Below are 115,343 nucleotides of genomic sequence, written 5' to 3'. Positions count from 1 at the left end.
CCAAGGCGTAATTCAACAAGCACAACAATTAGCAGCCCAAGCATTCGGCGCTTCGCAAACATGGTTTCTTGTTAACGGTTCTACCTGTGGGGTTGAGGCGGCAATTCTCGCTACTTGTGGTGCAGGCGATAAAATCATTCTGCCTCGAAATGTGCATTCTTCTGCGATCGCCGGCTTAATTCTTTCTGGTGCTATACCAATTTTTCTCAATCCTGAATACGATTCAGTTTTAGATATTGCCCATAGCATCACACCCACTGCTGTAGAATCTGCACTCCAACAACATCCTGACGCCAAAGCAGTGTTGACAGTCTACCCCACATATTACGGTGTTTGTGGAGATTTGAAGGCAATCGCCAATATTGCTCATCAATATAATATTCCTTTACTCGTAGATGAGGCACATGGCGCACACTTTAGCTTTCATCCCCAATTGCCCACTCCCGCTTTAGCCGCAGATGCCGATTTAACTGTACAATCCATCCACAAAGTCCTTGGTGCCATGACACAGGCATCAATGTTGCACATCCAAGGTAATAGGATAGATAGCGATCGCATTAGTAAAGCTTTGCAGCTCCTACAGTCTACCAGTCCTAGTTATATACTTTTAGCTTCTCTAGATGCAGCACGTCAGCAAATGGCACTCCACGGAAAAATGCTGATGTCTCAGACTTTGCAACTTGCTGAGGAAGCCAGAACCAAAATCAGCCAACTTCCTGGCTTATCTGTCTTAAGCCCCCCTTATCAAGGGGGGTTGGGGGGATCTCCTGGCTTTGTGGCTTTAGATAAAACGCGATTAACAGTAACTGTTTCTAATTTAGGTTTAACCGGATTTACAGCAGATGAAATTTTGGATGAAAAATTTGCCGTTACTGCTGAATTTCCGTCTCAGCAGCACCTTACTTTTATTATTAGTTTAGGCAATACCGCAGCTGATATTCACCAATTAGTCCAAGGTTTTACCATTCTCGCCAAAGAATATCGCCCAACTAATGCTACTGTTAAAAACTATATTTTGCAGGATTTTTCCACAACATTCGGTACTAATTTGTGTTTGTCTGTCCGTGAAGCTTTTTTTGCTGCTAGTGAAATATTACCTTTAGCAAAGACTTGCGATCGCATTTGTGCCGAAATCGTCTGTCCCTATCCTCCAGGAATTCCCGCATTAATGCCAGGGGAACTCATCACCAAACCCGTTCTTGACTACTTGCAACAAATCCAGGCGATGGGAGGATCGATCAGTGGTTGCAATGATACTAGCCTCAAAACGTTGAAAGTTGTTAAATAGCGTGCTAATTTCGTAATTTTCCCACATCTACTTACAGCATTTTTCAGGTAAATGAAGTACACGGGTAGGGGCGCACAGCTGTGCGCCCCTACGATGATCTGTACCTCACCAATTTGCAATCTGCTGTAAGTTAATACAAAACTAGTCACAAAAGCTGCTTTTAAAGTCACAAAAGCTACTTTTAAAGTCACAAAAGCTGCTTTTAAAGTCACAAAAGCTGCTTTTAAAGTCACAAAAGCTACTTTTAAAGTCACAAAAGCTGCTTTTAAAGTTACAAAAGCTGCTTTTAAAGTCGCAAAAGTTAGTTTACGAGTTCAAAAGCTCCTTTTATAGTCGCAAAATTATAGTATTTGGTATATTTCGCCACAAACGCAATCAAACAACTTGCTTAAAATAATCCCAAATTTTTGGCAGCATAGCGCATGAAGCGAACTTATTTACATATTTTCGCTCATGCGCTATTTCTTTGTCCCCACCTTCTACAATAAAAATAGATTTATTGAGATTTGTATAGTTGGGGAAAAGCTGTCATGGCTCCCGCCGTTTTAATTCAAAATTTGCAAAAATCCTACGGCACGGTGGTTGCCGTTAAGGATGTTTCGTTTCAGGTAGAGTCAGGAGAAATCTTTGGTTTACTTGGCCCCAACGGTGCTGGAAAAACTACCACCTTGCGTGCCTTGTGTACACTCACTACACCGGATGCTGGCAAAATCGAAGTATCCGGTATTTCGGTATTAGATAATCCGAGAGTCGCAAGACAAAAATTAGGCTATGTAGCTCAGGAAGTCGCTATAGATAAAGTGTTGACTGGACGAGAACTGCTGCAATTGCAAGCAGCACTTTATCATATCCCCGGTGCAGCAGCCAAACAGCGTATTGAGACAGTATTGGATTTACTCGGTTTACAAGAATACGCCAATAAAAAAACCGGAACCTACTCTGGCGGTTTACGCAAACGCCTTGATTTAGCTGCTGGGTTACTCCATGCACCGGATGTTTTAGTCTTAGACGAGCCAACTGTAGGACTTGACATAGAAAGCCGTTTTGTGGTATGGGATTTTCTGAGAAAATTACGCGCTTCTGGGACGACGGTACTAATTACCAGCCATTATTTAGAAGAGATTGACGCCCTAGCCGATCGCGTGGCAATTATCGATCGCGGCGTTGTAATTGCTGCTGGGACACCTTCGCAATTGAAAGATCGAGTAGGAGGCGATCGCATCACCTTGCGAATTCAGGAGTTTTCCCCCATTGAAGAAGCCCAAAAAGCTAAAAACCTGCTCCAATCTTTGCCCTTCGTCCAAGAAGTCATCATCAACAGCGCCCAAGGTAATTCACTCAACTTGGTCGTGACACCCCAAAATGACGTTCTCATCAAAATACAGCAAACCCTAAATACCGCTGGCTTGCCCATATTTGGCATCGCCCAATCTCGCCCCAGTCTTGATGATGTTTACCTCGCAGCCACAGGACGCACACTGATGGATGCAGAACTAGCAGCGATCGCCACCCGCGATCCCAAAGCTGAGAAAAAGCAGAATATGAGGTAGGGAATGGGGAGGAAGGGGAAAGGTTAAAGGGTAAAGGGATAAATTTAACCTTTCCCCCTTACCCCTTTCCCTTTCCCCCTTCCTAATGCCCAATCCAAAATCTAAAATCCAAAATCCAAAATTCTTATGAGTGTTACTCCTAAATCCGATCTTAATTGGCAGACACTAGCATCACCACAAGCAGATGCTAACCATGCTCCTAACTTTTTCGGTGAATTGGTACAAGAGACGCTGGCTTTAACTCGTCGCTTGTTTATTCAGTTGCAACGGCGTCCCTCGACATTAGTCGCCGGAATTATTCAGCCAGTGATGTGGTTGGTACTGTTTGGCGCTTTATTCCAAAATGCGCCCAAAGGCTTATTTGGCAGTACGACAAATTACGGTCAATTTTTGGCTGCTGGCGTAATTGTATTTACAGCATTTGCTGGAGCGCTGAATGCTGGTTTGCCTATCATGTTTGACCGCGAATTTGGCTTTTTGAATCGTTTGCTAGTAGCACCTCTAGCATCACGGTTTTCTATTGTCTTTGCTTCGGCAATCTTCATCATCAGCCAAAGTTTACTGCAAGCAGCTGTGATTGTAGGAGCAGCGGCGTTTTTAGGTGCGGGATTACCTGATGCAGCTGGTTTAGGTGCGATCGCTTTAATTGTTTTCCTCCTAGCTTTAGGTGTGACAGCAATTTCCCTGGGCTTAGCTTTTGCCTTACCAGGTCATATTGAACTAATTGCGGTAATTTTCGTCACTAACCTACCATTATTATTTGCCAGTACTGCTTTGGCTCCTCTATCGTTTATGCCTGGGTGGTTGCAGGTTGTCGCTACTCTAAATCCCCTCAGTTATGCCATCGAACCTATTCGCTATCTCTATCTCCACAGTAGTTGGGCTTTGGATAGTGTAGTTATGCAGGCTCCTTGGGGTGATGTTACCTTTGGGGGGGCTTTGTTAGTGTTGTTTGGTTTTGCCGTTGTCGCCTTAGTTAGTATTCAGCCCCAACTACGACGGACTCTTGCTTAAGATAAAATAGAGCAATTTTCGAGTCGAAATCCATGAAAAAACCATTTTTACAAATTACTAGACTCTTCTTGGCTACCGCAGCCGGAGTTAGCTTTGCTCCTTTACTGATGGCTCAACCTAGTTTGGCTCAGTTGAGCAGCCCAGCGGATGCTTTTCCTAGTGGTAGTACAACAGACCAAAATACCGATCCGTTTTCCCGCTCGAATTCAGATAATTTCAACATGTTCGATCTAATTCACCGGGCAAATTTCGGAACTCTCAACTGGAATTCTCAACAACAGAACGAACAGCTCAACTCAACCGCAGAAGCTTTTAAAGCTAGACAACAACAATTACTCCAATGTCGTCAACAAGGGCAACTAACAACCCCAGGATCGCCAACGGTTGCATCGGCGTCGCCGACATCATCAACCCAATCAGCAACAGCAGATCCTTTAAAGGCAAATCAACAGCAAACACTCCAGTGCCAACAAGCACAGCAAACGACTAGAGAGTTACCATCGTTTAAATTACCATCAGGTAACTGAATTCAAATCAATAACCCCAACCCCAAGGTTTTGGGGTTGAGGTTAAACCTTTCAAAAATCCTTAGTTCTCAACCAAAAAACTACAGCCCAAGTGCAGCCAAAACATCCTCAGCATGGGTGGTGGTATTTACACTAGCGTCAACATGGGTGATTTTGCCGTCAGGGCCAATTACGTAGGTGACGCGCTTAGCGTAACCACCGCCATCCACATCAAAAGCTTTGATGAGGGATTTGTCGGTGTCAGCCAGTAAAGGAAAATTCAAATTATATTTTTGGGTGAATGCCTGATGAGAAACTTCATCATCTGCACTGACTCCCAGCACTACCACATCTTTACCTTGATACTTAGCTTGGGCGTCCCGAAAACTACAGGCTTGTTTGGTACAGCCTGGAGTATCATCTTTGGGGTAAAAATACAAAACAACTGTCTTCCCAACAAAATCAGATAAAGAGACTGTGTTGCCGTTTGTATCTTTGGCGGTAAATGCAGGTGCATCCGTACCAACTGCTAGAGGCATAATTAACCTTTCCTGTTTCAGATTCTTGATGCACTTGAAATTTTACATTAATTTATAATGATTAAATATATTTACTAAAAAATAACATAACTATAGTTTAGGTAACTAAACTCTGCTTAGATGAGGTAAGCAGTGCAAAAAAATATATTCTGAAATTAATTTTTATTCAAAGAAAAATTTCTACCCGTACACAATGCCTCCTGTTGATTTCCAAAACCCAAAAACTTTTGTCTATCCTCCTAGCACAATCGAAAGGGCGGAGCGATCGCTAATATGTTCGCCCTTTAATCCATCTTTATTTAAACTCATGCGACACCAGAGTGTATCGTTGAGTGTGATCGCCCTGGAAAATGGATTTAAGCAGGGTTATACTCAGCGTCCTTTATCAGAATTAGCATCTGACAACGCCTTGGGCTGGCTGATTGAAGTGGGTGTATTGCGCCGAGAAGTCGATGGTCAGGGAATTACAGATAGTTATCGCCTCACTCCTTTGGGACGCCAGTTGATAGAACGATACCAAGGTAAGAATTGGCGTACTCCTTCATGGCGCGATCGTTTATACAATGTAGTGACTCGTTGGTTGCGGTTACCTTTTTAGAACAGAAAACTAAAGAGTTAGGATTAGCGAATCAAAGGGAACAATTAATATACGGAAACATGACGCCCATTCATGAAGTCTTTACAATGTGGTGAGGGATAGGGCATTGGGTATGGGGCATGGGGCATTGGGTATTGGGTGAGAAAGTATTCCTAAATATTTATTTCCTAGTTCCCAGTCCCCAGTCCCCAGTCCCCAGCCCCTAAAATTTCATCTTATATATTAAAAAGCTGAATAGTGACTATGAAATCAATTATGGTAGTGGGGACAACATCCCACGCGGGGAAATCACTCTTAACTACAGCTATTTGTCGAATTTTATCGCGGCGTGGTTGGCGAGTGGCTCCCTTTAAAGGTCAGAATATGGCTTTAAATGCTTATGTCACTGCCAGTGGTGGAGAAATTGGCTACGCCCAAGCAGTACAAGCTTGGGCTGCGGGAGTCGTACCTTGGGTAGAAATGAATCCAATTTTACTTAAACCCCAAGGGGATATGACTTCGCAAGTAATTATTAAAGGTAGACCTGTGGGCAAAGTGGGTGCCGCAGATTACTACGAGCAATATTTTGAACTGGGGTGGCGGACAATTGAAGAATCGCTACAGCATTTAGGAACAGAATTTGACTTGCTAGTTTGTGAAGGTGCGGGTAGTCCCGCTGAGATTAACCTCAAGCACCGCGACTTAACGAATATGCGCGTAGCAAAATATTTGAATGCGCCAACTTTACTAGTAGTTGATATCGATCGGGGCGGCGCTTTTGCCCATGTAGTAGGCACTCTAGAATTATTGGAACCCGATGAACGCGCTTTAATTAAAGGTGTAGTAATTAACAAGTTCCGAGGACAGCGATCGCTGCTAGAACCAGGAATAAAATGGTTGGAAGAACGCACAGGTATTCCCGTTGTTGGCGTTATACCCTACTTACAAGAAGTATTTCCAGCGGAAGACTCCCTTGACCTGCTAGAACGTCAATCAAACAAAGCCCATACTGACCTCAATATTGCCGTTATTCGTTTACCCAGAATTGCCAACTTCACTGATTTCGATCCACTAGAATCCGAAAGCACAGTTTCAGTAAAATTCATCAGCCCTAAGCAAGATTTAGGACATCCAGATGCAGTAATTATTCCAGGTACAAAGACCACAATTGCTGATTTACTACTGCTGCAAAAAAGCGGCATGGCAGAAGCGATTCAACATTATGCTGCTTCTGGGGGAACAGTTTTAGGCATCTGCGGTGGGTATCAAATGCTCGGACAAATCATAGCCGACCCAGAAGGAATAGAAGGACAAGCAGGTAGATATCAAGGGTTAAATCTTTTACCAATCAGAACTGTAATTACAGGACAGAAAATTGCCCGCCAGCGGCAAGTTAGCTCGAATTATCCACAATTGGGCTTGCCAGTTAATGGCTTTGAGATCCACCAGGGGCGATCGCGCATTGAACAGCAAGGAATAGATAGCCAATCTTTCCATGCCCTATTTGACGATGTTAACTTAGGGTTAGTGGATAGTTGTCAGTCAGTCTGGGGTACTTACCTCCACGGAATTTTTGACAACGGCCCTTGGCGACGGGCTTGGTTAAATCGACTCCGCCAACAACGAGGTTTAAAATCTTTGCCCACTGGTGTTGCTAACTACCGAGAACAAAGAGAGCAGATTTTAGATTCCCTAGCTACTGAAGTCGAAAACCATTTAGACTTAACTCCGTTTTTGTCTTAAGCTAATACCAGTTTGGATTCTGAATTTTGGATTGGGAATAGTGTTGGTGAATCAGAGTGTAGCGAATCTATCACCCACAATCATTTTTCAAATTGGTATGAGTTGCATAGAAGAGATTGCACATTTTTTCGTTAAGATGGTTATTTGTCATTTGTCTTTACAAAGGACAAATAACAACCCTTACGAATCAATTCCAAATCAAAACCGTAAGATTGATGATTGTTCGTGTCCGCTTTTTACCAGATGATGTTACCGTAGACGCCGAAGTCGGAGAAGCCCTTTTAGATGTAGCAGATCGGGCTGGAGTATTTATTCCCACCGGTTGTCTGATGGGGTCTTGTTACGCTTGTACCGTGGAATTAGAAGATGGAGAAAACATCCGCGCCTGTATCAGTGCGATACCACCACGCGAAGAATTAACCATTAATTTGTTTAGCGATCCAAGTTGGTAGTTTTTAACTCTCTAATACCAACTCTCCATGAAGATGCACCTAATATTCTTTGGCGTTACATAATTGCGGAATGATTTTACTAGTTTTGTGGGATGGGCATCTTGCCCGTCCCTTATATTTCCGGGCGGGCAGGATGCCCACCCCACAAGAATCATCCCTTGATTCAGCAACGCCCATTTTTTAAACGAACCGCAAAGGACGCATAGACGCGGAGCGGCTTCCCGCAGGGTAGGACACAAGAGATAACTTACATTAATTATTCAGTGCAAGTTGACAGAGAATTGGTATAAGTGCAGAAAGTCAGATAAAGAAGTAGAAGTGAACAAACAAGCTGAGTAAGCTTAAATACCAAATGCTTATTCAATGGTCTGAAGAAGATAATTGCTTCTTGGTAGGATTTCCTGATTTCCAAGGACAACGCTGGCGGACTCATGGGGATACTTACGAATCAGCAGTAGCAAATGGAATTGAAGCTTTAGAGTCTTTGATTATTGCTTACGAAGCTACAGGTGATTTACTTCCAGAACCAGCAATTTATAATGCTGCATAGTTTTGGATTTAATTTAATGAAACTTTCTGTTAACAGAACCTAGTTTCAGCTAACTAGATTTAATACTCAGGGCGTATTGTCTAAACCTTTCCAAATCAGCTTTGATTGTTGATTCAACTATCCGCCCCAAAAACAAGTTATCCATAATTTTGCCAATAATACCGGGGATAGCATAGGAAATGGTCATTTTGACGATTGTATTACTGTGGCGATCGTAAAAGCGAATCGCTCCCTGATTCGGCAAACCATCAACTGATTCCCATTGAATAATTTGGTTGGGAATTACTTTCAGAATTCGGGATTTCCAAGTAAATTCTAGACCGTTACTACTCAATTTCCAAAGGGATATATCCGGATTATCTGGCGGAATCTTGACTGAATCAATCCACTTCATCCATCGAGGCATTTGTTCCAAATCAGACCAGAGGCTCCATACTAAATCTATGGGAGCTTCTACTTCTATTTGCACAGTATGTTCTAACCAATCTGACATTATTTTTTCTTCCTTGGCGTCTACTCTTTGACAAAAACCACTGGGTGTCTATGTCAATTTTTCAAACTCTCCAAAATCACTTTTGCTGCACGCCGTCCAGAAATGGTAGCCCCTTCCATGCTGTCTATGTAGTCTTGCTGTGTATAACTTCCTGCAAGGAAGAAATTATGCACTGGTGTTTTTTGGTTGGGACGATAAACATCCATTCCTGGTGCTTCTCGGTAGAGAGACTGAGCAAGTTTTACCACGCTGTACCAAGTCATATTTAACTCGCGCGATGAGGGAAACAGTTCGTGGAGTTGCTTGAGGACATGTTGAGCGATCGCTTCATTACTTTGTGCAATAAAGGGATCTCCGGGCGTCAGCACTAGTTGTAATAAAGATCCCTGTCCTGGGCGATAATAATCGGCAGGGCTAGTCAACGCTAAATCGGCAAAACAAGAAAAGTCTGCATCAGCTGTATAAAGTAAATTATCTATTCCAGCAGCTTGATTTAGCTGTTTACGCTGTTCTCCATCGTTGAGTTCTGTCACCCACCCATCGAAGCGTAATTGCACTGTTGCCACTGGCACTGCATCAAGTTTATAAATGTTGTCAAATTCTGACCACTTACGCCATTCTTGGGGTAAGATTCGCTGAATACCTGGAACATCACAGGCAAAAACATAAGCGTCAGCAGTAATAGTTTCTACTGTATCACCTTGGGCAACTGTTATGCCTGTAACGCGGGTTTGTTCGTCTGTTTCTGTAAATTGAATTTCCCGCACTTGGCGACGGGTGTAAACTTTAGTGCCTTTAGCTTCCAGATATTCCAGAATCGGCTTGTGTAAATACTCATAGGGAGAACCTTCCAGCATTCGCATGACTGAAGCTTCAGTTCTGGCTGCAAAGAACTGGAATATTGTTAACATACAACGGGCAGAAATGTTTTCGCAATCAATAAATCCCAGTGCGTAGGCGATGGGGTTCCACATCCGTTTGATGCTACCATTACTGCCACCGTGGCTGCGGAACCAGTCGGCAAAACTGATTTTATCTAAATTGCGGATGCTTTTCATCGCCCCGTTAAAGTCCACTAAGCCGCGAACTATCGGACTAGTACCCAAGGCGATCGCATTTTGCAATTTATCCTGCAATGATAATTGAGAAGTAGTAAAAAATGCTTTTAATCCATTAAAAGGCGCACCTGTAATAAACCGAAAATCTAAAGCACCAGTTCTGCCTCCTTTGTTAATAAAAGTGTGGGTATGTTCTTTGAGGCGTAAGTTTTCTAACACCCCCACTTTCTTCATCAAGTCAAATAATTGGTAGTAGCACCCAAAAAATACATGCAACCCCATTTCTAGATGGTTGCCATCTCCATCAACCCAGCTGCCAACTTTACCACCCACAAACGGACGAGACTCAAAAATCTGTACTTCACAACCAGCATCAGCTAGATCAACTGCGGTTGCTAGCCCAGCCAGTCCCGCACCTACAATTGCAACACGCATTCCGTCGTTCCTTTTCAGTTTCTTTACAGATTGTAACTGGGTTGGCGTCGGAATTTGCTACTTAATATCAACTCACCAGCATATTAAGGCTAGGCAATGTCAATACTAAAACGTCTTTGATTACTCCTTTTAGTCCTAGCAAATGACCAGACGCGAGAAAAACGCGTCTGTATCGATTAGACAAACTCTTGTCCATTGCAGCGGACTCAAAAAAGTATCACAGTTATTTTTTTGGTGGCAAAGCAGTTATCAGGTAAGTCGTAAAAGCATCTTCTTACTTATTTCCATCTTTGCCCTCGTCAGACATAGGCAAACTTCTAATCAGTTCACGAATGACATCAGTTGCGGGTCTACCTGTTTGTTGACAATATTTTTCTAGTTTTTCCGCTTCCTGTGTTGCGAGGTTGACAGTTATACGTTTTACGGCCCATTTTTTATTTGTCATTATCATGCTATTTGCTGTATATTTACATTATCGAAAAAGGTCTAACTAAAGAGGAAAACGATAAGATTATCAGAGTTTGTGTCATGAAACAAGTAATACCATTAATATTAAGATTGGTCGTTTTGTCAAAGTATTCATCATTTTCTAAAAAAATCAAAACACTACACTTTTTGTTACCATTGTGACAGCATAAAAAGCACATACTTGCTTTTGAAAATAATAACCTCAGTAACAGCATGAGTAAACCCTGACAATTAAGTTTTCTCAATGAATTTGAGATATCTACTCTTGACTCAATCAAGATTTCCAAAAATATTTTCCAGGGAAAGCATTTTAGCTTATGTTTTAGCCAAGTTTACCCAACTTTCTTGGAGAGAACATCTGGTATAACATTTGAAAATCCAGCTTGAGAATCATTTTCGTACCTAAATACTGACCCTGAGCCAGGTTGGAATGGTATATATAACTAGTGAACACTTACTCAAAAGCAGGTAAATAAGCGATCGCTCTAGACCAAACGCCCATCTACACGCATTACTGTAACCAATCAGCTAAGATTTACTTCAAGCCTTATAAGTTTTGGTTTTTGTTTATTGAACTGATTCATTTGTTCTCTCAATTTTGCAGTCAAAAAAGCTGCGGTGTAAATATCCAAGATTTGCTGATAAATTTTAACAACATTAACTGTAATATTACACAGATTAATCAACCCAAAAAAGTGATGTTACTTGAGTGTTGCCTCTAATAATATTTTAGTTTTGTTTCATACTTTTACGTTAACTCCCCGTAAAGATACGATGAATTTTTGGATATTTTTTCTCTTCCCTCTAGCGATATAATTTGCTGCCATATCAACAAATTATTTTTGTTTTCATTGTCTTCATCTATCTAAAGGTAATAGAAATTGTTTTGAGAGAATTATCGTCTTACATATTCACAAGTTAAATTTTTGCTCATAGTTCAACTAAAATAAAAATGATTTCCAAAAAATATCTGAAATTCAATCATTATTTAGAAGTACTTATACTTGTCAACAATGATTATATATTTCATTTTTTTAGGTATTGTGTTCATTATAGCGAGAATATACGTACTTCAAATAATCTTTATTTAGACAAAAAAGCCTATTTTTTCAACCTTTATAAAAAACTTACAAAGTAAAATATATAATCTTGAGCTTTTGCTTAATAATAGCGATATATAACAAGATGCTAAGCTGAAAAAGTTGTTAAAAAAAAGATTTCGATATTGAAGTGCATCACCGAGGTTTAATTAAAAGGCAATTTATAAATAGTATTGATTAAAATCTGAAAAATTATATTAAAAAACATATAAAATAAAGTATTGGGAAATTTGGGAATATCGATACTTCATGAAATTTGCGTAAAGTCAACCTTTAATTATTGGTGGGGTTGGTTTTTGGTCTAGACACAAAAAGTAATCTGCTAAAGGGTAACTTTCAGTTTTGCGAGTGGATAGAGGCACAATTAATCCCATATCTACAGAAGTGGGGGAATAGAAACTTATAAATTAGGCTTCTGAGTGCAAATTGCCCCAAGTGGGGATTGCAAAGTCCTGCATCCTGAGATACGCGCTAATTGAAGAGTGGGAAAGGCTAAAGGAAGGGCAAACGGTTAAGGGAGAAAGGGAAGACTCTTTTTCTTTATCAAGAAAGGCAGAGCTGCCTTCTTCAATCCTTTTCCCTTTAACCTTTACCCCAAAGCTAATTCAGAGTTAAAAATGCACAAAGCGAGCAGTATTGCAGCTACACTTCTGCAAGAACTCTATTGCACAGTTACTCATGAGCTTCGTTGACCGGTGACGGTTAACTGTCAATTCTCAACAGTCAACAGCGAACACAAAAAAATGTGCTGCGTTAAGGGACTTCCAAGTAAAAAAATATTTCATCGTTGTGTGGGCAGGGGGGCAGGGATCAGAGGGCAGGGGAGAAAACAGTTGTGTTGAGTCCAGAAATTAGAATAATTTATTTTTTGGGGTTCCCTAAATGTAGGACAGCTGATTGAGGATTACGGCCATAAATGCAACTATTCAAATTTAAGTTGGGGCATGAGTTGGAGAGTGCCAATGCCCAAATCTTTAGGTGAGAGCGATCGCGCTTCAAACAAAGCCATCATATCTCGTAATTGGGGATTACCACGGGAAGCTCCAGTGAGTCCTTTGGCAATGATTAAACCGCAGTAGCCTTTAGTATTTTTACACCGCTGATTCCATTTTTTGCGGGCTTCTACATGAATTGGATCTTCATCTAAGAATTCACCAAAGAGGAACAATTCGCCATTTTGAGTTTGCAATAAACCGAGGTCATAGCGATCGTCATCAAAGGGGTCAGCGCCTGGATTAAAGCAAATTGCTTTGAGTCCCCCTGCTGCTTCAATTCTTTCAATTACAGTTTTAGCTTTAGGCCGGGAAGTTTGAATTAAAATCACCGGCAAACCGTCACCCACTTGTTTGATTTCACCAGCCTTATGGTAGTTGACACCTTTACGCAGATACTCCAACATTTCCCAAGAGACCACACCTAAACTAAGGAAAGAATCTTCTGGTATCAAGTCATCTTGTAATGAGCGAAAAGTCGCAGAGCTAGGGTTGTCAATTTCTCCATCCTCAACACCAAAGCCAGCCATTTCCTCTAATTCTGCTGCTAACTGCGGCATGGTAGAAACTGTCACAGCCACAGATTTAGTTGATTCTTCAGACTGTGGGGGAGAAATGCGATAGCGACGGCTGAGGGTGGGGAAGGGTTCAGAATGCAGCTGGCGTCGGTGGTCGCGAAGAAAGCGGCTCAAGCTTTCAATGGCAACATAGATTACCAGTGCTTCCTCATCATATAAAACAGAACGCAGTCCTTCTAAAGGGTGGATATTACCGAAAGTGGGGTCAATATCTGAAAGTGGTAAATCTGCCAAATCATCCATATCATCCTCATCTTCGTCGGTTTCGTCAGCACTCTCAAAAGTGAGAAACAGACAATCTTGCTTGAGGAAAGCTTCTTCTAAACGCTCTTTTGATTCTTCATCTCTTAAAACTGCTGCCCGAAACCGCTTGAGAGACTCTTCTGAGCGATAAAATAAAATCCCATACTCCATTCCCAGCATTCCCATAATGGAAGCGTAGAGAGTACCAACATCCCACTTATTAATTTCTATTGATAAAATTTGCTGTTCTTCCAAAAATTCCCAAGGTGCTGCTTGCCAAATTGCAAATGCCTTCTCTCGCAAAATTTGTGCATACTGTGGCGGTAAGTCGGGGGTTTGGCTATCAAGGATATCAGCGAAACCGCGAAATAATTCGTCAATTAAAGGTAATTCTGGTGCGTAGTCAATGGCGATATCCAAATCTTGCAACACCCCTCGCAGGTAAAATTGGATCTCGCGGTCTTTGACTACAATTCTTTGGGGTCTGGCGGGTTTTGCCGGACTATGGGGATGTTCCATTGCTCGCATTAAAGTGCGAACTATTGCTTCTGGACCGATATCTGAAGCTACCACATCCATACCTCGGACAATACCTTGGGAGTAATCTACCCAAAGAATGCATTCTCCCTTGGTCTCCGAGTCTGAATGTTGGCTTGGTGATGACAACGGACGACGATCGCCCTCCCATACAGAAGGAATTTGAGTTAATTTCTTCAACCGACGACTGGTAGAGCGATTAAAACTTGTCATAGAGTAACTTAATCAAAAGAAGCAATTTAGGAAGTAAACTTTTGGGGATGGCTAGCCTCGGACTAAATTTTCATGGCTGCACCACAAGGGTGGTTGCATCTGTGGCTGCCAAAAGGCTTGAACTCCAAAAAACGAATCTATAAAATACAGTGAGTCTCTCAATTCTAGAATAAAAATCTTTGGCCGCTTTTGACGGAGTGTTTACAATTTGGCACTTAGCGACGTCTATGCCGCTAGAATGGATACAAAAACACCAAGGGCAATCCAGAGGCCATAACAAGCCTACACAGGGTAACGCTTGGAATAATTAAGGAGTTGAAAAAGCAGATGACACAAGCAACTCAGGCTCAACAACGTGGAATTCTGTTGAGCGAAGCCGCATTGCGCCAGGTAAAATCTCTCCAGGACAGGCAAGGCAAAGACTTATGCTTGCGGGTAGGAGTACGTCAGGGTGGTTGCTCTGGGATGTCTTACATGATGGACTTTGAAGACGCCAGTAAGATCGGCCCTCAGGATGAAGTTTTCGATTACGACGGCTTCCGAATTGTTTGCGATCGCAAGAGCCTATTATATCTCTATGGCTTAATGCTTGATTATAGTGATGCAATGATTGGCGGTGGCTTCCAATTTACTAACCCCAACGCCAGCCAAACTTGCGGTTGCGGTAAGTCATTTGGGGTGTAATATAGTCATTTGTTAGTTGTCCGTTGTCATTTGTCCTTTGTCCAAAGCAAATGACCAATGACCAATGACCAATGACCAATGATTAATGACTATTGACTAAATTTATTATGACTCAAACAGTTGAATCCCTGTTTGACACAGGTTTAGAACGTTATAAAGCTGGAGAACCAGTAGATTCTTTAATCCCTGTGTTTAAAGAAGTTTGCGATCGCGCTCCCAGAACTAGTTCAGCTTGGATTTGTTTGGCGTGGTTATATCTACTCGATAACAAACCCAGCTTGGCTTACAAAGCTGCAAATAAAGCAGTCAAGTTAAATCCACAAGACCCACAGGCGAGAATCAATCTCGCCCTAGCAATGCTGGAAACGGGTCAAAAAGGTTTACGGGAACACATTGATTTCGCACAACAGTTAATTTTTGTCAACCAAGAATGGGCAGATGAAATAAAAAATAGTATTGAAGACGGTTTAACCAGGAAACCAGATTGGCAGAGTTTGATCAAAGTCAAAAAATGGCTGTTTGAAGAGTAGGGAGTAGGGACTGAGGACTGGGGAATGGGGAGGTAGGGAGAGAATTTCACCCCATCTCCCCATCACCTCACCTCCCCAGACTCTCAATGCCCAATGCCCCATACTTCTCTACGAGATGCACTCGCGTTCGCTCAGTACAAGTGCCCCATGCCCCATTTCAATCATGAAAGATAAGTTGTTAAATTGGCTAAATCTGGTTTTAGTAGCAGATGTTTTTTTGGTTTTGTTTGGCTTTGGTTGGTTAGCGATCGCAGCGATTGGTGATGCTGCGGGAGTAAACCTGGGTTTGGATTTGTGGCATCAATTGTGGCAACCCCTATTTAACCCAGCAATTGGTATCCTCATGGGCGGTGCCATTTTCAGCGGTATTATCAGCTGGGCTTCCAAAAAGTTTTTCTCCAGTCAATAGTTAAGGAAATGGGCATTGGGCATTGGAAAAGGGGTAAGGGGGAAAGGTTAAATTTATCGCTTTACCCTTTAACCTTTTCCCTTTTGCCCTACTCCTCCACTCCCATCTCCCCATCTCTATCTAAGAATTTCTTTTAGTGCTGATTGTAAGTTAGCATAACGGTACTCAAAGCCTGTTTCTACGGTGCGCTTGGGCAGGACTTTTTGACCTTCTAAAACTACCATTGCCCCGTCTCCTAAAAGGGCTTCGATCGCAAAACCAGGAACGGGTAACCAAGAAGGACGATGCATCACTTCTCCTAAAGTATGACTTAAATCTGCCATCCGCACTGGGTTGGGGGCTGTGGCATTATATACGCCTTCGATTTCTGGTCTGGTTAAAGCCTGTAGAATCAGGTTTACTAAGTCGTCTAGGTGAATCCAAGAGAACCACTGACGACCACTGCCAATGGGGCCACCAGCAAAAAGTTTAAATGGTGGAATCATTTTAGCCAAAGCACCACCATTGCCTAAAACAATACCCAAACGCAGAATTACTAAGCGCACACCAGCGTCTTTTACTTTTGTAGCTTCTGCTTCCCAGGTTTGGCAGACTTGGGCGAGAAAATCTTTACCAGATAAACTTGTTTCATCAAAGGTAGCCGTTTCGCTGGTACCGTAGTAGCCAATAGCCGAAGCGTTCACTAACACGGTTGGTTTAGGGTTAGCACTGACTATCGCTTCCACAATTTTTTGTGTGCCTAACTTCCGACTATTGAGGATTTCTTGTTTGCGTTCTGGTGTCCAACGTCCCTCACCAATGGGTTCTCCTGCCAAATTAACTACTGCATCACAAAGGGCGATCGCACTTTGCCAAGAACCCGATTGAGTCGGTGTATAAGCAACAATTTCAACATTAGGGAAAGCCCCAGATGGAAAAACTTTTTGAGCAAAACTCGTGTTCCGAGTTAACACCAGTACTCTATGGCCTTCCTGGTGGAGTCGTTGTATCAAATGACTACCAACAAATCCTGTTGCGCCAGTAACTGCTACTTTCATTTTTTACCTCTGCCAAAGCCTCATTTTAAAGTTTTTTATCAAATTTTAAGCTTAGGTTACAAGGTAGGAAAGTCATAGTCTGCCTCAAGGCATTGCGTAGACTTAAAAGTGAACTTTATCGCCTACCCACAGCGATAGCCGGATTGGTTGAGAAGCCTACACTGCATTGCTGGCAATCAGCGTAGGAGTATGTCACATGCTTCGGTATTATAAGATGGACGGAGTGTTGCAAGGCGTGGGGCTATTATGGGTCGCTATACCTGTTCATTTCTTGTTTCTGTTCCTAGTGACCATCTCCAGCCGTTACTTGTAGAACTTCTACAGGACTGTCAGTTGGATATTCAATACCAGACAAGCGATTACATTATTGCTCGTGAGTTTCCTGGTAATGTTCCTTTTTCTAAATTAGTCACAGTGGAAGTACTGATTGACAAATCAAAAAGTACTGAAACAGAAACCCGGATGAGTATTGTGATTAAAAATGAAGAATTGCCACTGCAAGTAGATAATTACTGCCGACAAATGTTTGAATTCATCAAGCAGGCGATCGAAAGTAGCCGTCATTGGCATTTGATTGAAATTCTTGCAGGATAGCTTTGATTTCAATACTTTTGAGTTCAAGGGGAAAGGGGAAAGGGGAAAGGTTTTCTTTAGATTCCCCTTCCCATTCCCCCTTTAACTTTACGCTTTTCCCAAAGTTTTATAGGTGAGCTTTCGACTTTAGTTGTTGTAATTCAGTCTCCTAAATCCTCTAAGTCCTCGGTCATGCCGGGGTTTATTAATGTAATGTCGTACTCACTAGAGTCCGTTTGCCCCAGACGCTGACTATTTCTTAACAGGTAATAAATGGCACGCACTTGAGGACCAAAAACGATCTCGTCTTCATTTTTTAGATCGTGGGCTGGCATCTTGCGTCCATTAATCATCAAACCGTTGGAACTAGGCTTTCCTTTGGCATCGCCGTCTACTATTCGATAATAGTAGCTATGACTATTATGCTCTCGTGGCAATCTCACTAATGTGGCATGACGGCGGGAGACAAACTGCGACATTAAACGAATATTACATTCGCGGTCTCTACCAATAGAATAGACAGGCTGCTCTAAAGAAAATTCCTTGCGACCTTGATCGTCTTCAATAATCAGTAGATGGTTTTCATTGATTTCTGCTGCCATTGACAAATCATTGCTAAAAGCGGTGGAACTTTGATTAATCAAGATTTGTTTAGTATCGTATCCTACCATTCTCACGCACCGTAGTTTGTGATGGCTATTTAAATCAGCTTTAAAACTGCATAATACCTTGAAAAAGTAGAACATGGCCGTTCTACTCGTCATTAGTCATTAGTCATTAGTCATTAGTGAATAACCAATGACCAATGTCCAATACCAAATGAGCTTTTACGGATGATGAGGCAACCGCCGTAATAATATGGAGTTTGTGACAACGCTAACAGAGCTAAAAGCCATTAACGCGGCAGCACCGGATGGGTTAAGAATAAAACCGAGACTAGGGAGCAAAACACCTGCTGCTAAAGGAATACCAACTGTATTATATGCAAAAGCCCAGAAAAGATTCTGGCGGATTTTGTTGAAGGTGGCGCGACTGAGTTGAATAGATTCGACAACATCGTTCAGGCGATCGCGCATTAGTACAATTTCAGCAGTTTCCATCGCCACATCTGTTCCGGAGTATAAAGCAATTCCGACATCAGCTTGGGATAAAGCTGGAGCATCGTTAATGCCATCGCCGACCATTGCGACAAAGGATTGGGGATTGGGGATTGGGGACTGGGGACTGGGAAGAATTTTTCCTAGTCTCCAGTCGCTAATCCCTAGTCCCTCTTGCTGAAGGGCTTGTATTGCGGCCGCTTTTTTTGTCGGGGGGACACCTGCGATGACGTCAGCGCTATCTAATCCTAATTGTTTGGCTATGGCGTTGGCTGCTTCTAGGCGATCGCCACTGAGCACCATTACCCGTAAGCCCATGTGACGTAATTTGTCTACGGTGGTTTTGGCATCTGGTCTGAGAGGATCGCAAACAGCAATCAGTCCGGTTAAAGTTCCCCCAACTGCTACGAAAACCACTGTCTTACCAGCTGTTGCCCAATCCTGTGCTACCTGCTGTGCAGTCGCGTTCATGGCAATTCCATGCCAACTCAACCAGTCGGAATTACCCAACAGGACAACTGTACCGTCTACTACAGCTGATACCCCTAGCCCTGGTTCCGTATGAAAGTCTACTGCCTTTGGAATCGATAATTCCTGCTGCTGTGCTTCTTGCTGAATCGCTTTTGCTAGGGGATGGTGAGTACCGCTTTCTACGGCTGCGGCTAGTTGTATCAGGGATTGAGAATTTCCAGTCCCTAGTCCCCAGTCCCCTGTCTCTAGTTCCTCAATTAACAAGCAATCCGTGACGACGGGATTACCCGTGGTTAATGTGCCGGTTTTATCAAAAACTACAGTCTTTAGCTGGTGTACTTTTTCTAAAACATCGCCGCCTTTGATTAATAGACCCCGTTCTGCGCCCATAGCAGTACCGACAAGAATGGCTGTTGGTGTAGCGAGTCCCAAAGCACAGGGACAGGCGACTACCATTACGGCGATCGCTAATTTTAAGCTAATTAATAGGGGGGAGTGGCTAGAGACGGGATTAATCGCGTCTATACTCATTGGGGAATGGTGAGCCATTTCCATGCCGCCAGACATGGTGATATCAGTCCAGATGTGAGTGCCAAAAAAGTACCAAAAGATAAATGTCAATACAGATGCTGTCAATACACCGTAGGTAAAGTAACCTGCGACTGTATCTGCTAATTTTTGTACCGGGGCTTTGCGGGTTTGGGCGGCTTCTACTAGGGCAACAATTTGAGCTAAAGTTGTATCACTGCCGACACGTGTTGCTTGAATGGCGATCGCTCCTGATTGGTTTAGCGTCCCGGCTGTCACTAAATCTCCCGGCTGCTTGCTCACTGGTACTGCTTCCCCAGTCAACATCGACTCATCAACTGTTGTTTGACCAGCTACCACTTGACCATCAACGGGGATTTTATCACCTGGCAGCACCTGTAACCATTCTCCAACTCGCACTTGTTCAGCGGGAATCTCTACACTAGAAGATCCGACTCCTGTTTTCTCTGGGTTGGCAATCAATCGCGCTAGGAGTGGCTGGAGCGCCAGCAATTGCCTAAATGCAGCGGCGGCACGACCTCTAGCTTGTTGCTCTAATGTCCTTCCTAACAGAATAAAGCCCAGCATCATTACTGGTTCGTCAAAAAAGCACTCCCAACCCATTTGGGGAAAAAGCAGCGCTACTAAACTAGCAATGTAGGCTGTCAGAGTTCCCAACCCCACCAGCGTGTTCATGTTAGGTGCGTTTCGCCGCCACCCCAGCCAACCATCTACTAAAATCGGGCGGCCAGGAATTAATATGGCGATCGTTGCCAGTCCACAGTGGAACCAGATGTTATTCAATACTGGCAATATCGAACTACCAATATTACCAAAATGTCCACTTGCCGACAACACCAGCAACAGTGTAGCAATCAGCAACTGCCTAAGTGAAGAGCGCATTTGTTGGCGTTGTCGTTCTGCTGGGTCTGCTAAGTTAGGTATCTCGTCTGTTACTGTACCACTAGCTTTTCGAGGTTGAGTTGGGAATCCAACAGTCGTTAATTGCTTTGCCAGTGCATCTGCATCTACGGTACCTGCTTCTGACTCTACAACTGCTACCTCTGTCGCCAGGTTCACACAGGCACTTTTAACTCCTGGATGCTGGGTTAGCTGTCGTTCTACTGCCTTTACACACCCAGCACACTTCATACCTCCAACATCTAGAATAATTTTCTCTAGGATTGGGGCAAATTCTCGGTCTACCTTAGTTTTGGGAACAAGTTGCATGGCAAGTGTTTAGATTCGCTACGACAATTCAACGCCGGACTAAAGGCGCCTCTAATTCGAGCGTAGGCGAAATATGGAACTACGACTCAATGTCAACCATATTAAATTTATTAATTTATCGTACCGCGCTGAGCGTCAATCACGGCTCCAGCGTAGATAAGTCACATAAATGATAGCTGCAACCTGCATTGGCATGAGGACAATAAGGCTTTTCCAAAAATTGTGAATTTCCAAATTAGACATGGCGCTGAAATAACCAAAGCCCAAGAACAAGAGGAAGATCCAGATTAGATGTTTACGTTTGATAGTTAGCATAAAAGTAGAAGTCAGAATTTTTTCGCAAAAATATTTAGTTATACATACAGATGCTTTACAAAACACGCAATAACTTTAATTACTAGTTATTCAAAAAAAAAGTTTGCCCAAAGGTGAGTTAATAAAAGAAAAATACATTTCTCCAGTCTGTGATAGCTTATACAAGCGGAGCATATAGTAAGTTAAAACTATAAATAGCCCTATAATCTGTAACTTTCTTTCTTTTAATAGATGACAATAAAATGCTATGATTCGACGTTTTGTGAGTAGTTCCAATGTAATATGAACTGCCACAATTCCAAAACTAGCAAATAAAAGTGGACCGAATAAATTTTCTGCTAGTGCTTGAGCCAAATTTCCTTGGGCAATAGCTATAAAGGAGCGAGTCATGCCACAAGTTGGACATGGAATTCCAGTCAAATGCCGTATTGGACAAACTAAGAATCCTACTCTATAACCTTGGTGATAAAAATAAGTAGCAAGTAGGGGTGTACAGGAAAACCCTAGTAAACCCCAACGAAATAATTTACCGTGGTATGACAAAGGATAACGAGATAATTCAAACACCAATGCACATTAAATTAAAACGGCAATCAAAACCAGCCTTTTTTCTGAACCATGTAAGCATTCAGGAATTCTTCATCAGTCTTGGTTAAGTAGATGATACCCTCAACCAAACCGACAATCCCCATCACTGCCCCACCAATACCACATGTGAGTAAGGTCGCAAGCAGCATAATCACACCTTCGGTACTGTAACCAAGAATAAACTTGTGAACACCTAAGGCTCCCAATAAGATAGCGCAGATGCCAGCTGCAATTTTTTTGCTACTAGCATCACTGGGGTTGATATTAGACACTATGAGGGATACTCCTCAACTATAAATGACATCCTCGATTTTAATGTAATTATTCTTACTTGGCATCTCCATATCTCTTACAGTCATAATTTGTCAAATTTTAACCAATTCAGGACTTACGCACTCAGATCCCCCAACTCCCTTAAAAAGGGGGCTTAGAGGTTCCCCCTTTTTCAAGGGGGCTAGGGGGGATCTATGTTTCAGGCTTCAGTGCGTAAGTCCTACAATTCACAAGATAAATTAACACTTAAGCGTTCCGCTAGAAAGATTTGCCAATGCAAGCACTGACAAATTTGTATCAAAGATACACTCAAGATATATAACTTCACACAGTAACCCAAGTGTGAAATATAAGTTTCTAGAACCAACCCTGTTTATTTACAAAGTAGGTATCTACAAATTCTTCGGGGGACTTATTCAAGTAGATCATGCCTTCAATTAAACCTACGAGTTGCATAATCAACAAAGCAACGCCGTAGGTAAAAGAACCCCCAACTACAGAAATCACCAACATGATCAGGCCTTCTGGGGCATATCCGAGAATAAACTTATGAACGCCAAACCCTCCAAGGATAATCCCACAGTAACCAGCTAACAGTTGTTTAGTAGGATGACTGGGGTTGAGATTTGCCATATGAGTGCTGCTCCTTAATAAGTGAGGTATAAAAATAAAGTCTTTATTGTAATAAAAATGAGTAAATATATTTGCTAAGCAAATATATTTTTAATTTTTTCACTACGAGTAACCGCCGAGATCGATAACTAAAATAGAGCGTGCTTCTACTCTAGAGGGAAAGCTGGCAAGATGAGATATAAAATGTCTCTTCGGAAACACAGTTTATAGCGGATGCTGCGGCACTTGTGGGGCGCTTTCAACATAGACTAAAAATTTGTAGCTCGTTGAGGGCTTTTGGTGGATTTGATTGCAAATCCTGGTACAGCAATTGTGCAGACTTTCTGACAAAAGATTTATTTTGAGAAGAATAAACCTCAGTTATCAACAACAATTGCTATGAATACCACTTTTTACAAATCCATCAGTATTATTTCCGGAGTTTTTTATGATCGCAGCAATAACGAGTATTGGTTGTGTGGGTACTACAAAACCGTGATTTTAACTTATTTTTAGGTATCAATCACTACTTGCAGTAGTGCAAACTGGATTTGCAATCAAATTAATTACAGACACAAATAACTTTGTAAGGCAATTAAAATCTCTAAAATGGCTAAAATTACCCTATGAGAATAAATGCTTAGCTCGATAGTTTGTTGTCTATATTCAGAGCATTATTTAATTTGCTTTTGCCTTTGTTTGGCGTTTAGCGAGTATTTATGCTTACAACCAATTATAACTAGTAAATTGTTGCTATCTATGGAGATATCAGATATTTCCATTTTTAGCAACCGTATATTACTAGCATTAATTATTACCAAGCACAAAAAGACTTAATAATGTACCACTATTCCAGAGACTGTGGAGAAGTATGGGAGCCAGGAGATTGCGCGATCGCGTATAGACTACGCCCAATACAATGCCCAAGGCTGTGAGTGGTAGAATTTCTGATAGGCTCAGGTGAGCGACGGCAAATAACAAACTACTGACAAGAATTGATGCCCACACAGGTAGATAACGAGTTAGGGAGGGTAACAAAAAGCCACGAAATAGAAGTTCTTCAAAAAATGGAGCAGCGATCGCCGCTGTAAAGAAAAACATGCTAAGTGCTACACCATCTTGGCTTTCAAGGGCTAGTTGCAACAGTGGATTGCTACCACCTTGTCCTTGCCAGAGTTGTTGATTAATTAAAGATACTACTACAACTATGGGTAAAGCAGCGCAATAACCCCCCAGTCCCCACAAAAACCACTTATCTAGAAAACGGAAGCGAAACCAGAATTCCGGTAGGGGAAAAAAGCGTTTAATAGAGAAATACAGTACTAGTAACGCTCCTGATGCTACCAGTATATAACTAACTAAAACCGAAAAAGCCTGGAGTCTCACATCAGTAACAGGACGCGGGATAGGGAGCAGCGATATTACTGCGGGCACAAAAAGTTGTCCCATGAAGAAAAAGCCCACGACAAAAACCTGTAAAACCGTTTCCACATCCCAAGGTGTTGACCAAGCTAAATCAGCATTTTGACCTAATAAAGAGGCTTTTCCTTTGAGTAAACGTTGAGCAAACAAGAAAATCAGCAGTATTAGACCAATTAATGCTGCCAAAGTGGGAATAGTACCAATAATTGCTAACTTCAAGACTGCACCAGCAGCAGCTTCTTGTTGTGCAGCTTTAACTTCTGATAGGGCTTCTTGTCGCTGCTGGAGTTGATATAGCCGAACCAAAGCAGTAGAGCGAAACCAACCTTCTAAATTCTTTTGAATTGGTTGTTGAGCATTGGGGAGTAGCTGGGGAGTATTACTCCACAATCCACTTAATACAGCAGCAGTTTGTCCAAATTCTGGATTGATATCTGGGCGCTTTTGTAATTCACTCCAAGTTTTAAGGGCTGCATCCGTCTGTCCTTGCTGTGCTTGTAAAATTCCCAGTCGCAGGTCTAATTCAGCTAGTAATTTTTGTAATTCCTTAAAGGACTTCTGTAACTGTTGCTGCTGTGTTTGTTCAGAAGTTTTAGTATTAGGAGAAACATCTGGTAGAGGTTTAGGAGGCGTGGGAGTTATTTCAGACTCAGAGCGCAATTGTGCAAGTTTATTGTTAACTTTGTCCAAATTAGTTTGAACAGATTGACGCGCTTCTTGATACTGCTTTGTAGCACTTTCTAGGGGTTGCTCGCCAAGTATCGCGCCTCGAATCCCCTCAAGATTGTCATCGCTGCTATCTTCTGATTGCCAAGCTTGGGCTTGCAGAGCGATATTGGTTTGGTACAGTTCTAAGCGGCTTTGAAACTGAGGTTCTTGCCAACTACCAAATAAAGACAAAACTGCCAACAGAACTGCCATTGGCGTCATTATAAAAATCAAAATCAACCGCTTTAGTGTCATCTATCCCTCTTTTACCGTACTCAGTGCTGAGTGGGGGGTAGGGAGGTGTGGGAGGTGTGGGAGGTGTGGGAGGTGTGGGAAGGATGAGAAGCTTTTTTATAATTTCACCCCACTCCTCCATCTCCCCACACTCCCCCATCTCCCCATCTCCTGATTTTCCTGCATCCCCGTGCCCCTTCTCTTTCCGTCCCCTTGGGAATTATCGCAAGAAAAAGTCAGAGGTGGATAGATATTATCAATATTATGAGTTTGTTATAAGTCTGCGATGCCTGCGGCGAGCTACCCCTACGCACCCACCATGTTAAAGTACAACCTATTGCACTACTTACTCTTTGCCGGGGATGTGCTTATTCTGGCGATGAACCTGTAGATAATCAACTACAAGATTTGATTCCTGGCTTGTTAGATACGTTGATGTTGTGATGATTTCAAAAACTGCCACAGAAGCGATCGCTTTGCTAGAAAATGAATAAAGTCAAGCTCAGATTTTCTGCAAATGCGATTATGAATGAACTTTCCCTTTAATTAAACGGTGAAACAGGCGACAAGGCCAGAAAAAAGCTCCACAAATACTTACTAAGACAATAACAGCGACAAGTCGCCAACTCAAATTAGGCGAATTATCAGACTCCAAGGACTGAGTTTGTGTGTTTTTAACTAGTTCTGGCGCAGAATCAGAGAGCTGACTGGCTGTACTCACCCCTTCAATTGCCGCTCCAATTAGATAAGCTACCAGGGCAATTATTAGCCAGTGGTTCATTCTCATGCACTATTTGAACTGTGAGCGTATGTTTGACAGTGAATAATCATTGAGTTTTTCGTCCTAATGATTGCCACCTTGCCCCAACGATAATCGACCTTCAGCCGTATCGCGAATTAGAGGCAGTTTAGATTTGATATAGGTATTGAGGGTGCTATCTACCTGAGCGTCAAGTCCTTGCTTAGCTTTTAACTGCTGAAGGAGCAGTTGTACTAAAGCCGCATCGTCAAAGTGGAGCAGTGTGTTGACCTGGGTAGACTCGATTACAGCCCAGAGCTGTTGCATCATCTTGGCAGTGATCATGAGCTTGTAACTTTTTAATATTTTCTTTATATTTGCACGAATTCGTAATTTGTGGTTAGTTTTTATCTGAATATTTGTAAAGACGACGGTTTATTGGGGAGATGAGGCAATACTTTTCGGTTAAAGGGGAAAGGTAATACCAATTCAAAATTCACGCATTCAAAATTTAACCCTGAGCGGAGTCGTACGGAGAAGCAAGCTACGCGTAGCGTCTCCCAGAGAGGGATCAAAATTAAGAAAGCCAGACAGGACAGGGGTTTGGGAGTATGTATTTGTTGTATTCTTTTTTCAAATTGGTATAATTATTCACTGGAGTAACGGAAACGTCCCCCGTTGTTCGCTCTTAGCGTTTCCGCAGGGTAGCAACTGGTTCTTAACAGTCAGCAGTCTTAATGCCCAATTCTTACTGTGAATTTCTCGCACAAGATGGTTGCTGAGCAGAAGGAGGATCGGGATAAATTGCTAGAGTGTGATAGTCTGGAGCATTTTCACCATATAACACTCGAAAAGTATACAGTTTGTTTCTACCTTGCCCTTCGGTAACAACTGTTAAAAGTGTATTGCTAGTTTTAGGAAGTCCGGGAATATTTAGCTTGGGAATTCGCCTCAGTTGAATTACATTCGCTGCTGAGTTTTTACAATCTCCAGTAGTAGTGTTCGGTTTTTCACCAAACTGCATACATACTGGGCCATCAAAATCTATAGTTACTTGCGATGGATCGTTTAACCAAACTTTTTTAATTACTTCTCCAGCGGGAATAAAACTTAAGTTTGTTCCTTGCTGATAGGAAACATTGATGGTGGGTATTAATCCCCCTAAGCCCTGTCCTTGGCAAGAAAATATAGAACGCAGAACGGCATTATTAGCTACAACACGACCTCCCAATAACAACACAGTAACCAAGAAAATTAAGGAACCTATAGGTAGGAAATAATAATTTTTTTGGGTATTTCCTGGTAACTTAGTACTGTTTTTCATGGTTGCAAATGAGGAAATTGGTAGATATCAAAGGGAATTAAAAAGGATTATCCCAAGCCTATTTGAAGATAAGGTAGAAAATTATTTACTAATTATTACCTAATTCCAAATTCTGAATAACTGTGCGTCAAAAGCTAGAATTCTGCCTGAATTGAATGCCTAAAATTGGGATAAATAGTATTTTTTAAAATTGTGTTACTTGGTTGACATATATTTCAATATTTGTGCCAGCAGGCAAAAACCAAATGTTCGTTTGTTGTGACATTTGGGCGATCGCCTGTTGATTGCGTTGGGCAATTTGGGGTACTACGGAGTTCAAACCACCTTCAACAATCCCAGCCGGGATATTTTCTCCGGTGTTAGTGTTGCTAACGACTGTGCTTCCACCATTGATGGTGACAACTTGGCCGTCGGTACGATTTAATAATTCTGCTGCTTTACCAATACCTCCCAAAACGAATAATCCTAGATCCATTGATGCTATGGACGAACTTTGATTGGGAAATTTATTGGCTACTAAGGGTCTACCTTTGACCCCACGAGTAATAATTGAATTGTTGGGTAAGCTTTGTTCTGTAAGGTTGCCATCATTTTGTGAGATAACTTTAGTTACGTTCATCTGCAAAAGACCTTGTTCAGAAATAGAACGAATTTCAGCGAGAAATTCGGTGTTTGCAGGTAGAGCGACCTCACCATTGGTAGATTTTAGGGGTTCTTTCAATCGAATCACAAATACGTTTTTCTCTGTTTCTCCTTCGTTATTGCCCCCTCTGGTAGTTTCGCCAAATATCGCTGTTGCGAATACAGCTTTAACACTAGTGCCGATCGCTACGGTTTTCTGTCCTTGTTGTTGTGCTTGGCTGACTACAGCAGGTGGTTGTCCTGGGCTTTGGCTTTGCTCAGGAGGATTGGGGTTTGGTGTCTCTTGAGGCGGCTGCATTTCGTTTGTCGGTTGGGGAGCAGCTGCAATGTTATTAGGTTGTTCCGTGACATTTACTTGGCCGTAGCTACCCAACTTTGCTAACTTTGTCCACTCATCGAATGGGTTTGGTGGGGGTGGTGGGGTAATGTTGACGACGGGTTGAGTGTTTGGCTTGAGAACTGGTAGCTGGGATATTGGTAAAGGTTGAGGAGCAGGTACTCTGACGATGCGTTCAACTGTCACTGGCTGAGGAGCGTAAACTATTGGTGGGGGTGCTGGGATCACTTGTTGTCTCCTTCTGGAAGAAACTGATGGTTCTGCCAAAGCTACTGTAGTGGTTGGTTTTGGCATTCTCAGCTTTTCTTGGGCAGCTTTGACTGACTGTGCTTGTTCAGTCAGGGCTAATTTAGTTTTGAGAGTCTCGATTTCGCCTTCTAGCTGTTGAGAAGTTGTTTCGTTGCTTGGCTGCGATCGCACTTGTGGGGTAACAAGATTATTTCTGGGCTTTTGACTGCTACCACTCATCAATTGCGACAAAAACACACCAGCCACCAAAACTACTGCTAAGGTAGCAGCACCTACTAGGCCTAATTTGGCAAAGGGATTGGATGAGAGGGGTTGCTCTGTCTTAACTTCTTCTGCTTCAGAGGACGGTTGCAAGATTGCAGGGTCTTCTGATGCTTGGCGAAGGCTAGAAGATTCTTCTTCAAAGCCAACCAACCTTGCCATCCGTGATTCCCAATCGTCAAATTCTTTTTCTAGTTGGCGTTCGTCGGTGTCTAAAGTTAATAAACTTGGTGGAGATGTTTCTGTCGGAATTGAATATTGAGTCATGGTAAAGCTTAGTTTAAATTTCCAGAACAATTTTTATCTTGAATTTCACACACATTATAAATTTCTAGTCTGGCTTCACCAAGGCGGTAAACTGCGAAGTGCGACGGAAGCGGCGCATTTGGTAGTGAAGTTGCTGGTTCATTTATCGATCTAACTAAAATTTGTTTATTAAATGAAATTGATTTTCCCAATTTATCATAACTGCTAAAGGTTAATTGATTGGCAAACATCTCCACTTTCCATCTGCCATTGCCTATTTTTGTCGGTTGAGATATTTTTTGGATTACTAATACATTTTCAGTGCCTCTATTGACATTTTCAAATTGGCGATCGGGATTTAAGTTAGTTAGTTGTGATTTGAGTTTTTCCTTAAAATCATCAGCTACCAGCTGGGAGCTAATTTCCCAGACTGTTGTTGGCGGCTGTTGCTGTGACCAGGTGAGCATTAAGCTCATAGTTTCAGCTACAAAGCGCCGAATAGTTTCTGGTTGTCGCTCTAAATTATCTTGAGGGTCTACTGTAATCACACGACCATCAACGAGTTGTACTAAACTTTGAGGCGTGAGTTGCCGACCTAACTGTTGTAACATAGACCCGTGAAATATTAGTAACAGTAACGTAAATACATGTAAACCAAATGTTCCTACAGCCAACAGTGGTAAGGCATTACTTTTTTTATTTTCTGATTTAAATATCTGCATTAATAATTTGTTGTTATACTAATTTAACTATATTGCTTGTCTAATTTAGAATTCTGCTTCACTAATTTGACTCAAGTTTTTTTACTTCATAATTCAAAATTTTTATCTGATAAAGTTATCGGTTCTTTGTTGAATTTTGCATTCTTTTAGTTGAGCTTCATTGAGGTTATTGGAGTTATCTAACAAACATAAATCTCGAATTTCATAAATCTCTAATCTATCAGCACGGACACTAAAAATTGCTTTTTGTAGGTCGGTGCCACTTTCGATTTGGGGATTAGGGAAATAATCCGCAGCACGCACAAGAAAATCTTTGTTGAAAGGAGTTATGACTCTTCTATCATCACCTCGGTTTTTTTGAATTAAATCTGCTACCATACCGACTCGCCATTTACCTGGTGCAATTTCTTTTGGCTGATAAATCCGCTTAATTACTAACTCTGATGTCATCCCTTGGTTGCGATTTTCAGAAAACACTTCTGGTGGTGTGATGTCGGCAATTGTGCTTAAGAAACCTTTACGGAAGTCTTCTGATAAAGCAAAACTAGCTATCCAGGTAGTAGTACTAATTTTTTGGCTGCCACCTTGGGGTGTTCTAATTAGTATTCCCAAATCAGATTTGGGATTTGCAACTTCTTCAATTCTTTGTGGGGGTAAGGTTCCCGACCACTTAAACATAGCAATCATCGTTTTGCTGATGAATTGACGAATTGCTTCTGGATCTCTTTTCAAATCATCAATTTCAGCTACCGTTTTTCCATCTATTAATTGTACAAAATTAGGTGGTTTTCTCAAACTAAGTTGCCGAATAGTTATCCCTTGAAATAAAAATAAAAGTAATACTAATATATGCAAACTAAAAGTGGCGATCGCAAAAATTGTTAAAACACTTGCTGTTCTTTTTCCTTTCTCTAGTAAACGTACCATTTAATCACCTCCTGCTGCAAAAAACTTTGTTCGTTATCTTATGATGATAGGCAATCTTTTTGAGCGAATGATTTAATATTCCTATATATTTTCATATTTACGATCGTGATTTTCTAACTATTCTGAATTCTGGGTTCTGACTCCTGAATTCTTTTCACTTATATTCTTTCCTTAACTAAAGAAGCCGTATTGCTGATAGCGCTGAAGACTGCAAAACCTCCAGCAGCAGCCACAACTAAAGATAAAATTGGTGCTAGAAGTCCGAGAAAAATCATGAACCACATTAAGTCTGGGTCAACATTAGCATCTTGACCCGGACCGTTAACAATTACTGCCGCAGTCAAGACAGCAATAATATTAAACGAAATCTTGGCAATTCCAATAGATAAAAACCCAGTTAGCCATGCAAAAATTGGTTTCCCAGCTACAGGTAGTAAAGACCCACCGACAGCAATTGGTCCTAAGACTGCTATCAGTAACATTGTCGCTTCTATTAAATTCTGGAAGGCATATTGTAACGACACTAAAAAGTTTTTCAGGCTTGTTTGGACTGTGGAACCTAATAAGGAATTAAATGAAGTTTCCGATACAATACCTGTGCCATATCTAATATTATCTACCTTCGTTTGTAGTCTAGATATCCAGTTTTTATTACCGTAGGAATCTCGATATTTCTGCCAGAGAACATTGACTTTTTCAGTAGCTTTTGCAAAACATTGAGTTTGCTGTTCGCCACTAAGTGACTGACAAGGACGCAGCAAAGAACCCGCTACTTCTTCCGCAACACTCATATTTAGTGCTTGCTGGTACATTTTTTCTGCATCTGCTGTCACCAATACTTGCTGATTTGCAGTGTCTATAAAATTCCGCACTCCCAATGTCAGAGTAGAAAGTATACTTCCACTGCCGGAATTATTTAAGAGTAGCACGACTACAAAAGGCCAAATTAATGCTGAGAAGGGACGGTTATATTCGTAGGTTAATAAATCTCTGAGGAATTGTACCATAAAAAACAACAGGGTTCCGACTGCAAAAAAAATACCCACATTTGTCAGCGTTCCATACAAGTTATTATTGGTGTTATTTTGTAATAAATCTAGCCATTGTTTGTCCCAACCTTCGGCAATACTTTGGGAAGTTGCAACACCATTATCGAGAATTTCATCAATGCCTACTTGGGCAAAAAGTAGCGGAATAGCAAGTTGCATTATTTTGATTTTTATAGGCTGTTTTTTGGTTTTTATAGAAGCAATTAAAGGATTTTTAGAAAATTGCTGCCTTTTATTTGTGTTGCAAGAATATGATAATTTGTGATTTTTACTAATTTTAATCACGCAGACACGCAGAGAGTAGGAGTTAAGAATATTTGAGTTTAATATTCCAATTCAGAAAACCTAATTATCAATTTTTCTGCCAAACAAATCTATCTGAGAAGTAGCTCGTAAAAGTCGTGCTGCTTCAGTAGATGTTTCGACTCTGCGAGCGCGATTTGCTTCTTCTGCCTGTTGAGAAATGTTTGCTAGATTTAGATTTGAGTATTGCAAAGACTGGTTAGTTTGTATTGTCTGGGCAAATGTTTCACCGACAATTTTTGATTGTTCCTGCTGAATTTTAATGCTTTGTGATTGGTTGGCATTGAGCAATTGTGCTAATATTGCGGTAGCTGGATCGAGTTTAGTCGCATCAAAAACAGGAATGGGAATTTTACTCAATAATTCTTGGGTCTTCTCTTCTGCTGCTTCAGCAAATCCAGCAATATTTTGTAAACTTCTTTCTGTATCTATTAACTTTATCTTTGACCGAACTTGTCCATTTTCTCCGAGAACACCAGTTGCTGCTCCACGGGTAATTACACGATTGAGTTCATTACTAACTAAATTTCCCCGCACGGCTGCATTATTTTCAAAGCGATCCGATCTAGAGTACAGAATTAAATCATCGCGAACTTTTTCCCCTGCACTAACGGGGTTGGGTATGTTCAATTCTCCCTTGGCATTATTCAAGGCATTTCGACTCTGGAGTTCTACAGGCTTTAAGTTATCGCTCAAATTGTATTGAAAGTAGTTTTGCAAATCTGTGGAATATGATTGAAAATCAGTCCAAACTTGGCCTAGTTGTGATGATTTAGTACTATATTGGGCTGCTACAGGTAGAATTGCCAGAGAAACTAAAGTCAATGTCAAAATGGTAGTTTTTCGCATAGATTTGTACCTGAAAAGGTAGACGAAATTATCTAGTGAGTCAGAAATTGAGTTGGCTGAAGTATTATTTAAACATTTCCCAGAATTAAATTATTACTAATTGTGGGGTAGACATCTTGTCCGCCTTTGCTTATTTATAGGCAGGCGAGACGCCCACCCCACAATTAATTTTTGGATATTTTTTAATTTGGTAGTCTCTGATAAGTTTTAGAATTCCGATTAGCTACTCACAGATATCCTCCCTGTTTAATTACTACGTAGTGTAGCCACTAACTGACGTGCAAATGCGGAAATTGCTTCATATTTATCGCTGTGAATTTGCATCATTTGGCTACGTGCAGTTTGTTCGTAGGGGTTGTTAGCCACTGCTGCTAATTGTTCGTAACCTGGATAGTAACGACAGAATGTATAAACGCCGTTATCATCTAGCAGCCATTGGCTATAAATGCCTTCTTTGCGCGGGAAAAAGCTTTCTGAGGCATTACGAGCAATAATTTTACGGGGATATTTTAAGATGTCTGCAAAACTATCTACTGCAACTGGTTGAATGCGTCCAATTAATCGCGTTGTTAAGTTTTGCAAAATTTTCGATGCGGCTTTGGATCTGGCAATGGTATCAGGATCTTGCGCTGATAAAATGACTCTAATACCTGCTTTGGCACCGTTGGCACAAATTCGACCAACTAAGTCAGAAATTTGCTCGAATTCAAATAAAATCGGGGCTTCATCGATGAAGAATATGGAAGCGGGACTACTTAATGCCCGTCTGAGGGCGGCTGAATAAGCACTTAAGGAGAGTACGGCTGCATCTTCACTATCTGAGAGATTTCTGAGAGCAAAAACTAAAAGTTGGGCGTCGGTGGGGAAGCTTGATGGTGCAGAAATGGCTTGTCCAACACGGCTAGAAAGCCAAAACCGCAAGCGCAGCTGAATTTGACTGAGAGCGTCTTCTACTCTGCCACTTAGGGAGCTAAGCTGCAAATGTTCTGGAGAACAGAAAAATAGAAAATCTTTTAAAGTAGGGGTTTTCTGCCAAGCTGGAGAACCAAAGCCTCCCGCCATTGCTTTGCGATATCGCTCTTTGATACCTTCATCAGCAAAGAAGACTTCTAAGGCTAAGTTGAGGATAGATCGCACTGTTTGCGATAAAATTTGACTTTCGGTAGACGATCCTAAAACCATTGTCATTAAAGCTGATTCTAGGAAAGATGTATAATCTACCATGCGATCGCGTTGTTGTTCTATATCTAACGCTCTTAAATCTGGCTGTTCAAATAAGTTATTCGATTGTTTGGAAATATCAAAATAGGCTCCATTCCCCTCCATAAACTGTGTATAGTCGGTAAAAGTAGATGTCCCATCCGGTTTGGGGAAATCTAGAGCTACTACGGGAATGCCATAGGCCAAAGCCTGAGTTAAAATTCCCGATACCAACACCGATTTACCTGCACGAGTTGTGGCAAATAAAGCTAAATTTTTGTGTTGGTTAAATAAATCCAAATGTACAGGTGTTCCGCCTTCTTCAGCAATCAATTCAAAGCCTTGTCTATCACCTCTTTTGGTTAAAACTAAAGGCATTAATCCCGGAACTTCACTTGTTAGATATAGCTGACGACGATTGAAGGGTGTTGCTAACAAACCTTCCCAAACTATCGGGAGAGTTTGCAGCCAAATTTTCCAAGCGTACTCGGTTTCTCTTATTACCCTTGCTGGACGTTGAAAACAGTTTTCAATATATCTTGTAGCCTCGTCTAATTTCTCGACAGTTGGCCGATGTACCAAAATAGCAATACTCGTATAAATCGGGACTGCACCTTCATACAATTGTTCTTGTGCTGCTACCGATTTTTTTAACTTTAATTGCGCGTTGACATCAATGGTTTTACTTTTTTCTTGAGCCAAAATTGTCGTCATATTTGACTGCTTCAGCACTCGTTGGAGAGTAGTTTTCACCAATGCTGGATTTGCCGCAGTCAATTCACAAAAAATCTCTGTATCTACTACTGTTTCTCTGGCTAAGAGTTCCCATAAATATCGCAGTTGAGCCGATTTATTTGGCCAACCACCGGGTTTTTCCAGAAATGACATTGTGCCAATATAGCGATTGTTGACATTCACCCAACGGCGATCGGCACGAGGTACACTAGACTCCATCAGTAAAGTTGTGCCGTGGATATTTTCTATCAACAATTTACTACTAGCTAAGTCTGAATTAACTTGTTCGTGCAGCCCATTTTCATCTAAGGTGATTAATTGGGGAATTTCTATTGGCTGAGTTTCATTAAATCTTCTCCAGATGTCTTCCCAGAGTTCTTCAGCACTCAAAGCTTTGACATCTAATCCCATTTTGTTAGATAAAATTTGCTCCCAGCGCGAAAAACCCTGTTTATAAGCATTCGTAATTACAGTTTCCAGACGTTGGTTTTCGGCTTCTGAGAGTTCACCTTTAAATTTCAACCACCATGATTCAGCTTTGACTAAAAGTCTCTCTATCCAATCATCTGCATTTGTAGAGGTTGTTTCCACTGTGTAGGTGACATAAATCCGTAAAAATTTGGGCTTCCGCACGCCAGATTTAGTCAGTTCTTTGATTCTCGCTCTCTCTGCCATCAGTAGATATTTAATATCTCTTGACGGCGCATTTCTAATAAGTGATGCTAATTCTTTTTGTCGTTCTGTGTCTGAACTAAAAGATCCTAAATGCAGTGTCATTCTTTCACCGCTAGGAATATCTTTCAACCCGGCTTCAATATTATTAAAAAGTGTATCGATTTGTTCTGGTCTTAAAGTGGTATGAATTCCCTTACAATCAAAACCAAAAACAAAGCAGAACCGATCCTTTTGAGTGCCTTTTGTCAACAGATAACCGCCAACATCACGTCCATTCAAGGAGACGCGCAACATTGTTGCCAGGTGTAAGGCATCTTCAAATGGTGTTAATCTAGTTTCATTTCCGGCGCCGCCGACGCTTTGTTTTCCGATTTTTTGCTTCATGGTTAACTTCCAGTAAGCTTTGATAACGAGCAAAGCCTCTTGTCCAAGCAGGAACGCCAATAAATTTGCTTAAAAAACTCCAACTTCTACCACCAGTTAATATCCACCAGGTTCCAATTCCCCAACCAGTCATTAGTAGTGTCCACAGCCATTTTTGAAATTCTTCTTGAAAAAGACCACCAAAAATCCCATTGATAATCAAGTAGGATGATAAGGCGATTACTGTCCAAGGAAGAATTTGATCGGCCGGAATTGGCCCTAATGAAGGTTGGCTTCCTAGAACTTGGTTAACTGGACGAAATTCTTGTTCCCGCTCTTCAGACATTTCTCAAATCTTAAATTAATTACTGCTATTGCCAATTACAAAGCGTGTGAGTACATCAGCAATGGTAACAGCTACAACGACTAATAGGGGAGTTCTGGCGATGCTTTGCCAATCTTCATCTTTACGAACTGCGTTGATGACACCAACCAAAGAAATTGCAATATACAGCAAGAAAAGTGCCCGCAATATATTAAATATCAAACTTACTGCGGTGTCGGCACCACCAGCATTATTTCCTGTTGAACCATCATTCAAAGTTTTTTTGAAAAACTTTTCCGCTTCGCCAAAAAACTGCGCTTGTGCGGGAGTTGCAAACTGATCTAACCAAAATAAACTCAGGACGATCGCTGCTGCTAAGATTTGTAATATGATCAGCGATCGCTTTGGTAAATTTACCTGCTGTCCAATTTTGTGTGTGATGACTGCAATTAAACTACCAACTAATAAACAAAATAGCAGGATAGGACTTTTTAGGCTGATAACGCTTAAAAATACAGCACAAGCAATCAAAAAAGGTACAGATTCAACCAAAATAACCAGACTGGATTTCAATGCCAGTCTTAACTTATGAGATCCTGTGGCTGCACTACCAGTTAAAGCTTTGAAAAAGTTTCTCTGGTGAGAACTTTGTCTAAACATTTGCTAATTTTCCTATGGTTTACTATGGGCGTTGGTGGTTTCAAATTTTACAGATGAAACAATTTTACATGATTTAACATTTATTTTTCCCCCAATTATAAAGTTCAGCAAAGTTGTACATCATAATACGATTTTTTATTAATTTAAGTTAACAACATATTAATATTTATTTAATAAGTGTGTGTATGCCCTGAGAAAGTAGGTTTTTAGCTCTTAACCATAACTGCTACACTCTTCCTAAAGTTTTTCTCTGCCAGGAGTTTGCTTTCGCTAACTATCAGTTTGAGAAATCCAGTGGTAATGCTAGATAATCCTTGGTAGCATAGCGCTCTTTAATCACTATCGCCATAGTTACATCTGAATCCTTTGTCTAGAGGTAGTTTTGCTCACTAGACTTGGGTACTTAAGTGTTACACTACCCCACTTGCTACAAGTTTGCCAAACCAATCAAGCAAATGGCTGCTGTATCCCATTTGCCAAGGCTTTTGGGAATACTTTTAGAGATTATACTAGCACTACCATTCACATCCGTGTTAATCAGTCTACCGTCACTAGCAGTAAGTAGGCCACGTTTTAAATATAGGATTTCTATCTGATTGCATAAAAAAACTCGCTCTCAACTCGAACAGCCTGATTCTTTATTCCCCAGTCCCCTAGAGACAAGGATGATAGCGCCTGTACCCACCCACACCCTTCCTATCGCGCTTCGCGCACCACCTAGTTCAGTTCAAAAATCTACTAGATTCAGAATGTTTAAAAATCGTTTGATTGTTGAGAAAAGATACTAAAACATTAGGCATTGAGGAAAAATACCAAATACCAAATGTCGGTTTTATAAATAGTAAAATAACCTACTTTTCTTGATGTACATAACGATTAATTTGTCAAGAACATAATTTATATTTTAAATCGATTGCAAGCTTTACTTTAAAACTTAGTGGGCAAAACTATATATAGATATAGGTTATGAGCGGAAATACTGGATTTTACTCTGAAGAGATTAATAAAAAGTAGTAACAAGCCCCTTTTTAAAACCCACTCAAAATAGTAGCAATATAGTTAATTGTTTTAATCTTTTCATAATGCAACCATGATTCTAATTTTACCTTAACACTCTACTGTTAAGTTCGTTGGAACATTCTGACAGCTATCACTCATAGCAGTCATAGAAAAATCGTGAAATTTTTATTTTCTTTGCTTTGCGCCTTTGCTATAGCTAATGGCAAGCTGTTGCGCGTCTAAGTCAAAGAAAGTGATGTTCATAATTATTTGCTCTAATTTTTTCACCAGTTTGTGCAAACTCGTGATTGATAAATAACTTTTTTATAACCAAATTTTTGGGGTGAAAAAAGTTTATTTTTTGATCGCTAGTTTGAGAATTGATTTTGTTTCTTTCAGGGTGTTAATCCCTAAATTAACTGCAAGGAGCTTGACATGGTTTTTTATTGCGATCGCCAATCGAATCATTTGATAAGTTCGATTTCTGTACTTGCCATCACAATTGGCTTAATAGCAGGTCAATCTGCTAGCGAAAAATCTCTAGCTCAGACCTCTACCACCCCTCCCCCAGCTGGAGTAACCTCGATAAATGGTCTAGGTGCAAGTACTGTAAATACTTTGTTTGTAGGTACAGGAGCAACCAATCCATGTCCTTTTGGCTCGAAAGGCTCATGGTTTAACGTTTTTGGTGTTGGAAATCCTTCATCCCTGAATACCGATCTAACTACAACCACCAACGGTTGTCCACCTGCAACTTATGGCCCAGTAGCTTCAACTACCACATTTAGATATGCTTCAGTTGGTAGTGGCGCAGGCATATCAGCTTTTTTCAGTCAAACCGTACCACCTGCATCACCTGGCCCTACCATCTTAGCCCCAGTCTCTTTTGCAGCTACTGATGACCCCTTAGCAGGAACACAAGTAGAACAAACAGTTACTACCGGTAGTGGAAGGCCCAATAGCGGAAAGGCGATTCAAGTACCTGTAGCAGGTGTCGGAATCACCTTATCTTACAACCGTACTGGTCTTACCATACCAGCAGCTGGACTGAGGCTTTCGCGAAATACTTACTGTGGTATTTTGAAGGGCACTATCACAAATTGGAACGATACCAGAATTAGAACTGATAACGGCGGCGCAGTCATCGCAGCCAATTTACCCATTAGAGTTGTACGTCGTAGTGACAGTAGCGGTAGCACTTTTGTTTTAAGCACTCATCTCAATACTGTATGTAAGACTGCTGCGACTTCAACCCTTCAAGCAGCTAACATCTGGGATAAAGGAGTAGGTAGCATAAGTACTTCAGGCACTGTACCTCCAACACCACCAGCTAATACAGTTGTTTGGCCAACAAGTTTCCTATCTGCCTCAGGAGGCGGAGGGGTAGCGACTACGATCTCAACTACTAGTGGTGCAATTGGTTATGTAGATAGTGCTACGCGCTTAGCGAGAAATCTACCTGCCGCACTCTTACGGAATAGGTCAGGTGCATACGTTGGTCCCACAACAGCTGGAATCCAAGGCGCTTTGAGTGTTGGAACCATCGTCAAATATGGTACTGCTCCCGCTAACAGGCTGATTAGAATTGATAATTTGGCCGATCCAACCGCTACAACTGCCTATCCCATTTCCACGGCAACTTACGTGCTGTTTTATGACGTATACCAAAACAGTACTACAGGCAATTTGATCGCAACTCGTATTAGAAGCTTCATCAGCTGGGCTTTAGCAAATGCGACACAACCAGTTCCTCCCACCATCAATTCCTCCAACCCCACTCCAGACCAGATAGCTATAAATCGGGGATATGCTCCTCTTCCCAATAGCATCAAAACTGTGGCTAGAACTGTTGTGAATACTTGCGTAAATACTGTTACTGGTACTTCTCCTTGTACCCCTTAGCTAGCAATCTGTTGGAAAATTCAGTTGTTAATTTAGTTAGCACATCACATCTTAACGACCATTAGCGGTGTTGCTGAATTTATAGCAGGGAACAGGCTTGAAAATCTTTTTGTGTCAGAGTTGGACGCTTGGTTTATGTCCTAACCTATCTGGTAACTGCTATAAGTATGAAATTTAAAACTTCAATACTTGAAGCCTTTGTTATTGTCCTTTTGTGCAAAACAAAATTCATACTTCAGTAACGCCCTTTTTCCGGGTTTGCTAAAAAATTCTGGTAAGGATATGAAAATTGTGCTTCAGGATTATTTTTATAATTCTGAAGCTTTATTTAGGTGATGATTCGTATCTATCAATGTTTATAAGTAGATGAATATAAATAAACATCAGATAGTTTATGATTGCGAATAGCCTAAGGTTGCGATCGCCATTACTATTTAGAGACTTTCAATGTGTAAGTCCTTAAATGAAAGGAAGCAGATGAGGAAGAATCTGAATCATCATTTTCACTTTTAAAATTGAATAATTTAATTTCTGGAATTCTCTTAACCTTTATTGAATTTTACTTAGTAAAAAATATAACTGGCTCTCGAGCATATTTAATTAATACAAAGTTGCAATGGAATACAATCAGACTGTTCTTAGGGACTAAAGATCTATCAGTCACAATAGTTAAGAAAAGTTCAACCGCCAAGTATGTTATGATTAGGTAGCTTGAGAAATATTTTCGGTCATGTTAGTGACTATATAGAGACCTCTCCGAATCTAAATCTCTACGCCCTTTGATTCTGGAGGTATTTTAGTTCAGTAATTGACCTGAAAAGTTTACTTTTGAGGATTCTGAAAATGAAAATTTTTAGCGAAGGAAACTGTACTGGAATACCTCTAAGAAACTGACATATATTACTGTCATAAATCTCTATAATGGACAGTAAACTGTGTTAAAAATCCAGATCCTATACGGATACTACTTGAACTTATATCGACAGTGAGCTTTTTTTATGCCTTCAAGTCCTCTGCGTGAAGAACCTCGTAATCAGCGAGCGCCTGTAATTCGTACAAGTAATGAATTTATTCTTTTGGAATGGCTAAAGTCAACTGGTCGTCTTATAGAACGCGAACATCAAGACTCTGACTATTTAGGTGAAATAGAAGAAATATCAGAAATGATAGATCTTGATGATATTCCTTACGATCATGATGATGATGATGTCGATCTGGATTTAGAAGCTTAATACTGTCTTGGGCAATTTGTAATTCTTAAATTACCATACCCAAACGTTTAATTGATTTCAAATCAATAGTTTACTTACCTGAAATACAGATAATTTGTAGGGTAGTACAGCTGTGCTACCCTACTTTATAAACAAGGGTGCTTGATATCGGTTTTCTTCATCGTCCTTTAAAACAGTGTGAGATTGCTGTCAGAAATAGCTTAAATTTTTGCTTTTCCTGTTGCATCAGAACTGTTTGTTGGAAATTTCTCATTGATACCCAACAAATGATGTATATCGCTTATAGAATCTGGAGCAGTAGATTCTTCTGGGGACTCGCTGACAAATTCAATCAACTCTTCTACTTGGCAATTCAAAGCTTTGCAAAACCGAATAATTCTTTCAATATGATCTGTCCCAGTTCTACCACTTTCCCAGTTTTGAATAGTGCTTTCAGTCACACCAACAAGACGCGATAACTCAAGCTGGGTTAGCCCTGCCTTTTCACGAAGCAAAGCAATCCTTGGTTTTGGCTTTTGTTTCACAGGTACAGCACTTTTATTCTGATCTATAGTCCTAGATCCTAGCATCAAAAAATCCCTATTTAGAAAATTACTAAAAAATTTTAGGCTTAAATAGAATTTAGAATTCAGAAGTAAAATAGGCTTAGCATCACGCTTTGAGGCTTAAATTGTGTAGCTGACTTGCGTTGAAATCTTGTGTATTTGGTAAAAATAATCGATGTATAAGCTTTATTAATAATAGTAATATTAACTAGATAACAGATAAACTGAAAACATGAGTATTTAATTCTAAATTCTGAATTCTGAGTTCTAAATTTTACTTCAGTAATAGATAAAATAATTGCCCATTACTAACTGTGACGCCAGCACGATCGCCTGCTATTTTACCAGTACCTAAAAAATAATCGACTCTACCTGCACCTTTAATTGCACCTCCGGTATCTTGGTCGAGAACATAGCGGCTAATAATCCGTTCTTCCATGTTTCCAGTAGAATTAACCAAGGGAATAGAAGCACGAATTAACGCTAAAGCACCAGGAGGCATGAGAGATTTATCTGTAGCGATAGAACGCTCTGCTGTTAGTGGTACATTGATGGAACCTTGGGCTGGTTCGCCGTGATTTTCTTGAAAAAAAACAAAGCTGCGATCGCGGGGAATATAAATATTTAATTCTTGGGGATGTTTTTGGAAATAATCGAGAATAATTGGCATGGTCATACCTTGTAGCGGTAGTTTGCCATCATTCGCCAATTCTCGCCCAATACTTTTGTAATTATAAGCAGTATTACCCGCATAACCTATAGTTGTTTGAGTACCATCAGTTAGTTGAAGTTTGGCTGAACCTTGAATTTGAACCATATACGGTTCAAGGCGATCGCGCAACCAAAATAATTCTAAACCTCGCAATTTACCTTTTGCAGCTTGTAAGCCATCTGCTCCTTCTAATTGTAGACGTGTAGGATGAGGTTTAGACCAGGAATTAAAATCAGGAGGTAATCGATAAACAGGATAGCGATATTCTGCTGTGGGGACGCGACTAGCAGCATAAAGCGGTTCGTAATAGGCGGTGAATAAAACAGCACCTTTGTTATCTTTACCGATTGATTGGTAATAAATAAATTCTCGTTCTATGGCTTGATGTAACTCGGTTGGTGAATTAGTTGTTAATAAAATTTTGCGGAATCTTTGCAAACTTTTGAATACGCGATCGCGGCTAATTCCAGCCACCTGATAATTTTGGTAAGCAGTCACAGCCCCTTGAGTTTTTAGGTATTCTAAACTGCGATCGATAGCTGTCAATAATGCTTTTTTATCTGGTATTTCTCCATAAATAACCTCATCCAAACAAGAAGCGTCACCCTGACAACAAGTAATCGGCGTCCTCTGGATTAATACTGCTTTTTGCTTTTGTGTAGATATATTTTGTTTTTCATCCGTCAACGATACTGGTATGTCCCACTTTTTCACCCGACATTCTGGCGGACTGAGTTCCGGATTTGCCAAAGATTGCATCCTCAACAAAGAAATTGACAGAACTACAAGTATAGTGATAGCTATAAAATTGGGAAATTTTACTAATTCAACAAGTATCTTTTTCATGAAAATATAAACGTTTAATCAATTCAGTTAAAAATATCATTAGTTGCATTGCAACGTCTGTTTGAATAGCGAAAAATTGTGGGGTATGGCGTGTAACCCCTGATTCACCAACAGTAACCCATCAAAATGAATGACCAAACACAAAAGAACACAAGCCCGTAAATTTATTTATGGGGATTATTAATTTTGAATTCGGAGCGAACGCGAGTGCGTCTGGTAGAGAAGCAACGTGACATAGACCATTAGTGTTAATAGCTTACAAAAGTTTCTATTCAGCAGATGAACCAATGCACCATGCCCTATTCATTCATATTACGGTAAGTAGCCACCGCCGAAGGCGATATCCGGTTTAGATATCGGAATATCCAGTATTTGAAAATAGTATCTAAAATCACTGGGAATGTGGCAATAAATAAGAAGATAAAATCTCGATTTGCTGGTAATCCCCAATGGCGAGATACACCTTCTAAAAGTACTTCCCAGCCGTGAGGAGAGTGGAAACCGACAAATATATCGGTAAACAAAATGATAATAAATGCCTTAGCACTGTCACTAAGTCCATAGACAACATGATCGAAGAAATCTTTCAGCACCGCAATAGAAGATTTGCTGGTCACCATCAGCCAGATAAAAGCAATCACTGAGAAAATATCTGCGAAAACATTTTTAATCGAATTAGAGCTTTCCCGGCGAAATTCTTCAGCAATCTCTGTCGCCCTATGCTTTAATTCTACTTCCATATGCTCAGGCGACAACGGAGGTGCATTACTAATCAAATTTTCAAACTTGATTCTTTCTTCAAATCTTTGTAATTCTCCCAGCGCTTCCTCTTCCATCTCGGAATTCAAGAATACTTCCGCTTGCTCAGTAGTTCTAAATCGGTCAACAGCTGGGCCTACTACAAAAGCTTTTGCTATTTGATGCGTCAAAAGTGGTACTATAATTAAGAGTAAAATAAATCTGATAGATATTATTGTTCTTCTTTGAGCTTGACGAAAACTCTGAATTACTTCTTCTTCAGAATTAGGGTCTAGTTCAACTTGCAAACGACTGATAGTACTTAAAATTGAACGGGGTAAAACTCCCATTGTATCGGTTTTACCCTTTTGTTTTTTATCGGATTTTTTCTCCACATCTTTAGTTGGTATCTTAGGCGGTAAAGCTGGAGTAATTGCTGAGTCAACTGGTGGAGTTTGAGGTTTCACCACTACAGCTTTAGAACTTATTTGTTCCGGAAGTGTTGTGTATTTCGAGATAACTCCATCGATAAAATTGAGCCTATCCAAAACAAAAGAAGCACTTAAATATTCTATGCCTGCTTTATCAGCAGCTTTTTGATTTTCTTCATCGAGAAACCAACGGCTTGCTCTAAACTCTGTAAGCCGCATTTTGGCAGTTTTTAATAGCTTGTTTAAGTCTGACTCAAAATAATCCATAACAGTGTTACTGTACATGGCTGAGCCAATGTCTATTTTATTACCATTAAAATGCTTGTCTTCTATTTCCTTGATCTTTAATGCTGCATCATAAGCCTCATTTAAAGAACGTTCAGGAGTCCGTAAGTAGCGTCGATAAGCAGCAAGTAAGAAAGAATAGATTTTTTGGCTAAAAACAGAGTTTTTCATTGCAGACAATCATCCAGCATTATTTGGTGATTCTTAACCTTAAGTTAACGCACGAGGTATACTAGCAAATCTACAAGGAGAAAATTTGTGGTTTCTCATTCGATTTGGATTGTTGGCACCAGCCGCAGTGGTAAGACAACTCGCTTAATAGAGCAATTTTGTAGTTGGGTAGAACATAAAAATACGTATACTGACTCATTTTATACTAAAAAACAAGGACGTGAAAAAGCAGATAATGTCCCTAAATTTTTATATCTTAAGCCAACAGAACCAGGAGTTTTAGTCTTAGCTGCCAATGATGATAATCGTCGAGAATTAGGTGATAGAATTGTTACATCTACCTTGGGAAAATATCCGGTTCGTGCCAAGACACCGCTAGGTTTTTTTCAGGATGAAGTTATTTTATTTTGGCCATTGCTAATTAATTCATTGAACCTCAAGGCGCAGTTTCCGGTACGATTGCGGCCAGAAACTGAACAAGAGTTAGCAACTAAACTATGGCGTTCCCAATTAGACGAAGAAATTTTACGTCTTGCGGGTATGAATGAGTCTCGTTTAGTGCGTCGCATCCTAGACTTATTTCAATTAGCAGCCTATAGTGGTACACCTTGCGAAGATATTGCCCAGATTTTGGCTAGGGGTCTGGGGGAAAATAGTACAAATTTAGAGCCGGAATTTTTGGCCTCTTTGCTGTTAGATTGGCGTAACTGGTGTTTAGAGAGGGGGTTACTAACTTATGGGATTATTACTGAACTTTATAGCCAGCATTTGTTAAGCGATCGCAATTACCAACAGCACTTAACAAAACGCTATCAAGCAGTACTCGCCGATGATGTCGATGATTATCCTGGGGTAGCGCGTCTGTTATTTGAGTTGCTCTTAGACCAAGGCGCAGTAGGAGCATTTAGCTATAATCCCGATGGTGCAGTGCGATTGGGATTGGGAGGAGACCCAAACTACCTCGAAGGTTTAGCAGAGCGTTGTCGGGTAGAAACCTTGACCGGGCCGCCTCCAGAGTCGCTAGGACAACAACTGGCTACACAAATGGTGGAATTAGTCACAGAGTCAATTATGCCATTGAGTTTACCTGAAATCGTACACTCAATTCAAACCACCTCCCGCGCTCAATTATTGCGGCAAACAGCACAAGTGATTGCCAATGCCATCCAATCACAGCAAGTGGAATCAGAAGAAGTAGCGATTATAGCACCAGGTTTGGATGCGATCGCTCGTTATACCCTAGTAGAAATTCTCGCCAAGCAAAACATCCAAGTAGAATCCCTTAACGACCAACGCCCCCTAATTAGTTCACCCGTAATTCGTGCATTGCTCACCATGCTGGCACTAGTTTATCCCGGCTTGGGACGCCTAGTAGATCGGGATGCCGTGGCAGAAATGCTGGTTGTCTTGAGCAGGAAACAACAACCAGCAGAAAGCATAGACGCGATCAATCGAGACGCGATCAATCGAGACGCGATCAATCGCGTCTCTACGGATATTGATCCGGTACGCGCTGGTTTAATAGCAGATTACTGCTTTGTACCCCACCCCGACCGCCCCAACTTGCTATCAGTGTCAGCCTTCGAGCGCTGGGATAGAATCGGCTATGCAGCTACCACAGCTTATAACAAAATATTACAGTGGTTAGAACAACAGCGATCGCAACAAGAACAGCGTTTAATTCCCAGTCCTATTTCCCTTTTAGATAGGGCAATTGTGCGTTTTTTGTGGAATGGTAGCAATCTTCCCTACGAACAACTAGCAGCATTGCGGGAATTACTAGAAACCGCCCAACACTACTGGGAAATCGACACCAGGTTACGACAAACATCTTCTGGGCGAGTAGGGGAAGAAGACGCGGGGACGCGGGGACGCGGGGACGCGGAGAGTTCTTTGTCACAGCGTCTCCCCCTCTCCGTCTCTTCTTCATCTCCCTCGGCCGCTACTATTACCGAATTCATCCAACTATTGCGACGTGGTACTATTACCGCCAACCCCTATCCGGTGCGTCCTATTGGTGGAGCCAGAAAAGCTGTCACCCTAGCAACTATATTTCAATATCGAGCTAGTAGGCGATCGCACCGCTGGCATTTTTGGCTCGATGCTGGTTCACCTCTATGGGCTAAAGGTGGTGCAGCGACCTTGTTTGGGGCGCCGTTTTTCCTACAAGACAGATTAGGCGAACCTTGGACAGCAGAAGATGAAAAATTAGCAGAACAACAACGACTACGCAGAATTTTAGTAGATTTGCTATCTCGTGTATCCAAAAGAGTTTATTTGTGTCACAGCGATTTAGCCGTCAATGGACAAGAGCAACTAGGACCGCTGTTACCCTTAGTAAATGCCTGTGTCACAGTTATTTCTGAAACTAGTGTTAATTAAAGTGATACCAATTTGAAATAAAGAATACAAAAAATAAACCATTTGTAGAGACGCGATTCATCGCGTCTTCACATCGCGTCTTCACTATCAATACGGTTTCGTTAGGATAAGAGACGCGTTAGAGTTCGTTGTAGGTAACAGACGCGGTAAATCGCCGTCTCTACAAAATATTATTTAATAACGGATTTAAACAATAAAAATATGTTCTTATACTGATTAGTAATTACCAACTTTTTAATATTTATTTTTGAATTTGATTTTTGCCAACTTAATCGCTGCGGTTGATTTGGAATAGGATAACGAACAGGCACTTTATTATGCCATAGAATCAAAGGAATACAGAAGAGTCCTAAAAGAATTACTACTCCAGTCATGAACCAAACAATTAGTCTATTTGGTTTATAGTCTCCTTTTTCAATTTGCCAAAAAACTTGATTGTATCGCCACGCAGCTAACACAATTGTGAAAATTCCAGAAATTACTAAAGCCAGACCCAAATTTTCTGATTTAGTTAATGCATTTACCTGAGTTTCTTGTTGAGTAATGGCAACATTAAGCTGGCGCAAAAATATACCAAATCGGGCAATAGCGATTCCAAAACTAATTAATGCAATAGAAGTGCGTAGCCAAGCTAAAAAAGTACGTTCGTTCGCTTGATGCTCCCTTTGACGGTCAATTTTTGGTATTTTATCCATAAGTATTTTGTGATGCTAAGTTTTCCGTAAAAGTGACTGGGGATGGGTAGTGGGAAAACTCTTTCCTAATCGCCAGTCCCCAGTAGCTAGTTCACTGCTATGCCTCCAGTGAGGATTCTGAGAAAACCCCAAGCGATCGCCAAAATCTTTACAATATTAAATAAGGTAAAGATGTATATTCAGAGTCAAAATCAATGGCACTATTTGGATTTGGCAAAAAACAAAATATGCCCACGCCTGAAGAAGCTTTGTCAGGAAGGGCACAGTCGATGTCAGTACCCGCTAATCATTATGTCAACAAAAATCCCCTAAAACCTCCTTATCCTGATGGATTAGAGAAAGCGTTGTTTGGCTTAGGCTGTTTTTGGGGTGCAGAACGCAAATTCTGGCAACTTCAAGGAGTTTACACCACCGCAGTGGGTTACGCTGCTGGTTTGACACCAAATCCAACCTACGAAGAGGTATGTAGTGGAAGAACCGGACACAACGAAGTAGTGTTAGTTGTGTTTGATCCGAAAGTGATTAGTTATGCCGAACTGCTGAAAGTCTTCTGGGAAAGTCATAATCCCACCCAAGGAATGCGCCAAGGTAACGATGTTGGCACTCAATACCGTTCGGGAATTTATGTATACTCTGAAAATCAAAAGCAGGTAGCACAAGCATCGCTGGAAGCCTATCAGCAAGCCCTTACCAGCGCAGGCTATGGCAAGATTACCACAGAAATCTTGGATGCCCCTGAGTTTTACTATGCCGAAGCCTACCATCAGCAATACTTAGCGAAAAATCCCAACGGGTATTGCGGTTTGGGAGGAACAAGCGTTTCTTGTCCCATAGGTGTAGTTGAATCTCAAGTCAGCAGTTAGAAGGAGATGGGGAGATCAGGAAGTGGGGGGAGAAAGATTTCTTCCCCATCCTCCCACACCTCCCACACTCCCAATGCCCAATGCCCCATGCCCAACTAAAACGCAGATTCGAGTAAAGCGATCGCCCTCAGCCACAACATAATACTAATGGGCGCACCAATTAAAATACCAGCGATCGCCCAGCCTCTTTGATGTGCTCTGAAGTGTTCAATACTGCGCCATTGTCTACTTTTCCAAGCCCATTCATTGCCTTTGGCACCAAGAGCGATCGCCATTACCCACCAACCATGGGGTATAAAACAGAACAATCCGTACCACACTTGGTTAGTCCACATCCATAACCAAGGCATGAGAAATGCCCCCCAATTCCAACCGAGAATTTCCTCTGGGACTGTTTCATTTTGATTGTTGATACCGCATCCAGAATTGTTGATAATTTCTTTTGGCTGTAAAAGCTGATATTTGTTTGCAGATTTGACAACTAAACCAGATTTGAGAGCTTTCAATGCTTGGCGGGCACTAGTAAATCGTTGTTCTGGTGCAGGTTCTATCAATTTTTCTAGCCAACTGATAAAACTGGGACTGAGGTTAACTCGGTCTGCAAATTGCAATCGTAAATTCTGCTGGGGTAAATCAGATGGGGAGATACCAGTTAGCAGATGAATTAAAGTCGCCCCCAATGCATAAAGATCCGAAGCAGCTACCGCACGTCCACCAAATTGTTCCATTGGGGCATAACCATAAGTACCGACAACAGTGAAAGTAACGCCTTCTTTTGCTGCTTTATCCTGAACTGCGCCAAAATCAACTAAATAAATGCGATTATCTTCGCCCCAGATTAAATTGCTTGGTTTAATATCTCTATGCAATACTCCTGGATTCAGTTCATGTAAATACGTAAGAATATTTAAGATTTCAACGGCAATTTTTTTAGCTCGTTTTTCACTGAACCTTTTGCCAATAGCAAGTTTATCCTTGAGGGACTCACCAGGAATATATTCTTGTATTAAGCCAAACCAGAGAGTGCGATCGTCAATACAAAAATAATCAATATACTGTGGAATTCGGGGATGATTTAGCTGTTTGAGAATTTGTGCTTCCCTCTCAAAAAGTTTCAAATCATCCCACTGGACAGTACCGCCAAAAGCCAAAAGTTTAACCACAACAGTGGAATTATCGCCATCATTAGCTTGTAAATCCTTTGCTAGCCAAGTTTGACGAATTCCATTGTTGCCGAGTTGGCGTTGAATCTGATAACGGTCTTGTAATATCTGTTCTGCTTGCAGCATCTGACACCTGCTGGCAATTTAGCTAATCTGATTCCCTTACTATTCAAGGATAGTCATTATTTGGAGAAACTGCGGCAGCTAGCTAATTTATAGTGCTTCCCACATGGTTAAGGTACAGAAACAAATAACTAACCACACGTCAACACAGATATTGTAGGGGCGCACAGCTGTGCGCCCCTACCGATGTACCTGATTCAAAGGATTGAGATTTGAGAAGTCATTTTACAGAATAGTTTTTGCGATAATAAACTTGATATTCCGCAGATAACAGAGGTTCCCACCAATCACGATGAGTGAGATACCACTCAACAGTTAAACGTAAACCTTCAGCAATTGTTACCGAAGGCGTCCAACCAAGCTCAGTTTTAATCTTATTCGCGTCAATTGCATATCTTCGATCGTGTCCAGGTCTATCCTTGACAAAAGTAATTAACTGCTTTGCTGGACGCACTGGTAAATCAGGTGCTAGTTCATCCATCATTTGACATAAAAGTTCTACAAGGTTAATATTTTCTACCTCATTATTGCCACCAATATTGTATGTTTCCCCTGGCTTTCCCTGATTAATTACTACATCTAAAGCCCGACAATGATCGCCGACATAAAGCCAATCCCGTACATTTTTCCCGTCGCCATAAACAGGTAATGGCTTACCAATCAAAGTGTTGATACACATTAGGGGAATCAGCTTTTCCGGAAACTGATACGAGCCATAATTATTAGAACAATTTGTAATAATTGTCGGCAGTTTATATGTATGGTAATAAGCACGCACTAAATGGTCACTACCAGCTTTAGAAGCTGAATAGGGGCTATTGGGAGCGTAGGCTGTAGTTTCAGAAAAACCTGCATCATCTGGGCCTAAACTACCGTAGACTTCATCAGTAGAAACGTGCAAAAAACGATAATCAGATGGCTGTGCTTGCGTTTCCCAATGTTGGCGAAAAGCTTCTAACAGAGTGAAAGTTCCTACCACATTAGTTTGCACAAAAGCAGCAGGGCCTATAATCGAGCGATCGACATGAGATTCGGCAGCAAAATGGGCGATGGTATCAATATTTTCGGTTGATAATAACTGATCTATGAGGGGGCGATCGCAAATATCCCCCTGCACAAACCGAAAATTTTCTTTTCCCTCAAAGGGCGCTAAATTCAACCGATTCCCTGCATAAGTAAGAGCATCCAATACCACCACCCTGTCATCTGGATAAACCTGACACCAATGATGTACAAAATTTGCTCCAATAAACCCCGCCCCCCCAGTCACCAATAATCGCCTACTCATCCAATTTCCTCTCTTATCTCTGTGTTCTCAGCGCCTCTGCGGTTAGTTTATTTCAACTTAAAATATTTTTTTCTTAGCTTACCATATATCCTCTGCACAAATAATTTAGTCATACGTATTTTCGTCAAGCTTTTAATATTAGATGGTTGGTGTATTTTGTGGTCAAAAAAAACATTTAATTCATCCAGAATCACTTGTAAACGTTTAAGAATATTTTCAGATCGATACTCAGCGAAAAATTCTTCATCCAAGTTAAACGCTTCTGGAGAATTTACCACTTTCAGAATACGTTGCACATCATATTCTTGTGAATATCCAGCAATTTTATAGCAATTAAACCCAGGATCTAAGTAATCCGACAATCCACCATTGACACTAGAAAATACTTGACATCCACAGGCAAGGGCTTCCATTGGTTGCAGACCAAATCCTTCACTAACATACTGTTGTGCCCAGTACTCAGCCGAATCATAGAGGTAAACCTTAGCCCGGTTAAATAGTGCAGGTAAATCCTCTATATATGAATCAACAACGAATACGTTACAACGTTTTTTTAACGCTGGAATCAATTCTTTGATTAAATACTCAGAAGATTTGCGAGCCTGAACTAAAACATCAATATCTCGTTCTAGACCTACATTTTGAAAGCCATCAGAAATTTGATTAGGTAAATAATAAATCAAAGAGTTGGGTGATTTTTCTCCCCAATATCCCATTGTATAGCGACTAACAGTAACAATCGGAATACTCGCAGGTAAGCTGAAGGAATAACCTGCACTATGGGCGTGGTAAACAACATTGTATTGCTTCAGTTTAGGAACAAGTTGAGCTACATCAAATCCCCAATTAATCACAAAAATGACATCATTGAGATTTTTTTCTTGAAGCAAATCATCAATGAAAAGCTTACCTTTTTCCCGTTGACGATAAGTTACAACATCAGCACTACAAACCTGCTGAACCAGATTAACTGTTTTTAACTCTGCCCAAAGACCACCACAGGCAAATTTCCCATCTGTACCAGGAAGCAAGAAGTAAAGTTTTCTCATAATTTTTTTTAGAATTGGGCATTGGGCATGGGAAGAGGCAGGGGGCATGGGAGGTGTGCGAGGATGGGGAAGAAATCTCTCCCCCTCTCTCTCCACGTGCCCCTCTGCTCTCTTCATTCTTGCCAGTTTAGCTTTACAAAATGTGCCTCACGCCCCCAAAGGTCGCGTGTACGGATAATGTTTTCAATTGCTAGGTTAAAAGGAATGGCAGTTGTTAAGTAACGCTGTGCCATAGAACCTAAATCAGGTGCGAGTTCAGCGGCTGTCGTTGCGGCTAACCCCAAACCTACAAGTTGCTCGATTGGTCGGAATGGTAGCAACAGATGTACACCCACAGCTAATCCAGCGGTTAAGAGCATTGCTACTGATAAATTTGTGCCACAACGAGGATGTACAGCCAAATCCCATTCTCCAGTGGTGATGCGATGTCGGGCAAGTGCGACTGCACGGCGCAAATCACTGATATTTACTTCACCATACAGGTAGAATCCCTGCTCCGTAGACAGACCGCCTAATAGTTCGTTATCTAGTTGAACTTTATTGGGTTCTCCTGTGGTGTGGTATGCATTATTTGATTCGCTCAGAACCCAAACAGTGGCATGTTCTAGGGCGTGAACTTGCCGCAGCATCAAAATTTCTTTCAACCCTGGAATGAACGACAATTGCCTAAGTAAGTCAGCATCTTGTGTGGAATATGGAAAGTCTGAGGGTTGGGATTCTGAAGTTGGAACTTTCCCCGATAGAGGTGTCGTCCAATCAAAGTTAAAAAATTCCAAGGGAAACGAGCCACCTTGAAAAGAAGCAGAAGTATTCATCGGAACACTGTTCTCCAAGCCGATGGAGCAACATAGATTTCTTTCAAATGTAGCGCTTGCACCACTGAATTGTTGCTAATTTTTGTTATTGGGGATTGGGGATTGGGGATTGGGGATTGGGGATTGGGGATTGGGAAAGTATTCCTAAATATTTATTCCGTATTCCCTATTCCCCAGTCATTAGTCCCCAGTCCCTAATGTTAAGCAATTCCGATCTTTACAGTTTCCGAGTCCAGAGGGTCAGCTGGCTGCACCAACATAAATTCCTGCTGAGTCAAGGACTCGGAGCTTTTGGTAGAGTGTTCACACTGTAAGAAATGTGTGAGGAGAGGAGTAATGAGTAAAACTCAATATTGGCTTAGCATACTACACCGGATAAACCGTGTTACAACGAGTCAATTGTTTATTCGATCTGCTTAGGTAGAGAACAGCAATTGACATCGTTCAAACAGACTTTGCCCCACTGTAAAGCCCAGCGAACAAGAGCTACTCGATTTTCTGTCTCGGTCTTGGTGAGAATGTTACTGATATGGTTATCAACTGTACGCTTGCTAATTTCCAGTTTGACTGCAATCTCTTGGTTAGTTAAGCCAGCGGCCACTAAGTCGATAATTTGCAGCTCTCTGTCTGACAGACTAACAGGGGTCTCAGACTTGCCACCAGCCATGACTATTTCTATCCTCCCTTGGTATATGTACTTAATCACTCTTTCTAATTCTAGAGGATTCTTTTGTTGGTAGGGGTTTCAAGTGTTAGCAGTAATACGATTGTCAATATTTTCTTTCGATTTCAAATTGCCAGGAATTTAACCAACAAAGTGCAGATGTAAAAAATATAGCATATTTATATAGTAAATATAGTGGAATTACTGTAACAAATAAAATATATATTAGGGGCATATATATGTTATCGGAGTAGTAAAAATTGCTATTTAATTGTATGAAGGACTGGCGACAGATTAGCAACAATTATTGTAGATTTTATACTGGAAATTCGTAATCCAAAATCGAAACCTAAAATCTAAAATGAAATGAGCAATCCCCGTGTTTTGTGCCTTGGTGAAATTTTGTTTGATTGTTTAGCCGATCAATTGGGGCTAAAGCTGGAAGAAGTAAAATCCTGGACTCCCTACCCAGGAGGGGCACCAGCTAACGTAGCCTGTGCTTTAGTCAAACTGGGGACGCCAACGGCCTTTATTGGCGCTGTTGGTGAAGATGAACCAGGAAATGCACTGGTGAAGCTATTACAAGATGTGGGTGTAGAGACAACAGGGGTACAACGCCATCCCACAGCACCAACGCGGCAAGTTTATGTTACGCGGGATCTGAGTGGCGATCGCACTTTCGCTGGATTTGGTCAGTATGATACCTCTGAATTTGCTGATACTCGCCTGCAAGCCAAGCAATTGCCAGATTCACTGTTTCAAGAGGCAGATTTTTTAGTTTTGGGTACTTTGGAATTAGCCTATCCTGAAAGCGAACAGGCAGTTTACCGTGCCCTAGAACTAGCAGAACAATACGACCTGAAAATTATTCTGGATGTCAACTGGCGTCCTGTATTTTGGCACGATCCAAACATCGCTCATCAAAAAATTCCAGAATTATTTAATAAAGTTGATTTCCTCAAACTCTCTAAAGAAGAAGCTGAATGGCTATTTGAAACCGCAGATCCGGGAGCCATAACTTACCGTCTGGCTTCTATTGAAGGAGTATTAGTAACAGATGGAGAAAATGGTTGCACTTACTGTTTAGGTGAAAACGAAGGCAAGTTACCCTCATTTTCCATTCCTGTAGTTGATACAACTGGTGCAGGGGATAGCTTTTTAGCAGGATTTATCCACCAGCTAAAGCAGTATGGTATCCACAGCTTGCGGGATGCAGAAACGGCAAAACGCATTGTTACTTATGCTAGTGCTGTTGGAGCACTGACTACCATTAAAGCAGGTGCGATCGCTTCTCAACCCACAGCCGCCGAAGTCGAAGCTTTTTTAGCCACAAATCAACTGTAGGAATTAACAAAACTAGCGGGAATATTAGCTACTAAAGGTTGATATTCCCAGCTAGAAAATAGATTTAAATTTGAATTTGTAATTGAATTAGTTGTGGTTTAAATCATCAACTAATTCAATTACGAATTATTTCAAACATCCTTTAATAGTAGTAACTACTGTTAACTAGCACAAAATTAGACTTCTTGCAGAAGTGGGGAAAAGGGTAAGGGGTAAAGGGTAAGGGGTAAAGGGGAAAGGGCTAATAAAAACCCTTTTCCCTTTAACCTTTTCCCTTTCCCCCCTCTTGCAAAAGTTACTTTTGCAAGAGGTCTATTGTATTCATCAAAGATTTTTTACCGTTGCCATAGAGTATCAACAGTTACAAACTCATAGCCTTGTTGTAGCAATTGAGGAATGAGAATTTCGATTATGGCAGCAACATCTTGTCCACCACAAACACCATCATGCAAGACAATCAGCGAACCATTTTTCACTTGCTGCATAACTCGCTTGACCACGGTGGTGACGCCTGGTCGCACCCAATCTTCTGGTACAACACTCCACATCACTGGGCGGTAATTCCACTGAAAAAATAATTTTAAAGTAGCAGGTGTAAATAAACCATTGGGCGGGCGGACATCCCGTACTTGTTCGGGTTGCAGATTGCAAGCATCATAGATGGCAACTTGAGTTTTTTCTAAACTCTCGTTAAGTTCATTTGGGGAAAGCATGGGAAAAGAGCGATGATCGTAACCATGCAATCCGATCCAGTGTCCGCGATCGCTAACAGCTTTGGCAACGGCTGGCGAACGGTTGACGCAAACACCCAACCAAAAAAAACTTGCTTTAATTTTGTAGCGGTCTAAAACTGCCAAAACTTCCGGTGTATATTGCGGATGAGGCCCATCATCAAATGTCAAAGCGATCGCTTTAGAATACGGATTGCCAACCCAAAGGCAATTAGGAAAACTCGGCTGGAGAATACGATAGAAAATTGGGAACAGGGGAGCTAGTTGCATTTTGCGTTTTTTTGCTGCTGACAACTTTTTGTAGGTGTTGCTGGCGAAATTGCGATGTCTGCGACCGGCTACGCCTACGCTTCTGGCGATAAAGCATATTTGGTTAAATGGTAGTCTATAAAAACTCGAAACTTGGGAGTTCAAAGACTCAACTACTTTATTTTGTAACAAAATCTGTAACGGCAATGTTATTTGAGCTAACACTCGTCTAAATTGATGAGAAATCTACGGGGAATCCCTGAATAAACGGGTAATGTTGCTCAAAGATATACGAGACTACCAAATACTATTTCTCGGCTTGTTCCTAGTGTTGGGAATCGGTACACGAGACTGGACACTGCGACCAGAATTGATTGCAGTAGCGATCGCCACAAGTCTTTCAACTCAATTAATGTTGTCATTTGTCATTAATCATTGGTCATTGGCGGACAACATAAAACAAAGCCTAAATCTTCGCAGTGCCCTAATTACCTCTTTGGGACTCAGTTTGCTGTTGCGGGCTGACCATTGGACAACAATGGTAATAGCCGTAGCAAGTGCGATCGCCAGCAAATTTATCTTTCGAGTCGGCGATAAACATTTCTTTAATCCCGGTAATTTTGGCATTATTTGTGCCTTGATTTTCACTCGCGATGCTTGGGTTTCACCAGGACAGTGGGGTGAAGAGTGGTGGTATGGACTAGTATTTGCCGGTACTGGCGGTATGGTTTTGCAACGAATTGGTCGCTGGGACACGACAGCAGCTTTTTTGGGTGCATACTCCCTACTAGAAGGGATTCGTAATCTCTGGCTGGGTTGGACTTGGGATGTTTACTGGCATCGATTGATGAGCGGATCTTTGCTGTTGTTCGCTCTATTTATGATCACCGATCCGCGATCAATCCCCAATTCTCGAATCGGGCGTGTCATTTGGGCAATCTGCATTGCCGGATTAACTTTTATCCTGCGAAATTATTTCTTTATTTCCACCGCAGTTTTCTGGGCACTGTTTATCCTTGCACCATTGACCATTCTGATAGATTTTCTGTGGTCAGCGCCAAGGTTTTTTTGGCAAACGGGAGATGAGGCGGATAAGGAAGATGGCGAGAATTCTCATAGCTCCTCACTCCTAACTCCTAACTCTTGTACAGACGCGATTAATCGCGTCTCTACTGCTAACTCTTGTACAGACGCGATTAATCGCGTCTCTACTGCTAACTCTTGTACAGACGCGGTTAATCGCGTCTCTACTGCTAACTCCTAACTTCAAAATACAGAGGTATAAAATGAGATTTTTTCGACTTTTGACGCCATTATTATTGGCAATTGTAGTTTTTTTCTGCTTTGCGCCAGCAGCTTGGGCATTTTGTGGATTTTATGTGGCGAAAGCTGATACAAAACTCTATAACAAAGCATCTCAGGTGGTAATGGCGCGGAATGGCGATCGCACCGTCCTAACAATGGCAAATGATTTTCAGGGCGATGTCAAATATTTTGCAATGGTGGTACCAGTACCAACGGTGCTGCAAAAAGAGCAAGTTCGCGTTGCTGAACCCAAAATTATCGAACGCTTGGATGCGTTTAGTGCGCCGCGGTTAGTAGAATACTTCGACTCAGATCCTTGTGCCCCAGTTTACGAGTATGACCGACCACTAGCAGCACCAGCACCAGCAGCCAGCAATGAGTCAGGTAGGGCCAGAGGTGATGCTAGTTTGGGTGTGACGGTAGAAGCACGTTTTAACGTCGGTGAATATGACATCGTAATTCTCAGTGCTAAAGAATCTGGCGGACTGGAAACTTGGCTGCAACGCAATGGCTATAAAATTCCTAGAGGGGCGAAACAGTTACTTAAACCCTACATCCGCTCCTCAATGAAATTCTTTGTTGCTAAAGTCAACTTAGATAAATTCGAGAAATCTGGCTACGAGTTCCTTCGCCCGCTACAAATTTCTTACCAGTCACCCAGATTCATGCTGCCAATTCGTTTGGGTATGATTAATGCCACCACAGAGCAGGATTTAATTGTTTACGTCCTCTCGCCCGAAGGACAGGCAGAAATCACTAATTACCGAACGGTGAAAATCCCCTCCGATGCCAATATTCCCTTATTTGTGAAAAATGAATTTGGTGAATTTTACAAATCTATGTTTCAAACTACCTACACCAAAGAAAACAAGAAAGTTGGTTTTTTGGAATACGCTTGGGACATGAGTAATTGCGATCCCTGTTCTGCCGATCCCCTAACCACAGAAGAACTCAAGCAAGCAGGTGTATTTTGGTTAGATGATAATTCTGGAAGTAATGTGCCTGTCCCTCCGAACTTTCGTCGTCCCTTTCCTAGCAGTAATGTCTTCATCTCTCGGTTGCATGTCCGCTACACTCGCGACAAATTCCCCGAAGACCTGATATTCCAACAAACTGGTAACCGTGAATCTTTCCAAGGGCGTTATGTTTTGCAACATCCCTTCCAAGGAGAACTCAAATGTCGGGCGGGTAGAGAATATAAGCGTTCTTTGCCCAAGCGTTTTGAACAAGAAGCGCAAACTCTAGCTAAACTAACCAACTGGAATATCCAAGACATTCGTAACAAAATGAAACTGAGTGTAAGTAATCTGAGATTATCTTGGTGGGAAAATTTACTGTCTTGGTTCGGATTATCTTAAAAAGATTGGGCATTAGGAGTGCTGAGTAGTGAGTAAGGAGTTAGGAGTGAGCAGTTAGGAGTGAGGGGTTATTCTCCTTTTCCCCATCTCCCTCATCCTCATACCCTATGCCCTAAATTCTTGATGAAAGGTAATTTTCTAAGGCGTTGTTATACGCAATACTAAGATATTCTTGCTTTGTTCCTCAAGATTGTCATGGTTCAATTCGATGAACAGCTACGCCGCTTAGTTACCGAAGCCTGTGGATACCCACCTGGAAGCCCTCAGCGTCAGAAGCTGCTCACACAGATTATTCGTTTGACAGCAAGTAGACTCTGGAGGGAAAGTACTCCCTACTATCAAGACGCACTACAACAAACTTGGTTGTATTTCTGCCGTAATGTTTGTGAAGGTTTGACAGGTCAAAAATATGACCCCGCTTATGGTACGCCGATCACTTGGCTGAATGCTTACCTAAAACGGAGGCTACAAGATTTTTACCTGAATCAAAACCGGGAACAAGCCACAACAGTCCCTCTGAGAATTCGTCAGTCTACATCTGGCGGAACAAGTGAAACCATCGATCCTGTAGATAATCTGCCCGCTACCCCCGAAGCACCTCCAATTCTAGAAGACTTGGAGAATTGGGCTAAGACAGACTCTGATGGAGAACTACGCCGTACTTACATCAAAGGGCGTCCAGATGTGAATTGTCAGGTATTAATTCTTAAACGCCTACCCCCGGAAGTTAGCTGGAGAGACTTGTCTGAGGAATTCGGGCTGTCAATTCCGACATTGAGCAGTTTTTATCAGCGTCAATGTCTACCGCGTTTGCGTAAATTCGCAGAATCGGAGGGATTGTTATAAGAACAGGGAAAGACAAAGAAAGGGATTAACCATACAATACCTTAGCCAAAAAAAGAGTATTAAGAGATAGGGCTGCCGTAGTAGAGTTCTTGTCTCTCAAAACGACAACTGTAAATTCGCTAAGGTATTGCTAAAGGTATATCTTTTTGTGTCTAACTAGCAGCCGATGTCTAATAAAAAACTCCATAACTCAAAGTGTATTTAGTCTACGCTAATTGTTTTAAGTAAGGCAATTGAGTCAACACGGACGATCTATAACTATATAATGCGTAGATAAATTAGGATATATTTAATACTTAAATAATATTAGTAACTTTCCAGAGGATAACCTGACAATTTGTCGTCCTGATTTTGGATGAATTGGCGATTCAATGATTCTTAACCTTTGATTGGATTAAAGATAGATCCAGAGATTCGTCTAATTCGATACAATTTATAGGCTGAGAGAGCCAAGGAGAACAAGGTGGTCTTATTGAAAGGCTTTGAGATTGAGATGTATACTGGCACGCCTCAAGGTGAAATCGTTGGTCTCTCCGACAAAATTGTTGCAGCTTTGGATGGATTTGTTCGGGAGCCAGATAGCCGCAACGTGGAATACATAACCCAGCCATCGGCTAATTACGAGAATTTATTATGTGCCCTACTGCGTCCCAGGCGGATGCTGCGAAACTACCTCAATCGGTTGGGCAATTACACCCTAATACCGGGGAGTACTTTGTCTTTGGGTGGGAGCGATCGCTTTGTACGTTCCGATCCAGCCAATCCCTACCATGACTACATCGAGCAAAGCTACGGCACAAAGGTAGTCACCGCTAGCGTACATATCAACATAGGTATTAGCGACCCAGAAATATTAATGCGGGCGTGTCGGGTGATTCGTTTAGAAGCACCTTTATTTTTAGCCCTGAGTGCCTCATCTCCATTTTTGGATGGCAAAGCTACTGGTTATCACTCTACCCGTTGGGGTCTGTTCCCGCAAACCCCTAGCCATGTGCCGTTATTTGCCAGTCACGCCGATCATATCCAGTGGGTGGAAAATCAACTTGCTGCTGGAACAATGCAAAATGTGAGGCATTTATGGGCATCAGTGCGACCAAATGGCGATCAGCGTCCCTACGACCTAAATCGGCTAGAATTGCGAATTTGCGATTTAGTCACAGATCCCATCGCCTTACTAGCGATTACTGCCTTATTAGAAGCGCGTCTGTTACAAATAATCGAAAATCCTAGCATTGACCCATTAATTCAAAGTGCCTTTTCTCCCGAAGAACTCGTTACTCTGACTGCTGAGAACGAAACTGCTGCTGCTACCACTAGTCTTGATGCTCAGCTAACCCATTGGCAAGATGGCAGAAGTATCACAGCTAGAGATTGGATTGCTCAAATTTACAAAGATGTTTGGGCGATCGCTAAACAACAAGGCTTTAGCTGTTTCCTTTCACCTTTGCACAAAATCCTCCGCGAAGGCAATGAAGCCCAACAGTGGTTACAGCTACACAGAGTCGGTTTTGACAGCCAGTGCGTCATCACCCAGGCTATTACTGCCACCCAGGAACGGGAAATCGAACTCGAAGATAAATTGTGTTCCTCTCTACTGGCCTAGCCGAAGGTTTTAGCGATTGGGGATTGGGGAGACAAGGGGACAAGGAGACAAGGAGAATGAATGACTCCTAACTCAACAGTCAACACTCCCAATCCCCGATGCCCAATCCACAGCTGTCTTCAAACAAATGGTAGATTTTTGAGCAGACAATACTTGCTCGAAAACACACAAACGACCACTTACTTTACATAAAATTTAATATTTACTGATTTCAGCCAAATATGCTCTCAGGTACTGTTCTGAGAGGGTTTGCACTTCGTTTTAAAAATCTAATCGATGGTGAATGCTTGATTATTATTAACAAAACCTATGAATAGCCTCTGCCTTTTGGTAGATTTTATATTAGCAAGAGATTATTTTATACAATACGTAAATTATACGGATAATGCCTCAGGTAGTTTTAGTTAACCCGCAAATTCCTCCTAATACAGGTAACATTGCTCGTACTTGTGCAGCTACGGATACGGAGTTACATTTGGTGGGACCTTTGGGGTTTGAAATTAGCGATCGCTACCTCAAAAGAGCTGGCTTAGATTACTGGCCTTATGTCAAACTGCACTATCACGAATCCTTAGAAGCCTTTAAAACATTACATCACAAGCGTGGAGGCAGATGCTTGGGTTATAGCGTTGCCGGAAAAATTAATTATGTCAGTTTTCAGTTTCAAGCCGATGATTGGTTGCTATTTGGTAGTGAAACCACTGGTTTACCACTAGAAGTTTTGTCCTATTGTGACGCTACTCTGTATATTCCGATGAGCCAGCCTGGGGTTCGTAGCTTGAATCTGTCAGTGAGTGTGGCAATCGGTTTGTTTGAAACCCATCGTCAGTTAGGGTATTTACAATAGTTGTGTACTTAATTTATTATAAGTATATCTACTTAACTATTTTCCAAAAACCAATCAGATGAGTGATTTGTGGCAGCAAAAATTTTGCGGGTTACGGCAGAATAAATGTCAAAAAATACACCAAAAATTGTGTTTTTGCACAAATTGTAGTGGAAGATACTTACAAGAGGGGTAGGCTTATTATAAGAAATTTGTATATAAAATTCGGGATAATGCCAAATTTGAATGATAGATTTTGATGAATTTGCAGCATTCCATATTGGGGAACAAATGACCTAAAACTCAGTCATATAGCGCATTTGGGCTATTTTTGCTCGAATGTCCCTAAGATTGCCCCCAAAATTAGCCGATAGTTAATACGGTTGTTTTTTAGGGAATAATCAACGTAAAGTCTCGTGTTGGGAAGACGGATTGTGTAGAAATATCTTGAAAATATCTACAGCAGGGGCCATCGCTTTTCCAAAAGTCGCAGCAATTTAATTCCTGGCAGCGACTATGGACTTGACAAAACTATTTGCCAAGTCCCCGCGATTGACGCAAGACAGGCGCGGATAAAGGGAAAAAAGAAAACGTCCTAAATGGTGTGAGGAGTGGTTCGGACAAGTAAACACAGCAATTTTTAAGTTTTGCTAACACATGTGAACTTGTCTAAATCAGAGAAGCAGGTTAATCTTGCGTAAGCATCTCTGGTGAATGTGATCTCGATCTATCGTTCGTTGTGATCTAAATCATTGACTAGATATCCAGCTGAAAAGTCGAGGTCAGTTAAGCGCTAGTGATCATAGGAGGTCGTCTTTGAAACGAGCATTGAAAAAGAGAGTGAAAGCTGTGTTGAAAAATAACCCCAGCAGCGATGATGCCCCGGTAGAGCAACTAAATTTAAATAATCCAAAAGTTAACCGTCGGGTGCGGACAAAAGCCGCCATGATTGGCTTGGCAATCTCTATGGGAGCAACCAGTCTTTTGGTGACTCGACAAAGCGATCAAGCCCAAGCAGCGGTGCCTGTAGGCAGCCAAAAGGCAACCTCAACCATCCCTGCTGTTCGTGATACTGAGGTAAAATTTGCCTCCACCAAGCTGGAATCCCAAGCAATCTCATTACCGAGCGTGCCGGAAAATCCTGTTGTCGTGGAACCAACAGCAGTCTCACAGTTGCCAGGGCTTGAAGCTAAATGGCAAGTCGCGGCCAGTGGAACGTCTTTACAAGTTCCTGCATCAGAAACTTTTTCCCAAGCAACACCAGTTGAGAAAAATCTCACTAACTCGAAGCCCAAATTAGCACAGGGATCGAACAATAACTTAGCTGAGACTAGCTTTCCAACAGTCAACAAGCTATCCGATCCCATTGCTGATGGTGTTGTTGGTAGTACAAATGTATTGCCATTAGCTGTACCACAAACAGTGGCAACATCTGGGACAGCCAGCAGTGAAATAAATGCACAACTTAAGGCACAACAAGAGTTTGCGCTAAATCGCTTACAAGAAAAATCGAACCGTTTAAGAAAGAGTCTGGCACAATTCCGGTCTGGAGAAACGGAAAATTTATCACAAACTGGTATTGGGAATACTGTAGTTGAGAAGACTGTGTTAGCGCAGTCAGAGACTTCTGGCGATGCTAGCCAAGCCAAGCTGATATCGAGGTTAAAACAGAAGACAGAAGACAGAATTGCATCAACTACACCAACAACGTTGATTGCGTCCTCGACCAGAACAGCCTACGAAGTTAAGCCTGGAGATACGCTAGCGGCGATCGCCAGCAGATACAATACATCTGTATCAGAACTAGTTAAAGCAAATAACCTCAATAATCCCAATCAACTGCAAATCAGTCAAAAGCTGATTATTCCAACTGCTCAAGTTGAGGTAGCTGTAGCGACTAGACCCAGTTTTGTAGAGTCTACTAATACTTCCAAAGCCACTTCCTCTGTAACCATTGGTAGTGCTAACTCATATCTACCCAATTCACAATCGTCAATTATTGCTGACAACAGTAGCGTTACCGTCCCTACACCGGTAACTGCGAACAACCAGCTTCAGACAAATAGTCCGATGGACCTGCAAACAGCTCCTATCGCTCCTAGAGCTTATGGCGTGGGTGGTGAAACCCCAGTACCAAGAGCCTTTGTTGAAATCCAGCAGCCTGACAAATCAACAAATAGGGTAGCTAGGGGTAACAATAACAATAATGACCGTCTACGGGGCTTACAAGCAGAAATCCAGAGGTTACAGCAGAAATATCGCGCTCAACAGTCTGGGAACTTAGTAGTGCCAACCGCAGCTACTGAAAGCAACACTGCTGCGAGACTCACTCCTGTTTCTACCCCGAATAATTTCCCTGTACCGAACTCCGTGTCTCGGCCGAATAACGTAGCGATACCAATTCCGGTTCCGACACCTATTAGAGCTAACTACGCTCAACCAATTAAGCCCCAATTCCGTGCCACCATACCCGCTAACGAGCCAATAAATCCAGAGTTCTTACCCAATCTAGGATCTGCTGGTCAGTGGACTCCCCCTCGCAATCCATCTGGCACCAGAGTTGCAACGCCTCCTAGACCAGTAAATGCTTCGGATTCCTTAGGCAAGTTGCGCGGAACTACAGTTGCTCCACAGACAATACCACCTTTGGCAGCAGTGGATCAATATTTACCTAGAGTGATTGATGAAACAACACCCCCTCCATCTAGTTCATCCGTAGCTTACCAATGGCCGGCAAAGGGCACTCTCACCTCTGGCTATGGCTGGCGCTGGGGAAGAATGCACAAAGGAATTGATATTGCTAATTCCACAGGCACACCCGTTTTCTCCTCTGCTGAGGGGGTCGTGGAAAAAGCTGGCTGGAACAACGGCGGTTACGGTAACCTCGTTGAAATCCGCCATCCTGATGGCACCACGACTCGCTATGCTCACAACAGCAAGATTCTGGTGCAAGCTGGTCAGCAGGTGAGTCAGGGAGAAACAATTGCTCTGATGGGTAGCACTGGTCACAGCACTGGGCCACACACCCACTTTGAAATTCATCCATCAGGCAAGGGTGCTGTTAACCCAATAGCGATGTTACCAACAGCGCGTCTGTAATTGTTGACTATTTGTAACTAAATCATTGCCTTATTAATTGAGGGAGTTTATCTCCCTCTTTTGCTTTTTATAGCAGCAAACAGGCAAGAGGCTTGAAAACCTCTTGTTGCGAGAGTTTGAAATCGCTTTGTGTTCAACTCTGGTACTCGCTATGGACTTTGAAATTGTTGCGTAATTACACAGGCATTTCTCAGAATCCATAAATTTTGAGGCATGTCTGCAAGCTTGCAGCTAGATCCCAATAGCCGCAATCATTAGCTAAATACTCCCCGTACTTGATACCAATTCACGAAAATTCTGATACAAATGATTAGTCTTTAAATTCTTTCTCCCCGCTCCCTGCCCCTCTGCTGCCTATTTGTATCGATTTTAAAGTGAAATGGTATGAGGTACGGGGAGTATTATGATTTGTTTTTTTAGCAGACTAAAAATTTAACTCACTACAGTTGGCTTGTAACTGTACACCCATTTGTGAAAATCATCATTCAGCGTCATTTGCCGCTGCGGTGATTGACTAGGAGACGTAAATGTGTCGTCGTAGTAGCGCATTTCACCCACAGCACTACGAGCTTGAATAATTTTTGTGCGCTCGATGCGCCGCTGTTCGTAGCTAGTTAGGGCTTCTTCGAGAGTAGCTGAGTGGGAAAAACACTCTGCCAATTCGTATGCATCTTCAAAAGTGCTATTAGCTCCTTGGCTCATAGCTGGTGCCATTGGATGGGCGGCATCACCTAAGAGAGTGACTCTCCCTTGACTCCAGTGGGTTAACGGTGGGCGATCGCAAATCGGCCCTTCCAAGATTTGCTCGGCAGGTGTCGCTTCCACCACCACCCGAAAGGATTCGTCCCAATCCGCTAATTCCTGGAGAATGCGAGATTTAACCTCATCGGCATTCTGAGAAAGAGAGTAATCAGGCGAAAACTTGCGACTAATCCAACTGGTATAGCCGCCTCCCACATTCTGAATGTACATGAACTGTTTATTACCTATGACAAAAACGAGTTCATAGTCGTTAAATAACTCGTGGTGGTACTTGATGACGCCACGCCAACACATACTACCAATATAATTAGGCTTACCCTCAGCAAATAAAGATTCTCTAATTACGGAGTTGACACCATCAGCACCAATTAGCAAATCCGCATATACTGGTTTTTGACCATCAAAATAAATCTTGACACCGTTCTCATCTTGGTCAAAGCTGATACAACGATGATTGAGGTGAATAATGTCAGATGGCAGTCTGGATGCTAAAATTTGTTGTAAATGATACCACCAAATAGTCAATAATGGTTGTCCGTATTGCTCTAAATATTTAGTTTGACTAGTCCGGATTGTTTCTTTGTGAATATTCTTTAAAACTGTGTGGTTAACTTGGCATCCTGAGCTTTTGAGGGTTTCGACTATTCCCGGTGCGATCGCATCTAGAAAATTCAACCCATTAGGAGCCAGTCCTAGTCCGGTTCCAGCCGGACGAAATTCTTGTGCTTTTTCGTACACTTGAACGTCAACACCTTGGCTTTGAAGTGCTATGGCAGTAGCCAAACCGCCTGGCCCAGCGCCAACGATCGCAACTTTTTCTACTATCGGTTTAGAGAATTTCTGAGTTAGATTTTTGTTCATAATAGAAGTCAGAATTCAGAATTTAGGATATCCCCACCGATAAATCCGCTTGCTCCCCAACCTGACATTTGAAGCAGACTTACAGCCGTTATTCTGACTCCTAAATACTTTTTTAGTCAATCTTCCAGAAGAATCAACTCTGAATTGGCGTTCTAATCAGTTATCATCTGTCCTGCGGTTGCTAGTGGTAACAAAAATTGGACACACATAGGATTTTTGTCAATCTGACAAACTCAAATGCAATATCCTTACCTCGATTTTGGCAGTAAATTTCGCAAAATCGACCTTCATTGTTCAAAAAACCTAATATCAGGTACAAAGCTTGCTGTATTATTTTTGTATTCAAAAATGATTCCGAACAGGAGTTTGTATGAAATTTAAATCAGCTTCCATATTTATTGGTTTAAGCTTTGTGAGTTTTTCAGTCACTTCATTGCCGCGTGTTATAAATCCACCAGAAGTCCTTGCCCAAGAAGTTAGTCCTTCATGCCCTCTGCCAGCTGATATTGCTATTACCTTTCTCAATTCAGAGTGTAAGGAAGTTAAACTAGAGCAACCCCAAACTTTTTATCGCTACTATAGTAGCAGTAACAACAAATACGGCAGATATTTAACAGCTGATAAATATAACACGAATGTAGAAGTAATCAAGAATCTAGCTCTCAATCAAGAATGGGGTAATCAAGCCACTCAAATACTAACAGTAACTTTGCCAGCAGGAACCCTAACTTATCAAGGCATTGTCGGCCCTCAAACTCCTAAAGAATGCTATCCAGGTGGTGGTCAACAAACATTTATTAAAGATTCAAAAGATGCGAATATCAAATGGTCTGACGCAGGAAATATCGTTGTAGAAAAGTTTAGCTGCCCGTAAAATTTATGGAAACCAACACACAAGAATTTATCAAGCTAATCGATCGAGCTTCTGAAATTAGCGAACAGATGATCAAAGACAAGCAATCTGAGTCTTACCCACGTTTAAATAACGTCATTAATGCCTTACAATCTATTAAAAGTAAGGCACTCAATGGTCAACTCGAACCATCAGGAGGAGTCTCAACTCTTGGTCTAGCTCGTGAAGTGGCGGATTGGATTGAACCGTTAGATTCGCCATTATTAAAAGCTGTAGGTGGCATAGAGGAATATTATCAAAAACACCTCTAAATTGACTATTTAGCCTATTTTCTGGAACATTACCGTTAACAAAACAGTGCTGAGTACTGAGTAATAATTCTCGTTTGCGACTCAGCACTGTTTTGCTGAAAGTAATTATGTAATTATTAGCATCGGCACGAAATATGGAAGAAAATTCCTTAGCTGCAATCACTTCAAACTCTTTTACCAAAGAATTTAAAATATTGAGTTCAGAGGAAGTAGAATTATCGCTAAATGTCAATAATTTGTCCTACCCACTCAAGTTAGAACCTCGCGTAACTTTACTCGATGCACTACGGGAAAAACTGGGTTTAATGGGTACAAAAAAAGCTTGCGATCGCGGTGAATGTGGTGCATGTACTGTATTAGTTAATAATCGGCGAATTAACTCTTGTATGACATTGGCAGTAATGCACATCGGCGCTGCAATTACTACTATAGAGGGATTGGCAGAAGATGACAAACTCCACCCTCTACAAACAGCTTTTATTACCCATGATGCTTTTCAATGTGGATACTGCACATCAGGGCAAATTATCTCTGCCGTAGGGATGATATTAGAAGAAATGCCAAAATCTGAAGCAGAAATTCGAGAGAAGATGAGTGGAAACCTTTGCCGTTGTGGTGCATATCCGAATATTATTGCAGCGATTCAGGATGTCCTAGAGGAAATGAAAGATGCAACCATTTAGTTATGCTAAAGTTTTTTCCCAAGCAGCAGCGATCGCCACAATTAAACAAGACAAAAATGCGGAATTTATTGCTGGTGGTACTGATTTATTGGGATTGATGAAAGATGGGGTACAAGTAGCGAATACATTAATTGATATTAATAGTTTACCACTAGGAAATATTGAATTTCAAATTCATGGAATTCGCATTGGTGCAATCTGTAGATTGAGTGATGTAGCTTTTCACCCCCAAATTCAAGAGTGTTATCCGGTGATTACCCAAGCTTTGCTACAAAGTGCTTCACCGCAATTGCGAAATGTGGCAACTGTCGGCGGTAATTTACTGCAAAGAGTTCGTTGTGGATATTTCCGTGACCCAGTTTTTCCTTGTAATAAACGCACTCCAGGTAGAGGTTGTGCGGCAATTACAGGCTACAATCGGATGCACGCTATTTTTGGGGCTAGCGAACATTGTATCGCCGTTCATCCTTCAGATTTAGCTGTAGCTTTGACGGTATTAGATGCAGTTATTTGTATTCAAAGCGCGGAAAAAATACGGCGAATTTCAATTCATGATTTTTATCTTTTGCCAGGTGAAACACCACAAACAGAAACTTTATTACAGCCTGGAGAGTTAATTGTTGCTATTGAAATTCCAGATTTTGCATATAAATCTCATTATTTAAAAGTTAGAGATCGGGCTAGTTATGAATTTGCTCTTGTTTCCGTAGCTATTGCTTTACAAATAGAACAAAATATTATCAAATCAGCACGCATCGCTTTTGGAGGAGTGGCACCTAAACCTTGGCGTGTATGGGAAGTTGAGGAATTTCTTAAAGAAAAAGTAATCAATACAGCTACATTCACAGCCGCAGGCGAACTTGCAATTAAAGAAGCCAAACCGCAAACACACAATGAATTCAAAATTGAATTAGTCAAACGCGTTTTAATTCGTGGGCTTTCAACTTCTTGTGCGGGTTGAGTAACACTACTGCTTAAGTTTTTCAAGTCTGGAGTTCAGTTACAGTGTTTTTCAGGTAAATGAAGTACACGGATAGGGGTAATAATATTGTCGCCCTACGATGATCTCTACTTCACCAAGCTGCAATCTGCTGTATGTGGTTCTGATGACCACTTTATTGTATCCCGTTAAAGACTTCTGATTAAGACCGTAGACGGTCAAAGGAGAGGGATTTTCGGGCTTTGTGCATAGATTCGGGAATTATAACTAATTAGCCCGACTTGATATCAAAGAGCAATTATAATTGTAAGTGTGATATTAGTCACAATTGTAATGTGACCAAGATCACTAATTGGCTATGATTTAGGTTGTAATATTTGTCTCATCGATTGTAAAGCAAAAAACTAGCTGATAAAGTGGTACTACTGTTAAAAATTTGTTATCCCTCAATTAGCCGATCGAGAACTTAAGAGGATATTTCAGTAGTGATGAGTATTCGCTGTCAAGCCCTGAATTGTCTTTGTAAGTAAATTTGAGGACTTAATTATAGACATGTTTTTTGAGTGCCGAAGTCTTCAGGTATGAGCTAATTGCTGCGCGAAAATACATAAGCTTTTTTTACAGCAGCAAAAACTTTGAGTTCGAGTTACCTCGCTTTCTAATTAATTGGTTTTACATTAGATAGAAGTATTATTTAAGTAACTATTAAGTTGATGAAAGTAAAACTTTAGTATTAACTTGAAAAATAATTTACAACTATTTACTAGATATTTACTCGTAATATTTTTTTATAATGCTAAAAAAAATCAAAGAGAAATTTCCCTTGCCATATAATATTTGTTATGAAAATTATATAGGTTTAACTAAAAACCCTCGTTGGTTGTTAATGCGTAAAGTTTCTAGATTCCGTATTGGAAGATTGACCAGAGATTTTTTTAATCGTAAAAATAAATATGTTTATCAAAAAAATGTAAATAACAACTCTAGTTTATTTCCAGATATTGATGTCGATGTAGTAGTTAATAGTCTGAATAAAAATGCCTTTTATTTGGGTATTAATCTTCCAAAAGAAATAGTCAAAGAAATAACTAATTTTGCTCATTCTCATGCTTGCTATGGTTATTATAAACCAAATTTAGGCTTCTTTTATCATCAGAAAGAATCGGCAGAAAAGCATTATCGTCAAATATTTAAATTAGCTGGCTATTTTAATACAGCTTTACTCTGCCCTGCTATTAAAAGGCTGCAAAACGATCCTAAACTATTGACAATAGCTGCTCAGCATTTAGAGTGTAAACCTGTACATTTATCTAATCAATTATGGTGGACTTTTGCAGGAGATACAACAAATTTTGAAAAGATGAAAACATTTCAAATGTTTCACTACGATATCGATGATTATCGATTTTTAAAATTTTTCTTTTATTTAACAGATGTTGATGCGTCAGGTGGACCTCACGTTTGTGTTAGAGGCAGCCACAAGCAGAAAAAACTTTCACATTTATTATTACCTAAATGTGAAACTGATGAAGAGATTATTAGCTATTATCAACCAAAATCATTAGTGACTATTTATGGCAAAGCAGGGTTTGGCTTTGCTGAAGATCCGTTTTGTTTTCACAAAGGTACTACTCCAATTACTCAAGACCGCCTGATGTTACAAGTGGAGTTTGGCACAATTGATTACAATATGCAGCATGATATAAGAAACCCATTAATTTTGCAAACTATGATTAATTCTTAACTATAATTTTTTATACAAATTCTATATACTAATCCGCTTTAAGTTTTTAACTTATCTATTTAAGCAGGAAGTGGGAGTAGGGACTAAGGAATCACGCTTTTCAAGTTCAGGGCGAGTTTTTGAGGTAATCAAATATAGGACTAATATTTGATTACGTGAAAAAAGCCAGTACAGGTTGACCTGTCTTTTTACTATTGCCTATTGCCTGTTCCCTGCCTCTACGAGTAATTTCAAAAATCAAATACTAGTCCTATAGTAGTCCTATGTATGAGGCTATATAAAACTTCAGCCTGATTTTAATGCTTCGCTTAGAGGTTAGGAGTTTATCAGCACCACCGTATTAAGCTAGCTTAATTTTTATTGAACGTACCGCAAAGAAAGACAATTCTAGTCTGGTTGCGAGTAAAAGAGTGACTATTCAGTGCAAGTTTACAGAGAATTGGTATAACAAATTTTTGTATACTGATGGGTTTAAATTTCAAAGTTTAATTTGCCACAATTTTATGTAAACCTCTACCAAATTTAATTTTTCAGCAAAGGGAAAGCAATGATATGAGTAAAATTATTGGTAAATCGGTAGATCGCGTTGATGGTAGATTGAAAGTAACGGGAGAAGCAGCATATACAGCTGACGCCCCCATAGAGAATTTAACTTATGGCGTAATTTTTCAAAGTACGATCGCTAATGGCAAAATTATTGAAATAGATACATCCACCGCCAAAGCTGTTGCTGGTGTCATAGATATCATTACTTATGAGCAAACACCATCGTTAATTAAAATACCCTTCTTTTCTCGCCAAGAAACTCAGCCAACCCAGAAAGACGATAACATCTACTACAATGGTCAACACCTGGGAATTGTAGTTGCTCAAACTTTAGAACAAGCCCAAACCGCCGCTGCTTTAGTCAAAATTGTCTACGAAGCAGTACCGCCAACAATGACATTGGCACAGGCAGAGATATTTGAGCCGGAAACAATATTTTTTGGCATCATGCCAGGTAAAATTACCAGAGGAGATATAGAATCAGGGAAAGCACAAGCAGATATTCTCGTGCAGCAAGTTTATACCACACCGATGGAACATCATAATCCCCTAGAACCTTCTGCAACTATAGCGATGTGGGAGGGGGATAATTTGATATTATATGAAACCACCCAAGGCATTTCTGCAACCCAACGAGGCATCGCATCTGTTCTGAATATTCCCCAGGAAAATGTCCGCGTCATCTCCAAATATTTAGGTGGAGGATTTGGTTGTAAAGCACTGCTCAGGTCTCATACTATTCTCGCAGCGATCGCTGCCAAACGAGTTAACCGACCAGTGAAAGTTGCTTTAGAGCGATCGCAAATGTATACTAGTTGCGGCTACCGTTCCGAAACTCAACAACATCTAACGTTAGGCGCAACCAAAGAAGGTAAACTAACAGTCATTACTCACACCGGCACATCCTTAACATCTCAATTCGATGACTTTGTGGAACCCGTTGGTGCGCCAACAACGATGATGTACGCTTGTGAAAATTTGGAAGTGAAATATCGTTTGGGACGCATCAATGCCGGCACACCAACCTTTATGCGCGGGCCGGGAGAAGCACCAGGAATGTTTGCCCTAGAGTCAGGAATTGATGAACTAGCATCTGCCTTAAATATTGACCCTATTGAATTCAGACTGAGAAATCATGCAGATATCGATCCCCATACAGGATTACCTTGGTCGAGTAAATCCCTAAAACAATGTTATCAAAAAGGGGCAGAGATTTTTGGCTGGTCACAACGCAACCCAGTTAAGCGTTCCATGCGAGAAGGTGATTTTTTGATTGGTTGGGGAATGGCGAGTGCGACATTTCCCAGCAACTCTGGTTCAGCATCGGTGAAAGTCGAAATTTTTGCCACTGGAGAAGTCAAAGTCCAAACTGGAACTCAAGACATCGGTACAGGCACTTATACAGTCATGAGTCAGGTAGCTGCTGAGGCATTAGGCTTGCCAGTGCAGTTTCAACTAGGTGATAGCAATTACCCTAAAGCACCTGTTACAGGCAATTCAATTACAGTCGGCAGTGTTTCTCCGGCGGTGCATAAAGCAGCGATCGCCGCACGGGATAGAATAATTGAAATGGCGATCGTAGATCCAAATTCCCCTCTGTATCGATCTCAAGTAGAAGATATTACAGTTGACTCAGGGCAAATATTTTTAAAACAAAACCCATCTCAGCGAGACAGCTACACCGAGATTCTGCGCCGTCAGGGATTAGAAAGTTTAGAAGTCACAGAACAAACCTCACCCAACCCAGAGAGTAAAAAATACGCCAAACATTCTTTTGGCGCCATCTTTGTAGAAGTCGCCGTTGATGAACTTTTGGGAGAAATCAAAATCAGACGTTGCGTAGGCGTTTATAGTGTAGGGCGAATTCTCAACTTGAAGACAGCACGCAGTCAAGTTGTTGGTGGCATTACTTGGGGAATTGGCATGGCATTGATGGAAAAAACCGTAATGGATGCTAATCAAGGCAGAATAGTTAGTGCCAATCTTTCAGACTACTTAATTCCCGTTCATGCAGATATACCAAATATGGAAGTGCAATTTATTGAAGAAGAAGATGCTTATGTGAATGCACTAGGAACTAAAAGCCTGGGAGAACTTCCCATTGTTGGCGTAGCGGCTGCCATATCGAATGCAGTTTATCATGCTACAGGGAAACGGATTCGTGACCTGCCAATTACACCAGATAAGTTGTTGTAAATGAAGTACCCTAACTATAGCGTCAGCTTAGTTAGGGCTTGTGAATTCACAAGTGAATACCTCAAAACAGGCCTACGCCTGATGAGACTGCGCTCATCCTGATTACTCAATCTGGGAATGTCCGCGTTCTGCTCGATTTCTTATTTCTTATTTCTTACCTTTGCGTCCTACCCTGCGGGAAGCCGCTCCGCGTCTATGCGTCCTTGGCGGTTCGTTTCCTTATCTATATTTTTCACGATTCATTTAGAACTGCTATAGAACTCGAAGGGTAGCAAATAAGATTGTTTTTATAAAAACTTGGGTATCTTTACTGTGAATTTAGAGTTAATAAAATACAGAGTAAATGAGTGTTAATAAATAATGTGGTTTTAACTACGTTATTGAGTCGAATTAGTAAGATAAACTTGCCTAATGGATGTCATCAAAGTACTGAGTTTTATTTAGTAACAAAAAAGGATAACCAATGAGCAAAGAAGTAGCCAAAGTAATCATATGGGAAGAAAATCAAAAAGATTTTGTTAAAAAGTTCTATGATTTACAATTTGTTCCCAGAATAGGAGAGGAAGTTTACCTAAAAAAGGAGAAATGGAAAGTAACTAGAGTTGAACATGATTTAGAAGTAAATGAGGTTAATATCTACATAGAATTAATCAAAAAAGCAAAGCAGGATAAATCATCTAATTCATAAATAAAATTGACAAGATACGCGATAAATAGCCGTCTCTACGAAAGTTCGATTATTGTAGAGACGGCGATTTATCGCGTCTTTGCGATATAGAATTTTCACCAAAAAACCTTAAGCGAACCGTATTTACATAGCTGTGCTACCCTACGGTAAATCTATATTTACAGCAGATTTCAAGGCTGACAATTCAGATCATGTGGAAAACCTAACCCCCCAGCCCCCTTCCCTACAAGGGAATGGGGAGAATTCCAAACCTCTCTCCTTTTAGGAGAGAGGTTTGGAAGTGAGGTTTTCCAGATACCGTGAAAAGTCACATTTGAAGGAAAGTCAGGTATATAACTATTCGTTTGTTACCTAGTTATAAAGAGCGTGTTTTATTCCTGAATTCTGAATTCTGTTAGCGCAGCGGGGCGTAGCCCATTCTGAATTCTGCTGTATTTTTCAAACTTCCAACTTCACACCCCGAATTGAATAATCTAACAACTCCATCGGGTGAATAACTGAAATCTTCTTACCCTGCAACTGCAAATGCTTAGTAATTTGCAAAGTACACCCCGGATTAGCAGAAGCAATTAACTCTGCACCAGTATTCAATAAATTCTGTACTTTTTGCTGACCCAATTCTTCAGAAACTTCTGGTTGCAACATATTATAAACCCCAGCACTGCCACAACACAAAGCTGCATCTATTGGTTCTCTCAACTTCACCCCTGGAATTTGCCGCAATAACTGACGCGGTTGGACACTAATTTTTTGTCCGTGCAATAAATGACAAGCATCTTGATAAACTAAATTCAAAGTTTTATCAGTCAATGGTGATAGTTTCGCTGTTAGCCCAACAGTTGCCAAAAATTCTTGAGCATCTCTTACCTTAGCTGCAAAATCCTTCGCTTTTTCCCGATATTGTGGGTCATCTTCTAATATATGACCGTATTCTTTTAAAGTATGACCGCAACCAGCAGCATTGATAATTACAAAATCTACATCAGTTTTGGCAAAACTATCAATCATTTGCCTTGCTAAAGCCTTCGCCTGTTCTGTTTGTCCTTGGTGTTCGGGAAGCGCCGCACAACAACCTTGAGATTTGGGAATTACAACTTCGCAACCATTCGCCGTTAAAACTCGCACTGTTGCTTCATTGACTGGAGAGAAAAACAACCGTTGCACACATCCCAAAATCACCCCAACGCGGTAACGTTTTTCACCTTTAGCGGGAATCACACTAGGCAAATTATCTTGAAAAGATTTGAGAGTAATTTCTGGCAGAATAGATTCCATTGCTGCTAAACGGGGAGATATTTTATTCAGTAAACCCGTAGCGCGAACTAACTTACTAAAACCCAACTTTTGATAAACCAACAACGGAACTAATAAAACTCGTAAAAGATTGGGATAAGGAAACAGAGAAAATATCAATTGTCGAATTAATTTATCTGGTAAACTCCGGGGATAATTGCGTTCAACTTGGTGGCGAGTTGCAGAAATTAACTTGTCATACTGCACACCAGAAGGACAAGTACTCACACAAGCAAGACATCCCAAACAAGAATCAAAATGTTCTACTGTTGCCGTATTCAGAGCAATCTCACCCTCATTAATTGCATCCATTAAATAGATACGCCCTCTAGGAGAATCCATCTCCTTACCCAACACCCGATAACTCGGACAAGTCGAGAGACAAAATCCACAATGCACACAACTATCAATCAACTTCGGCTCAGGTGGATGACTCTCATCAAACCCTTTCAAATTTTTTAAACTAGCCGTCTTATTAACAGAATTTTCTGATACTTGCATAATAATAAATCCTTTTCCCCTCTTCCTTTGCGTCCTTGGCGGTTCGTTCAACCTAAATCCCACCCACAAACCGACTAGGACTTAAAATGTTCTTACTATCAAACTGTTCTTTAATCCGGCGCATCAACTCTAAACTATTCCCTGTATAGCCCCAAACATTTACTTGTTCTTTAACCGCCACTGGTGCTGCCAGAATTGTTAAAAAACCACTATGAGCTTGAGTGCGATCGCGCATTTGCAAAACCTGATTTTTATCCTCTAATTGTAACAAACCCAAACCACTACTGATATGAATTAAACCAAACTCAACCTCAGATAAAATTTCCACCGCAGCAGTAGGTAATACTCCTATTTTGCAGGTAATTACAGATTGTTCAATAGGAGAATGTATTCGTTCTTGCAATCTTTTCCATAGATTAGCTTCATGGCCATCTATATAAATTGCCCCATGTAAACCCAATTTTTGCCCTAGTTCCAAAACTCGGTTTGACTGTTCTTTAACACTCTCACTAATACTTTGAAAACGAGCAATTAATCCCAGTCCTTTACCCAAACCTAAGCCGGATACCAATTTAGTTGATAGCAAATCAGCCTGGATTGGTGTTAAAGCCGAACCCCGCAAAGTATTAGCCGCTTGCGATACAGCCTCAGCTTCACCAGTTAGCACCACCGTTGTTGATGCTTCTTGTAGCGGATACAGTCGAAAAGTTACTTGACTAATAACTCCTAATGTGCCGTAAGATCCAGTAAACAACTTCATCAAATCATATCCGGCAACATTTTTGACTACTCTTCCCCCAGCTTTAGCAATTTGTCCATCAGCACGCACAAAAGTAATACCTAGCAATTGGTCGCGCACGCTACCATAGCGTTGTCGGAGAGAACCTGTATCACCGGTGGCGACAATACCGCCAATTGTTGCCAATTCTGGCACTGCGGGGTCAAGGGCGAGAAATTGCCGCGAGTTTGCCAAAAGTGCTTGCAGATCCGAGAATTTCATCCCAGCTTCTACAGTCACAGTCAAATCACCTACGGCGTGTTCAATCAGTTGGTTGATGCGTTCTGTGCTGAGTACAATATCAATGCCCTTAGCTAAACCACCCCAAGAAAGTTTACTGCCACTACCACAGGGCAGGACGCGCCAGTTGTTTTTATAAGCTGTGGCCAGGACTGCGGCTAACTGTTCTTGGGTGCGGGGATAGACAATACAACTGGGAAGGTTTCCAGAAGCTATAGCCTCTTGAATACGTTTTTGCTGATTTAGTTCGACATTTTGCCAAAGGCAAACAGCATTTTCTTCGCCGACGATAGATGTAAGAGCAGAAGCGCACACGTCTTGCGGCTTGTCGTTAGACATCGCTTTCATTGAGTTTATTTTTTTACGCCCTACATCTAATTTACTGGCTAACCTGACCAAAAAAGCGCATTGCCATTAATATGACGTGAGTTCATAGATTCCAAAGAACCCCTATCAAAACCTCTCCCTGCTTCAGGGCTACAGTGTACACACAACTCTATCGCACCCATAGGAGTAGTTTGACAAATTCAGCTGCTAGTTCGTTAGCGATCGCGATCGCTTCAGCATCGCTAGTAATCACATGCGCTTTCTGCTCATACCAATTCTCTATGAAAATGCGCCATATATGAGAAACGAACCGCAAAGAACGCATAGACGCGGAGCGGCTTCCCGCAGGGTACGGCGCAAAGAAAGAAACAAATAAGAAGTTCAAAAAATTTGGCGCAGCCTCACAAAGAAATGGTATCAGAAGAAATTACTGCTGTCATATAATACCTACCTTTTTATTTTTCCAAAGACGCGATGAATTGCGTCTCTATGCAATTACCAACTCTTCAGTCCGACTACTTGTGAGTGCCTTTATTTAATTTTGAATTTTGAATTGATTCATGTTGTTATTTTTAAGTTTTTGAGAAAGGTAGCAGATGGGTATGAATTACCCCACTGCTACGAAAAACGGAGGTATAAACTTGTTTATTTAATTGGCATGAACCAATTCTTGAGGTGCTGCGGCATCGTATTCTACTGCTTTCACAAATTCTTTGAGAACGTCTTTGAGCCTTTGGTCAATTTCTTCATCTAACACGACGCTATTATCAGGTTGTCGTTGAACTTGTTTATCCACTGCATAAACAGTAGCTAAAATATGCCGCGCTCCTAATTCAGATAACACAGGTTTGAGAGCATATTCTATTGCTAATAAATGAGCGATCGTCCCACCAAGGGCAATTGGTAATACAGGTTTACCTGTTAATGATTTTTGCGGTAATAAATCGAGAAAAGTTTTTAGTACTCCTGTGTAAGCAGCTTTGTAGATTGGGGTGGCAATAATCACACCATTTGCGTTTGCTAATAAAGCTTTTGGTTCTTCTAAGGCAGGGCTGTCATATTTTCCAAAAACTAAATCTTCAGCAGGTAAATCCCTAGCTGAAATAATATCTACATGCAAACCTTCTTGTTGTAAAAGCTTAGCAGTGTATTCAACAACACCGTAAGTTCTAGAAGGATGGGTTGGACTACCTGCGATCGCCAAAACGTTTGCCATTTCATTAAACTCCTAATGAACGTATTAATGGGCATGGGACATTTGGCCAGGAAAACTCTTTCCCAATCGCCAGTCCCCAGTCCCCAATACCCTAAACTTTACTAGGATATGGATGTAGCTTTCTGTTTATGCTGCTGAGGAAAATCTTCATTTGCCACAATCTCGCCAAATGGACTCAAGACATGTTGCTTCTCTACTGCGGGTAGATTCGCTAAGGGCAAATGAGGAAATAAAAGTTCTGCAACTCGATAAGCTTCTTCTAGGTGGGGATAGCCAGAAAGAATAAAGGACTCAATACCCAAATCCGCGTATTCCAATATCCTGGCGGCTACAGTTTGCGGATCGCCGACTAAGGCCGTTCCTGCACCACCCCGTACCAAACCAACTCCTGCCCACAGGTTGGGACTAATTTCTAATGCCTCTCGACTACCGTGGTGTAGTTGAGTCATCCGCCGTTGCCCTTCTGAGTCCATCCTTGCATAAGCTTTTTGGGCTTTTGCGATCGCTTCGTCATCTACATATTTAATCAATTGATTCGCCGCATCCCAAGCTTCACTCTCAGTTTCCCGCACAATTACATGTAGGCGAATACCAAACCGCAATGTCCGGCCTTCTGCTTGTGCAAGTCTTTTGACTGATGCAATCTTCTTTGCTACTTGCGCCGGTGGTTCGCCCCAAGTTAAATAAACATCCACATGTTTGGCAGCAATTTTCTGGGCAATGGGAGAAGAACCACCAAACCACAAGGGTGGATAGGGCTTTTGCACTGGTGGAAACAGCAGTTTCCCATCTTGAATGTTGAGATAATCGCCCTGAAGATTGACTTGTTCACCGCTAGCGATCGCTCGCCACACTGTCAAAAATTCATCTGTTAATTCATAACGCTGATCGTGACCCAAATGCAAGCCATCTCCCGCTAACTCTACGGGATCGCCCCCTGTGACTACGTTAATCAGCAAGCGTCCACCAGAAAGGCGATCGAACGTCGCCGCCATCCGTGCTGCTACCCCAGGTGACACCAAGCCGGGGCGAATTGCCACCAAAAAACGCATCTGCCGCGTCAGTGATACCAACGTTGACGCTACAATCCAAGCATCTTCGCAAGAACGACCCGTCGGCAACAAAGCCCCTGTGTAGCCAAGGTCATCCACCGCTTGAGCAATCTGCCGCAGATAAGCAAAGCTAACTGCCCTTCCGCCTGTAGCAGTTGCAAGATACCGTCCGTCTCCGTGGGTTGGGATGAACCATAGTAGCTGCATGAATTCTATCCTTTTAAACTACGGTAATTTGATGTAAATACCGTACTTTACTTACAGTTTTAGAGTATTACATATTCGACTTCGCTAAGCAAGAAGTTTTTAATAAACATGGCATGGGCATGGGGAAAAGGCAGGGGGCGGGGGGCAAGGGGGAGAATGAAAAATGACTTTTTTCCCCTCTGCCCGCTGCTCCCTATCTCCCCACTTGCCTCTACCTCTAGGTGGAATCGATGAATCACAGGTTTGTGTATATTAGTTTACTTATTGCTAACCTTTTGTTAAATTATTCTTAATGTACGCCAGATCTATTGATTTACTGTAGTTAAGTTTTTATCTCTAAACGTAGGTAGCCATCGAGTCAACTAGCAATAGGCGTCGAATTCTGTTCTGTCTCTGGGAGAAATAAGACAATGGGGCCGATGTTTATTACTGCCGATGATTGGCCACATATAGCGTTGAGACTGTCTTTGGCGCTGCTGGTTGGTTGCATGATTGGATTTAACCGTCAGCAAGGAGGTAGACCAGCAGGGATGAGGACTTTTATGCTGGTGAGTATGGGAGCAGCACTATTCGTGATGATTCCTTTGCAAGCTGAGGGCGATAGTCCTTATGCTGCTACCAATGCACTGAGTCGGACAATACAAGGTGTAGCTACGGGAGTAGGATTTCTGGGAGCTGGGTTAATTTTACAAGAGTCTCCCAGAAAATCTGCGACGCCAAAAGTACGCGGGTTAACCACAGCAGCTTGTGTCTGGACAGCGGCCGGATTGGGGGCTGCCATCGGCTGCGGTCTGTGGCAAATGGGATTATTAGGAGGGTTACTGACTCTGGTTACTCTGAGTGGTGTGAAGCGGCTCAATCGCTCATTTATGTTTCTGACAGGTCAGGATAAACATGACAGTAATCAGGATTTAAGAAATTCTGATGATGAAAATGATGATTAATAGTTGATAATTATGTTTCATATCAAACCGCGATGTAACATTAAAGACTTGACTATGAAACAAATTCATGTTTACTGTGCAAAGAAAGTCAACTAGATCGGATTTCCGTCCAGTATTTTATTGAAAAATAATTTGTTGTTTCTTAGCTAATTTTAATCAGACTATCAGGGCTAATTCACAGCGATCGCTGATTCTAGTAATTAAAGCAGGGAATACCGTACTGGAGTTGATTGACTAGTTAAGCAGAAAATAGAAAATAATAGATATATGGACAAACGGTATTTTTTACAAGGTAGTGCAGTAATAGTCGGCACAGCATTGTTATCAAGGTATATCAATTGGGGGTCAGAAGAAATGACAACTTCTAACAGTGGATTTGAAATTAGCAAACCTGAGTCGGAGTGGCAGACAATTTTAACGCCAGAACAATTTCGTGTATTGCGTAAACATGGCACTGAACGCGCTCACACCAGCCCACTCGATAAGCAATACGATGAAGGCACTTATTATTGTGCTGCGTGTGAACAACCACTGTTTACATCTGAGACCAAATTTAACAGTGGTACTGGCTGGCCTAGCTTTTTTAAACCTATTGAAGGTGCGATCGCCACTACAGTAGATAGGTCGTTGTTTATGACCAGAACTGAAGTGCATTGTAGTCGCTGTGGTGGTCATCTGGGTCATGTGTTTGACGACGGCCCAGCGCCCACAGGCCAGCGCTACTGTATGAATGGTGTGTCGCTGAAGTTTGTTCCTGCATAATTGAGATGCGATCGCAGCCAACCTAAATCATCAGCGTTAGCATATCGCGATCGCTCTTGCCTGTTCTGTAGTAAAGTGAGCTAACGTTTTTTCCCAGACAGAATTAAGCGAACTGAGCGATCGCGTGATAAATATGTGTGAAACCAAGTCAATAACACAAAAAAACGGCTGCGGTAGCCAGGAAGATATACTAAATGAACTCCTAGCCACATCAGCCAAGCCAAGCAGCCTGTAAAGGCGAATGCGCCAATTTTTCCCACACCTGAATAGCAGCCTATAATTGCTAATCTTCCTTTGTTGAAATAGCTAAAAGGCTGTGGTGATTTTCCTCGAAATTGCCGCTGAATGTTTCGGGCTACAGCAACACCCTGCTGGAGTGCTTCTGGTGCAACCCCACTTAATGCTTTACCGTTTTCTTCCACATAGGCAAGATCCCCAATGGCATAAACATTCGGTTGCTGTAGTAATTGTAGGGTGGGATGAACAAGTAACTTTCCCTTATTTCCCGAAGATACCTCCTGTGATGTTGTGGGATAATTCGCCTCTAACCCCGCAGTCCAAATGACGGTTGCAGTTGGAATTACCTCATCGTTTTGCAGATGTACAGATTCCAAAGTGACTCTAGTAACTTTGGAAAGCAGATAAACCTCAACTCCTAGCTGATGTAATCGTTTATGGGTGTAGGCTCCCAACTTTTTTGGCAGTTCAGCCAACAAGCGATCGCCAGATTGTACCAGAATCAACCTCACTTCCTGTAAAAGTGTGGAATAGTCCCGACGCAAGTGACCTCGAACCATTTCTACTAAAGCACCCGCCACCTCAACACCGGTTGCGCCACCGCCGACAATCGTAAACGTCAGCAGTTGTTGGCGTCGTGAGGAATCAGATTCTTGGATAGCTTGCTCAAAACAAGAGAAAATGTGATTGCGGATAGCTATTGCTTGTTCTAAAGTTCTCATAGAGAAAGCATATTCTGAAGCTCCAGGAACTCCCAAAAACTGGGTTCGGCTTCCAGTTGCTAGCACCAGAAAGTCATAGGTAATTACACAACTATCTGTCTCAACAGTTTGCCCTGAAAAATCAATTTGCTCAACCTCAGCCATCAAAAACTGAACTTTCGGCTCATTCCGTAACAAAGAGAATCGCCGTAAAGTCGTGCGGATTGGGTAAGCAATGTACTCTGGTTCTAATTGACCTGTAGCAACCTGATACAACAACGGTACAAAAGTGTGATAGTTATGGCGATCGATTAATAATACATCTACACCAGAATCAGCTAAAGATTGGGCAGTTTGCAACCCACTGAATCCAGCGCCAACAATGACAACGCGGCGACTGTTCATCCTTCCCCTCTTGATTTACTTAGCAAGTCAGTCAAGTTATTAACTGTCAATATATTGATGATAATGACACTAAGGTAAACTGACAGGGGAAGTACAGAAAACAACTATTCCTATAAAATTCCCGGCTTTTGTGTTGAAAAAACCGGGAATCTATGACTTTAAATTCTTACAAATTAAATGGGATTTCCATATCAACAGTTTGTAAGTTGATAGATAAATCTACAAAATTACTTTTCCAGGTGTAATTATTAGCACCCATTTATAACGTCGCCACAAGTTCCTTTAAGCGATCGCGTCCATCGCGGAACACAGGCCAACCATCCCCCACTAACACAGCTTCCACTCGACTGAGTTCTGCTAACCTCTGCACAGAAGCAATAGCCTGCTCTCTATTCAGCAGCTTGTCATTAGGTAATATCGTCAAACTACCAGCTTTACGTGCCCGTACTAAATCTCCTGTAATCAACGTCGTTTCCTCCAGTAATAGAGCCAGTTCACCTGGCGTTTTAGAACCTTGGAGTTCAATTACCTTTAGTCCAGGTACAAATTCTTCACCATCAGACAGCCAGCGATCGCAATGTATAGGAAAAGTGTCTTTTTCCGCCACAGGACCGGCTACCTTAGCATAAGTTTGATCGGCAATTTCTTTACTTGCCCTGACATGTTCAGAATTCGTCAACACAATCCAACCCACACCACCGAGGGATTGCAAATGATTCCAATCATGGTTTGATAGGGCTACTGGGTCAATCAAGATGTTGCCATCTGGGCGAATCCAGGCAATCCCATTGAAATCAATATTTCTTGCCGGATTGAAACTAGACCAGCTATAGAGATCGGGACGGTGCAAAGATTTCATGATGATTCTGGATTAGTACCTTCAATAATTGACTATTAATCTCAATAATTCAGTATATAGGGGATTGGGGCTTGTCGAAGTGTCCCCACTCCTTCCTCTCGATTGGGAATTTGAGTATACTACGATAAATCTATCGATATTATGGTTTTATAGGAGTTTACAGAAATTGTCGCATAAGAGGCAAAGGGTGAGTTAGATGCAGCGCCAAAAAATATCAGCGAAGGCAAACCAGTTTACAGAGTCGGTGATTCGAGAAATGACAAGGGTGGCACTGCAATATGGTGCGGTGAATTTAGCGCAGGGATTTCCTGATTTTCCTTGTCCGACTGAGTTGAAGCAGGCAGCCTATGAAGCAATAGAGGCGGATGTTAACCAATATGCTATCACTTGGGGCGATCGCCCATTTCGTGAAGCGATCGCCAACAAAGTCCGCTGGTATCTGGGCTTAGATATCGAGCCTGAAACCCAAATCACTGTTACATGCGGTTCTACAGAAGCGATGGCAGCTGTAATGCTGGCCACAGTCGATCCCGGTGACGAAGTGATTGTATTTGAGCCTTATTATGAAAACTACGGTCCCGATGCAATTTTAGCTGGTGCTACACCCCGCTACGTGACACTGCATCCCCCTCATTGGACATTTGATGAAACACAGTTGCGTCAAGCTTTCAACGCCAATACCAAAGCTATTATTATTAACACACCCCATAACCCCACTGGTAAAGTCTTCACCCGTGAAGAACTCACCCTAATTGCCCAACTTTGTCAAAAGTGGGATGTACTGGCCTTCACTGACGAAATCTACGAACACATTCTCTATGATGGTACTCAACATATCGCCTTAGCAACCCTTCCGGGAATGGAACAACGCACAGTTACCATTAACGGTTTATCTAAAACCTACAGCGTCACCGGATGGCGAGTTGGCTATATTTTGGCAAACCCCGAATTGACGGCAGCCATTCGTAAAGTCCATGATTTCTTAACAGTAGGTGCCCCTGCACCATTGCAACGAGCCGGAGTTGCCGCCATGCAACTACCACCATCCTATTATGAAGAATTAGCCAAACTCTATCACCAAAAGCGAGACAACATTTTACAGATTCTAGATCGAGTTGGCATTCCCTACTTTCTTCCTAAAGGAGCTTATTACGTCCTTGCAGATATTTCCAAATTTGGCTATCAAACCGATATTGAATTCACTTACCACTTAATTAAAAATATTGGTGTTGCTGTAGTTCCAGGTTCCAGCTTTTTCAGCCAACCAGAAAAAGGACATTCATTGATCCGATTCTGCTTCAGTAAAAGACCTGAGACATTACAAACAGCCAGCGACAGATTACTCAAACTACAACCCACTCTACAACCAACATCCTAACAGCCTTTTCTGAATCTTTGCGCTCTTTGCGTCCTTTGCGGTTCGTTTTAACATCCAAATTTATTAAAGACTTGTAACACTTTCTTTATTGTTAATAATAAATAGCAATTATAAGAAGTATATCTCAGTTGCAAAAATTAATTGTTTTGACGAACCGCCTTCTCTACGAGAGGCTTCCGCCAACGCGCAGCGTCTCGTAGAGAAGAACGCAAAGTACGCAAAGATAATAAACGCAAGATTTTATAACTTTTTTACAACTGCTATATGAATAATTACGACAACATTTTGCAAGCAATTGGTAGAACTCCATTAGTCAAATTAAACAAAATTCCTGAAGACATTCATTCAACGATTTATGCCAAAGTAGAATATCTTAATCCTGGCGGTAGTACCAAAGATAGAATTGCCTTAACCATGATTGAAGCCGCCGAAAAAGCAGGTCAGCTCCAACCTGGCGGTACTATTATTGAAGCCACCGCAGGCAATACTGGCGTAGGACTAGCTTTAATTGCAGCAGTGAAAAAATATCGCTGTATATTCGTCATGCCTGATAAAATGAGTCAGGATAAAATCAATTTGCTCAAAGCTTATGGTGCAGAAGTAGTTGTTACTCCCACATCTGTACCGCCTGACTCTCCAGAAAGTTATAACGGTGTAGCCGAAAGACTCGCTAAAGAAATACCTAAAGCTTATAGACCAAATCAATTTGAAAACCCAAATAATCCTTTAGCACATTACTTAACTACGGGGCCAGAAATTTGGTCAGATAGTAATGGTAAAGTTGATGTGTTTGTTGCCGGTATGGGAACAGGCGGTACAATTTCCGGAGTTGCCAAATATTTAAAAGAGCAAAATCCAAATATCATAATTGTTGGTGCAGATCCCGAAGGTTCAATTCTTTCAGGTGACACACCCAAATCTTACAAAGTTGAAGGAATCGGGGAAGACTTTATTCCCAAAACTTTTAATCGTCAAATAGTGGATGAAATGGTTCGAGTTAGCGATAAAGAGTCATTTAACATGGCTCGTCGTTTAGCACGGGAAGAAGGTTTATTAGTAGGAGGTTCATGTGGTACAGCAGTAGCCGCAGCCCTGAAGTATGCAGCCAGATTAACAGAGCCAAAGCATATTGTAGTGCTATTACCAGATACCGGAAGAAATTACATTAATAAAATTTACTCGGATGCCTGGATGCAGGAAAATGGATTTTGGGAAGGTACAACAGTCACAAGTACTAAAGTTCGAGAAATTCTTGCTCAAAAAATAGATTTTCCTTCGCTAGTTGCGGTTAGTCCGCGTGATACCTTGAGCAAAGCTACGAACTATCTGCAAAAGTTAAATATTTCTCAGTTACCAGTAATTGATAATAATCATGTAGTAGGAAGTGTCAATGAAGCCTCCTTAATGAAATTCCTTCATGATGGGATTAACTTTTCTAATCAGGAAGTTTCAGCAGTGATGGGTAAACCACTGCCAATTCTTGATGAAGAAGTTGATGTTTCGGAAGCTTATAGAGTGCTTTTATCAGGAACCACAGGGATTATTATCAAGCGCGGTGATGTTCCCGTTGGATTAATTACTAGAGCAGATTTAATCAGATATTGGATTAGTCAAACCCAAGAATAATCAAGGAAAGAACAATAATGGAATTTGAAACTAAAGCAATTCATGAAGGTCAGCAATCAGACCCTCAAACAGGTGCTGTAATTGTTCCCATTTATTTGACTTCCACCTATGAACAAGAAGCCATAGGTCAGCACAAAGGATATGAATATTCTCGCACCGGAAACCCTACCCGCAGTGCTTTAGAAGAAGCTTTAGCTTCTATTGAAAATGGTAAATTTGGTTTAGCATTTGCCTCTGGATTGGCTGCAACTACCACTGTATTAAGTCTGCTCAAAAGTGGCGATCATATTGTTGCTGGTGATGACTTATATGGGGGTACTTATCGCTTGTTAGAAAAGGTTGTTAAAAATTGGGGTGTGACAACTACCTATGTAGATATTGATAATATCGCTGATTTTGAATCTGCAATTATACCAAATACTAAGTTAATTTGGATTGAAACTCCTACCAATCCTTTGTTAAAAATTATTGATATTGCAGCCTTAGCGAATATTGCCCGTAAACACAATCTGATTTTAGTAGTTGATAATACCTTTGCTAGTCCTTATTTTCAAAGGCCGTTAGATTTGGGTGCTGATATTGTGGTTCACAGCACTACCAAATATTTAGGGGGACACAGTGATATTATTGGTGGCGCAGTTATCACATCTAATGAGCAACTATACACTGAACTAAAGTTTTATCAAAATGCGATCGGGGCAATTCCCAGTCCTTTTGATAGCTGGTTAGTACTGCGGGGAATTAAAACTCTAGCTGTGAGAATGCGAGAACATGAAAAGAACGCTTTGTTTTTGGCTAATTTTTTAGAAAAGCATTCTAAAGTTGAGCGAATTTATTATCCAGGATTACCTAGCCATGAACAACATCAACTAGCAAAAGAGCAAATGTCTGGCTTTGGGGGGATGATTAGTTTGGAATTAAGAGGTGGTTTTGCTGAGGTTGAAAGATTTGCTTCCCGACTCAAGTTATTTTTGCTAGCTGAAAGTTTGGGAGGAGTTGAATCACTGCTTTGTTATCCCACTAAAATGACCCACGGTTCTCTACCAGAAGCAGAACGACTAAAGCGAGGAATAAAGGATAATTTAGTCCGTCTTTCAGTAGGAATTGAGCATCAACAAGATTTACAAGCTGATTTAGAAAATGCCCTTTCTTGAAATTAACGAGAGAGTGAGCGTAGGGGTAAAGTGCAATGCGCTTTACCCCTACAGCGTCTATGCAGCAGTCAAGAGATTTTCATGGTGTGGTTGTGTGACTTTAAAGCATGTCTAGCTTCAAGTTAATAGAAGTTAATAAACTCTAGATTAATAAAATTTAACAAATATTTTTTTGAGGCATTTGTTAAAAAAAATGACATTATTTTCTCTGCAAATTTAACTCTAACTTTTGATCCCCAACGTCAAGCTGATTTGCTCGATAAAACCCTACTTACACATGGGAGTATCTAAGCCTTAACATATATGAATCCTTGGAAAAACAACACTAAATAACTGGAGAATTCATCTAAATTTCCGGTAATTATATCGGGATACTAGGCTTATAAATTCTGGAAAAAAAACCCATTGACTCCTTAAAAATATAGGATTACTGTTATAAGTAGTCCTGACAAGGACAGTGTTAATGCATCAATAAATCAATCAAGAGGTATTTTCTATGATGATGATGATGGCTGAAACCATGACTACAGAAATGCAAGCTTGTATGGATGCTTGTATGGACTGTCACAAAATGTGCATGGAAACCATGACTTACTGCATGAGCAAAGGTGGTAAGCAAATGGATAAAAGCATGATGAGCATGATGACCATGATGCGTGATTGTGCTGAAATGTGCATGATGTGTATGAACATGATGATGGGCGGTTCTGAATTCATGGGACGCACTTGTATGCTGTGTGCAGAAATGTGCGATCGCTGTGCCATGGCCTGTGAAATGATGAGCGATGACGCCAAAATGATGGAATGTGCTGCTGCTTGTCGCAAATGTGCAGAATCTTGCAGATCTATGCACATGATGCCCGCATAATTTTCCCGATTTTCCCGCTTCGCAGAAGTTTCTCTGCAACCTAATATTCAAGCGCTCAGACTCTTTGGGTCTGGGCGCTTGAAGTAAAAACTCCTTGGCGGGATGTATTAAAATCAGCGATGGTATCTATTGCCTGTTTCCTACTCTATATCTATGCGTTCACTCCATCAAAATCAAACGCAAAGGATCTAAACACACATACCAAGGAAAAGGTTGGTCTTTCATCGTCACCCATTTTTCTTTAAAGACTTCAGCTTGTAAATGGTAATCTTGAGAATTATTAGCAGCAGAATGTAATTTCAGAAATAATGTCATTCGATGGGGTGTTTCACTCGTCCGTGCTAGCCAACAGGGGAAAGTATTTTCACAGGATGAGTCGTTGGTAAAAAGAATTTGATGGGCACGAATGCCGATGTGAGACAATTCGGTGTTCATTGCTTCCACGACTTGGAGAGTACAACCCCAATCAGTTGCTTCCACTTGTTGCAGTGACTGAAGAATAATCCGGGAAAAGTTCTTGCACCCAGTGATTTGAGCAACACCCACAGTAGTGGGACGCTCGAAAATATCATATTTGCTACCATGATGCACGGCTCGACCATGCTCCAATACCAAGAGATTGGGGCAAAGCCGATAAGCTTCTTCCATATTATGGGTGACAAATAAAGTTACGCCTTGGTAGTCAGCAAGAGTTTCTGTCATTTGCTGCTCCAATTGACTACGCAGATGGGTATCAAGGGCTGAAAAAGGTTCATCCAAAAGCAATGCTTCCGGTTGGCTTGCCAATGCTCTTGCTAATGCTACCCGTTGTTGTTGACCTCCTGAAAGTTGATGTGGATAACGATCGCCTAATCCCTGCAACTGCATATTTAATAATAGTTCTTCTACCTGTACTCTAATACTCCCTGCCGACAATCCTTTGGGCAAACCAAAAGCGATGTTTTGCGCCACACTCATGTGCGGAAACAGAGCATAATTCTGCACCAAAAAACCAATGCGGCGATCGCGACTAGGTACATTAATTCCTTTTTCGGAGTCAAACAATACTCTGCCATTTAAAACTATCCGCCCTCTTGTGGGCGTTTCTATCCCCGCAATGCTACGTAAAATCATGCTCTTACCTGCCCCCGAACCTCCCAATAACCCCAAAGGCTGCTCATTACTGGTGAAAGCCACTTTTAAATGAAAGCTAGGAAGTATTTTTTCAATCTCTACAAACAATCCACGCGACTCAAAACTAGAGTCCAGCCTATAAAAAATTTCTCCCCCTGCCCCCTGCTCCCTGCCCCCTGCCCTCTTGTTCTCCCTAAATTCCTGCCAGAAGTTAACCCCAATAATTCCAGATAGAGAAATCACCATAATAGCGATCGCCCAAAACCAAGCTTCGTCCATTGCTCCGGCTTCCACAGCAAAATAAATTGCCATTGGGATTGTCTGCGTTTGTCCGGGAATGTTACCAGCCAGCATTAATGTCGCGCCGAATTCTCCCAAAGCACGGGCAAAAGCCAGAGTTGTGGCAGCCAAAATACCAGGTAGTGCTAGGGGTAAACTAATACGCCAAAAGATTGTCCTTTCCGTTGCACCAAGGGTTCTAGCTACTCGCAGCAGATTGCTATCTATTTGTTCAAAGGCTCCCAGCGCAGTTTTATACATTAATGGGAAAGAAACAACTGTAGCGGCGATCGCTGCACCATACCAAGTAAAGACGATGCTGAAGTCAAAAGTCTGCATTAATTTCCCTACAGGGCCATTTTTGCCAAAAAATAGCAGCAACAAAAAACCAACAACTGTCGGCGGTAAAATTAGAGGAGCAATAAAGATACCCTCAATCAAAGATTTCGCTTTGCCACGATATCCCAGCATCCAGTAGGCAGCAGCAATGCCCAAAAAGAAAGTAATAAATGTAGCAAGTAATGAAGTTTTGAGTGATATCCAAAGCGGCGATAAATCCAATGGCATAGTTGCGTAGGGAAAAATTAGCTCAACTAATCCCTAATTTACCAACTTTAGTTGCAAAAAGTTGGTATAAGTTGGTAAATTACATGACAAACGATTAAGGAAATCGAATAAATCCGAAACAGAGAATATTCATATTGGAGAATATGTCAGGACTAAAATATATCTTCTTTTATGGCGTCTAGAGTGGAGCTTTTGCCTCCTGTCTAGACAACTAAAAAAATATGACATTACATCATCAGTCCTGAGAAAAATTCTAAGAGGACATTAATTTATGGCTATCAACGGCACTTCTGGTAATGACAACCTCAACGGTACTGAATCTGCTGACATCTCCATTTTTGGCTATGGAGGTAACGATGTTATTAATGGCAGAGGTGGAGATGACATTATCGATGCTGGAGAAGGAGATGATTTAGTTAACGGTGGCAACGGTAAGGACACTATCCTGGGCCGCGGAGGCAAAGATATTCTCTACGGAGACGCTGGCAATGATGTGATTTTCGGTGAAGCAGGGGATGACTTTATATGGGGTGGAGCCGGCACTGATATTTTACTTGGAGGCACAGGTAATGATAGGTATCTTATTTCTGCATCGACAGGAGATACAGCTGACACCATTACTGAAGATAGTAACCAAGGCACTGACACAGTTCTATCCTATGTCAGCTACACTCTAGGGGCAAACCTAGAGAATTTGACATTACTGTACGCGAATACTGCTTTCTATGGTGGCGGTAACAGCCTCAACAATAAAATTACAGGAAATGATTACTCAAACTATCTGAATGGTTTCGGAGGAAACGATTACATTGAAGGTAAGGGCGGGAACGATTCTATCTTCGGTGATGATGGCATTGACAACCTTATCGGTGGGGCTGGTAATGACTCGCTTTATGGTGGGAATGGCGGTGATGTACTCTTCGGTGATGAAATCACCAATGGTAGCGGCACTCCGGCGGGTAATGACAACCTGAGTGGTGGTAATGGTAACGATCTGCTCTACGGTGGACGGGGAAATGACACCCTCGTTGGTGGGGCAAACGATGATTTCCTTAGTGGCTACGGTGGCACTACTGGCGAAATCGACAGGTATACTGGCGGTACTGGGGCGGATAAATTCAGCCTTGGTTACAACGGTTCTTTTACCAACATTGACTATTTGGGTAGTGGATATGCCATTATCACAGACTTCAAACGGTTGGAAGGCGACAAGATTAGAGTTGGCGGTAGTCTCAATAGCTACACTCTCCAAAAAAACTCGAATTTCAGTGGTGGCGCAGCTTTAGATACCCTTATCTACAGAAATGGCGATCTAATTGCTGTCGTGCAAGATACTACAAACGTATCTACCGCTTTAGACTTTATTGCCTAATTATTGTTGAGTTTGCTTTTGTAGCCTATGGGATGTGGCTAGGCAGTCCTAAACCATTCATCAAAAGTTAGATCCCCGACTTCTGACCAGAAATCGGGGATATTGGCGATCGCTAATTTTCCCAAATCAGATAGAATTGCAACACAGCAACTACTTACACAATAATTTCTGAATTAGTCCAGTTTCGTGCTGTAGGCGCTAAAACCATAAGCCAAAGTTTCTTTTAAACTAGCTGGCGGTCTGAGACTTTGATTAATAGCTTTAGCAAACGGTACCCGAATTCCTTTAATAGTTTCTGGCAAAATTGCATATTCTTCTGTTGGTTCAACAATATACTCTGGACATTTCGTTTTCATCCCAGAATTTGCCAACATTTCCTGTATTTCAGGAGATGAATATTGCTTAAGATAAACTGGATTTCTCACAAATGGGTTCAACTTTCTCACAAAATTATGGATGATATGAGAAGGGCAAGACTTATTGTGAAACGAATGATTAAAAACAAAAATCCCACCAGGTTTGAGTACGCGAGATATATCAGCCAATAAATTTCTTAATTGTGCATCTGGAATATGCATAAAAACGCAATTAGAAATTACTAAATCTATAGAATTATCTGCTAAAGGCAATGTTTCAGCAGAATTGCAAATTATATTAAACTCAGCTTCTGGGAAAAAATTGTACTCTTGTTTAACCCTGATTAAGCGCCGCAATAAAGTTTCAGAAATATCAATACCATAATATTTTTCACATCTCAAGTTTTTAGCTTTAGAGAGATGTAAAGGTGCGCGACCATAACCGCAACCAATCTCCAGAACTGAATCAACAGATTTATTCAATGGGAATTTATTCCAAGTACCTCCAGGTGTACCAGTTAGCAGAGTGTAATCTTGTTTGATGGGTGATTCATTTGCAACTGTTTCAATTTTTTGGGAACCATAGTATGTTTTACCGATTTTATCCCAGGTTTTTTTGTGTTCAGTACTGTTCAACTGCTTATAGTCAGCAGGAAAATAAATGCCATCTCGTAATTCATAGTCATCCAGACTGAATTTTACATTTGCTAATTGAGTCATTAGGATTATTCCCCATAAATAATTAAATCTGTTTTCTGTTATACTCTTAACTCAGCATTAACCGCAAGGAGTTTTTACTCAACAACTTCCCCTAATAAAATTTCAGATTTTGCGGAAAGTTCGGAGTTAAGCTTGCGGCAATTCATTAGCGCAGCGTAAAGCCTTCTCTTCTCTACGAGACTCATAGACGCACAGACGCAAAGGTAAGAGTCTTAAACAGTCCATTTTTAAATTGCATACTTCAATTCAGCAACAGCAAAATATCTCTTCCCAGTCCTCAGTCCTCAGTCCCCAGTCCCTATTTTTCATTCTGTAGTCCTACGGAGGAGCTACGCTATCATTAGTTCTTGGACTGGAAGAATCGGAGGCTACGATGGTAGAAGGGTCACAACAAAAACGGGTGGTAGTTGTTGGTGCAGGTTGGGCGGGTTTAGGAGCAACCTACCATTTGGCAAAACAAGGCTATGATGTGACACTTCTAGAAGCAGGTTCTTATCCCGGCGGACTGGTAGCAGGTTGGCAAACAGCCGCAGGAAAATCTGTAGAAGCCGGCATTCATGGCTTTTGGTATCCTTACAGAAATATTTTTTCCCTCATTAATGAATTAGGAATTAATCCTTTTACTACTTGGACTCGTTCTTCCCAATATTCGCCTGTGGGGTTGGAAGTTGAATCACCAATTTTTCAAGACTTACCACGACTCCCCGCGCCTCTGGGAACTTTTCTCTACACTCAGTTTAAACGGTTGCCACTAATTGACCGTCTCAGCGCTCTACCTTTACTTTATGCTGTTGTTGATTTTGATAATTCTGATGCAGCTTGGCGGCGCTATGATTTTCTGACTGCCCGTGAATTGTTCAAAGATTTTAATGTTTCTTTCCGACTTTATCGCGAGGCTTTTGAACCAATGTTATTGGTGGGTTTGTTTGCCCCAGGCGAACAATGTTCAGCCGCCGCAACTTTAGGGATGCTTTACTATTTTATTTTGGCTCATCAACCGGATTTTGATGTGGTTTGGTGTCGGGGAACTGTAGGAGAAAAAATATTTCGTCCTTGGGTGGAACGTATTGAAAAAGCTGGTGCGCGAATATTACCAAAACGGCGAGTCACAGACTTAATTGTTGATAGTAATTATCGAGCTAAGAGTGTGGTTTGCGGTGATGAAGTTTTTGATGCTGATGCTGTGATTTTTGCAGTTGGAATCACAGGCATGAAGAAAATTGTTTCAACTAGTCCGAGTTTACAAAGTCGTGAAGAATTTCGGAATTTGAGCAATTTAGGAGCAATTGATGTTTTAGCAACGCGCTTATGGTTCGATCGCAAAATTGATATTCCTCGTCCTTCTAATGCCTGCTTTGGATTCGATGCAACTACAGGTTGGACATTTTTTGATTTGAATGCCCTACATGATGAATATCGCAATGAACCAGGAACAGTGATTGAAGCTGATTTTTATCACGCAAATCAATTTCTGAGTTTGAGTGATGAAGAGATTTTACCAATAGTTCAACGTTATTTAGCAACTTGCGTACCAGAATTTTGCAAGGCAAAGCTAGTTGATAGCAGTGTAATTCGGCTACCTCAGGCGGTGACTCACTTCGCACCTGGTAGCTACCGTCATATGTTACCAGCAAAGACCAGCTTTGAGAATGTGTTTATGAGTGGAGATTGGATTGTTAACCGTCATGGTTCCTGGTCTCAAGAAAAGGCTTACGTCACTGGTTTAGAGGCGGCGAATTTGGCGGTGTCTTATTTGGGAGCAGGTCAGCCATCTGAGATTTTACCTGTAGAAGCGGATGAAGGGCATATACAATTGGCGCGATCGCTCAACCAAACAGTACGCGATTTCAGCAAATCTATTCTGCCTGAATTTTGGTTACCGTAGTTTTTAGGGATGCATAGCTGTGCATCCCTACATCTGGCAAATGTCGTGAGTTATTAATTGTAATCTAAATTCGGTAAGCTAAAGAAAGTTATTGCGATAACATCCTTATAATGTAAATCAAATCACATAAGCTTATGGAGCCAGACTCTTTACAAACCGAGGTTATTCTCACGCATCCGCGTGAGTCCCTCGGTAGAGTGCAACTTGATTGGACACCCCAACCTGGAAACTATCTCGATTTTGAAGGTAAAACCTACGCTGTTCTAGAACGCCGTCATCGATATCAACTAAAAGCTGGACGCTACCGCTTACATAATATTGCCATTTACGTCCAGTCTGCAAAACGACCATCTGAGAAAAGTTTGGTAGAAGGACGTTGGGTAATTGGCGATGCCAGCTGCTGCTACAATGCTCACTCAGAAATCATTCGTTGTGCAGTCAACCCAGATGGCCCTTGCGAATCTTGCCGCTTTTATGAAAACTTAGGAGTTAAGAGTGCTGAGTGCTGAGTCAGGAGTTAGGAGTTAAGAGTTATTCTCCCCACACTCTCCATCTCCCTCATCTCCCGGTCGGTGAGCGTACCCCTGCGGGGAAGCAAGCTACGCGTAGCGTCTCGCAGAGAAGCCGAACCGCATCTCCCTGATCCCCCTCAACTCCCTATACCAAATACTTCCCCCACAGTTAACCGACTACCATTAACAAAATCCCATCCGGACTGGGGACGTTTACCAGCTAGCTGAACCTCTCGCAACAGCAACAAACCTTCCCCAGTTTGGACAATTGCCCCAACTCCTTTGGCAATACTCACCACTACTCCCGGTCTATCTGAGATATTTGACAAATCAGACAATTTATGTATTAATTCTTGTAACTCTGGTGGTAGCTGGCGATCGCCCTCTGTCCTAAGGGGAACAGAAGCGGTGATTTTTAGCGGGTTGTCACGAAAGGTAGCTGTGCAATTAGGGTAAAAACCTCTAATTTGATTGTGTAATTCGATAGCGCTTTTTGACCAATCCAAACCATAATCTTGTTTTTGAATCAAAGGTGCATAAGTCGCTGCTAAATTATCTTGGGGTATTGGTTGAATTTCTTTACTTTCCAACTTCAACAAAGTTTCCACTAACAAATCCCCACCAATTGCAGCCAGTCTTTGGGCTAAATCTTGAGCATTATCCAGTAATGCAATGGGTGTAGTAGCTATTTGTAGCATTGCCCCGGTATCCATGCCTGCATCCATTAACATGCTGGTGATCCCCGTTTGCGTTTCACCGTTATATAAACACCATTGAATCGGCGCTGCACCACGATATTTGGGCAAAATCGAGCCATGCACATTAATGCAGCCCAACTTTGGTATATTGAGGATTTTTGAGGACAAAATCTGTCCATAGGCAACAACAACAAACGCATCTGCGTCTGATTGTTTGAGTAAATTCAAAGTTTCGGTGTCTTTTTTCACCCGTTCTGGTTGCCATACTGGTAAATTGTGAGCAGTGGCGATCGCTTTTACAGGTGAAGGAGTCAGTTTATTTCCACGTTCCCTGCGTTTATCTGGTTGGGTAACAACCGCTAACACCTCAAATTTAGAATTATTTAATAACTTTTCTAAAGTTGGAACAGCAAACTGGGGAGTACCAAAAAATACAATTTTCATTAGCCATTAATCATTGGTCAGTAGTCACTAGTTAATAGTAAGTGCGCCCCTGATAACTGACAACTTTTAAGTTAGATATTTATAGTTTGGTTGTTTGGTGGTAAAATGTTATCGTATTTGTTGAAACTATAGACTGTTTGATTAACTTAACTACATTAAGTTAGCAACAATATAAAGTTCGTATCAACTGCATCTCCCTCTAGTTATCCTCAACGGTATGTGTCCTTACGAAGTAGCTAGAGCATCTACCCAGTAGATATTGTTGTTGTGCTGATGATTTTGCAAAATTTCAGCATTTAGCGCAATTGCTTTTGCAACAGAGCATTGCATTTAAAGTGTTTCTATACTTTAGATTGCAATTTCTAAATTAGGGTTGCTGGCAACAATATTTTCTGAGTATTATGTATTATGTGTCCGCTTTCCCAGCTCTTGACGTAACGCCTCACGTTTACCATTACCGAGGTTTGCACTGATATAGTGTGTAAACTGCTTTATTTGATGTGTGTTAGCGATTGGCTAGCATGATTTTCAACAGGGCGGTTTAGCTGGTTTTAGTTTGCACTATACACTAGCTCGAACTGTAACCTAAATACCCTAGAAAAGGGGTGCTTATGGTGTGGTTGAGTTTATCTACACCTCAATTAAGCATCTGTAGTAACTACTGAGTTATCAGTACAGTTACTATACTCGCATATTTTCGTAAAAAAATACTCAGTATTGAAACAAAGAAAAGGTGTACTTAATGATACGTTTTTACCAGGTTCTGCAAATGAAGAAATTATTTAGTAAAAGCTTTTAGTTTCTTGTTATACATATAATTATCGCCTGCTCCATTGCTGCATAGGTATTGCTCCTCACATAAGCAACCGCCCCTCTAGAGAATCTACAAATGCTTAAACCCCTTTTGCTGTCAGGATGGTTCCGCGCCCAACCATTTCTCAATTACGTTGTCGTTGTGATATTGATCGCACCTTTGTTAGGGGCATCCGGTCACTCGGCTTCAGTAAAATCCGAAGTCGTTAAACCAACTTCAATTACTGAAGAGTCTGAGCCTGTGTCAAAGGAAATAGCTTTAGTTGGGGAACCTGAGATAGCTGAGACATTAACAGTAGATCGAGTCAACTCATCGGCAGAAGAATTTGACTCTGTGCCCACACAAAGCATTGTTATTCAGGAACCGCAAGTATTACCAGAGGATAAAATTGAGTCTTTTGCACAAGCAGATAGTTCTCTCTCAAGCAGCGATTTAAACATTCCCGATTCTCTGGCAAAAGTTGAACTTGCACCATTAACAGATGTTCCTGTTGGTCAAATTAAATTAGTACAAAAACTCAAAGCTGCTAATATCAAATCTTTGAAAGAAGAAAAAAATTCTTTCTCTAGAAAAAAACCTTTTATTGAATCATTGGCAGCGGCTCAAGTAGCACCAATTATCAGAGAATCACAACCAACCATAACAACGGAAATACCTACTACTGAAACAGTTGATGAATCCCAAGCAGAACAAATAGATCCCATCGGCAGCCCTCATCCTATTCCTTGGAAATGGATTACAGCTACTCAAGAGGCTATTGGTTCTAACGGTGGTTCTGGAGTGCGCCATTACCGCAGCGTACCCGTGCTTTCTCCAGATGGAAAATATGCTGTTTATAGCCGGGTGCAACTAGAAGTAAAACCGGAAATGTACAACAGCCGTGTCACCAGCGTTATGTTTGTACAAGATATGCAAACTAAGAAATTGTGGGTGATGGCTTCAACTACTCCTGTTAGCGATCCCCTATTAAAAACCAAAGCTTTCAAGGCGGTATCATCAGAAGAAACTGATACAAGCGGTCAGATTGGGGTGTTAGTTCCCGTTAGTTGGTCGGAAAAAGGCGATCGCTTTTTGGCACGCAAGTTTGAAGGCGTATTTAACACAGGTGATTCTACAGATAGTGCCGTGATTTGGGATCGGCAAAAGAATCACGCTAACACTGTTGCTCCCGCTAATCAGGAACATGACGATGAGAAGATTGCAGTCTTGCTAGGCTGGAGTAAAAGGCAACCCGATCATGTGCTATTTCGTGCAGGTGAACTAGGCGAGGAAAACTGGCCTTTGGTGAAAGTTGCTAATGATGGCAAGACTGTCACTACAACAGACGACGATCAGCCTATTACTTTTGGTAAACAGGTTACAGAAATTTGGGCAGGTCCACAAGTTGCTTATCGATAGTTAATAGAAAATTTGATTAACTCCCGTTGTCAGTTGTGATGGCAACGGGAATTTTTTATTTAGCTCAAAACTCCTAGATTGATACTCCCCTGACCTTCTATAAAACCGTCCGTCGCAACTCTGGAAAAACCTTAGACACCTTACTCAACACATAATCACCATAGGTTCCGCGAAAATCATGAACGCTAGCCCGATCCCAGCGTTCCTTTTTGTCATCATTTATCAGTAATCCATCCAATTCAATCCGCTTTACCTCAGCATTGAAATTTGGATCGAAGAAGAACGGAAACGAAAGGCGATGGCGTCCTGACAAATTCTGAACCCGATGAGGTGTAGAACGGTACAAACCTCCCGTCATCCGATCTAGCATATCGCCAATATTACAAACAAAGGAATTAGGAATAGGAGACGCAGCAACCCAGCCAGATTTTGATTTCACTTGCAATCCGCCTGAATCATCTTGCTTAAGAATAGTTAGGATACCGTAGTCAGTATGTTCGCCAACTCCCCATTTATCTTTAGAATCTGATGGTGATGAATAGGCAGGGTAATTAAAAATACGGAATAATATTAGTGGGTCTGCTGTGTAGCGGTCAGCAAAATAAGATTCTTCCAGCCCCAAACTCAGAGCAATACCAGCCATCAGTGTGTGTCCAAGGTGGGTCATTGCCTCCATATATTCAAGTACTGTCTCACGAAACAGTGGAATATTAGACGGGAAGAGGTTAGAACCATGCATAGGAGTGCCATCTTGTACTAGTGGATGTTCCTCTCCTAGTTGGACACCAAAGTAAATACCTTCCTTTTGGTCGGGTTTACCAGATGTTAGCTCGCCTCCCACCGGAAAATACCCCCGCCATGCTTTACCACCCAAAGCCATGCGAATTTTCAATTTAGTTTCTAAATCTTGGGCAAAAAATTGTCGGCTAAGTAGTTCTAAGCGTTGCTGTAAATCCTCGTCTACGCCATGTCCAACGATATAGAAAAACCCAGACTCGCAACATGCTTGCCTAATTTCAGAAGCGACTATGTGGCGTTCATCTGTTCCAGAAACCAAGGCGCTAATATCAACGATCGCAATCTGCGAAAACCCTTCATCCACAACTGCCGAGATTTTCATCTTGTTATCCTCCTCGTTGTGTACGGTTTTAGCTTCATATAAACACGATTATGACGTACACAGACATTGGTCGAACAGCCCTACAATACAAGACTTGATTTTGGATCGACTTCTATGGTAACTTGCGTTCATTAAAACTACTAATCGTTTATAGATTTACCGTAGTTTTATTTTACGGTAATTTGTATGACATGGGAATCACTCCTTATGCCAAAAGACTGGTTTGAATGGCACGATCTCTACAACACTGAGCCAGTATTGCAACAGCGTCTAGAAATCGTGCAGGAATATATTGCTTATAGCTTGAATGCATCTGGACATGGCACTGTCCATATAGTGAGCGTTTGCGCGGGTGATGGACGAGATTTACTAGGAACTTTAAAAAATCACCCTCGTAAGCAGGATGTTTATGCAAGGCTTGTGGAAATAGATTCAAATTTAGTTGAACGTGGACGGGCAACTATACAATCTTTGGGTTTAGCCAAGCAAATTGAGTTCGTCAACGGTGATGCAACTATCGCCGCCAACTATGTAGGAGCAGTTCCAGCAGATATTGTGCTTGTGTGTGGTGTCTTTGGGAATCTGCCTGAGGAAGTTGAACTTAACCGCTTGTTGGACAACCTGAGTTTTCTGAGTAAAGAAGGTGCTTTTGTTATCTGGACTCGCGGACATTCTAATGGTATTCCTTACTCTGATAATGTGCGGAAAACTTTCCGTGCGTCTGGATTTGAGGAAGTGAACTTCAAACTCACTGCCACAGGAAACATGGGCGTAGGTATTCATCGTTACCTTGGCAAAAATTTCACTGAACCCAAAGAACAACAGTTATTTGTGTTTTCTGGCGTTGCTAATAAAGCGAGATAAAATATGTCTATTCAAAATTCGGTGTCCAGTTGGGAAGACCTGTTAGAGACTGCGAGAAAAAATACTTCTGCTCGTAGGGTGAAAAGACCAGGGCAATCTCCTTCTACTGCACCAATCCCCACCGGTTTAGATAAACTTTCCCCAAATACAGAACCGCCAGTCCTCCTTTATCGAGATACTAATTCCTGGTGTCCTTTCTGCGAGCGAGTCTGGTTTGCACTGGAAGAAAAGGAAATTCCATTTGCAACGGAATTCATCGATTTGAGTAATATACCCCAGTGGTATAGAGATTTGGTTCCCACATCCCTTGTCCCTGGTGCAAAAATTGAGGGCAAATTAGTCTACGAATCTAAAGATATTCTCCTAGTTTTAGAAGAACGATTTAGCAGTCCCTCCCTACTTCCTGAAGATCCACAAGAAAACGCGATCGCCAGACAGTGGGTTGAAGATGCCGAAACTAATGGATTTAGAGAGATTGCCTATAAATTTTTAAGACAAACGCCTACAGATGCTGATGAGTTAGCAAATTTCCAGACAGCATTTGAAGCTAAATTAGATGAGCTTGAGCAAGCCTTGGGTAAATACTCTGGCCCCTACTTTGTCTCAAGTTTTAGCTTGGTAGACATTATGTATAGCCCTCATCTAGATAGATTGGCGGCTAACTTACCTGTATACCGAGGCTATCACATCAAAGGAAATCCCCGCTTCTCCCGGATCAATGCTTGGTTTGAGGCACTGAATCAGCATCCTGCATACCATAGGGTGAAGTCGGATGACACCACAAATAATTTACTTCTGCGCCGCAGATGGGGTGCATCACCGGTGGGGAATCCATTGCCATTGGACGCAGCAGCTAGTCAGGAAATCCAATATCGAGCGGAAGCAGCTGAGCGACTGAGCGATAACCGAGAAGTTGCGACTAAAGATATTCTGAAAAACTCTGGGGTGCAAACTTTAGCAACAAATGGCGATATCTCGGCGATCGCAGAAGCGATTGACTTTCACCTCAGATTGCTGGCAGACTATCTGATTAATGGAAATAATGTCCCATTACCTTGGGGTAGAGTTGGTGGAAAAGAAAATATCGATCCAACCTTAGCTGCTGTTGGAGCTATTACTCTTGCCTATCTGAGAAATCGCATCTGTGCGCCGCGAGATATGAGTGCTGGCGCAGCAACAGCTTTTCGCGCAGCAGCAGATAAAGTGTTGGCATCTATTTATTAGACTTCTTGCAGAAGTAGGGAAAAGAGTAAGAAAAATCCTTTCCCTCCAAGAGTGCAAAACTATTTTTGCAAGAGACTCCATGAACACGGTTCACAACAAAGGAATGAAAATATTTCTTCCCCAGTCGCTATTTTCAAGGCAGGTCTATTGATGCAGCAGAATTCAGAATTCAGGAGTAAAACAGCCTTCATATCTGGCTACTAAACCTATGCCCAATTCTTAATTGTCCAAAAACCATGCCCTTCGTGGGCATGGTTTTTTATTATTTAACCAGCGAAAGCGTTGAATATTGAAGACTTGTAGCAAAATAAACAAAGACGAACTAGTTAAAGCAATTCGTGATGCTTAAAACTAAGGCGATGCCTACGGCAACCCTAAGAGGGAACGCACTTTATTTCCTGAAGCTATAACGTGAGGTTAATTTTAGAAATACATAAGATTAAAATTACGGCTACTTATCACCTCTTTCCCATTCAGGTATGGCGCCTTTGACTCGGCGGATGGGTAAATTTGCAATTAAAGCTGTGGTTCGTTGGTTGCTTTCTAAAGAGAACTCTAAGCCGTCTGTCTCGACTTCGACATAGCGACAGACGACATCTAGGATTTCTTGCCGCATTTTTTCCAACGTTTGGGGGTCGATGTCAGCGCGATCGTGAGCAATCACCAATTGCAGCCGACGTTTCACTTGAGTTCGACTGCTATCAGGGCCACGAGAAAAAAGTTTTTCTAGAAGTTCAATCATTACGAATAGGTCTGGGGCCGAGACTGGGAAATAAGTTAAACAATCTTTGTCCACAACAACCTTCTAAGACGCGCGAAGATGCTGTCTTGGGACGAGTCGATATCAAGAAATTCGACACTTTCCCCTTCCAATCTACGAGCAATGTTTTCAAAGGCTGTGGCAGCTAAAGAGGGAGTTTCCCCTAATACCAAAGGTTCGCCGCGATTGGTAGATACAATAACACGCTCGTCGTCAGGGATTACCCCGATCAAGGGGATGGCGAGAAGTTCCTGAACATCTTGCACTGACATCATATCATTTGCCTGCACCATTGCGGGTCTGATGCGGTTAATTATTAAATGAACACGCTTAACGCCTTGTGCTTCTAGTAATCCAACTACTCGGTCTGCATCACGAACTGAGGAAATTTCTGGTGTGCTGACAACTAGCGCTTCTTTGGCTGGACCGATCGCATTTTTAAATCCATTTTCGATGCCGGCGGGGCTATCAATAATTACATATTGATACTTTTGCGCTAGTGCATTCACCAATAACTTCATCTGTTCTGGTGTGACTGCATCTTTAGAGCGATTTTGGGCTGCTGGCAAAAGTACAAGATTAGGTTGTCGCTTGTCTTTAACCAAGGCTTGTTCTAAACGACACTCTCTTGCTAAGACTTCCACCGCAGTATAGACGATGCGGTTTTCCAGCCCTAGCAGCAAATCTAAATTTCTCAGACCAAAATCCGCATCAACCAAGGCAACTTGACGCCCCATTTTGGCTAAAGCCATGCCCAGATTTGCTGAAACGGTGGTTTTACCCACTCCTCCTTTACCGGAGGTAATCACAATAATGCGAGTCATGATAGAAATGCGGTCAATGAGGGTTCAGGAAATATAAAACTGTAAATGCAGTATAAAGTATGAAGTATCGTATCAAGTATGAAGAAATATCTGAATCTCAACGACGAGAATCAGGTATGAGTGCTTTTTTATAGCGTTTTTCGGTTATGTACAATACACTTTGCGAGGGAAAAGGGCTATGGATTAGAGTAGTGTATTCTATCTACATGAAAATCGCTATGTTTTATCCTGCATATCCTTAATGTTTTAAGTAAATATTCAGGGTTGCTTATCGGTCTTAGTCAATTGGTTTCTGGAAAAATCAGTAGCCCTGGCGATGCGAATTCCTTGGGGCGTAATATGTGCCACCTCTGGAGAAAAATGCATCGGTGATTTTTCTGGTGCCCTAGCTACAGCATCTGCGATCCGCAATTGGGTTGGTTCCATTTGCAAAGCCATAATCAGACACTCACGATTACCCCCAGCACCAGCATGAGCGATTCCACGTAGACGACCCCAGATGATAATATCTCCATCTGCAATTACAATACCACCCGGATTTACATCTCCTAAGATAATTACTGTCCCAGGATGACGAATTTCTACTCCAGAGCGTACAGTCATTTCCAAATAAAGGGCATCTGCCTGGGGTATGGCTGTAGCTTTTGGCTCTGTATGCAGAGAAGTTACGGGTTGTAGTTGCTCTACAGAATAACCAGATGTGACAGCAGCGATCGCAGTTTGCCGACGACTAGTGGAAACTGAGATTAATCGCAGTTGGACATCACTTAAAGCTTCAGCGAGTTCTTGGAGTTGTCTGGCATCTACTAGGCGGTCTTGTGCCATGAGATGTACGGGAGTGTTAGATATACGAAAGCGATCGCCAGCGTTCAAGCGCTGCCTTATTTGTTGCCAAATATCAGACCAACTGAGTTCTGAAGCAGGTACTTGAGATTCCGACGGTAAAATTAATAACAGTCGTCCCCCCTCACTTTTCAGCTGGACTTGAATATTCTGATTTACCCGATGTCCTGATAATGGTGAGTCACCGCTATTTAAATCAGTCAGGATAGAATTTGCGGAATTTGACTCTACATCCGGCTTCGCAGGAGTTGATTCTACATCCGCAAGCTCAGTATTTGATTTTAAATACAGCAGCACAGAATTTAACTCAGCATCTGGGAGAATAGAATCTGACTCTAGATCAGAAACATTAGGATTTAACTCTACCTGGGAATGAATAGAGTTTGGTTCTGCATTAGGAAGTGCAGAATTTGACTTTAGATTGGGTAATGCGGAATCAGAAGTCATGCAATACTAGCCAAAAGACAAGGGATACACCGAATAATTACCAATATTAGATCGTTTGCAAAATACAACAACATCCTTATAACATTTTGGATTTGAAATTTTCGATTGTGTACTACTAGGTCAAAGCAAGCTAGGCGTAGCGTCTGAGAAAAAAAGGTTGATTAGATAAGATTTTGGGCGCTTTCTGTTTCGCAATCATTCTTCTAATTAGTATTTAGACAAAAAAGATCTGAGGTAGTTCAAAATTATCATTATCTTGACTATGGACTTAAAGCTGTTTTAGTCAACCGTTGATAAATTGTGCCCAAAGCATCAGCATCACCGACATTACCGGGAAACAGTACCACAGGCAGATCGGGAAACTGGGGATGATTGGATGGCGTCAGCACCATTGAACAACCAGGTAAAATTTGACCGAGTAAGCGGGCTGAAGTTAAAGCTAGGCCAGTACTCAAGACATCGTTTGAGGTAATACCACCCTTACTGATTAAGAATCCGATATCAGATGGTAAGCTGCGGACAATATCCATTAATAAGGCTGAAACCTTTGCCCCAAAATCCAATCGAGTCTTCACATCCTTAAAACTCAGTTCCTGACGGCTAGTATAAACTACTGGTGTTTTACCAGCCTCGTGTACCACCCGTGCACTTTCTTGAACTTCCCTTAGCAATGCAGCAGATTGATTTGTTTGATCGTCAAGTAGTCGCGCTACATCAACTTCAATTCCCACAGTTCCCTCTACTTGCAACAACGCCTCTAACTGCTGAGTAGTTTTTTTCACATGGGAACCAACAATTACCGCGCCTGGTTTGCCTTGGCGGACGTACTGTGCCATGTTTTCAGCGGCAATAGGTTGGGGAGGTAAAACGGCTAAAGCCGTTAAAATACTGGCAGCACTGCGAAATAAAAAGCGTTTACCTTGACTGGCTGCTGTTAATATGTCTACTGCAAAGCGGTTGAGGTCGGCTTGAGTTTCACCATCAACCACAGCACACTGATTATTAGTCAGTTTTAACAGGCGTTCCAGACTCCCAGCGCGAATATCAGCCAGGAGAAACCTTTCTACTGCTTCGGTCTGAATTTTTCCTTTAGTCTTTTGTTCAACGTACTTGGGTAAGTAACTGTGATGATAGCTGAAGACCGAATCACGGGCAAATTCGGTTTCATGGACTGGGGTGGGTACACCGTCAATGATTAAATAATGCACGCTGTCACGGGTGATGCGTCCACCTTCAAAAAATGCAGGTACAAGAAAATGGGCATCAAAAGGGCCGAGTTCTTGAGCGATCGCATCTGTTTCAATGGGATAATGTCCGCGCAAAGTAGAATCGGAACGACTGACAATCAGGAAATCTTCAATTTCTTCAGCCTGCAAAGCAATTTTCAGATTTTGGCAAACTTCTTTGGTGACAGATGCGGCTGACTCTGGGGTTAAAGATCTAGTATTAGTCAGTACAAAGAAAATCGGTGAATCATCCTGCAATCCACTGCGTAAAGTGTCCAGATCCCAGTGCATTAGTAGCAAGCAGCTGTGGACTGTTTGAGAACCTGTAGGATCGTCATCTAGGACAATTATTTTGGGTTTGTTGCTCATTTAGATGAACGGGCGATTGTTTTCTGGGAAAGTATTGGGCGACTAGAAGTCGCTACTACACAAGCAAAGTCCACCTCCGTGGACTAATACAAAATCAAGGGTTTTCTAACCTGCGGAGGCAGGTTTTGTCTGTGTAGCCGTGACTTCTAGTCGCCCAAGCTTTAGAAACATTTTCTTAGCCTTTCTGCAATTTTCTGATTTCTGCTTGTACATCGATCGCAATCTGCAATGATTGATTTAAAAGTTGAGCGTATTCGCCTGCTTGACTACTTACTTGTAAGGCTTGGAGACTAGTTAAATTATTGACAAATAACTCTTGGTTATTAGCAAGCAAATTTTTATTATCTCGCAAAATTCGTTCCGTTTTTAGAGCGCGGACTAAATCTTCTCGAATCAGTTGCAGAGCGGCGGTCACTTGATCTCTATCATGGATACTGCTTTCTACATTTCCTGATGCTGCCAATTGATCATTGATATCTATGGCTTTAATCAGGTCATGATATTTATCAACTTCATCTAAAAGGATTGTCAGTCCTTCAGGAAAGGTCAACTGTCGCCAGAGGGTTCGCCCAACTAATATCGGGATTGGCACTAGAATTAGTAAAAGAATTCCAAATTTAATTGAAGACCCGATTGTTGGCAAAATAATAAAGGCATAAACAAAGCCAACGATGATTGGGGTTAGCGCCAACGTCACCAGCATTTCATTGATTAAAAAGCCTAATCGCTTCTTGCGATCTCGCAAAACAGAGGGTCGAAAAACGTCTTCTGGGTCGAACCCAGTCAAGCGTCTCAGTTCCCCTTTACTAATTTCCAAGCCTATTAAGTCCGGCTGCACGGCTGGATAACTCCTATGGAAACCCAAGTTGCGTATTTATTTTAATCGGGTTTGGTAGTGAATGTTGGTATTTATTCTTGTCGCTCAGATCCTCGACTTCTTAAAGAAGTCAGGGATCTAGTCTCCCAGGCTAATTGACTGTGATATTTGCTAAATAACATTACTCAGCAAACCAGTTTTCATCTAAAATTTGTTCTAAGGAACCAATGGGTGTTAAGGGGAATATGTCAATAGCAAGTTGAGAGCGATCACTTGCTTCTGTCCTTGCATCTTGATAACATTCATCAAATATTTCTAAAATGTAAGGCTTTAAACTAGGACTATCTTTAAGTCTATCTTTAATGTCTCTACGGAATGTTCTGATTTCCCCTTTCCAATGCCCTTCATTTCGCTCTCGTTCTCTATCCCAATATCTAAGCTTAAGCAGATGTTCAAAAAGTCGAATCAACAAACTTTTTATCCGTCGCTTTTCGCTTCTACCCATAGTTTCTAATTCTTCCAACAAATTATCTAAATCCACAGCAGAAAACTGTCCTGCGCGAAGTTGATTGATAGTTGTCCTCAGCCAAAGGTAATAATCTTGGTCGTATAAAGTCTGAGTTGTTGGTTTTATTTGTATCACCATACACTTGTTAAGCTCCTAGTAGTAGTTGTGGCTGCTAATTCTACATACTCATTATCCCTCATGCCGAGGTTATGAATTTTAGTCCTGTTGCCATTGCCATAAATATTCCTTAAGTCTAAACAAAAGCTTACTAAAAGAATGAGGTTTTAATTTACCAAATTATTGAGAATATACGAGATCCCATTGATCGATCTCCAAATTCTCAGCCCTAGAAATTGATTATTACTGAGGGGAAAAAATGGCTAAAACTAAAGCAACAGACATTCTCTCCTTAATTGAAGCAGAGCATCGCCAAGTTGAGCAACTTTTTGCAGAAGTTGAAAAAGCCAAAGGAACCAAATTGCATGAAAATTTCAATCAACTCTATAAAGCATTAAATTTACATGCCAGAACTGAAGAATTAGTCTTCTATCCTGCTTTGCGAGAATACGAAGAAACTGAACAATATGTTGAAGAAGCTGAAGAAGAACACGAGGAAGTGTCGTTAATTTTAGAAGAAATTAAGGCTCTTAAACCTAGTGACCCTGAGTTTAAAGAAAAACTCAGCGAATTAAAGGAAGCAGTTCAGTATCATGTAGAAGAAGAAGAAAGCGAAATTTTTAGTGCTGTCCGCGAGTGTATGGATAAACAAGAGCTAACTGAGCTAGGACAGGAATTTCAGAAAGCTAAAGCTCAAGTAGAACCAGAAATTGAAGCTGCACTCACAAGATAATGTAGGGAACATCTCACTTTTGTAAAAACACGTTTGCTCTGGCGAATGGAATTCGCGGCTATACAGGCAAAACCCACCTCCGTGGGTTTCATTACTATTTTTTGGTGATTTTTTTGAGAAACAGCTAGTCCAAAATGGCGCGTAATCAGTCCCTTAAAATTCACAAACTTTCTTGATGGAGAGGTACAAAAATGACTGCCACCAATGGGAAGCGCAAAATTCGTTACGCCGTTGTTGGTTTAGGTTGGTTTGCTCAAGCAGCTGCATTACCTTCCTTTACCCACGCGGAAAACTCAGAATTAGTTGCACTGGTTTCTGATGACCCCACAAAAAGAGAAGAACTGAGCAAAAAGTACGGCATAAAGCGGACTTATTCCTATGAGGAATATGAAGACTGTCTAACAAGCGGTGAGGTTGATGCAGTTTATATTGCTTTGCCTAATCACTTGCATTGTGAATACACTGTACGAGCTGCTAATCAGGCAATTCATGTATTGTGTGAAAAACCAATGGCGGTGACAGAACAAGAGTGTGAGGAAATGATTAAAGCTGCCAATGATAACGGTGTCAAACTGATGATTGCCTACCGTTTACATTTAGAAGAAGCAAATTTACAAGCAGTCGAAATTGTCCGCTCCAAGCAAATTGGCGAACCACGAATTTTTAATTCTGTTTTTACTCAACAAGTAGAAGAGGGCAATGTTCGTTTACGGAATGTAACAGGTGGTGGAACGCTTGATGATATTGGCATTTACTGTATTAATGCCGCACGTTATCTATTTCAAGATGAACCAATTGAAGTATTTGCTGTAGCTGCTAATAAGGGAGAACAACGTTTCAGCGAAATCGAAGAAATGACTAGTGTCATCTTGCGCTTTCCGAATGAGCGATTGGCAACGTTTACCTGTAGCTTTGGAGCAGCTAGCGTTGCAACTTATCAGATTGTGGGTACTAAAGGAGATTTGCGAGTAGAACCTGCCTATCCTTGGCAGGGAGAAATCAAGCATTACCTAACAATTAATGGTGAGACACAAGAGCATACCTTTGAGGATCGCGATCAATTAGCAGCTGAATTTACTTACTTCTCTAATTGCATTCTTGAAGATCAAGACCCAGAACCGTCTGGGATTGAAGGATTGATCGATGTTAGTATCATTCAAGCGCTTTACCAGTCAATTAAGAACGGTCAACCCGTACAGATACAAACTCGCGATGCCTGCGGCGGTAAACTACGCCATCAACGTCCCACATCAGCTCAAAGTATTAAGCGTCCTCCTGTTGAGGAAAACCCAGACTTAATTCATGCTGCTACACCTTCTGGTTAGTCGTAGGGTTAACCTTAAATATCCTTGAAGGATTGAGAATTCGGAATTCCGAATTTTCAATCCTTTTGGTTTATGTTAATTGAAACGACTGTATATCCTTAAATGCTAAGGATAAAGACCCCTATCAGTCAGCGCTTGAGCTACTCTACCTACCCCCAGTGTATAAGCTGCTAACCTTAAAGAAACTTGCCGCTTCTTGGACTGCTGAATCACTTGGTGGTAAGCGTGCACCATCAAATGTTCCATTTCGCGGTTGACGCGTTCCTCATCCCAAAATAGGTAAGAAAGACCCTGCACCCACTCCAAATAACTCACCACTACGCCACCTGCATTGGCCAAAATATCTGGTAGCACCGTCACACCCCGTGCCTCTAACGATAAGCTAGCCTCAAGAGTCACCGGCCCGTTAGCTGCTTCCGCAACAATCTGCGCTTGCACCTGAGCCGCATTTTCTTCAGTGATTTGATTCTCCAAAGCTGCTGGGATCAAGACATCGCAAGGCAAAGTCAATAAATCTGCATTGCTAATTGCTACTGCTTCCGGAAAACCTACAATACTCTTGCGATTCTCAGCAGCATAGGCTTTCAACTTGGGAATATCAAGACCGTCTTGAGAAAATACTCCCCCAGCACTTGTAGAAACAGCGAGAATTTTCGCTCCCGCTTCGTATAGTAATTCAGCCGCGGCACTGCCAACATTACCAAAACCTTGAATAACTACTCGCACTCCCGTCAAGGATCTACCTTGGTCTGCTAGCGCCTCACGTACAACAATCATCGCCCCGCGTCCGGTTGCCATTTCCCGTCCCCTAGAACCACCAATAGAAAGCGGCTTCCCAGTCACAACCCCTGGCACTGCATGACCGACATTCACGGAATAAGTGTCCATCATCCAAGCCATTTCACGGGCGGAAGTACCCATGTCTGGTGCAGGAATATCCACGGAAGGCCCAATATCTTTAATCAACTCGCTAATATAACGACGGCTGATCCGTTCTAGTTCCCCAACACTATAACGTTTTGGATCGATCGCAATACCACCTTTGCCACCACCGTAAGGAATACCCAATAACGCACATTTCCAAGTCATTAGCATTGCTAGGGCTGAAACTTCCCGCAATGTCACAGCCGGATGATAACGGATTCCGCCTTTGTAAGGGCCTAAAACATCAGAGTGCTGCACTCGATGTCCCGCAAGAACTTGTATTTCCCCATTATCTAGTTTCACAGGAACCGAAACTGTTACCACTTTGCGTGGATGACTGAGAATTTCTATCAATCCCTGATCTAGCCTTAATTCCCTAGCCGCAGCCTCTAGGTAACTACACGCTTGATCGAATGGACAAATATGCGCTGGAGAAGCAGCTTCCAACGGCAACACAGATGCTAAACTCATAAAATTTTCTCCTAATCGCGGTCTTTGCGCGAACCGGATCTTATATATTGCCTAGCTTACCCTTTTTTTTAGAAAAATAGGAATTTTGTAGTTTTTGTTACAGTTTTATTAAAAGCTATATGCATTGTAAATTGACATTTGACAAATTACCTTGCTAAAGCGATCGCTGCATTCTGTCCACCAAAGCCAAAACTCAAACATAGTACATAGCTAATATTACTGAAGCGTGTTGCTGTAACTATCTCTAAATCAAACTCTGGTTGCTGCAATCCTACACAAAGCGGTAAAATTTGATGCTTTAAAGCCATCAGAGAAAAAGCCACGCCCAAGGCTCCAGATGCTCCTAATGTATGACCTGAGCTTCCCTTGGTGGAGCTAACTGCTACGCCTTGGGGAAACAAATGCTGAATTACCATACTCTCCATCTGGTCATTTAGCTGGGTAGCTGTGCCATGAGCATGAATGTAATCGATATCCCTTGGCGAGAGACAACTACGTTCTAGACATTGTTTGATAGCAGCGATCGCACTTTTTCCCTGAGGTTCCGGTGAATTAGTATGATATGCATCGTTGGTTAAGCCAAAACCGAGAATTTCACCATAGACTTTTGCTTGACGCTGTTTTGCCAACTCTGCTGATTCCAAGACAAATACAGCTCCACCTTCACCCAAGGCTAAGCCTTCCCGGTGCAAATCAAAAGGATAAGCGCCAGTTTTTGCCAAAGCACCCATCTGCTGAAATCCTGCTAAAGTCAAAGGTGTAATTGGTGCTTCCACCGCCCCAGCGATCGCTTGTTGACATTGCCCAGTTTGTATAAGTAAAGCTGCTTGGGCTATAGATAAAATTCCAGTAGCACAAGCTACCATTGGTGCTAAAACTATCCCAGATGCACCAATTTGTCGCGCAGTTGCGATCGCGTTCATGTGAGGCAATGTATCGAGCCAATTTTCTAAAGAGGAGGCGCGGACGCAGGGATGGAGGGACGAGAAGAAATTTTCTGTGTCTTCTTTACTAGCCACGTCCTGATACATCTGCCGAATCAAGACTTCCCAAGATGCTTGAAAAGAGCGACTTGAACCAATTACTACAGCACAATCAGCTAAAGGTGGAACTAGTCCAGCATCTTGCAAAGCAGAAGTAACAACCAACTGAGTTAGCCTTGTCAACTCAGCTGGTTGTTGACCAATTAAACCCAGAGGAAATGGTCTAAGTTCTGGAAATGGTTGAAGTAATCGAATTCCAGATTTACCCGCTAGCAAATTTTGCCAACTTTCTTCTAAGCTTTCGCCTAAAGCCGAAACAAGACCAATACCAGTAACAACTACTTTCACAGATTTGGGAACTAGGAGTTATTATTATCACCTCTGCCCCTCTGCTCCTCTGCTCTCCATCCTCTTACTGTCCTGGTGTTTTCAAATTTTCTGCACCTTGGGTAACTTTAGCAGAGTCGATGCGATCGCCTTGCTGAATTTTGTTGACTACATCGAATCCTTGAGTGACATAGCCAAATACGGCGTAGTTACCATCTAGGAATCCTATATCTGCTAAAGCAAAATAAAACTGTGAAGAAGCTGAGTCTGGTGATTGCGATCGCGCCATCGCTACCGCACCTTGTTTATGAGGCAATACAACGGGTTGAGCAGTAGCATCAAATGTTTGATTGTAAACCGGTGTATTTGAGCCTTTCGCCTTAATTTCTAAGGGTATATAACGAATATTTCCAGTTTTGGGGTCAATATAACTACCCGTTCCCAATTGATCTATGGGAAATTTTGGGTCTTTACTTTGGGGATCGCCACCTTGAACTACAAACGGCTGGGGTTTTTCCGGAGTTCCGCGCTCAACCCTATGGAAAGCTAAGCCATCGTAAGCACCCTTTTGTACTAAATCTACAAAGTTGCCAGCTGTAATTGGGGCGTTAGTACCGTCTACTTCAATAGTAATGGGCGAGCTTTTAACTGTAAGCACTACAGTAGCTTTGCCTTCGAGCCTTGGTAAATTGGCAATTCCAGGAACACTCTCATTAGTACTTTGAGATACAGATGTTGCTTCAGTAGTTGTCTTGGTACTAGCCTCAGTTGCGTTTGAGGTAGCTGTCGATGTTGCAGAAGGACTATTAGAAGCGACTTGCTGTGTTGAACATCCTGCCAACATCAAGGCACTAACGATCGCCAGAGAAACCAAAAATTGTGAAATTTTCAACCGCATTGCTAGTTACTGATTCAACTTAAGTATCTTATCGTTTCAAGGGAAGATTGGGGACTGGTGACTGGGTATTGGTTACTGGGTGCTGGGGATTGGGTATTCGGAAAATTTTTTCTCAAGTCCCGAGTCTTTACTACCCCCTCCCTATTTCCCAGTCCCCAGTCCCTTAAAGTCCTTCTAATGATATCCCTAAGAAGCGAGCTAGCTTTGCGCCTTCTGTTTCTAACTCTGTTAAGGATAAGGGTTGTCCGACTCGTGTTAGGGGTATATCTCGACGACCCTTAACGCGGAGATACAGTGAGCGAAGGGGATTAATACCTTCTTTTACCGCTATTCGTACAGATTGCACATCTTCTATGCGACCATCTATTTCAATTCGACGGTTTTTGCCGGGAAATCCCCAACGAAATATTTTGAATGTGCTGGTTTCTTGATTAAATTCGTTGTAACCGCCTCCCACATCCCATAAAATTACTAACCATAGATATGTGGCTAGTAGCAAGCCAGCGCTGCCATATAATCCCATCACCAATCCTTGAGGGACGAATATCAGTTGAGTTGGATCGGTAACTATGAGTAAATTAATTTTTAGGTAACTGGATATGCCAGCCAGTAAAAAGCCTGTTGCTCCCAAGGTAACGATAGTTGCCCACCAGTAGTTACTAAACCGACGAGAACCGAGAACGTTTTGATGCAGCAGGCGATCGCCTTTGTTAATCGTTGTTGATGCCGTCATTTAACTACCTTGGCCTGTGAGATACTCTCTTTAAAAGTCTGCCATTGAATCGGGATATATTGCAACTGGATTAGGGAATGGGGTATGGGAGGGGCAAAGAAGACAAGGGGACAAGGTGAGAATTTATAACAAGTCTTTCCCCTTGTCCCCAATTCTCCTTGTCCTCTTCACGATGCCCTATGCCCAATTCCCAATCCCAATTGTTTAGATTTCTGAGAAAACTTGTGTCAAATTGTAAAAATTCTGATATTCATATATAAATATACGTTCGTGTTAAATACCCGATCCGCTTGCGTGTGTCTGGCCAAAACCGAACTAATATGATAAGTTAAGAATCATTAAGTTACCACAAGCTAAGTTACTAGCCAGTGGTACGTGTAGTGGCATAGCTCTGAGAAATGCTGACTTCATTAGACAGCAAGCTCTCAGAATTTCAGTAGCTTTTAGGCTGTTGAGATTGTCAAAAAAACGTTAATTCCTCACGGCTGTCGCTGAACAAAGGAAACTTTTAAGGCGGTGCTGGTTCAAAAACGTTGCAATTTTAGTAAAAAAAGAGGATTTTAGTCCGATGACCATCGCAGTTGGACGCGCCCCAAGTACAAGAGGGTGGTTTGACGTAGTAG

98 protein-coding genes and 1 pseudogene (1 of these 99 running past the window's edge) are annotated in these 115,343 nt (G+C 41.5%); 44 read left to right on the top strand and 55 right to left on the bottom strand.

The features are described 5' to 3' along the window. From ACM0OY_RS09270 to ACM0OY_RS09255, 4 genes are all read left to right on the top strand, one after another. Nucleotides 1–1,288, top strand: the 3' portion of a protein-coding gene (locus ACM0OY_RS09270; protein WP_414568573.1) for an aminotransferase class I/II-fold pyridoxal phosphate-dependent enzyme. The gene continues 191 nt to the left of window position 1, outside the view; 1,288 of the gene's 1,479 nt are visible here — the last part of the coding sequence; its start codon lies beyond the left edge, outside the window; the stop codon is at nucleotides 1,286–1,288. A 530-nt stretch (nucleotides 1,289–1,818) separates the two neighbouring features. After that, complete coding sequence (locus ACM0OY_RS09265) at nucleotides 1,819–2,838, top strand: ATP-binding cassette domain-containing protein (RefSeq protein ID WP_414568572.1); 1,020 nt, start codon at nucleotides 1,819–1,821, stop codon at nucleotides 2,836–2,838. A 126-nt stretch (nucleotides 2,839–2,964) separates the two neighbouring features. Next, complete coding sequence (locus ACM0OY_RS09260; protein WP_414568571.1) at nucleotides 2,965–3,852, top strand: ABC transporter permease; 888 nt, start codon at nucleotides 2,965–2,967, stop codon at nucleotides 3,850–3,852. A 32-nt stretch (nucleotides 3,853–3,884) separates the two neighbouring features. Next, nucleotides 3,885–4,379, top strand: a complete 495-nt coding sequence (locus ACM0OY_RS09255) for a hypothetical protein (RefSeq protein WP_414568570.1) — start codon at nucleotides 3,885–3,887, stop codon at nucleotides 4,377–4,379. Between the two features lie 80 nt (nucleotides 4,380–4,459). Here ACM0OY_RS09255 and ACM0OY_RS09250 read toward each other — a convergent pair whose 3' ends face one another. After that, entirely contained in the window at nucleotides 4,460–4,897 is a 438-nt protein-coding gene (locus ACM0OY_RS09250; RefSeq protein ID WP_414568569.1) for a peroxiredoxin, read from the bottom strand. A gap of 193 nt (nucleotides 4,898–5,090) precedes the next feature. Here ACM0OY_RS09250 and ACM0OY_RS09245 point away from each other — a divergent pair, with 193 nt between their 5' ends. From ACM0OY_RS09245 to ACM0OY_RS09230, 4 genes are all read left to right on the top strand, one after another. Next, complete coding sequence (locus ACM0OY_RS09245; RefSeq protein ID WP_414568568.1) at nucleotides 5,091–5,495, top strand: Npun_F0494 family protein; 405 nt, start codon at nucleotides 5,091–5,093, stop codon at nucleotides 5,493–5,495. Between the two features lie 243 nt (nucleotides 5,496–5,738). Next, on the top strand, nucleotides 5,739–7,217 hold the full coding sequence (cobQ, locus tag ACM0OY_RS09240; RefSeq protein ID WP_414568567.1) for a cobyric acid synthase CobQ: 1,479 nt from the start codon (nucleotides 5,739–5,741) through the stop codon (nucleotides 7,215–7,217). 215 nt (nucleotides 7,218–7,432) lie between these two features. Further along, the gene (locus ACM0OY_RS09235) at nucleotides 7,433–7,669 is read left to right on the top strand and encodes a 2Fe-2S iron-sulfur cluster-binding protein (protein WP_414568566.1); all 237 of its coding nucleotides are present in this window, start codon (nucleotides 7,433–7,435) and stop codon (nucleotides 7,667–7,669) included. A 331-nt stretch (nucleotides 7,670–8,000) separates the two neighbouring features. Next, nucleotides 8,001–8,219: a type II toxin-antitoxin system HicB family antitoxin gene (locus ACM0OY_RS09230; protein WP_414568600.1), complete on the top strand. Its 219-nt coding sequence runs from the start codon at nucleotides 8,001–8,003 to the stop codon at nucleotides 8,217–8,219. Between the two features lie 49 nt (nucleotides 8,220–8,268). Here ACM0OY_RS09230 and ACM0OY_RS09225 read toward each other — a convergent pair whose 3' ends face one another. The 4 genes from ACM0OY_RS09225 to ACM0OY_RS09210 all read right to left on the bottom strand — a co-directional run bounded on the left by ACM0OY_RS09225 (nucleotide 8,269) and on the right by ACM0OY_RS09210 (nucleotide 14,336). Continuing rightward, nucleotides 8,269–8,712, bottom strand: coding sequence for an SRPBCC family protein (locus tag ACM0OY_RS09225; protein WP_414568565.1), 444 nt, complete (start codon nucleotides 8,710–8,712; stop codon nucleotides 8,269–8,271). 53 nt (nucleotides 8,713–8,765) lie between these two features. After that, nucleotides 8,766–10,205: a 9,9'-di-cis-zeta-carotene desaturase gene (zds, locus tag ACM0OY_RS09220; RefSeq protein WP_414568564.1), complete on the bottom strand. Its 1,440-nt coding sequence runs from the start codon at nucleotides 10,203–10,205 to the stop codon at nucleotides 8,766–8,768. A 274-nt stretch (nucleotides 10,206–10,479) separates the two neighbouring features. Then, nucleotides 10,480–10,656: a CopG family transcriptional regulator gene (locus ACM0OY_RS09215; protein ID WP_414568563.1), complete on the bottom strand. Its 177-nt coding sequence runs from the start codon at nucleotides 10,654–10,656 to the stop codon at nucleotides 10,480–10,482. 2,039 nt (nucleotides 10,657–12,695) lie between these two features. Continuing rightward, nucleotides 12,696–14,336, bottom strand: a complete 1,641-nt coding sequence (locus ACM0OY_RS09210; RefSeq protein WP_414568562.1) for a DUF6930 domain-containing protein — start codon at nucleotides 14,334–14,336, stop codon at nucleotides 12,696–12,698. Between the two features lie 327 nt (nucleotides 14,337–14,663). On the opposite strand from ACM0OY_RS09210, the gene ACM0OY_RS09205 reads away from it, so the two are divergent. From ACM0OY_RS09205 to ACM0OY_RS09195, 3 genes are all read left to right on the top strand, one after another. Continuing rightward, the gene (locus ACM0OY_RS09205; RefSeq protein ID WP_414568561.1) at nucleotides 14,664–15,020 is read left to right on the top strand and encodes an iron-sulfur cluster assembly accessory protein; all 357 of its coding nucleotides are present in this window, start codon (nucleotides 14,664–14,666) and stop codon (nucleotides 15,018–15,020) included. 107 nt (nucleotides 15,021–15,127) lie between these two features. Beyond that, nucleotides 15,128–15,550: a tetratricopeptide repeat protein gene (locus ACM0OY_RS09200; RefSeq protein ID WP_414568560.1), complete on the top strand. Its 423-nt coding sequence runs from the start codon at nucleotides 15,128–15,130 to the stop codon at nucleotides 15,548–15,550. 163 nt (nucleotides 15,551–15,713) lie between these two features. Continuing rightward, the gene (locus ACM0OY_RS09195) at nucleotides 15,714–15,959 is read left to right on the top strand and encodes a hypothetical protein (RefSeq protein WP_414568559.1); all 246 of its coding nucleotides are present in this window, start codon (nucleotides 15,714–15,716) and stop codon (nucleotides 15,957–15,959) included. 116 nt (nucleotides 15,960–16,075) lie between these two features. Here ACM0OY_RS09195 and ACM0OY_RS09190 read toward each other — a convergent pair whose 3' ends face one another. Next, entirely contained in the window at nucleotides 16,076–16,996 is a 921-nt protein-coding gene (locus ACM0OY_RS09190; protein WP_414568558.1) for a TIGR01777 family oxidoreductase, read from the bottom strand. A gap of 246 nt (nucleotides 16,997–17,242) precedes the next feature. Here ACM0OY_RS09190 and ACM0OY_RS09185 point away from each other — a divergent pair, with 246 nt between their 5' ends. After that, the gene (locus ACM0OY_RS09185; protein WP_414568557.1) at nucleotides 17,243–17,590 is read left to right on the top strand and encodes a hypothetical protein; all 348 of its coding nucleotides are present in this window, start codon (nucleotides 17,243–17,245) and stop codon (nucleotides 17,588–17,590) included. 140 nt (nucleotides 17,591–17,730) lie between these two features. Here the strand turns inward: ACM0OY_RS09185 and ACM0OY_RS09180 are convergent, their stop codons facing one another. The 17 genes from ACM0OY_RS09180 to ACM0OY_RS09100 all read right to left on the bottom strand — a co-directional run bounded on the left by ACM0OY_RS09180 (nucleotide 17,731) and on the right by ACM0OY_RS09100 (nucleotide 36,653). After that, complete coding sequence (locus tag ACM0OY_RS09180) at nucleotides 17,731–18,240, bottom strand: FHA domain-containing protein (protein ID WP_414568599.1); 510 nt, start codon at nucleotides 18,238–18,240, stop codon at nucleotides 17,731–17,733. Nucleotides 18,241–18,396: 156 nt separating this feature from the next. After that, entirely contained in the window at nucleotides 18,397–20,895 is a 2,499-nt protein-coding gene (locus ACM0OY_RS09175) for a heavy metal translocating P-type ATPase (RefSeq protein WP_414568556.1), read from the bottom strand. A 405-nt stretch (nucleotides 20,896–21,300) separates the two neighbouring features. Continuing rightward, complete coding sequence (locus ACM0OY_RS09170) at nucleotides 21,301–21,777, bottom strand: DUF2752 domain-containing protein (protein WP_414568555.1); 477 nt, start codon at nucleotides 21,775–21,777, stop codon at nucleotides 21,301–21,303. A 26-nt stretch (nucleotides 21,778–21,803) separates the two neighbouring features. After that, complete coding sequence (locus ACM0OY_RS09165) at nucleotides 21,804–22,070, bottom strand: TM2 domain-containing protein (RefSeq protein ID WP_414568554.1); 267 nt, start codon at nucleotides 22,068–22,070, stop codon at nucleotides 21,804–21,806. A 358-nt stretch (nucleotides 22,071–22,428) separates the two neighbouring features. Next, nucleotides 22,429–22,704, bottom strand: a complete 276-nt coding sequence (locus tag ACM0OY_RS09160) for a TM2 domain-containing protein (RefSeq protein ID WP_414568553.1) — start codon at nucleotides 22,702–22,704, stop codon at nucleotides 22,429–22,431. 786 nt (nucleotides 22,705–23,490) lie between these two features. Next, nucleotides 23,491–25,068 (bottom strand): type II CAAX prenyl endopeptidase Rce1 family protein, encoded by a 1,578-nt coding sequence (locus ACM0OY_RS09155; RefSeq protein WP_414568552.1) that lies wholly within the window; start codon nucleotides 25,066–25,068, stop codon nucleotides 23,491–23,493. Between the two features lie 502 nt (nucleotides 25,069–25,570). Further along, entirely contained in the window at nucleotides 25,571–25,828 is a 258-nt protein-coding gene (locus tag ACM0OY_RS09150; RefSeq protein ID WP_414568551.1) for a hypothetical protein, read from the bottom strand. 63 nt (nucleotides 25,829–25,891) lie between these two features. After that, on the bottom strand, nucleotides 25,892–26,131 hold the full coding sequence (locus tag ACM0OY_RS09145; protein WP_414568550.1) for a hypothetical protein: 240 nt from the start codon (nucleotides 26,129–26,131) through the stop codon (nucleotides 25,892–25,894). A 403-nt stretch (nucleotides 26,132–26,534) separates the two neighbouring features. Then, nucleotides 26,535–27,110, bottom strand: coding sequence for a hypothetical protein (locus ACM0OY_RS09140; RefSeq protein WP_414568549.1), 576 nt, complete (start codon nucleotides 27,108–27,110; stop codon nucleotides 26,535–26,537). 184 nt (nucleotides 27,111–27,294) lie between these two features. Beyond that, the gene (locus ACM0OY_RS09135) at nucleotides 27,295–28,866 is read right to left on the bottom strand and encodes a hypothetical protein (RefSeq protein WP_414568548.1); all 1,572 of its coding nucleotides are present in this window, start codon (nucleotides 28,864–28,866) and stop codon (nucleotides 27,295–27,297) included. Between the two features lie 8 nt (nucleotides 28,867–28,874). Continuing rightward, nucleotides 28,875–29,567, bottom strand: a complete 693-nt coding sequence (locus tag ACM0OY_RS09130; RefSeq protein ID WP_414568547.1) for a hypothetical protein — start codon at nucleotides 29,565–29,567, stop codon at nucleotides 28,875–28,877. A gap of 102 nt (nucleotides 29,568–29,669) precedes the next feature. Further along, nucleotides 29,670–30,494, bottom strand: coding sequence for a hypothetical protein (locus tag ACM0OY_RS09125; RefSeq protein WP_414568546.1), 825 nt, complete (start codon nucleotides 30,492–30,494; stop codon nucleotides 29,670–29,672). A 158-nt stretch (nucleotides 30,495–30,652) separates the two neighbouring features. Further along, nucleotides 30,653–31,702: a hypothetical protein gene (locus tag ACM0OY_RS09120; RefSeq protein WP_414568545.1), complete on the bottom strand. Its 1,050-nt coding sequence runs from the start codon at nucleotides 31,700–31,702 to the stop codon at nucleotides 30,653–30,655. Between the two features lie 186 nt (nucleotides 31,703–31,888). Further along, complete coding sequence (locus ACM0OY_RS09115; protein ID WP_414568544.1) at nucleotides 31,889–32,695, bottom strand: hypothetical protein; 807 nt, start codon at nucleotides 32,693–32,695, stop codon at nucleotides 31,889–31,891. Nucleotides 32,696–32,941: 246 nt separating this feature from the next. Then, nucleotides 32,942–35,689 (bottom strand): hypothetical protein, encoded by a 2,748-nt coding sequence (locus ACM0OY_RS09110; protein WP_414568543.1) that lies wholly within the window; start codon nucleotides 35,687–35,689, stop codon nucleotides 32,942–32,944. Then, nucleotides 35,643–36,014, bottom strand: a complete 372-nt coding sequence (locus ACM0OY_RS09105; RefSeq protein WP_414568542.1) for a hypothetical protein — start codon at nucleotides 36,012–36,014, stop codon at nucleotides 35,643–35,645. Before ACM0OY_RS09105 ends, ACM0OY_RS09110 begins: the two co-directional genes overlap by 47 nt. A 15-nt stretch (nucleotides 36,015–36,029) precedes the next feature. Beyond that, entirely contained in the window at nucleotides 36,030–36,653 is a 624-nt protein-coding gene (locus ACM0OY_RS09100; protein ID WP_414568541.1) for a hypothetical protein, read from the bottom strand. A 1,434-nt stretch (nucleotides 36,654–38,087) separates the two neighbouring features. Here ACM0OY_RS09100 and ACM0OY_RS09095 point away from each other — a divergent pair. Further along, a complete protein-coding gene (locus tag ACM0OY_RS09095; RefSeq protein WP_414568540.1) occupies nucleotides 38,088–39,554 on the top strand; it encodes a substrate-binding domain-containing protein in 1,467 nt (488 codons plus the stop codon). Between the two features lie 998 nt (nucleotides 39,555–40,552). Beyond that, nucleotides 40,553–40,786 (top strand): DUF3134 domain-containing protein, encoded by a 234-nt coding sequence (locus tag ACM0OY_RS09090; protein WP_414568539.1) that lies wholly within the window; start codon nucleotides 40,553–40,555, stop codon nucleotides 40,784–40,786. 200 nt (nucleotides 40,787–40,986) lie between these two features. On the opposite strand, the gene ACM0OY_RS09085 is transcribed toward ACM0OY_RS09090, so the two are convergent. From ACM0OY_RS09085 to ACM0OY_RS09075, 3 genes are all read right to left on the bottom strand, one after another. Further along, nucleotides 40,987–41,310: a helix-turn-helix transcriptional regulator gene (locus ACM0OY_RS09085; RefSeq protein WP_414568598.1), complete on the bottom strand. Its 324-nt coding sequence runs from the start codon at nucleotides 41,308–41,310 to the stop codon at nucleotides 40,987–40,989. Between the two features lie 295 nt (nucleotides 41,311–41,605). Further along, entirely contained in the window at nucleotides 41,606–42,889 is a 1,284-nt protein-coding gene (locus ACM0OY_RS09080) for a murein transglycosylase A (protein ID WP_414568538.1), read from the bottom strand. A 299-nt stretch (nucleotides 42,890–43,188) separates the two neighbouring features. Further along, nucleotides 43,189–44,523 carry a proton extrusion protein PcxA gene (locus ACM0OY_RS09075; protein ID WP_414568537.1) on the bottom strand — a complete coding sequence of 445 codons (1,335 nt, stop codon included), beginning with the start codon at nucleotides 44,521–44,523 and terminating at the stop codon, nucleotides 43,189–43,191. 78 nt (nucleotides 44,524–44,601) lie between these two features. On the opposite strand from ACM0OY_RS09075, the gene ACM0OY_RS09070 reads away from it, so the two are divergent. Then, a complete protein-coding gene (locus tag ACM0OY_RS09070) occupies nucleotides 44,602–46,896 on the top strand; it encodes a recombinase family protein (RefSeq protein ID WP_414568536.1) in 2,295 nt (764 codons plus the stop codon). Between the two features lie 275 nt (nucleotides 46,897–47,171). On the opposite strand, the pseudogene ACM0OY_RS09065 reads toward ACM0OY_RS09070, so the two are convergent. Continuing rightward, a pseudogene (locus ACM0OY_RS09065) lies at nucleotides 47,172–47,591 on the bottom strand (YidH family protein); the annotation flags it as partial. Nucleotides 47,592–47,785: 194 nt separating this feature from the next. Between ACM0OY_RS09065 and msrA the strand changes: the two are divergent. Then, nucleotides 47,786–48,454, top strand: a complete 669-nt coding sequence (gene msrA / locus ACM0OY_RS09060) for a peptide-methionine (S)-S-oxide reductase MsrA (protein ID WP_414568535.1) — start codon at nucleotides 47,786–47,788, stop codon at nucleotides 48,452–48,454. A 95-nt stretch (nucleotides 48,455–48,549) separates the two neighbouring features. Here the strand turns inward: msrA and ACM0OY_RS09055 are convergent, their stop codons facing one another. The 5 genes from ACM0OY_RS09055 to ACM0OY_RS09035 all read right to left on the bottom strand — a co-directional run bounded on the left by ACM0OY_RS09055 (nucleotide 48,550) and on the right by ACM0OY_RS09035 (nucleotide 53,559). Beyond that, a complete protein-coding gene (locus ACM0OY_RS09055) occupies nucleotides 48,550–49,743 on the bottom strand; it encodes a serine/threonine protein kinase (protein WP_414568534.1) in 1,194 nt (397 codons plus the stop codon). Nucleotides 49,744–49,960: 217 nt separating this feature from the next. Further along, complete coding sequence (gene rfbB, locus ACM0OY_RS09050) at nucleotides 49,961–51,028, bottom strand: dTDP-glucose 4,6-dehydratase (RefSeq protein WP_414568533.1); 1,068 nt, start codon at nucleotides 51,026–51,028, stop codon at nucleotides 49,961–49,963. 47 nt (nucleotides 51,029–51,075) lie between these two features. Then, nucleotides 51,076–52,077, bottom strand: coding sequence for a glycosyltransferase (locus ACM0OY_RS09045; protein ID WP_414568532.1), 1,002 nt, complete (start codon nucleotides 52,075–52,077; stop codon nucleotides 51,076–51,078). 113 nt (nucleotides 52,078–52,190) lie between these two features. After that, complete coding sequence (locus tag ACM0OY_RS09040; RefSeq protein WP_414568531.1) at nucleotides 52,191–52,892, bottom strand: DUF6391 domain-containing protein; 702 nt, start codon at nucleotides 52,890–52,892, stop codon at nucleotides 52,191–52,193. A gap of 403 nt (nucleotides 52,893–53,295) precedes the next feature. Continuing rightward, nucleotides 53,296–53,559, bottom strand: a complete 264-nt coding sequence (locus tag ACM0OY_RS09035; RefSeq protein ID WP_414568597.1) for a helix-turn-helix domain-containing protein — start codon at nucleotides 53,557–53,559, stop codon at nucleotides 53,296–53,298. Nucleotides 53,560–53,922: 363 nt separating this feature from the next. Here ACM0OY_RS09035 and ACM0OY_RS09030 point away from each other — a divergent pair, with 363 nt between their 5' ends. Then, on the top strand, nucleotides 53,923–54,900 hold the full coding sequence (locus ACM0OY_RS09030) for a carbohydrate kinase family protein (protein ID WP_414568530.1): 978 nt from the start codon (nucleotides 53,923–53,925) through the stop codon (nucleotides 54,898–54,900). Nucleotides 54,901–55,235: 335 nt separating this feature from the next. Here the strand turns inward: ACM0OY_RS09030 and ACM0OY_RS09025 are convergent, their stop codons facing one another. Next, nucleotides 55,236–55,901 carry a polysaccharide deacetylase family protein gene (locus ACM0OY_RS09025; protein WP_414568596.1) on the bottom strand — a complete coding sequence of 222 codons (666 nt, stop codon included), beginning with the start codon at nucleotides 55,899–55,901 and terminating at the stop codon, nucleotides 55,236–55,238. A 253-nt stretch (nucleotides 55,902–56,154) separates the two neighbouring features. On the opposite strand from ACM0OY_RS09025, the gene ACM0OY_RS09020 reads away from it, so the two are divergent. The 6 genes from ACM0OY_RS09020 (at nucleotide 56,155) to ACM0OY_RS08995 (ending at nucleotide 64,917) form a co-directional block, all read left to right on the top strand. After that, nucleotides 56,155–57,144, top strand: a complete 990-nt coding sequence (locus tag ACM0OY_RS09020) for an RnfABCDGE type electron transport complex subunit D (RefSeq protein WP_414568529.1) — start codon at nucleotides 56,155–56,157, stop codon at nucleotides 57,142–57,144. A gap of 22 nt (nucleotides 57,145–57,166) precedes the next feature. Continuing rightward, a complete protein-coding gene (locus tag ACM0OY_RS09015; protein WP_414568528.1) occupies nucleotides 57,167–58,543 on the top strand; it encodes a DUF2330 domain-containing protein in 1,377 nt (458 codons plus the stop codon). A 195-nt stretch (nucleotides 58,544–58,738) separates the two neighbouring features. Further along, nucleotides 58,739–59,389, top strand: coding sequence for a sigma-70 family RNA polymerase sigma factor (locus tag ACM0OY_RS09010; protein WP_414568527.1), 651 nt, complete (start codon nucleotides 58,739–58,741; stop codon nucleotides 59,387–59,389). A gap of 463 nt (nucleotides 59,390–59,852) precedes the next feature. Next, complete coding sequence (gshA, locus tag ACM0OY_RS09005) at nucleotides 59,853–60,992, top strand: glutamate--cysteine ligase (RefSeq protein ID WP_414568526.1); 1,140 nt, start codon at nucleotides 59,853–59,855, stop codon at nucleotides 60,990–60,992. Between the two features lie 385 nt (nucleotides 60,993–61,377). Next, complete coding sequence (locus ACM0OY_RS09000) at nucleotides 61,378–61,839, top strand: tRNA (cytidine(34)-2'-O)-methyltransferase (protein WP_414568525.1); 462 nt, start codon at nucleotides 61,378–61,380, stop codon at nucleotides 61,837–61,839. 828 nt (nucleotides 61,840–62,667) lie between these two features. Beyond that, entirely contained in the window at nucleotides 62,668–64,917 is a 2,250-nt protein-coding gene (locus tag ACM0OY_RS08995; RefSeq protein WP_414568524.1) for a peptidoglycan DD-metalloendopeptidase family protein, read from the top strand. 432 nt (nucleotides 64,918–65,349) lie between these two features. On the opposite strand, the gene ACM0OY_RS08990 is transcribed toward ACM0OY_RS08995, so the two are convergent. Next, entirely contained in the window at nucleotides 65,350–66,540 is a 1,191-nt protein-coding gene (locus ACM0OY_RS08990; protein WP_414568523.1) for an FAD-dependent oxidoreductase, read from the bottom strand. A gap of 370 nt (nucleotides 66,541–66,910) precedes the next feature. Here ACM0OY_RS08990 and ACM0OY_RS08985 point away from each other — a divergent pair, with 370 nt between their 5' ends. The 7 genes from ACM0OY_RS08985 to ACM0OY_RS08955 all read left to right on the top strand — a co-directional run bounded on the left by ACM0OY_RS08985 (nucleotide 66,911) and on the right by ACM0OY_RS08955 (nucleotide 74,501). Then, complete coding sequence (locus ACM0OY_RS08985; protein WP_414568522.1) at nucleotides 66,911–67,414, top strand: hypothetical protein; 504 nt, start codon at nucleotides 66,911–66,913, stop codon at nucleotides 67,412–67,414. A gap of 5 nt (nucleotides 67,415–67,419) precedes the next feature. Further along, complete coding sequence (locus ACM0OY_RS08980; protein WP_414568521.1) at nucleotides 67,420–67,704, top strand: hypothetical protein; 285 nt, start codon at nucleotides 67,420–67,422, stop codon at nucleotides 67,702–67,704. A gap of 134 nt (nucleotides 67,705–67,838) precedes the next feature. After that, nucleotides 67,839–68,387, top strand: a complete 549-nt coding sequence (locus ACM0OY_RS08975) for a (2Fe-2S)-binding protein (RefSeq protein WP_414568520.1) — start codon at nucleotides 67,839–67,841, stop codon at nucleotides 68,385–68,387. Further along, nucleotides 68,374–69,348 carry an FAD binding domain-containing protein gene (locus ACM0OY_RS08970; protein ID WP_414568519.1) on the top strand — a complete coding sequence of 325 codons (975 nt, stop codon included), beginning with the start codon at nucleotides 68,374–68,376 and terminating at the stop codon, nucleotides 69,346–69,348. The genes ACM0OY_RS08975 and ACM0OY_RS08970 overlap by 14 nt, the downstream gene beginning before the upstream one ends. Before the next feature lie 772 nt (nucleotides 69,349–70,120). Continuing rightward, a complete protein-coding gene (locus ACM0OY_RS08965; RefSeq protein WP_414568518.1) occupies nucleotides 70,121–71,071 on the top strand; it encodes a hypothetical protein in 951 nt (316 codons plus the stop codon). Nucleotides 71,072–71,623: 552 nt separating this feature from the next. After that, entirely contained in the window at nucleotides 71,624–73,813 is a 2,190-nt protein-coding gene (locus ACM0OY_RS08960; protein ID WP_414568517.1) for a xanthine dehydrogenase family protein molybdopterin-binding subunit, read from the top strand. A 463-nt stretch (nucleotides 73,814–74,276) separates the two neighbouring features. Beyond that, nucleotides 74,277–74,501, top strand: a complete 225-nt coding sequence (locus ACM0OY_RS08955) for a hypothetical protein (protein WP_414568516.1) — start codon at nucleotides 74,277–74,279, stop codon at nucleotides 74,499–74,501. Between the two features lie 438 nt (nucleotides 74,502–74,939). Here the strand turns inward: ACM0OY_RS08955 and ACM0OY_RS08950 are convergent, their stop codons facing one another. The 5 genes from ACM0OY_RS08950 to ssuD all read right to left on the bottom strand — a co-directional run bounded on the left by ACM0OY_RS08950 (nucleotide 74,940) and on the right by ssuD (nucleotide 80,115). Beyond that, entirely contained in the window at nucleotides 74,940–76,295 is a 1,356-nt protein-coding gene (locus tag ACM0OY_RS08950) for a (Fe-S)-binding protein (protein WP_414568515.1), read from the bottom strand. A gap of 52 nt (nucleotides 76,296–76,347) precedes the next feature. Continuing rightward, entirely contained in the window at nucleotides 76,348–77,661 is a 1,314-nt protein-coding gene (locus ACM0OY_RS08945; RefSeq protein ID WP_414568514.1) for an FAD-binding oxidoreductase, read from the bottom strand. Nucleotides 77,662–77,809: 148 nt separating this feature from the next. Next, on the bottom strand, nucleotides 77,810–77,965 hold the full coding sequence (locus tag ACM0OY_RS08940) for a hypothetical protein (RefSeq protein WP_414568513.1): 156 nt from the start codon (nucleotides 77,963–77,965) through the stop codon (nucleotides 77,810–77,812). Nucleotides 77,966–78,289: 324 nt separating this feature from the next. Next, nucleotides 78,290–78,856 carry an NADPH-dependent FMN reductase gene (ssuE, locus tag ACM0OY_RS08935; RefSeq protein WP_414568512.1) on the bottom strand — a complete coding sequence of 189 codons (567 nt, stop codon included), beginning with the start codon at nucleotides 78,854–78,856 and terminating at the stop codon, nucleotides 78,290–78,292. A gap of 101 nt (nucleotides 78,857–78,957) precedes the next feature. Continuing rightward, nucleotides 78,958–80,115 (bottom strand): FMNH2-dependent alkanesulfonate monooxygenase, encoded by a 1,158-nt coding sequence (ssuD, locus tag ACM0OY_RS08930; protein ID WP_414568511.1) that lies wholly within the window; start codon nucleotides 80,113–80,115, stop codon nucleotides 78,958–78,960. A 410-nt stretch (nucleotides 80,116–80,525) separates the two neighbouring features. Here ssuD and ACM0OY_RS08925 point away from each other — a divergent pair, with 410 nt between their 5' ends. Continuing rightward, nucleotides 80,526–81,059: an MgtC/SapB family protein gene (locus tag ACM0OY_RS08925; protein ID WP_414568510.1), complete on the top strand. Its 534-nt coding sequence runs from the start codon at nucleotides 80,526–80,528 to the stop codon at nucleotides 81,057–81,059. Nucleotides 81,060–81,326: 267 nt separating this feature from the next. Next, complete coding sequence (msrB, locus tag ACM0OY_RS08920) at nucleotides 81,327–81,821, top strand: peptide-methionine (R)-S-oxide reductase MsrB (protein WP_414568509.1); 495 nt, start codon at nucleotides 81,327–81,329, stop codon at nucleotides 81,819–81,821. Nucleotides 81,822–81,901: 80 nt separating this feature from the next. Here msrB and ACM0OY_RS08915 read toward each other — a convergent pair whose 3' ends face one another. Together ACM0OY_RS08915 and ACM0OY_RS08910 are read right to left on the bottom strand one after the other, a co-directional pair. Beyond that, entirely contained in the window at nucleotides 81,902–83,164 is a 1,263-nt protein-coding gene (locus ACM0OY_RS08915) for an NAD(P)/FAD-dependent oxidoreductase (RefSeq protein WP_414568508.1), read from the bottom strand. Between the two features lie 259 nt (nucleotides 83,165–83,423). Beyond that, nucleotides 83,424–84,023 (bottom strand): MBL fold metallo-hydrolase, encoded by a 600-nt coding sequence (locus ACM0OY_RS08910; protein WP_414568507.1) that lies wholly within the window; start codon nucleotides 84,021–84,023, stop codon nucleotides 83,424–83,426. 196 nt (nucleotides 84,024–84,219) lie between these two features. On the opposite strand from ACM0OY_RS08910, the gene ACM0OY_RS08905 reads away from it, so the two are divergent. From ACM0OY_RS08905 to ACM0OY_RS08890, 4 genes are all read left to right on the top strand, one after another. Further along, entirely contained in the window at nucleotides 84,220–85,401 is a 1,182-nt protein-coding gene (locus ACM0OY_RS08905) for a pyridoxal phosphate-dependent aminotransferase (protein ID WP_414568506.1), read from the top strand. Nucleotides 85,402–85,665: 264 nt separating this feature from the next. Continuing rightward, the gene (locus ACM0OY_RS08900) at nucleotides 85,666–87,027 is read left to right on the top strand and encodes a cystathionine beta-synthase (RefSeq protein ID WP_414568505.1); all 1,362 of its coding nucleotides are present in this window, start codon (nucleotides 85,666–85,668) and stop codon (nucleotides 87,025–87,027) included. A gap of 17 nt (nucleotides 87,028–87,044) precedes the next feature. Next, a complete protein-coding gene (locus ACM0OY_RS08895; RefSeq protein ID WP_414568504.1) occupies nucleotides 87,045–88,181 on the top strand; it encodes a cystathionine gamma-synthase in 1,137 nt (378 codons plus the stop codon). A gap of 496 nt (nucleotides 88,182–88,677) precedes the next feature. Then, the gene (locus ACM0OY_RS08890) at nucleotides 88,678–89,049 is read left to right on the top strand and encodes a four-helix bundle copper-binding protein (RefSeq protein WP_414568503.1); all 372 of its coding nucleotides are present in this window, start codon (nucleotides 88,678–88,680) and stop codon (nucleotides 89,047–89,049) included. A gap of 159 nt (nucleotides 89,050–89,208) precedes the next feature. Here the strand turns inward: ACM0OY_RS08890 and modB are convergent, their stop codons facing one another. Then, entirely contained in the window at nucleotides 89,209–91,008 is a 1,800-nt protein-coding gene (modB, locus tag ACM0OY_RS08885; protein WP_414568502.1) for a molybdate ABC transporter permease subunit, read from the bottom strand. A gap of 271 nt (nucleotides 91,009–91,279) precedes the next feature. On the opposite strand from modB, the gene ACM0OY_RS08880 reads away from it, so the two are divergent. Beyond that, the gene (locus ACM0OY_RS08880; protein ID WP_414568501.1) at nucleotides 91,280–92,380 is read left to right on the top strand and encodes a calcium-binding protein; all 1,101 of its coding nucleotides are present in this window, start codon (nucleotides 91,280–91,282) and stop codon (nucleotides 92,378–92,380) included. Nucleotides 92,381–92,553: 173 nt separating this feature from the next. On the opposite strand, the gene ACM0OY_RS08875 is transcribed toward ACM0OY_RS08880, so the two are convergent. Beyond that, on the bottom strand, nucleotides 92,554–93,456 hold the full coding sequence (locus ACM0OY_RS08875; RefSeq protein WP_414568500.1) for a methyltransferase domain-containing protein: 903 nt from the start codon (nucleotides 93,454–93,456) through the stop codon (nucleotides 92,554–92,556). A gap of 373 nt (nucleotides 93,457–93,829) precedes the next feature. Between ACM0OY_RS08875 and ACM0OY_RS08870 the strand changes: the two genes are divergently transcribed. Then, nucleotides 93,830–95,341, top strand: a complete 1,512-nt coding sequence (locus tag ACM0OY_RS08870; RefSeq protein WP_414568499.1) for an FAD-dependent oxidoreductase — start codon at nucleotides 93,830–93,832, stop codon at nucleotides 95,339–95,341. 134 nt (nucleotides 95,342–95,475) lie between these two features. Next, the gene (locus ACM0OY_RS08865) at nucleotides 95,476–95,850 is read left to right on the top strand and encodes a DUF6464 family protein (protein WP_414568498.1); all 375 of its coding nucleotides are present in this window, start codon (nucleotides 95,476–95,478) and stop codon (nucleotides 95,848–95,850) included. A gap of 140 nt (nucleotides 95,851–95,990) precedes the next feature. On the opposite strand, the gene fmt is transcribed toward ACM0OY_RS08865, so the two are convergent. After that, complete coding sequence (fmt, locus tag ACM0OY_RS08860; RefSeq protein WP_414568497.1) at nucleotides 95,991–96,995, bottom strand: methionyl-tRNA formyltransferase; 1,005 nt, start codon at nucleotides 96,993–96,995, stop codon at nucleotides 95,991–95,993. 889 nt (nucleotides 96,996–97,884) lie between these two features. Between fmt and ACM0OY_RS08855 the strand changes: the two genes are divergently transcribed. Continuing rightward, entirely contained in the window at nucleotides 97,885–99,207 is a 1,323-nt protein-coding gene (locus tag ACM0OY_RS08855) for a hypothetical protein (protein ID WP_414568496.1), read from the top strand. Between the two features lie 97 nt (nucleotides 99,208–99,304). Here ACM0OY_RS08855 and ACM0OY_RS08850 read toward each other — a convergent pair whose 3' ends face one another. Next, entirely contained in the window at nucleotides 99,305–100,327 is a 1,023-nt protein-coding gene (locus ACM0OY_RS08850) for an isopenicillin N synthase family dioxygenase (protein ID WP_414568495.1), read from the bottom strand. A gap of 207 nt (nucleotides 100,328–100,534) precedes the next feature. Between ACM0OY_RS08850 and ACM0OY_RS08845 the strand changes: the two genes are divergently transcribed. Continuing rightward, complete coding sequence (locus ACM0OY_RS08845; protein WP_414568494.1) at nucleotides 100,535–101,191, top strand: class I SAM-dependent methyltransferase family protein; 657 nt, start codon at nucleotides 100,535–100,537, stop codon at nucleotides 101,189–101,191. A gap of 3 nt (nucleotides 101,192–101,194) precedes the next feature. Further along, complete coding sequence (locus ACM0OY_RS08840) at nucleotides 101,195–102,415, top strand: glutathione S-transferase family protein (RefSeq protein WP_414568493.1); 1,221 nt, start codon at nucleotides 101,195–101,197, stop codon at nucleotides 102,413–102,415. Between the two features lie 451 nt (nucleotides 102,416–102,866). On the opposite strand, the gene minE is transcribed toward ACM0OY_RS08840, so the two are convergent. From minE to ACM0OY_RS08810, 6 genes are all read right to left on the bottom strand, one after another. Continuing rightward, nucleotides 102,867–103,157 carry a cell division topological specificity factor MinE gene (gene minE, locus ACM0OY_RS08835; protein WP_193915198.1) on the bottom strand — a complete coding sequence of 97 codons (291 nt, stop codon included), beginning with the start codon at nucleotides 103,155–103,157 and terminating at the stop codon, nucleotides 102,867–102,869. Nucleotides 103,158–103,192: 35 nt separating this feature from the next. After that, nucleotides 103,193–103,999, bottom strand: a complete 807-nt coding sequence (minD, locus tag ACM0OY_RS08830; RefSeq protein ID WP_414568492.1) for a septum site-determining protein MinD — start codon at nucleotides 103,997–103,999, stop codon at nucleotides 103,193–103,195. Between the two features lie 258 nt (nucleotides 104,000–104,257). Then, nucleotides 104,258–105,289, bottom strand: coding sequence for a septum site-determining protein MinC (gene minC / locus ACM0OY_RS08825; protein ID WP_414568491.1), 1,032 nt, complete (start codon nucleotides 105,287–105,289; stop codon nucleotides 104,258–104,260). 260 nt (nucleotides 105,290–105,549) lie between these two features. Next, nucleotides 105,550–106,884 carry a four-carbon acid sugar kinase family protein gene (locus ACM0OY_RS08820; protein ID WP_414568490.1) on the bottom strand — a complete coding sequence of 445 codons (1,335 nt, stop codon included), beginning with the start codon at nucleotides 106,882–106,884 and terminating at the stop codon, nucleotides 105,550–105,552. 175 nt (nucleotides 106,885–107,059) lie between these two features. Next, entirely contained in the window at nucleotides 107,060–107,722 is a 663-nt protein-coding gene (locus ACM0OY_RS08815; RefSeq protein WP_414568489.1) for a hypothetical protein, read from the bottom strand. 160 nt (nucleotides 107,723–107,882) lie between these two features. Next, the gene (locus ACM0OY_RS08810) at nucleotides 107,883–108,347 is read right to left on the bottom strand and encodes a DUF29 domain-containing protein (RefSeq protein ID WP_414568488.1); all 465 of its coding nucleotides are present in this window, start codon (nucleotides 108,345–108,347) and stop codon (nucleotides 107,883–107,885) included. Between the two features lie 238 nt (nucleotides 108,348–108,585). On the opposite strand from ACM0OY_RS08810, the gene ACM0OY_RS08805 reads away from it, so the two are divergent. Both ACM0OY_RS08805 and ACM0OY_RS08800 read left to right on the top strand, forming a co-directional pair. Then, nucleotides 108,586–109,059, top strand: a complete 474-nt coding sequence (locus ACM0OY_RS08805) for a hemerythrin domain-containing protein (protein WP_414568487.1) — start codon at nucleotides 108,586–108,588, stop codon at nucleotides 109,057–109,059. A 191-nt stretch (nucleotides 109,060–109,250) separates the two neighbouring features. Further along, nucleotides 109,251–110,384, top strand: a complete 1,134-nt coding sequence (locus ACM0OY_RS08800) for a Gfo/Idh/MocA family protein (RefSeq protein ID WP_414568486.1) — start codon at nucleotides 109,251–109,253, stop codon at nucleotides 110,382–110,384. 105 nt (nucleotides 110,385–110,489) lie between these two features. Here ACM0OY_RS08800 and ACM0OY_RS08795 read toward each other — a convergent pair whose 3' ends face one another. The 4 genes from ACM0OY_RS08795 to ACM0OY_RS08780 all read right to left on the bottom strand — a co-directional run bounded on the left by ACM0OY_RS08795 (nucleotide 110,490) and on the right by ACM0OY_RS08780 (nucleotide 114,720). Further along, nucleotides 110,490–111,779: a Glu/Leu/Phe/Val family dehydrogenase gene (locus ACM0OY_RS08795; RefSeq protein ID WP_414568485.1), complete on the bottom strand. Its 1,290-nt coding sequence runs from the start codon at nucleotides 111,777–111,779 to the stop codon at nucleotides 110,490–110,492. A gap of 146 nt (nucleotides 111,780–111,925) precedes the next feature. Continuing rightward, the gene (locus tag ACM0OY_RS08790) at nucleotides 111,926–113,110 is read right to left on the bottom strand and encodes a beta-ketoacyl-ACP synthase (RefSeq protein WP_414568484.1); all 1,185 of its coding nucleotides are present in this window, start codon (nucleotides 113,108–113,110) and stop codon (nucleotides 111,926–111,928) included. A gap of 64 nt (nucleotides 113,111–113,174) precedes the next feature. Further along, a complete protein-coding gene (locus ACM0OY_RS08785) occupies nucleotides 113,175–113,987 on the bottom strand; it encodes a peptidylprolyl isomerase (protein WP_414568483.1) in 813 nt (270 codons plus the stop codon). A 163-nt stretch (nucleotides 113,988–114,150) separates the two neighbouring features. Then, complete coding sequence (locus ACM0OY_RS08780; RefSeq protein WP_414568482.1) at nucleotides 114,151–114,720, bottom strand: photosystem I assembly protein Ycf4; 570 nt, start codon at nucleotides 114,718–114,720, stop codon at nucleotides 114,151–114,153. Nucleotides 114,721–115,343: the final 623 nt, after the last annotated feature.

It is taken from the genome of Nostoc sp. CCY 9925 (assembly GCF_963920935.1).
GTDB lineage: Bacteria > Cyanobacteriota > Cyanobacteriia > Cyanobacteriales > Nostocaceae > Nostoc.
This window is presented reverse-complemented; position numbering and strand designations above follow the sequence as displayed.

Bases quoted from the DNA above. Each gene is read 5' to 3' on its own strand.
- rfbB (WP_414568533.1), bottom strand. From the start codon at position 51,028: ATGAGTAGGCGATTATTGGTGACTGGGGGGGCGGGGTTTATTGGAGCA.
- ACM0OY_RS09025 (WP_414568596.1), bottom strand. From the start codon at position 55,901: ATGCAACTAGCTCCCCTGTTCCCAATTTTCTATCGTATTCTCCAGCCG.
- ACM0OY_RS09095 (WP_414568540.1), top strand. From the start codon at position 38,088: ATGGTTTTTTATTGCGATCGCCAATCGAATCATTTGATAAGTTCGATT.
- ACM0OY_RS09210 (WP_414568562.1), bottom strand. From the start codon at position 14,336: ATGACAAGTTTTAATCGCTCTACCAGTCGTCGGTTGAAGAAATTAACT.
- ACM0OY_RS09000 (WP_414568525.1), top strand. From the start codon at position 61,378: ATGCCTCAGGTAGTTTTAGTTAACCCGCAAATTCCTCCTAATACAGGT.
- ACM0OY_RS08915 (WP_414568508.1), bottom strand. From the start codon at position 83,164: ATGAACAGTCGCCGCGTTGTCATTGTTGGCGCTGGATTCAGTGGGTTG.
- zds (WP_414568564.1), bottom strand. From the start codon at position 10,205: ATGCGTGTTGCAATTGTAGGTGCGGGACTGGCTGGGCTAGCAACCGCA.
- ACM0OY_RS09140 (WP_414568549.1), bottom strand. From the start codon at position 27,110: ATGAAAAACAGTACTAAGTTACCAGGAAATACCCAAAAAAATTATTAT.
- ACM0OY_RS09145 (WP_414568550.1), bottom strand. From the start codon at position 26,131: ATGATCACTGCCAAGATGATGCAACAGCTCTGGGCTGTAATCGAGTCT.
- ACM0OY_RS09040 (WP_414568531.1), bottom strand. From the start codon at position 52,892: ATGAATACTTCTGCTTCTTTTCAAGGTGGCTCGTTTCCCTTGGAATTT.
- ACM0OY_RS09200 (WP_414568560.1), top strand. From the start codon at position 15,128: ATGACTCAAACAGTTGAATCCCTGTTTGACACAGGTTTAGAACGTTAT.
- ACM0OY_RS08985 (WP_414568522.1), top strand. From the start codon at position 66,911: ATGAAATTTAAATCAGCTTCCATATTTATTGGTTTAAGCTTTGTGAGT.
- ACM0OY_RS08795 (WP_414568485.1), bottom strand. From the start codon at position 111,779: ATGAGTTTAGCATCTGTGTTGCCGTTGGAAGCTGCTTCTCCAGCGCAT.
- ssuD (WP_414568511.1), bottom strand. From the start codon at position 80,115: ATGCAGCTACTATGGTTCATCCCAACCCACGGAGACGGACGGTATCTT.
- ACM0OY_RS09185 (WP_414568557.1), top strand. From the start codon at position 17,243: ATGGGTCGCTATACCTGTTCATTTCTTGTTTCTGTTCCTAGTGACCAT.
- ACM0OY_RS09090 (WP_414568539.1), top strand. From the start codon at position 40,553: ATGCCTTCAAGTCCTCTGCGTGAAGAACCTCGTAATCAGCGAGCGCCT.
- ACM0OY_RS08840 (WP_414568493.1), top strand. From the start codon at position 101,195: ATGTCTATTCAAAATTCGGTGTCCAGTTGGGAAGACCTGTTAGAGACT.
- ACM0OY_RS09045 (WP_414568532.1), bottom strand. From the start codon at position 52,077: ATGAGAAAACTTTACTTCTTGCTTCCTGGTACAGATGGGAAATTTGCC.
- ACM0OY_RS09150 (WP_414568551.1), bottom strand. From the start codon at position 25,828: ATGAACCACTGGCTAATAATTGCCCTGGTAGCTTATCTAATTGGAGCG.
- ACM0OY_RS08950 (WP_414568515.1), bottom strand. From the start codon at position 76,295: ATGCAAGTATCAGAAAATTCTGTTAATAAGACGGCTAGTTTAAAAAAT.
- ACM0OY_RS08960 (WP_414568517.1), top strand. From the start codon at position 71,624: ATGAGTAAAATTATTGGTAAATCGGTAGATCGCGTTGATGGTAGATTG.
- ACM0OY_RS08965 (WP_414568518.1), top strand. From the start codon at position 70,121: ATGCTAAAAAAAATCAAAGAGAAATTTCCCTTGCCATATAATATTTGT.
- ACM0OY_RS09035 (WP_414568597.1), bottom strand. From the start codon at position 53,559: ATGGCTGGTGGCAAGTCTGAGACCCCTGTTAGTCTGTCAGACAGAGAG.
- ACM0OY_RS09015 (WP_414568528.1), top strand. From the start codon at position 57,167: ATGAGATTTTTTCGACTTTTGACGCCATTATTATTGGCAATTGTAGTT.
- ACM0OY_RS09030 (WP_414568530.1), top strand. From the start codon at position 53,923: ATGAGCAATCCCCGTGTTTTGTGCCTTGGTGAAATTTTGTTTGATTGT.
- ACM0OY_RS08895 (WP_414568504.1), top strand. From the start codon at position 87,045: ATGGAATTTGAAACTAAAGCAATTCATGAAGGTCAGCAATCAGACCCT.
- ACM0OY_RS08955 (WP_414568516.1), top strand. From the start codon at position 74,277: ATGAGCAAAGAAGTAGCCAAAGTAATCATATGGGAAGAAAATCAAAAA.
- minD (WP_414568492.1), bottom strand. From the start codon at position 103,999: ATGACTCGCATTATTGTGATTACCTCCGGTAAAGGAGGAGTGGGTAAA.
- ACM0OY_RS09010 (WP_414568527.1), top strand. From the start codon at position 58,739: ATGGTTCAATTCGATGAACAGCTACGCCGCTTAGTTACCGAAGCCTGT.
- minE (WP_193915198.1), bottom strand. From the start codon at position 103,157: ATGATTGAACTTCTAGAAAAACTTTTTTCTCGTGGCCCTGATAGCAGT.
- ACM0OY_RS08780 (WP_414568482.1), bottom strand. From the start codon at position 114,720: ATGACGGCATCAACAACGATTAACAAAGGCGATCGCCTGCTGCATCAA.
- ACM0OY_RS08880 (WP_414568501.1), top strand. From the start codon at position 91,280: ATGGCTATCAACGGCACTTCTGGTAATGACAACCTCAACGGTACTGAA.
- ACM0OY_RS08865 (WP_414568498.1), top strand. From the start codon at position 95,476: ATGGAGCCAGACTCTTTACAAACCGAGGTTATTCTCACGCATCCGCGT.
- ACM0OY_RS08800 (WP_414568486.1), top strand. From the start codon at position 109,251: ATGACTGCCACCAATGGGAAGCGCAAAATTCGTTACGCCGTTGTTGGT.
- ACM0OY_RS08870 (WP_414568499.1), top strand. From the start codon at position 93,830: ATGGTAGAAGGGTCACAACAAAAACGGGTGGTAGTTGTTGGTGCAGGT.
- ACM0OY_RS08990 (WP_414568523.1), bottom strand. From the start codon at position 66,540: ATGAACAAAAATCTAACTCAGAAATTCTCTAAACCGATAGTAGAAAAA.
- ACM0OY_RS09265 (WP_414568572.1), top strand. From the start codon at position 1,819: ATGGCTCCCGCCGTTTTAATTCAAAATTTGCAAAAATCCTACGGCACG.
- cobQ (WP_414568567.1), top strand. From the start codon at position 5,739: ATGAAATCAATTATGGTAGTGGGGACAACATCCCACGCGGGGAAATCA.
- ACM0OY_RS08925 (WP_414568510.1), top strand. From the start codon at position 80,526: ATGGGGCCGATGTTTATTACTGCCGATGATTGGCCACATATAGCGTTG.
- ACM0OY_RS08785 (WP_414568483.1), bottom strand. From the start codon at position 113,987: ATGCGGTTGAAAATTTCACAATTTTTGGTTTCTCTGGCGATCGTTAGT.
- ssuE (WP_414568512.1), bottom strand. From the start codon at position 78,856: ATGGCAAACGTTTTGGCGATCGCAGGTAGTCCAACCCATCCTTCTAGA.
- ACM0OY_RS09175 (WP_414568556.1), bottom strand. From the start codon at position 20,895: ATGCAACTTGTTCCCAAAACTAAGGTAGACCGAGAATTTGCCCCAATC.
- fmt (WP_414568497.1), bottom strand. From the start codon at position 96,995: ATGAAAATTGTATTTTTTGGTACTCCCCAGTTTGCTGTTCCAACTTTA.
- ACM0OY_RS09225 (WP_414568565.1), bottom strand. From the start codon at position 8,712: ATGTCAGATTGGTTAGAACATACTGTGCAAATAGAAGTAGAAGCTCCC.
- ACM0OY_RS09105 (WP_414568542.1), bottom strand. From the start codon at position 36,014: ATGTCTGAAGAGCGGGAACAAGAATTTCGTCCAGTTAACCAAGTTCTA.
- ACM0OY_RS09215 (WP_414568563.1), bottom strand. From the start codon at position 10,656: ATGATAATGACAAATAAAAAATGGGCCGTAAAACGTATAACTGTCAAC.
- ACM0OY_RS09250 (WP_414568569.1), bottom strand. From the start codon at position 4,897: ATGCCTCTAGCAGTTGGTACGGATGCACCTGCATTTACCGCCAAAGAT.
- ACM0OY_RS08910 (WP_414568507.1), bottom strand. From the start codon at position 84,023: ATGAAATCTTTGCACCGTCCCGATCTCTATAGCTGGTCTAGTTTCAAT.
- ACM0OY_RS08850 (WP_414568495.1), bottom strand. From the start codon at position 100,327: ATGAAAATCTCGGCAGTTGTGGATGAAGGGTTTTCGCAGATTGCGATC.
- ACM0OY_RS08980 (WP_414568521.1), top strand. From the start codon at position 67,420: ATGGAAACCAACACACAAGAATTTATCAAGCTAATCGATCGAGCTTCT.
- ACM0OY_RS09055 (WP_414568534.1), bottom strand. From the start codon at position 49,743: ATGCTGCAAGCAGAACAGATATTACAAGACCGTTATCAGATTCAACGC.
- ACM0OY_RS09020 (WP_414568529.1), top strand. From the start codon at position 56,155: ATGTTGCTCAAAGATATACGAGACTACCAAATACTATTTCTCGGCTTG.
- ACM0OY_RS09100 (WP_414568541.1), bottom strand. From the start codon at position 36,653: ATGTTTAGACAAAGTTCTCACCAGAGAAACTTTTTCAAAGCTTTAACT.
- ACM0OY_RS08970 (WP_414568519.1), top strand. From the start codon at position 68,374: ATGCAACCATTTAGTTATGCTAAAGTTTTTTCCCAAGCAGCAGCGATC.
- ACM0OY_RS08845 (WP_414568494.1), top strand. From the start codon at position 100,535: ATGCCAAAAGACTGGTTTGAATGGCACGATCTCTACAACACTGAGCCA.
- ACM0OY_RS08945 (WP_414568514.1), bottom strand. From the start codon at position 77,661: ATGAAAGCGATGTCTAACGACAAGCCGCAAGACGTGTGCGCTTCTGCT.
- ACM0OY_RS09155 (WP_414568552.1), bottom strand. From the start codon at position 25,068: ATGACACTAAAGCGGTTGATTTTGATTTTTATAATGACGCCAATGGCA.
- ACM0OY_RS08890 (WP_414568503.1), top strand. From the start codon at position 88,678: ATGATGATGATGATGGCTGAAACCATGACTACAGAAATGCAAGCTTGT.
- ACM0OY_RS08905 (WP_414568506.1), top strand. From the start codon at position 84,220: ATGCAGCGCCAAAAAATATCAGCGAAGGCAAACCAGTTTACAGAGTCG.
- ACM0OY_RS09255 (WP_414568570.1), top strand. From the start codon at position 3,885: ATGAAAAAACCATTTTTACAAATTACTAGACTCTTCTTGGCTACCGCA.
- ACM0OY_RS08810 (WP_414568488.1), bottom strand. From the start codon at position 108,347: ATGGTGATACAAATAAAACCAACAACTCAGACTTTATACGACCAAGAT.
- ACM0OY_RS09195 (WP_414568559.1), top strand. From the start codon at position 15,714: ATGAAAGATAAGTTGTTAAATTGGCTAAATCTGGTTTTAGTAGCAGAT.
- ACM0OY_RS09130 (WP_414568547.1), bottom strand. From the start codon at position 29,567: ATGCAGATATTTAAATCAGAAAATAAAAAAAGTAATGCCTTACCACTG.
- ACM0OY_RS08805 (WP_414568487.1), top strand. From the start codon at position 108,586: ATGGCTAAAACTAAAGCAACAGACATTCTCTCCTTAATTGAAGCAGAG.
- ACM0OY_RS09260 (WP_414568571.1), top strand. From the start codon at position 2,965: ATGAGTGTTACTCCTAAATCCGATCTTAATTGGCAGACACTAGCATCA.
- ACM0OY_RS08900 (WP_414568505.1), top strand. From the start codon at position 85,666: ATGAATAATTACGACAACATTTTGCAAGCAATTGGTAGAACTCCATTA.
- ACM0OY_RS09135 (WP_414568548.1), bottom strand. From the start codon at position 28,866: ATGACTCAATATTCAATTCCGACAGAAACATCTCCACCAAGTTTATTA.
- msrB (WP_414568509.1), top strand. From the start codon at position 81,327: ATGGACAAACGGTATTTTTTACAAGGTAGTGCAGTAATAGTCGGCACA.
- ACM0OY_RS09205 (WP_414568561.1), top strand. From the start codon at position 14,664: ATGACACAAGCAACTCAGGCTCAACAACGTGGAATTCTGTTGAGCGAA.
- ACM0OY_RS08820 (WP_414568490.1), bottom strand. From the start codon at position 106,884: ATGAGCAACAAACCCAAAATAATTGTCCTAGATGACGATCCTACAGGT.
- ACM0OY_RS09180 (WP_414568599.1), bottom strand. From the start codon at position 18,240: ATGGTAGGATACGATACTAAACAAATCTTGATTAATCAAAGTTCCACC.
- ACM0OY_RS09235 (WP_414568566.1), top strand. From the start codon at position 7,433: ATGATTGTTCGTGTCCGCTTTTTACCAGATGATGTTACCGTAGACGCC.
- ACM0OY_RS08940 (WP_414568513.1), bottom strand. From the start codon at position 77,965: ATGCGTTCTTTGCGGTTCGTTTCTCATATATGGCGCATTTTCATAGAG.
- ACM0OY_RS09160 (WP_414568553.1), bottom strand. From the start codon at position 22,704: ATGGCAAATCTCAACCCCAGTCATCCTACTAAACAACTGTTAGCTGGT.
- ACM0OY_RS08875 (WP_414568500.1), bottom strand. From the start codon at position 93,456: ATGACTCAATTAGCAAATGTAAAATTCAGTCTGGATGACTATGAATTA.
- ACM0OY_RS09245 (WP_414568568.1), top strand. From the start codon at position 5,091: ATGCCTCCTGTTGATTTCCAAAACCCAAAAACTTTTGTCTATCCTCCT.
- ACM0OY_RS08975 (WP_414568520.1), top strand. From the start codon at position 67,839: ATGGAAGAAAATTCCTTAGCTGCAATCACTTCAAACTCTTTTACCAAA.
- ACM0OY_RS08855 (WP_414568496.1), top strand. From the start codon at position 97,885: ATGCTTAAACCCCTTTTGCTGTCAGGATGGTTCCGCGCCCAACCATTT.
- ACM0OY_RS09125 (WP_414568546.1), bottom strand. From the start codon at position 30,494: ATGGTACGTTTACTAGAGAAAGGAAAAAGAACAGCAAGTGTTTTAACA.
- ACM0OY_RS09110 (WP_414568543.1), bottom strand. From the start codon at position 35,689: ATGAAGCAAAAAATCGGAAAACAAAGCGTCGGCGGCGCCGGAAATGAA.
- msrA (WP_414568535.1), top strand. From the start codon at position 47,786: ATGGCACTATTTGGATTTGGCAAAAAACAAAATATGCCCACGCCTGAA.
- minC (WP_414568491.1), bottom strand. From the start codon at position 105,289: ATGACTTCTGATTCCGCATTACCCAATCTAAAGTCAAATTCTGCACTT.
- modB (WP_414568502.1), bottom strand. From the start codon at position 91,008: ATGCCATTGGATTTATCGCCGCTTTGGATATCACTCAAAACTTCATTA.
- ACM0OY_RS09120 (WP_414568545.1), bottom strand. From the start codon at position 31,702: ATGCAACTTGCTATTCCGCTACTTTTTGCCCAAGTAGGCATTGATGAA.
- ACM0OY_RS09115 (WP_414568544.1), bottom strand. From the start codon at position 32,695: ATGCGAAAAACTACCATTTTGACATTGACTTTAGTTTCTCTGGCAATT.
- ACM0OY_RS09080 (WP_414568538.1), bottom strand. From the start codon at position 42,889: ATGAAAAAGATACTTGTTGAATTAGTAAAATTTCCCAATTTTATAGCT.
- ACM0OY_RS09190 (WP_414568558.1), bottom strand. From the start codon at position 16,996: ATGAAAGTAGCAGTTACTGGCGCAACAGGATTTGTTGGTAGTCATTTG.